The 115,343-nt window shown below is 67.5% G+C and carries 89 protein-coding genes (1 of these 89 running past the window's edge); 37 read left to right on the forward strand and 52 right to left on the reverse strand.

Annotated features, from left to right (window positions below; all coding sequences use genetic code 11):
• The first annotated feature begins 299 nt into the window (after positions 1 to 299).
• From FBZ89_RS02560 to FBZ89_RS30675, 10 genes are all read left to right on the forward strand, one after another.
• Complete coding sequence (locus FBZ89_RS02560; RefSeq protein ID WP_186457158.1) at positions 300 to 4,712, forward strand: CHASE domain-containing protein; 4,413 nt, start codon at positions 300 to 302, stop codon at positions 4,710 to 4,712.
• Positions 4,713 to 5,089: 377 nt separating this feature from the next.
• A complete protein-coding gene (gene cysD / locus FBZ89_RS02565) occupies positions 5,090 to 5,983 on the forward strand; it encodes a sulfate adenylyltransferase subunit CysD (protein WP_145748951.1) in 894 nt (297 codons plus the stop codon).
• Complete coding sequence (gene cysN, locus FBZ89_RS02570; RefSeq protein WP_145748496.1) at positions 5,983 to 7,920, forward strand: sulfate adenylyltransferase subunit CysN; 1,938 nt, start codon at positions 5,983 to 5,985, stop codon at positions 7,918 to 7,920. Before cysD ends, cysN begins: the two co-directional genes overlap by 1 nt.
• Positions 7,921 to 8,109: 189 nt before the next feature.
• Complete coding sequence (locus FBZ89_RS02575) at positions 8,110 to 9,180, forward strand: efflux RND transporter periplasmic adaptor subunit (RefSeq protein WP_145748497.1); 1,071 nt, start codon at positions 8,110 to 8,112, stop codon at positions 9,178 to 9,180.
• 58 nt (positions 9,181 to 9,238) lie between these two features.
• Positions 9,239 to 9,934, forward strand: coding sequence for an ABC transporter ATP-binding protein (locus FBZ89_RS02580; protein WP_004271350.1), 696 nt, complete (start codon positions 9,239 to 9,241; stop codon positions 9,932 to 9,934).
• Positions 9,931 to 11,094 (forward strand): ABC transporter permease, encoded by a 1,164-nt coding sequence (locus FBZ89_RS02585; protein WP_145748498.1) that lies wholly within the window; start codon positions 9,931 to 9,933, stop codon positions 11,092 to 11,094. The genes FBZ89_RS02580 and FBZ89_RS02585 overlap by 4 nt, the downstream gene beginning before the upstream one ends.
• 30 nt (positions 11,095 to 11,124) lie before the next feature.
• Positions 11,125 to 12,342, forward strand: coding sequence for an ABC transporter permease (locus FBZ89_RS02590; RefSeq protein ID WP_145748499.1), 1,218 nt, complete (start codon positions 11,125 to 11,127; stop codon positions 12,340 to 12,342).
• Positions 12,343 to 12,819: 477 nt separating this feature from the next.
• A complete protein-coding gene (gene flaF, locus FBZ89_RS02595) occupies positions 12,820 to 13,326 on the forward strand; it encodes a flagellar biosynthesis regulator FlaF (protein ID WP_145748500.1) in 507 nt (168 codons plus the stop codon).
• 160 nt (positions 13,327 to 13,486) lie between these two features.
• Positions 13,487 to 14,218: a hypothetical protein gene (locus FBZ89_RS02600; protein ID WP_145748501.1), complete on the forward strand. Its 732-nt coding sequence runs from the start codon at positions 13,487 to 13,489 to the stop codon at positions 14,216 to 14,218.
• Between the two features lie 416 nt (positions 14,219 to 14,634).
• Positions 14,635 to 14,805, forward strand: coding sequence for a hypothetical protein (locus FBZ89_RS30675; protein ID WP_186457159.1), 171 nt, complete (start codon positions 14,635 to 14,637; stop codon positions 14,803 to 14,805).
• Positions 14,806 to 14,859: 54 nt separating this feature from the next.
• Here the strand turns inward: FBZ89_RS30675 and FBZ89_RS02605 are convergent, their stop codons facing one another.
• The 14 genes from FBZ89_RS02605 to FBZ89_RS02670 form a co-directional block, all read right to left on the reverse strand.
• Entirely contained in the window at positions 14,860 to 15,654 is a 795-nt protein-coding gene (locus FBZ89_RS02605) for a putative metalloprotease CJM1_0395 family protein (protein ID WP_145748502.1), read from the reverse strand.
• A 187-nt stretch (positions 15,655 to 15,841) separates the two neighbouring features.
• A complete protein-coding gene (locus FBZ89_RS02610; RefSeq protein WP_145748503.1) occupies positions 15,842 to 18,574 on the reverse strand; it encodes a flagellar hook-basal body complex protein in 2,733 nt (910 codons plus the stop codon).
• A 439-nt stretch (positions 18,575 to 19,013) separates the two neighbouring features.
• Positions 19,014 to 19,295 carry a hypothetical protein gene (locus FBZ89_RS02615; protein ID WP_145748504.1) on the reverse strand — a complete coding sequence of 94 codons (282 nt, stop codon included), beginning with the start codon at positions 19,293 to 19,295 and terminating at the stop codon, positions 19,014 to 19,016.
• Positions 19,296 to 19,307: 12 nt separating this feature from the next.
• Positions 19,308 to 21,455 carry a hypothetical protein gene (locus tag FBZ89_RS02620; protein WP_145748505.1) on the reverse strand — a complete coding sequence of 716 codons (2,148 nt, stop codon included), beginning with the start codon at positions 21,453 to 21,455 and terminating at the stop codon, positions 19,308 to 19,310.
• Positions 21,452 to 22,861 (reverse strand): flagellar hook-associated protein FlgK, encoded by a 1,410-nt coding sequence (gene flgK, locus FBZ89_RS02625; protein WP_145748506.1) that lies wholly within the window; start codon positions 22,859 to 22,861, stop codon positions 21,452 to 21,454. Before flgK ends, FBZ89_RS02620 begins: the two co-directional genes overlap by 4 nt.
• A gap of 209 nt (positions 22,862 to 23,070) precedes the next feature.
• Positions 23,071 to 24,441, reverse strand: coding sequence for a peptidoglycan DD-metalloendopeptidase family protein (locus FBZ89_RS31840; RefSeq protein ID WP_281292002.1), 1,371 nt, complete (start codon positions 24,439 to 24,441; stop codon positions 23,071 to 23,073).
• A gap of 26 nt (positions 24,442 to 24,467) precedes the next feature.
• A complete protein-coding gene (locus FBZ89_RS02635; protein ID WP_145748507.1) occupies positions 24,468 to 25,217 on the reverse strand; it encodes a protein-L-isoaspartate(D-aspartate) O-methyltransferase in 750 nt (249 codons plus the stop codon).
• Complete coding sequence (surE, locus tag FBZ89_RS02640) at positions 25,214 to 25,996, reverse strand: 5'/3'-nucleotidase SurE (RefSeq protein WP_145748953.1); 783 nt, start codon at positions 25,994 to 25,996, stop codon at positions 25,214 to 25,216. Before surE ends, FBZ89_RS02635 begins: the two co-directional genes overlap by 4 nt.
• Before the next feature lie 10 nt (positions 25,997 to 26,006).
• Positions 26,007 to 27,278, reverse strand: a complete 1,272-nt coding sequence (serS, locus tag FBZ89_RS02645; RefSeq protein ID WP_145748508.1) for a serine--tRNA ligase — start codon at positions 27,276 to 27,278, stop codon at positions 26,007 to 26,009.
• 115 nt (positions 27,279 to 27,393) lie between these two features.
• Entirely contained in the window at positions 27,394 to 28,227 is an 834-nt protein-coding gene (gene tatC, locus FBZ89_RS02650; protein WP_145748509.1) for a twin-arginine translocase subunit TatC, read from the reverse strand.
• Between the two features lie 16 nt (positions 28,228 to 28,243).
• Complete coding sequence (tatB, locus tag FBZ89_RS31150; protein WP_211115086.1) at positions 28,244 to 28,795, reverse strand: Sec-independent protein translocase protein TatB; 552 nt, start codon at positions 28,793 to 28,795, stop codon at positions 28,244 to 28,246.
• A 131-nt stretch (positions 28,796 to 28,926) separates the two neighbouring features.
• The gene (locus tag FBZ89_RS02660; protein WP_088873272.1) at positions 28,927 to 29,154 is read right to left on the reverse strand and encodes a Sec-independent protein translocase subunit TatA; all 228 of its coding nucleotides are present in this window, start codon (positions 29,152 to 29,154) and stop codon (positions 28,927 to 28,929) included.
• A 253-nt stretch (positions 29,155 to 29,407) separates the two neighbouring features.
• A complete protein-coding gene (locus FBZ89_RS02665; protein WP_145748510.1) occupies positions 29,408 to 29,665 on the reverse strand; it encodes a hypothetical protein in 258 nt (85 codons plus the stop codon).
• 23 nt (positions 29,666 to 29,688) lie between these two features.
• On the reverse strand, positions 29,689 to 30,006 hold the full coding sequence (locus FBZ89_RS02670) for an ArsR/SmtB family transcription factor (RefSeq protein WP_211115087.1): 318 nt from the start codon (positions 30,004 to 30,006) through the stop codon (positions 29,689 to 29,691).
• A 181-nt stretch (positions 30,007 to 30,187) separates the two neighbouring features.
• Here FBZ89_RS02670 and trmFO point away from each other — a divergent pair, with 181 nt between their 5' ends.
• Positions 30,188 to 31,561, forward strand: a complete 1,374-nt coding sequence (gene trmFO / locus FBZ89_RS02675) for a methylenetetrahydrofolate--tRNA-(uracil(54)-C(5))-methyltransferase (FADH(2)-oxidizing) TrmFO (protein WP_145748511.1) — start codon at positions 30,188 to 30,190, stop codon at positions 31,559 to 31,561.
• A gap of 166 nt (positions 31,562 to 31,727) precedes the next feature.
• On the opposite strand, the gene FBZ89_RS02680 is transcribed toward trmFO, so the two are convergent.
• The gene (locus tag FBZ89_RS02680) at positions 31,728 to 32,585 is read right to left on the reverse strand and encodes a phytoene/squalene synthase family protein (RefSeq protein ID WP_145748512.1); all 858 of its coding nucleotides are present in this window, start codon (positions 32,583 to 32,585) and stop codon (positions 31,728 to 31,730) included.
• Positions 32,586 to 32,799: 214 nt separating this feature from the next.
• Here FBZ89_RS02680 and FBZ89_RS02685 point away from each other — a divergent pair, with 214 nt between their 5' ends.
• Positions 32,800 to 35,055 (forward strand): TonB-dependent receptor, encoded by a 2,256-nt coding sequence (locus tag FBZ89_RS02685; protein ID WP_246172002.1) that lies wholly within the window; start codon positions 32,800 to 32,802, stop codon positions 35,053 to 35,055.
• 79 nt (positions 35,056 to 35,134) lie between these two features.
• Here FBZ89_RS02685 and wrbA read toward each other — a convergent pair whose 3' ends face one another.
• Both wrbA and FBZ89_RS02695 read right to left on the reverse strand, forming a co-directional pair.
• Positions 35,135 to 35,740, reverse strand: coding sequence for an NAD(P)H:quinone oxidoreductase (wrbA, locus tag FBZ89_RS02690; protein ID WP_145748513.1), 606 nt, complete (start codon positions 35,738 to 35,740; stop codon positions 35,135 to 35,137).
• A 46-nt stretch (positions 35,741 to 35,786) separates the two neighbouring features.
• Complete coding sequence (locus FBZ89_RS02695; RefSeq protein WP_145748514.1) at positions 35,787 to 36,515, reverse strand: alpha/beta fold hydrolase; 729 nt, start codon at positions 36,513 to 36,515, stop codon at positions 35,787 to 35,789.
• Between the two features lie 186 nt (positions 36,516 to 36,701).
• Here FBZ89_RS02695 and FBZ89_RS02700 point away from each other — a divergent pair, with 186 nt between their 5' ends.
• Positions 36,702 to 37,541, forward strand: a complete 840-nt coding sequence (locus FBZ89_RS02700) for an IclR family transcriptional regulator domain-containing protein (protein WP_186291459.1) — start codon at positions 36,702 to 36,704, stop codon at positions 37,539 to 37,541.
• Between the two features lie 14 nt (positions 37,542 to 37,555).
• On the opposite strand, the gene FBZ89_RS02705 is transcribed toward FBZ89_RS02700, so the two are convergent.
• From FBZ89_RS02705 to FBZ89_RS02715, 3 genes are all read right to left on the reverse strand, one after another.
• A complete protein-coding gene (locus FBZ89_RS02705) occupies positions 37,556 to 38,722 on the reverse strand; it encodes a CaiB/BaiF CoA transferase family protein (protein WP_145748516.1) in 1,167 nt (388 codons plus the stop codon).
• Between the two features lie 36 nt (positions 38,723 to 38,758).
• Positions 38,759 to 39,571 (reverse strand): citryl-CoA lyase, encoded by an 813-nt coding sequence (locus tag FBZ89_RS02710; RefSeq protein WP_145748517.1) that lies wholly within the window; start codon positions 39,569 to 39,571, stop codon positions 38,759 to 38,761.
• Positions 39,572 to 39,634: 63 nt separating this feature from the next.
• Positions 39,635 to 40,198, reverse strand: coding sequence for a VOC family protein (locus tag FBZ89_RS02715; RefSeq protein ID WP_145748518.1), 564 nt, complete (start codon positions 40,196 to 40,198; stop codon positions 39,635 to 39,637).
• 214 nt (positions 40,199 to 40,412) lie between these two features.
• Between FBZ89_RS02715 and FBZ89_RS02720 the strand changes: the two genes are divergently transcribed.
• Entirely contained in the window at positions 40,413 to 41,381 is a 969-nt protein-coding gene (locus FBZ89_RS02720) for a squalene/phytoene synthase family protein (RefSeq protein ID WP_145748519.1), read from the forward strand.
• 250 nt (positions 41,382 to 41,631) lie between these two features.
• Positions 41,632 to 42,228, forward strand: a complete 597-nt coding sequence (locus FBZ89_RS02725; protein ID WP_088873261.1) for a superoxide dismutase — start codon at positions 41,632 to 41,634, stop codon at positions 42,226 to 42,228.
• Positions 42,229 to 42,342: 114 nt separating this feature from the next.
• On the opposite strand, the gene FBZ89_RS02730 is transcribed toward FBZ89_RS02725, so the two are convergent.
• Together FBZ89_RS02730 and yajC are read right to left on the reverse strand one after the other, a co-directional pair.
• Positions 42,343 to 42,732, reverse strand: a complete 390-nt coding sequence (locus FBZ89_RS02730) for an Mth938-like domain-containing protein (protein ID WP_186457160.1) — start codon at positions 42,730 to 42,732, stop codon at positions 42,343 to 42,345.
• 117 nt (positions 42,733 to 42,849) lie between these two features.
• Positions 42,850 to 43,200 (reverse strand): preprotein translocase subunit YajC, encoded by a 351-nt coding sequence (gene yajC, locus FBZ89_RS02735; RefSeq protein WP_040849264.1) that lies wholly within the window; start codon positions 43,198 to 43,200, stop codon positions 42,850 to 42,852.
• 250 nt (positions 43,201 to 43,450) lie between these two features.
• On the opposite strand from yajC, the gene FBZ89_RS02740 reads away from it, so the two are divergent.
• The gene (locus tag FBZ89_RS02740; RefSeq protein WP_246172003.1) at positions 43,451 to 44,350 is read left to right on the forward strand and encodes an ATP-binding protein; all 900 of its coding nucleotides are present in this window, start codon (positions 43,451 to 43,453) and stop codon (positions 44,348 to 44,350) included.
• A 305-nt stretch (positions 44,351 to 44,655) separates the two neighbouring features.
• On the forward strand, positions 44,656 to 45,135 hold the full coding sequence (locus FBZ89_RS02745; protein WP_145610065.1) for a Ros/MucR family transcriptional regulator: 480 nt from the start codon (positions 44,656 to 44,658) through the stop codon (positions 45,133 to 45,135).
• 102 nt (positions 45,136 to 45,237) lie between these two features.
• Here FBZ89_RS02745 and torT read toward each other — a convergent pair whose 3' ends face one another.
• Complete coding sequence (gene torT / locus FBZ89_RS02750) at positions 45,238 to 46,437, reverse strand: TMAO reductase system periplasmic protein TorT (RefSeq protein ID WP_186457161.1); 1,200 nt, start codon at positions 46,435 to 46,437, stop codon at positions 45,238 to 45,240.
• 199 nt (positions 46,438 to 46,636) lie between these two features.
• Here torT and FBZ89_RS02755 point away from each other — a divergent pair, with 199 nt between their 5' ends.
• Genes FBZ89_RS02755 through FBZ89_RS02775 form a run of 5 tightly spaced genes read left to right on the forward strand, consistent with a single transcriptional unit; the run spans position 46,637 to position 52,087 of the window.
• Positions 46,637 to 48,097: a DUF1800 domain-containing protein gene (locus FBZ89_RS02755; RefSeq protein ID WP_246172004.1), complete on the forward strand. Its 1,461-nt coding sequence runs from the start codon at positions 46,637 to 46,639 to the stop codon at positions 48,095 to 48,097.
• Between the two features lie 13 nt (positions 48,098 to 48,110).
• Positions 48,111 to 49,364 carry a DUF1501 domain-containing protein gene (locus FBZ89_RS02760; protein WP_145748524.1) on the forward strand — a complete coding sequence of 418 codons (1,254 nt, stop codon included), beginning with the start codon at positions 48,111 to 48,113 and terminating at the stop codon, positions 49,362 to 49,364.
• A gap of 59 nt (positions 49,365 to 49,423) precedes the next feature.
• On the forward strand, positions 49,424 to 50,056 hold the full coding sequence (locus FBZ89_RS02765) for a phosphohydrolase (RefSeq protein WP_145748525.1): 633 nt from the start codon (positions 49,424 to 49,426) through the stop codon (positions 50,054 to 50,056).
• On the forward strand, positions 50,053 to 51,780 hold the full coding sequence (locus tag FBZ89_RS02770; RefSeq protein ID WP_145748526.1) for a hypothetical protein: 1,728 nt from the start codon (positions 50,053 to 50,055) through the stop codon (positions 51,778 to 51,780). Before FBZ89_RS02765 ends, FBZ89_RS02770 begins: the two co-directional genes overlap by 4 nt.
• On the forward strand, positions 51,737 to 52,087 hold the full coding sequence (locus FBZ89_RS02775; protein ID WP_145748527.1) for a tetratricopeptide repeat protein: 351 nt from the start codon (positions 51,737 to 51,739) through the stop codon (positions 52,085 to 52,087). The genes FBZ89_RS02770 and FBZ89_RS02775 overlap by 44 nt, the downstream gene beginning before the upstream one ends.
• 39 nt (positions 52,088 to 52,126) lie before the next feature.
• Here FBZ89_RS02775 and FBZ89_RS02780 read toward each other — a convergent pair whose 3' ends face one another.
• From FBZ89_RS02780 to FBZ89_RS02845, 14 genes are all read right to left on the reverse strand, one after another.
• Positions 52,127 to 52,723 carry a cadmium resistance transporter gene (locus FBZ89_RS02780; RefSeq protein ID WP_145748528.1) on the reverse strand — a complete coding sequence of 199 codons (597 nt, stop codon included), beginning with the start codon at positions 52,721 to 52,723 and terminating at the stop codon, positions 52,127 to 52,129.
• A gap of 55 nt (positions 52,724 to 52,778) precedes the next feature.
• Positions 52,779 to 53,801, reverse strand: a complete 1,023-nt coding sequence (locus tag FBZ89_RS02785) for an aldose epimerase family protein (protein WP_145748529.1) — start codon at positions 53,799 to 53,801, stop codon at positions 52,779 to 52,781.
• On the reverse strand, positions 53,798 to 55,261 hold the full coding sequence (xylE, locus tag FBZ89_RS02790; protein ID WP_145748530.1) for a D-xylose transporter XylE: 1,464 nt from the start codon (positions 55,259 to 55,261) through the stop codon (positions 53,798 to 53,800). Before xylE ends, FBZ89_RS02785 begins: the two co-directional genes overlap by 4 nt.
• 144 nt (positions 55,262 to 55,405) lie before the next feature.
• Positions 55,406 to 57,184 (reverse strand): IlvD/Edd family dehydratase, encoded by a 1,779-nt coding sequence (locus FBZ89_RS02795; protein WP_145748531.1) that lies wholly within the window; start codon positions 57,182 to 57,184, stop codon positions 55,406 to 55,408.
• Positions 57,177 to 58,040, reverse strand: a complete 864-nt coding sequence (locus FBZ89_RS02800; protein WP_246172046.1) for an SMP-30/gluconolactonase/LRE family protein — start codon at positions 58,038 to 58,040, stop codon at positions 57,177 to 57,179. The genes FBZ89_RS02795 and FBZ89_RS02800 overlap by 8 nt, the downstream gene beginning before the upstream one ends.
• Before the next feature lie 15 nt (positions 58,041 to 58,055).
• Positions 58,056 to 58,817: a D-xylose 1-dehydrogenase gene (xylB, locus tag FBZ89_RS02805; protein ID WP_145748533.1), complete on the reverse strand. Its 762-nt coding sequence runs from the start codon at positions 58,815 to 58,817 to the stop codon at positions 58,056 to 58,058.
• Between the two features lie 69 nt (positions 58,818 to 58,886).
• Positions 58,887 to 60,080, reverse strand: coding sequence for a fumarylacetoacetate hydrolase family protein (locus FBZ89_RS02810; protein WP_145748534.1), 1,194 nt, complete (start codon positions 60,078 to 60,080; stop codon positions 58,887 to 58,889).
• A 151-nt stretch (positions 60,081 to 60,231) separates the two neighbouring features.
• The gene (locus FBZ89_RS02815; RefSeq protein ID WP_145748535.1) at positions 60,232 to 61,020 is read right to left on the reverse strand and encodes an anti-sigma factor family protein; all 789 of its coding nucleotides are present in this window, start codon (positions 61,018 to 61,020) and stop codon (positions 60,232 to 60,234) included.
• Positions 61,017 to 61,565, reverse strand: coding sequence for a sigma-70 family RNA polymerase sigma factor (locus FBZ89_RS02820; RefSeq protein WP_186457162.1), 549 nt, complete (start codon positions 61,563 to 61,565; stop codon positions 61,017 to 61,019). Before FBZ89_RS02820 ends, FBZ89_RS02815 begins: the two co-directional genes overlap by 4 nt.
• A 12-nt stretch (positions 61,566 to 61,577) precedes the next feature.
• Positions 61,578 to 61,943 carry a cupredoxin domain-containing protein gene (locus FBZ89_RS02825; RefSeq protein WP_145748536.1) on the reverse strand — a complete coding sequence of 122 codons (366 nt, stop codon included), beginning with the start codon at positions 61,941 to 61,943 and terminating at the stop codon, positions 61,578 to 61,580.
• Positions 61,944 to 62,097: 154 nt separating this feature from the next.
• Complete coding sequence (locus FBZ89_RS02830; protein WP_145748537.1) at positions 62,098 to 63,087, reverse strand: metallophosphoesterase family protein; 990 nt, start codon at positions 63,085 to 63,087, stop codon at positions 62,098 to 62,100.
• A gap of 77 nt (positions 63,088 to 63,164) precedes the next feature.
• Complete coding sequence (locus FBZ89_RS02835; RefSeq protein WP_145748538.1) at positions 63,165 to 64,217, reverse strand: LacI family DNA-binding transcriptional regulator; 1,053 nt, start codon at positions 64,215 to 64,217, stop codon at positions 63,165 to 63,167.
• Positions 64,218 to 64,528: 311 nt separating this feature from the next.
• On the reverse strand, positions 64,529 to 67,456 hold the full coding sequence (locus tag FBZ89_RS02840; RefSeq protein ID WP_246172005.1) for a TIM-barrel domain-containing protein: 2,928 nt from the start codon (positions 67,454 to 67,456) through the stop codon (positions 64,529 to 64,531).
• A 76-nt stretch (positions 67,457 to 67,532) separates the two neighbouring features.
• On the reverse strand, positions 67,533 to 69,185 hold the full coding sequence (locus tag FBZ89_RS02845) for a GH35 family beta-galactosidase (RefSeq protein WP_246172006.1): 1,653 nt from the start codon (positions 69,183 to 69,185) through the stop codon (positions 67,533 to 67,535).
• A 297-nt stretch (positions 69,186 to 69,482) separates the two neighbouring features.
• Between FBZ89_RS02845 and FBZ89_RS02850 the strand changes: the two genes are divergently transcribed.
• The 7 genes from FBZ89_RS02850 (at position 69,483) to FBZ89_RS02880 (ending at position 82,563) form a co-directional block, all read left to right on the forward strand.
• A complete protein-coding gene (locus tag FBZ89_RS02850) occupies positions 69,483 to 70,016 on the forward strand; it encodes an isochorismatase family protein (protein WP_145748539.1) in 534 nt (177 codons plus the stop codon).
• 943 nt (positions 70,017 to 70,959) lie between these two features.
• Positions 70,960 to 73,833, forward strand: coding sequence for a TonB-dependent receptor (locus FBZ89_RS02855; RefSeq protein WP_145748540.1), 2,874 nt, complete (start codon positions 70,960 to 70,962; stop codon positions 73,831 to 73,833).
• 123 nt (positions 73,834 to 73,956) lie between these two features.
• Positions 73,957 to 75,615 carry a tryptophan halogenase family protein gene (locus FBZ89_RS02860; RefSeq protein WP_145748541.1) on the forward strand — a complete coding sequence of 553 codons (1,659 nt, stop codon included), beginning with the start codon at positions 73,957 to 73,959 and terminating at the stop codon, positions 75,613 to 75,615.
• 497 nt (positions 75,616 to 76,112) lie between these two features.
• A complete protein-coding gene (locus FBZ89_RS02865) occupies positions 76,113 to 79,046 on the forward strand; it encodes a TonB-dependent receptor (RefSeq protein ID WP_145748542.1) in 2,934 nt (977 codons plus the stop codon).
• Between the two features lie 203 nt (positions 79,047 to 79,249).
• Positions 79,250 to 80,737 carry a tryptophan halogenase family protein gene (locus tag FBZ89_RS02870; protein WP_246172007.1) on the forward strand — a complete coding sequence of 496 codons (1,488 nt, stop codon included), beginning with the start codon at positions 79,250 to 79,252 and terminating at the stop codon, positions 80,735 to 80,737.
• 64 nt (positions 80,738 to 80,801) lie between these two features.
• Positions 80,802 to 82,034, forward strand: coding sequence for a DUF418 domain-containing protein (locus FBZ89_RS02875; protein ID WP_145748543.1), 1,233 nt, complete (start codon positions 80,802 to 80,804; stop codon positions 82,032 to 82,034).
• 7 nt (positions 82,035 to 82,041) lie between these two features.
• Entirely contained in the window at positions 82,042 to 82,563 is a 522-nt protein-coding gene (locus FBZ89_RS02880; protein ID WP_145748544.1) for an META domain-containing protein, read from the forward strand.
• Positions 82,564 to 82,643: 80 nt separating this feature from the next.
• Here FBZ89_RS02880 and FBZ89_RS02885 read toward each other — a convergent pair whose 3' ends face one another.
• Together FBZ89_RS02885 and FBZ89_RS02890 are read right to left on the reverse strand one after the other, a co-directional pair.
• Positions 82,644 to 83,408 carry an SGNH/GDSL hydrolase family protein gene (locus tag FBZ89_RS02885; protein WP_145748545.1) on the reverse strand — a complete coding sequence of 255 codons (765 nt, stop codon included), beginning with the start codon at positions 83,406 to 83,408 and terminating at the stop codon, positions 82,644 to 82,646.
• A 71-nt stretch (positions 83,409 to 83,479) separates the two neighbouring features.
• Positions 83,480 to 85,942 (reverse strand): glycoside hydrolase family 3 protein, encoded by a 2,463-nt coding sequence (locus FBZ89_RS02890; protein ID WP_246172008.1) that lies wholly within the window; start codon positions 85,940 to 85,942, stop codon positions 83,480 to 83,482.
• A gap of 483 nt (positions 85,943 to 86,425) precedes the next feature.
• Here FBZ89_RS02890 and FBZ89_RS02895 point away from each other — a divergent pair, with 483 nt between their 5' ends.
• Entirely contained in the window at positions 86,426 to 88,822 is a 2,397-nt protein-coding gene (locus FBZ89_RS02895) for a glycoside hydrolase family 95 protein (RefSeq protein ID WP_145748546.1), read from the forward strand.
• Between the two features lie 36 nt (positions 88,823 to 88,858).
• Here the strand turns inward: FBZ89_RS02895 and FBZ89_RS02900 are convergent, their stop codons facing one another.
• From FBZ89_RS02900 to FBZ89_RS02920, 5 genes are all read right to left on the reverse strand, one after another.
• Positions 88,859 to 90,526 carry a methyl-accepting chemotaxis protein gene (locus FBZ89_RS02900; RefSeq protein WP_145748547.1) on the reverse strand — a complete coding sequence of 556 codons (1,668 nt, stop codon included), beginning with the start codon at positions 90,524 to 90,526 and terminating at the stop codon, positions 88,859 to 88,861.
• 41 nt (positions 90,527 to 90,567) lie between these two features.
• Positions 90,568 to 91,359 (reverse strand): transporter, encoded by a 792-nt coding sequence (locus FBZ89_RS02905; RefSeq protein ID WP_186457163.1) that lies wholly within the window; start codon positions 91,357 to 91,359, stop codon positions 90,568 to 90,570.
• A gap of 130 nt (positions 91,360 to 91,489) precedes the next feature.
• A complete protein-coding gene (locus FBZ89_RS02910) occupies positions 91,490 to 92,971 on the reverse strand; it encodes an efflux transporter outer membrane subunit (RefSeq protein ID WP_145748549.1) in 1,482 nt (493 codons plus the stop codon).
• Positions 92,968 to 96,141: an efflux RND transporter permease subunit gene (locus tag FBZ89_RS02915; RefSeq protein WP_145748550.1), complete on the reverse strand. Its 3,174-nt coding sequence runs from the start codon at positions 96,139 to 96,141 to the stop codon at positions 92,968 to 92,970. Before FBZ89_RS02915 ends, FBZ89_RS02910 begins: the two co-directional genes overlap by 4 nt.
• Positions 96,142 to 96,145: 4 nt before the next feature.
• Positions 96,146 to 97,318 (reverse strand): efflux RND transporter periplasmic adaptor subunit, encoded by a 1,173-nt coding sequence (locus FBZ89_RS02920; protein WP_246172047.1) that lies wholly within the window; start codon positions 97,316 to 97,318, stop codon positions 96,146 to 96,148.
• A 701-nt stretch (positions 97,319 to 98,019) separates the two neighbouring features.
• Here FBZ89_RS02920 and FBZ89_RS02925 point away from each other — a divergent pair.
• The 4 genes from FBZ89_RS02925 (at position 98,020) to FBZ89_RS02940 (ending at position 99,577) form a co-directional block, all read left to right on the forward strand.
• Entirely contained in the window at positions 98,020 to 98,277 is a 258-nt protein-coding gene (locus FBZ89_RS02925; protein ID WP_145748552.1) for a hypothetical protein, read from the forward strand.
• Positions 98,274 to 98,459, forward strand: coding sequence for a hypothetical protein (locus FBZ89_RS02930; protein WP_040845379.1), 186 nt, complete (start codon positions 98,274 to 98,276; stop codon positions 98,457 to 98,459). Before FBZ89_RS02925 ends, FBZ89_RS02930 begins: the two co-directional genes overlap by 4 nt.
• A 147-nt stretch (positions 98,460 to 98,606) precedes the next feature.
• Complete coding sequence (locus tag FBZ89_RS02935) at positions 98,607 to 99,383, forward strand: ribonuclease T2 family protein (protein ID WP_186457164.1); 777 nt, start codon at positions 98,607 to 98,609, stop codon at positions 99,381 to 99,383.
• Positions 99,380 to 99,577 carry a hypothetical protein gene (locus FBZ89_RS02940; RefSeq protein WP_145748554.1) on the forward strand — a complete coding sequence of 66 codons (198 nt, stop codon included), beginning with the start codon at positions 99,380 to 99,382 and terminating at the stop codon, positions 99,575 to 99,577. Before FBZ89_RS02935 ends, FBZ89_RS02940 begins: the two co-directional genes overlap by 4 nt.
• Before the next feature lie 59 nt (positions 99,578 to 99,636).
• Here FBZ89_RS02940 and gatA read toward each other — a convergent pair whose 3' ends face one another.
• Together gatA and gatC are read right to left on the reverse strand one after the other, a co-directional pair.
• Complete coding sequence (gene gatA, locus FBZ89_RS02945; RefSeq protein ID WP_145748555.1) at positions 99,637 to 101,121, reverse strand: Asp-tRNA(Asn)/Glu-tRNA(Gln) amidotransferase subunit GatA; 1,485 nt, start codon at positions 101,119 to 101,121, stop codon at positions 99,637 to 99,639.
• Positions 101,121 to 101,408, reverse strand: coding sequence for an Asp-tRNA(Asn)/Glu-tRNA(Gln) amidotransferase subunit GatC (gene gatC / locus FBZ89_RS02950; RefSeq protein WP_145748556.1), 288 nt, complete (start codon positions 101,406 to 101,408; stop codon positions 101,121 to 101,123). The genes gatA and gatC overlap by 1 nt, the downstream gene beginning before the upstream one ends.
• Before the next feature lie 101 nt (positions 101,409 to 101,509).
• On the opposite strand from gatC, the gene ruvX reads away from it, so the two are divergent.
• Positions 101,510 to 102,082, forward strand: a complete 573-nt coding sequence (ruvX, locus tag FBZ89_RS02955) for a Holliday junction resolvase RuvX (RefSeq protein ID WP_145748557.1) — start codon at positions 101,510 to 101,512, stop codon at positions 102,080 to 102,082.
• A gap of 6 nt (positions 102,083 to 102,088) precedes the next feature.
• Positions 102,089 to 103,015: an AEC family transporter gene (locus tag FBZ89_RS02960; protein WP_145748558.1), complete on the forward strand. Its 927-nt coding sequence runs from the start codon at positions 102,089 to 102,091 to the stop codon at positions 103,013 to 103,015.
• A gap of 64 nt (positions 103,016 to 103,079) precedes the next feature.
• Here the strand turns inward: FBZ89_RS02960 and FBZ89_RS02965 are convergent, their stop codons facing one another.
• The 6 genes from FBZ89_RS02965 to FBZ89_RS02990 form a co-directional block, all read right to left on the reverse strand.
• Positions 103,080 to 104,402, reverse strand: a complete 1,323-nt coding sequence (locus FBZ89_RS02965; RefSeq protein WP_211115088.1) for a sugar MFS transporter — start codon at positions 104,400 to 104,402, stop codon at positions 103,080 to 103,082.
• Between the two features lie 135 nt (positions 104,403 to 104,537).
• The gene (locus tag FBZ89_RS02970) at positions 104,538 to 106,160 is read right to left on the reverse strand and encodes a carboxylesterase/lipase family protein (RefSeq protein ID WP_145748560.1); all 1,623 of its coding nucleotides are present in this window, start codon (positions 106,158 to 106,160) and stop codon (positions 104,538 to 104,540) included.
• Positions 106,161 to 106,183: 23 nt separating this feature from the next.
• Entirely contained in the window at positions 106,184 to 108,415 is a 2,232-nt protein-coding gene (locus FBZ89_RS02975) for a beta-glucosidase (RefSeq protein WP_246172009.1), read from the reverse strand.
• Between the two features lie 41 nt (positions 108,416 to 108,456).
• On the reverse strand, positions 108,457 to 109,872 hold the full coding sequence (locus FBZ89_RS02980) for a DUF1593 domain-containing protein (RefSeq protein ID WP_145748561.1): 1,416 nt from the start codon (positions 109,870 to 109,872) through the stop codon (positions 108,457 to 108,459).
• Positions 109,869 to 111,863 (reverse strand): glycoside hydrolase family 3 protein, encoded by a 1,995-nt coding sequence (locus FBZ89_RS02985; RefSeq protein ID WP_186457165.1) that lies wholly within the window; start codon positions 111,861 to 111,863, stop codon positions 109,869 to 109,871. The genes FBZ89_RS02980 and FBZ89_RS02985 overlap by 4 nt, the downstream gene beginning before the upstream one ends.
• A 109-nt stretch (positions 111,864 to 111,972) precedes the next feature.
• Positions 111,973 to 114,168 (reverse strand): TonB-dependent receptor, encoded by a 2,196-nt coding sequence (locus tag FBZ89_RS02990; protein WP_145748562.1) that lies wholly within the window; start codon positions 114,166 to 114,168, stop codon positions 111,973 to 111,975.
• A 644-nt stretch (positions 114,169 to 114,812) separates the two neighbouring features.
• Here FBZ89_RS02990 and FBZ89_RS02995 point away from each other — a divergent pair.
• On the forward strand, positions 114,813 to 115,343 hold the 5' portion of the coding sequence (locus FBZ89_RS02995) for a LacI family DNA-binding transcriptional regulator (RefSeq protein WP_145748563.1). It continues 504 nt past the right edge of the window; only the first 531 of its 1,035 coding nucleotides appear in the window; the start codon lies at positions 114,813 to 114,815; its stop codon lies beyond the right edge, outside the window.

Genomic DNA, 115,343 nt, shown 5'->3' on the forward strand with positions numbered 1-115,343 from the left:
CAACGGACGCGGCCCCTGGTGGAATGCCGGGGCCAGCCACATGAACGACGCCTACCGCAAATCCTTCTTCGACACCCTCGGCCTGCCATCCCTCATGACGACCCATCAACGCCTAAACCACGCTTCATGAACCGCCGTATACGGAACCGTACGTACGGTGGTGTGGGAGGGGGGAGGTGTGAACCTTCCCCCTACCCGATCCCCCCGATTGCACGGCTTCTATCACCCGGCCCATGCCGGTAGACTTGTCGGCCGTAAGGGGTGCGGGCGAAGGCGCGCACGTGAAGACAGGCGGCGTCATGCGTCCACTCCCGGGGCACGCCCTGGCGACTTCGTTCAAGGTCCTGCTCCTGGCGGCGGCATATCTGGGCACGGCACGTCTGGGCCTGGCCCTGGCCAGTCTGAGCGACAGCGCCAGCCCGGTGTGGCCCGCCTCCGGCCTGGCTGTGGCGGGCCTGCTGATCTTCGGCCGGGGCGCCTGGCCCTTCGTCCTCATCGGCGCCTTCGTCGCCAACCTGCTCACCCCCGGCGTGGGCCCCCTGACGGCGACCTTCATCGCGTTGGGCAACACGGGCGAGGCGGTGCTGGGCGCCCTGCTGTTCACGCGCATCGATGGCATCGACAAGGAAAGGCTGCAGGTTTCCCGCGCCGCCGCCCATGGCCTGGCCGCCATCCTGGCGCCTGTTTGCAGCGCCACCATCGGGGTCAGCGCCCTGCTGGTGGCGGGCAACCTGTCCTGGGACGTGAACCTGGGCGCCATCTGGATCACCTGGTGGACGGGCGATGCGCTGGGCATCCTGATCATCACCGCCCTGCTGGTGGCCCTGCGGGAGGCCAAGGCCGCCGACTGGCGCCCCGCCCACTTGTGGGCGACGCTGTTCAGCGGCCTGATGCCTGTGCTGGGGCTGACGGTGGCGGCCCTGACCCTACCCTTCCTGCCCGTGGCGCGGACGCTGTTGGGCTCGGCCGCGGCGCTGGGCATCTTCCTGCTATATCCCGCCATCCTGCTGGCCGCCCGCCGCTACGGCCCGGCGGCGGCCCACCTGGTGGTTCTGGCGGCGGCCACGGTCTATGTGCTGGGCACGATCGCCGGCATCGGCCCATTCATGGATGCCACCCTGAACGAAAGCCTGCTGAACATGCAGGCCATGCTGGCGACGTTTGCCCTGACGGCCATCGTCTTCTCCGACATTCCCCCGCAGTCGGCGCGCTTGGGATCCGCTGTCTTCCTGGTGGGCTGCCTGGTGGCCACCGGCGTCTTCCTGGACCGGACGGACATCGCCCGCTCCCGCGATGAGGCCCACCTGGGCAAGATCGTGGACAATGCCATGGCGCGCATCCACGAACGCCTGCTGGTCTATTCCAACGCCTTGGAGTCCGGCGCCGCCCTCTACGCCACCGGCCTGCCCGTGGGCCGCGAGCAGTGGCGGGCGTTCGCCAGCACCATCAACATCGATGGCCGCTATCCCGGCATCAACGGCATCGGCGTCGTCTATCCCGTGCCCACCGACGGGCTGGAGGCCTTCCTGGCGCGTGTCCGGGCCGACGGCGCGCCTGACTTCAAGCTGCGCGCCGCCTCCACCGAACCGGTGCTGGACGACTTCGCCGACGCGCTGGAATACGACGTCATCACCTATATTGAGCCGGCGGGCGCCAACGCGGCCGCCCTGGGGCTGAACGTGGCGACGGAAGCCAACCGCCGCGACGCGGCCTTACGCGCCCGTGACACCGGCCAGCCCGCCATGACCAAGCGCATCATCCTGGTGCAGGACGCGCAGCGGCGTGCGGGCTTCCTCTATTTCATTCCCGTCTATACGCCGGGCAAGCCGCTGGACACGGTGGCGCAGCGCCGCCGCGCCCTGCAGTGCTGGATCTATGCCCCCTTCATTTCCGAGGTGTTCTTCCGCGAGGCGCTGCGCGACAGGGTGGATGAGGTCAACGTCGCCGTGTACGACGGCGGCGAGATGCGGCCCGACGCCCTGCTGTACCGCAAGATCACGCCCGACACCCTGGGGGGCCGGCTGGCCGCGCGCGTGGGCCTCAAGGCCTCGGGCCTGGGCGCCCCGGACCAGGTGAGCCGCGTGGATGAGGCCGGTCACGCCTTGACCTTGGCGTGGTCGCGGGCGGCCAGTTTCGCCACCGCCGGCCAGGCGGGGGCAGCAATGGCCGCCGCCAGCCTGGCCTTCATTTCGCTCATGCTGGCGGCGTTGACCGCCAATTTGCACCTGGTTCGCGCCCGCGCCACGGCCATCGCCGAGGGCATGACGCGGGAACTGAGCGCCATCAACACCAAGCTGATGGCCGCCGGCAAACGCCTGACCCTGGCGACGCGGGCCGGCGGCATCGGCGTATGGGAATACGATCTGGCGACGCAGGAGCTGGTCTGGGACGAGCGCATGTTCCAGATGTACGGCGTCGACCCGGACACGTCCCGCCCCCTGACTTTCGCCACCTGGCAGTCCCGCTGCCATGCGGAGGATCTGGGCCGCATGCAGGCGGAAGTGCAGGCGGCCGTCCGCGGCGAGGTGCCCCTGGATACGGAGTTCCGCATCCGCCTGCCCGATGGCACCATCCGCCACATCAAGACCAACGGCTTGGTGGAGCGCGACGCCAAGGGCCAGGCCATCAAGATCGTGGGCGTGAACTGGGACGTTACGGCAACGCGCGAGAGCGCCCGCGCCCTGGCCGCGGAAAAGCGGCGGGCGGAGGAGGCCAACCGGGCCAAGAACGAGTTCCTGGCCAATATGAGCCATGAGGTGCGCACGCCCATGAACGGCGTGGTGGGCATGGTGCAACTGCTGCTGGACACCAGCGGCCTCACCACCGAGCAGCGCGGCTACGCCGAGACCATCCGCGACAGCGCCGATGCCCTGCTGGGGGTCATCAACGACATCCTGGACATCTCCAAGCTTGAGGCGGGCAAGGTCGACCTGGAGAACCTGTCCTTCGATCTGGGCGATCTGGTGGAGGGGGTGGCCGCCATCCTGGCGCCCCGTGCCCGCGACAAGGGTATCGAGCTGGGCGTGCTGGTGGTGGAGGAAGCGCGGCGGCACTGGCGCGGCGATCCCACCCGCCTGCGGCAGCTGCTGCTGAACCTGGCCGGCAACGCCGTCAAGTTCACCGACCGCGGCTGGGTCAGCATCGTCGTCACCTGCCTGGCCGGCACCGCGCCCGGCACGCGGCGCCTGCGCTTCGCTGTGCAGGACACCGGCATCGGCCTCAGCGACGAGCAGGCCCGGCGCTTGTTTCAGAAATTCACCCAGGCGGACGCCAGCGTCACCCGGCGCTTCGGCGGCACGGGCCTGGGCCTGGCCATCTGCAAGCAGCTGGTGGAGCTGATGGGGGGCGACATCGGGGCGGAAAGCACGCCGGGCCAAGGGTCCCTGTTCTGGTTCGAATTGCCGCTGGCCCCGGCGGAACCGGCCGCCGCGCCCCTGCCCTCGCTGGAAAGCGTGCGCGGCCGCCACGCTCTGGTGGTCGATGACCTGGCCATGAACCGCCTGATCCTCACCCACAACCTCAGCTTCGACCTGGGCCTGCGTGTGGATGAGGCGCCGGACGGTGAAACCGCGCTGGCGCGGCTGTGGTCGGCGGCGGGCGGCGGCGACCCCTATGACATCCTGCTGATCGACAACCGCATGCCGGGCCTCAACGGGCCCGAGGTGGTGGCCAGGGTGCGCGCCGATGCCCGATTCCAGGACCTGCGCGTCATCCTGGTCAGTTCCATCGAACCGGATCAGACAACGGTCGATGCCCGCTATGACGCCCTACTGGCCAAGCCAGTGCGCCGCCTGTCCCTGAACGAGGCGGTGGCGCGCGCCTTTGGCTGCCTGATGCCGCCCTGCGCGCCCCAGCCGGCGGCGGCGGAAACGGCGCCGGACGGCCAGGGCCGCCGCGTGCTGGTGGTGGAGGACAACCCCACCAACCAGGCGGTGGCGAGCCTGATGCTGCGCAAGGCGGGTTACATGGTCACCGTGGTGGAGGACGGTGCGCAGGCGGTGGCGGCCTGCGCCCGCGACCGCTACGACATCGTGCTCATGGACGTGCAGATGCCGGTGATGGATGGCATGGAGGCCACGCGCCGCATCCGGGCGGCAGAGGCGGCGGAAGGCCGGGCCCGTACCCCCATCCTGGCCATGACCGCCAATGCCATGGCGGGGATGAGCGCCGACTACGCCGCCGCCGGCATGGACGATTGCGTCTATAAGCCCTTCCGTCAACAGCAGATCCTGCAGGTGGTCGACGACTGGTCCCGCGCCGGAGAGGCGGCCGCCACAGGGATGAAGGCCCCCGCCCCCGAACCTGTCGCGGTGCCGGAACCGATGCCAGCGGCAGCGAACGCCATGACTGATCTGCCGCTGCTGGAGGAGGCGATTCTGGGCCGCCTGCAACCGGTGGCGGGCCCCGGCGCCTTTGACCGGCTGGTGCGTGATTTCATCGGCAACGGCGCGACCCGGGTGGACAGGGTGGCGAGTCTGGCGGCCGCAGATGACAGGACCGACCTGCATACCTTGGGACAGCAGGCCCATGACCTTATTTCCACGGCGGGGAATTGTGGATTAAGACGGCTGGAGGAGGCCGCACGCCAGCTTCAGTTCGCCTGCGATGCCGGCGACGCCGATCGCGCCCGGGCCCTAGGGGACCTGATCGGCACCATAGGGCCTCAATCTTGGCAGGCGCTGAGGCGACGCTTCCTGGAAACGGCGGACTGAACGGGACTGCCTTAACCTAGGTTTTCCCAGGAATTGCGCCCATCTTCGACCGTTAACAAAAAATACACCGTTGGCGTGTTATTTATTACGCATTCATCCAGGTATTTTTCGCCCTCACAGCAATTCCATAATCGCAATGCCCGCTGTGAAAGTTTCCTTTATACGTCTGTTGACAGGGTATTGAGGAAATAGCCGACCAGCAGCGTGTCCGTTGGCGTGCAACCCGCAGGCGGATTAGACTGTTAGCCGTATAAGACGGCGGCCTAGGCGTGACGGACAGAGTGATTGACGTGAAAGACGCGGCAGTGTTGGACAGCATCATACAGCCCCCCTCCCCCCTTCCCGTATCGCTTGCCGGCCCCCTTTCGGCCCCCCGGCTGACCCATCTCCAGCGGCTTGAGGCGGAAAGCATCCACATCCTGCGGGAAGTGGTGGCCGAAACGCAGAACCCGGTGATGCTTTATTCCATCGGCAAGGACAGCGCGGTGATGCTGCACCTGGCGATGAAGGCCTTCTACCCGGCCAAGCCGCCTTTCCCCCTGCTGCACGTGGACACCACCTGGAAGTTCCGCGAGATGATCGCCTTCCGCGACCAACGGGCGGCGGATCTGGGCCTGGACCTGCTGGTGCACACCAACCCGGAAGGCTTGGCGCGGGGCATCGGCCCCTTCACCCACGGCTCCGCCATCCATACCCAGGTGATGAAGACGGAAGCGCTGAAGCAGGCGTTGGACCGTTACGGCTTCGACGCCGCGTTCGGCGGCGCCCGCCGCGACGAGGAGAAGAGCCGCGCCAAGGAGCGCATCTTCAGCTTCCGCAACGAGCAACACCGCTGGGATCCCAAGAATCAGCGCCCCGAGCTCTGGCAGCTGTACAACGCGCGCAAGAACAAGGGCGAGAGCATCCGCGTTTTCCCCCTGTCCAACTGGACCGAGCTGGACATCTGGGAATACATCTATCTGGAAAACATCCCCATCGTGCCGCTGTACTTCGCCGCCGAACGGCCGGTGGTGGAGCGTGACGGCGCCCTGATCATGGTCGATGACGACCGCCTGCCCATGAAGCCCGGGGAGATGCCGCAGATGCGCCGCGTGCGCTTCCGCACCCTGGGCTGCTACCCGCTGACCGGCGCCATCGACAGCGACGCCGACAGCCTGCCCGCCATCATCCGCGAAATGCTGCTGGCCCGCACGTCGGAGCGCCAGGGCCGCGTGATCGACCGCGACGGCGGCGCCTCCATGGAACAGAAGAAGCAGGAAGGGTACTTCTGATGGCCCCCGATACCCCCCTGCCCGAGACGCTGGAGGCGGGCGTGTCCGAGATTGAGCGCTACCTCGCGGCCCAGCAGTCCAAGAGCCTGCTGCGCTTCATCACCTGCGGCAGCGTCGACGACGGCAAGAGCACCCTGATCGGCCGCCTGCTGTACGACAGCAAGATGCTGTTCGAGGACCAGTTGGCGACCCTGGAGGCCGACAGCCGCAAGGTGGGCACCCAGGGCGGCGACCTGGACTTCGCCCTGCTGGTCGATGGCCTGTCGGCGGAGCGGGAGCAGGGCATCACCATCGACGTCGCCTATCGCTTCTTCAACACCGACCGGCGCAAGTTCATCGTGGCCGACACGCCCGGCCATGAGCAGTACACGCGCAACATGGTCACCGGCGCATCCACCGCCGACCTCGCCATCATCCTGATCGACGCGCGCAAGGGTGTGCTGTCCCAGACGCGGCGCCACAGCTTCCTGGTCTCCCTGCTCGGCATCCGCAAGATCGTGCTGGCCGTCAACAAGATGGACCTGATGGGCTATGACCAGGCCGTCTTCGACCGCGTCGTCGCGGAATACCGCGCCTTCGCCCGCCAGCTGGACCTGACCGACATCCAGGCCATCCCGCTGTCGGCGCTGAAGGGCGACAACGTCACCACCCTGACCGACGCCATGCCCTGGTACCAGGGGCCCACGCTGATCGGCCATCTGGAGACGGTCGAGGTCGCGGACCTGCGCGCGAGCCAGCCTTTCCGCCTGCCGGTGCAATGGGTGAACCGCCCCAACCTGGACTTCCGCGGCTATGCCGGCACCATCGCCGCCGGCACGGTGCGCCCGGGCGACCGCATCCGCGTCCTGCCGTCGGGGCAGGAAAGCCGGGTGGCCCGCATCGTCACCCATGACGGCGACCTACCCTTGGCCGTGGCCGGCCAATCCGTCACCCTCACCCTGACGGACGAGATCGACATCAGCCGCGGCGACATCCTCTCCACCCTGGATGAGGCCGCCGAGGCAGCCGACCAGATGGAGGCGACGCTGGTATGGATGTCGGAGGCGCCGCTGCTGCCCGGTCGCCCCTATATCCTAAAGCTGGGCACCAAGTCGGTGCCGGCCACGGTGGCGACGCTGAAGCACAAGATCAACGTCAACACCCTGGAACAGCTGGCGACCAAGACGCTGAGCCTGAACGAAGTGGGGCTGGCGACCTTGAGCCTGGACCAGGCCATCGCTTTCGACGTCTATCGCAACAATCGCGACACGGGCGGTTTCATCCTGATCGACCGCCTGACCAATGAGACGGTGGCCGCCGGCCTCATCCGGTCCGCCATCGTGCGCACCGTGCCCTGGCAGGTGCTGGACGTGGACAAGCGCGCCCGCTCGCAGATGAAGGGCCAGCGTCCGCGCGTGCTGTGGTTCACGGGCCTGTCCGGCGCCGGCAAGTCCACCATCGCCAACCTGGTGGAAAAGAAGCTGCACGCCCATGGCCGCCACACCATGCTGCTGGACGGCGACAACGTCCGCCACGGCCTGAACCGCGACCTGAGCTTCACCGACGCCGATCGGGTGGAGAACATCCGCCGCGTCGCCGAGGTGTCCAAGCTGATGATCGATGCCGGACTGATCGTCCTGGTCTCCTTCATCTCCCCCTACCGCGCGGAACGGCGCATGGCCCGCGAGCTGCTGGGCCCGGGCGAGTTCCTGGAGGTGTTCGTGGACACGCCCCTGGCGGTGGCCGAGGGGCGGGATGTGAAGGGCCTGTACGCCAAGGCGCGCGCCGGCAAGATCCCGAACTTCACCGGCATCGACAGCCCCTATGAGCCGCCAGAGTCGCCCGATGTGCGCATCGACACCCAGGCCATGACCGCCGAGCAGGCGGCCAACCACATCTTCACGCTGCTGTCCCGCTTCGATGAGGATGCCGACCTGGTGGACGGCGCCGCCATCTGACGGCGACCGCCAGTTCCCGAATGAAGGGCCGGCCGGAGCGATCCGCCGGCCCTTCGCCATTTGTGGCCCCTTCGCCCTTCCAGAAGTGGCCCTCGCGTGCAGCTTGCCTTCCAGATCAACCATTTGTGGTGCGACAGCGCGCCTCGCGCGCTATGATGCTGTTGGGGATTGTGGCAGTCGGGGGCCAAGGTGCAGCGGGACAAAGCGGAGCTTTTGCGCTCCATCGCCATTGACCGGACGGCGCCGCCACCGGCGCGACAGGGCAGCGGCGGCGGTGGGCGCGGCCTTATCCTGGGCCTAGGCGCCGGCGTGGCCGTTGTGGCGGTCGCGGCGGGGATCGCCTGGTCTGCCGGCCTGCTCCATCACTTCGGCGGTGCCGATCCGGCACCGGCGGCCGTTTCCGCCAAGCCTGCGCCCAGCACCTCCGCTGGTCCGGCCCAGCCAACGCCCGCCGCCCCGGTTTCTGAGGTGCGCAGCGGCAACCTCATCGGCTCCGGCTATGTCGTGGCGCGGCGGGTGGCCACGGTCTCCGCCGATGTCACCGGGCGGGTGCGTGAGGTCCTGGTGCAGGAAGGCATGCTGGTGCAAAAGGGCCAGGTGCTGGCCACGCTGGACGACGTGCTGGCCCGCAGCGACCTGGATCTGGCCCGGGCCCGCCAGGCCTCGGCAGAGGCCGCCGTGGTGGCCAGCCAGGCGGATCTGGTGGACGCGGAAAAGACGCTGGAGCGCACGCGCGCCCTGACCGGCCGCCAGTTCTCCAGCGAGGCCGACCTGATCAAGGCGGACGCCCGCGCCGCCTCGCTGCGTGCCCAGTTGGTGAAGTCCAAGGCCGACGTGAACGCCGCCCGCGCCACCGTCGCCTATGACGCGGAGATGGTGGACCGCTACCAGGTCCGCGCCCCCTTCACCGGCGTGGTCACGGAAAAAAATGCCCAGCCGGGTGAAATCATCTCCCCCATGTCGTCCGGCGGCTTCACCCGCACAGGCGTGTGCACCCTGGTGGACATGGATAGCCTGGAATTCGAGGTGGAGGTGAACGAGGCCAACATCGCCCGCGTCCGCGCCGGCCAGAAGGTGGAGGCGACGCTGGACGCCTATCCCGACTGGAAGGTGCCGGCCTCGGTCCTGGCCATCATCCCCACCGCCAGCCGGGAGAAGGCCACCATCAAGGTGCGGGTGGCCATCGCGGTCAAGGATCCCCGCATCCTGCCCAACATGGCGGCCAAGGTGACCTTTCTGAATGAGGGCAAGGGCGGCTGATCCGCCCCCTCCCCACCCCATCCCATCGTCCCACGACCACAATCGGGAGCCTGAGGCCATGACGGGCCAGACGCTGATTCACCTGCAGGACGTTTCCAAGCGGTTCGTGAAGGGCAAGGACACCATCACCATCTTCGACCACCTGGGCCTCAGCATCCCCGCCGGCGACTTCGTGGCGGTGATGGGGCCCAGCGGCTCGGGCAAGACCACCCTGCTAAACCTGCTGGGCGGCATCGACCAGCCCACGGAGGGCAGCATCACCTTCGACGGCGGCCGGGTGGACACGCTGACGGAGGGGCAACTGGCCCGCTGGCGCGCCCATAATGTCGGCTTCATCTTCCAATTCTACAACCTGATGCCCACCCTGTCGGCGGCGCGGAACGTGGAACTGCCCCTGCTGCTCACCTCCTTCGGCCGGGCGGAGCGCAAGCGGCGGGTAGAGGCGGCGCTGAGCCTGGTGGGCCTGGCGGAGCGGGCGGACCATTATCCGCGGGAGATGTCGGGCGGCCAGCAGCAGCGCGTGGCCATCGCCCGCGCCCTGATCTCCGACCCCAAGCTGCTGCTGTGCGACGAGCCCACCGGCGACCTGGACCGCACCACGGCGGACGAGATCCTGGCCATGCTGCGGCTGCTGAACCAGGAAATGGGCAAGACCATCGTCATGGTGACCCATGATCCGGAGGCGGCCAAGTACGCCCGCCGCACCCTGCACCTGGACAAGGGCCGCTTCACCGAGCGGGAGCTGGTGGCATGAGCGACCTCTATCTGCTTTGGCGCAACCTGTTCCGCCGCAAGCTACGCACCTTCCTGATGATGCTGGCCATCTTCGTGGCCTTCGTCATCTACGGCGTGCTGGGCAGCATCCACTACGCCTTCGAGCATGGCGTGGACTCATCGGCCGACAACCGGCTGGTGGTGGTGAACAAGATCACCTTCATCCAGCCCCTGCCCTATGCCTATGTCGGCAAGATCGCGGCCATCAAGGGCGTGAAGAACGTCACCTTCGCCAACTGGTTCGGCGGCTATTACCAGGACGCGCGCAACCAGATCGGCACCTTCGCCGTCGACCCCGAAAGCTATCTGCGGATCTATCGCGATGACCTGCGCATCGATCCCGCCCAGCGCGAGGCCTTCATCCACGACCGCACCAGCATGGTGGTGGGCGAGGCCATCGCCACGAAGTACGGCTGGAAGGTGGGCGACCGTATCCCAATCAACTCCAACATCTTCACCAACAAGGCGGACGGCAGCCACACGTGGCAACTGACCGTGGCCGGCATCGCCTACGCGGCCCGGAAATCCTTCAACACCAGCTTCATCATCTTCCAGTATGAGAACTTCAACGAAAGCAAGACCTTCGGCAAGGATACCATCGGCTGGATCACGCTGGAGACGGACAGCGCCGCGGTGAATGAAACGGTGGCCGCCACCATCGACGAACTGTTCGCCAACTCCACCGCGGAAACCAACACCCAGTCGGAAAAGGCGTTCGGCAAGGCCTTCCTGGCCCAGCTGGGCAACATCGCCCTGATCATCACCCTGGTGGTGGGGGCGGCCTTCGCCACCATTCTGATGATCGTGGGCAACACCATGGTGATGGCGGTGCGCGAGCGCACCAAGGAGATCGCCGTGCTGAAGACCCTCGGCTTTCCCTCCTGGCGCATCTGGCGCCAAGTGCTGGGGGAATCGGTGCTGCTGTCCCTGCTGGGCGGCGTGCCCGGGCTTTTGGTGGCCGGCCTGCTGGTGACGGTGCTGTCCAAGGCCGCGTCGGGCGCCATTCCCGGGTTGGCCCTGACCCTGCCCGTCGCCGGCCTGGGCCTGACCTTCATGCTGCTTCTCGGGGTGATCACCGGCTTCTTGCCGGCCTGGAACGCACTGCGCCTGAACATCGTCACCGCCCTCGGGCGCCTGTGACCCGCCCGCCGCTCTGAAGGAACGACCGTCATGCGCGTGTTCAACGAGATCGCGGTGGTCACCACCATCTGCATTAAAAGCATCCCGCAACGCTTCTGGGCCTCCTTCTCCACGGTGGTCGCGGTCGGGCTGGTGGTGACCGTGCTGCTGGCCTTCCTGGCCATGGCGGCGGGCTTCCAGCAGACCCTGCGCGGCACGGGTGCCAAGGACATGGCCATCCTGATGCGGGCGGGGTCGCAGGCGGAACTGAACAGCGGCGTCACCCGCGACCAGGCGCGCCTGATCGAGGAGGCGCCGGGCGTCATGAAGGACGCGGACGGCAAACCTCTGGTGTCGCCCGAACTCTACGTCATCGTCGATGGCGTCAAGAAGACGGCCGTGCCGGCTGACGGCAACCTGAAGAAGGCCCCCCGCTCCAACCTCACCCTGCGCGGCCTGGGGCCCGCCGGCATCGCCGTGCGACCTGACCTGAAGATCGTGGAAGGCCGCGCGTTCAAGCCGGGCACCAATGAGCTGATGGTGGGCCGGGCCCTGCAGAAGGATTTCGCGGGCCTGAACGTGGGGAACACCGTCAAGCTGGGCAACAGCAATTGGCTGGTGGTCGGCGCCTTTGAATTGGGCGGCAGCGTCTTCGAATCCGAACTGTGGGCCGACACGCCCGAGGTGCAGGACCTGTTCCACCGCCAGAACGTCTTCCAGTCCATCCGTGCCCGCCTGACGGGCCCGGACGCCCTGAAGACCCTGTCGGACTACGCCGCCAACGACCCGCAGCTGAAGCTGGACGTGACGACGGAGGCCGACTATTACGCGCAGCAGGCCAGCCGCACCTCCGACCTGATCCAGAAACTGGGGTGGCCGCTGGCCATCGCCATGGCCTTCGGCGCCCTGGCCGGCGCCCTGAACACCATGTACAGCTCAGTGGCGGCCCGCGCGCAGGAGATCGCCACCCTGCGCTGCATCGGCTTCAGCGGCACCTCCTCCTTCATCGGGACCCTGCTGGAAAGCCTGGTGCTGGCGCTGATGGGCGGAATCGTCGGCACGCTGGTCACCTGGGTATTGTTCGACGGGCTGACAGGCTCCACCTTGTCGGGCGCCAGCTTTTCCCAGATCGTCTTCACCTTCCACCTGACACCGGCGGTCGCCCTGCAGGGCATCATCCTGGCCCTGGTGGTGGGCCTGGTGGGCGGCGTGTTCCCGGCCTGGCGCGCGGCGCGCATTCCCATCGTGGAGGCCTACGGCACACCTTGAGCCGCCGCCCGGTCCCCGGCGCGGGCTTCAAAATATCTTTACCTTTTTACCTTAAACACGTCTCTCGAGGACGGCAGCGACTGCCCCCAATTCCTGGCCCACCCCTTGCAACACTAGCAGGTGCGGGGCCCGGGAATGGGCGCAGGCCGGCATTTGTTGCCGGGTTGCCGGTCCCAAATGAGTATGGGATACTTGCAAGTCGGCATTATTGGCATACGCCTCGTGTATGGGACCCCACCTTGGGTAGCCATAAAGAGGTAGCCAGTGATGCGGAACCGCCCCGGTGGGCGGTCGGGAATGAGAAGGCCCGGAGGCGTTCCCCTAGAGGATGGGACCCCTCCGGTGAAGGTAGAGGGCGGCATCGGCACCGTCCCGTCCGTCGTCGACCTGCCTGCGGGAACATCCCCGGGCCGGCACGCCGGACGGTGTCGCGGACCCGCCGCCCGGAAACGAGTTAGCCAGGGATCACGTGATCTGATGAAGCCTTCGGCCGGATATACCAACCGTCCCGCGTCGGACAATCCCCGCGATATCGAAGCCTGGGGCCTGACGGAAGCTGCGCGCCGGCTGATGCTGGCGGCGCAGACGCCTGAGAATCCCGAACCCCTGCGCCAGGCGCTGTCACTGAACCAGCGCCTGTGGACCATCTTCCAATCCTCGATGGCGGAGCCGGACTGCCCCCTGCCCAAGGATTTGCGTGAGAAGATCCTGGTGTTGTCCCTGATCGTCGATCGCCAGACCTTCGAACGGCTGGGTGACCTGGATGTCACCAAGTTGCACTCGCTGATCGACATCAATCGCAACATCGCCGCCGGCCTGTCGCAGCGTCCGGTCGATGCGACCGCACCTGCCGCCGCACACGCCGGAACGGCCTCGCGCGCGCCCATGATGACACCGCCGGCGGCCGGCCCTGGGGCGCAGCGCCCCGGCATGGCCCCAGGCGTGGCAGCGGGTGGTGTGGGCAAGTTCAACATATCGATCTAAACGGGCGGCGGCGCCAAAACGGGCGCGGAAAATAAGACGCCGCGACGGTTATCACCGGAAATATCTTGCATTTTATGTTTTCAGTCCGCAGACTGTTGCAAGGTAATCAGGACCACTCTCTCCCGCGTGGATGCGGGAACCGGCAATGGGGATCGTTCCCGTGAGCAACGTCGCAACAACCGCAGCCTCGGCCGGCGCCAGTTCGAACGCCTCGGTGTTCGCGCAGCTGGCGCAAATCCAGTCGCAGTTGGCGGCCCAGAACGATGCCATCGCCGCCCAGGGCTCGGCCCAAACCTCCAATGCCATCGGCACACCGCAGGACTTCACCAAGTCCGTGTCGAAGTCGCAATACAACACCGTCGCCTCGGCCACCGACATCGGCACGGTGACCAAAGGCCAGACGCGCGTGAACGGCTTCGGCAGCCTTGCCGCCGGGGACCAGGCCGATTACCTCAGCTTCAAGCTGGCCCGCAAAGGCGCCATCAACCTCGGTCAATTGAATCTGGATCAGACCCGGGTTCAGGTCATGACCAAGAGCGGCGTCGTCATGGCGGATAGCGACAGCAAGTCCGGCAAGGCGTATGACGCCTACAACGCCATGGTCAACGGCCAGCAGTCGCTGGACTCCGGCACCTATGTGCTGAAGATATCGCGCGCCACCGGCGTCAAGCTGACCCAGAAGGTGAACTACGGTGTCCAGGTCGCCGCCGGCGACTATTCCAAGGACTACACCACGACGATCAACGCCGCGTCCTCCACCGCGGCGATCTCGTCCAGCGCCGCCGCGATCTCCGGCGCCCTGAGCGATCAGATCACCACCATGAAGAATTGGACCATCGGCCAGACGGGCACGCAGAAGCTGATGGGCAGCATGATGGACCTGTTTGCCTGAACGCCCGGCAATTTGGTTTTCGGCTGAAGCCGGTCATCGCGGGATGGCCGGCTTTTTGATTTGGGCTTGTGGCAACCGTCCGCCAACGACGTCTCAGGTGAGGATCTTGGCAAATGTGTGACGGCCGACACACCCTATAGGTTGAATACGGCAAATGATGTCTGGCACAATACGACTGTGAAACGGCGCCCAGGCGCCCTGCCGAGGAGGTGCATATGCGTGACATCGGTGCCCTTTTGATGGTTGCGGTTTTGGTGAGCGCCCCCCTCGCCGCCGCTCGCGCCTCGACCGGCGGCTCATCCCAAGGCGCCGCCGCGTACTGGGGCGCTGGCGGCGCCGCTTCCGCTGCGGGTGGGATCCCGAGTTTTGACGCCTCGCTACCTTATGGGCATCCGCATGCCGTTGAGCCCAAGGGCATGACCGCCGCGACCAAGGCGCGCCTGACCAACGTGGCTCAGCGGGTGGACGGCCTGATCGACCAGCACAAGTGCGCCGACGCCGCCGCGCTGGCCAAGAATGAGGGCGGTGCCGTCATGGCCGACATGGCGACCAAGATCTGCGCCCTGCGGTACAGCGACGCCAAGTAAGGCCGCTCTTTTCCGACGTTCGGCCAGCGACATCCGTCGCTGGCCGTCCTCGTTTCAGGCGATCAGCGCCAGGGGCTGGGCGGCGGCGGCCTGGGCGGCCTGTACGATGCTGGCGTCCAGCGCCCCCTGGCTTTTCCGGTAGGCGGCGGCCCCTTGCCGAATGGTCACGCCGCCGGTCCCCACCCGTCCTGCTCCCACACCGCCTGCCCCGCCGGAATCCGAAGCGCCACCGCTGCCAGTCGCATCGCCATTGGCCGTCCCGCTATTGGCCGTGCCCCCATCGGCTTGCGTTTTCTGCTTAGCCTCTTCCCCCTGGGCGGCGACGATGCCGGCCTGGGCCTGCGCGGCCACGGCGCGATCCTGACCGGAGGGATCAGCCGGCGCCAAGGCGGCGCGACGCACCGTTTCCAGCTTGGTGATGGTGGCCTGGGGGTCGCCTTGGATCGAGCCGATGTCGATGGCGACCTCACCCGCCGTGGCGTAGTGCTGCCCATCAGGACCGGTGCTGAAGGTGAAGGACTCCGACCCCGCATAGGGACCGCCCGCCGCCTTGTGCGCCGCCTCATGCGCCCGCACCGCCCGGTCCACGGTCTTGAGCTTGTCAACCTGCTGCTGCTGGGCATCGCTCAGCTTGGTGCCGTCGCTGGCCGTGCCGTTGCCGGCCGCCTTGGCGCCGCCGGACTGCTGGGCCTGAGTCTGGCTCCGAACACTGTAAGGGTTGGGCGCCTGCCCGGATGGGCTTGCGGCGGTGACAGCCGCCCCTTGCCCCACCGCGGCGACGGTGGGGGTTGGGCCCGTCAGGGCGCGCGCCCAGACGGGCGACGCGGAAATGCCACCAAGGACGGACATGCCGAAGCGGTCGCGTTAGTCTTAATAATGCAAATACTTCAGCACCAACCGCCCGCCGGCGCAAGACAAAGCCGCCCGCATCCCGGCTAGGATGCGGACGGCTCTGCCCTAAACGCTTGATGTCTCTGCCCTTCGGGCCCCGAACAGCGGCAATCCGCCACGCCCAGGCCGTCAGGTGGCTAAGGCCTTACCGCTTCAGGTTGATGGTGTCCTGCAGCAGATCGTCGGCGGTGGTGATGACCTTGGTGTTCGCGGTGTAGGACCGCTGCGCCACGATCAGCTGGGTGAATTCCGACGCGATGTCGACGTTGGAGCCTTCAAGGCTGCTGGAAGCGATGTCGCCGGCGCCGTTCACACCCGTGTCATTGAAGCGGGCCTTGCCGCTGTCCACGGTCTCGGTGAAGACGTTGCCGGTGGAGCGCGACAGGGCGTCCGGATTGTTGAACAGCACGATCGGAACCTTGGCGATGGTACGCTGGCGGCCGTTGTCGTAGTTGGCCAGCACAGTGCCGTCGGCGTTGATCTGCACATCCTTGAAGGTACCGGCCGGGCTGCCGTCCTGCACCTTGGAGGTAACGTTGATGTTGGTACCGTCGAACTGGGTCAGACCGGAAGACTGGCCGAAATTGCCCAGGTTCAGCACGATGTGCTGCAGGCCGTAGCCGAAGTCGAAGTCGAAGCCCACCTGGGCCGCGGCGGCGGCGCTCTGGTCGGCGCTGACGGTGGCGTTGCCGGTGCCGATGGACGAGGTGTCCATGTGGCTCAGCGTGCCGGCTTGCGCCGTGGTGCCATCGGACAAGGTGCCGCCGAAGGTCAGGTTGATGTGACCCGGCGTCTTACCGACGACCACGCCCGGCGTGGAGGCGCTGGAGCCGCCCGGGATGCTGGTGTAGAAGGCGGCGGCGTCGGTGTTGCCGGTCAGGGTGATGGTGCCGCCGGACGAGGTCGCCTGTACCGGGATACCGGAGATGGCGTTGATCTTGGCCGCGATCTTGCCGCTGATGTCGGCCAGGCTGGTCTCGGTACCGTCGGTCGTATAGCTGATGGCCTGCGAGAAGCTGGGCGGCAGGTTCTGGGTGGTGGACAGCGTGGCGTCGTTGGCCTTGGTCTGCAATGTCAGGACACCACCCGCCGCCGACTGCACCGTGAACGGTGAGTTGGTGTCGGCCGTGACCCTGGACGCCAGGTCGGTGATCACCGACTGCACGTCCGGATAGTTGGCGATGTTGGAGTTGGTCATCTGGATGTTGTAGGTGGAGGACCCCAGCGTGACGCTGTACAGCTGGCCCACCTGCGGCACCGTGGTGGCGCCATAGGGCGTTGCGAAGTCGTAGGTGTAGGTGGTGGGCGCACCGGCGTTCAGCTGTTCGACCGGCAGCACCGACTTGGCCTGCGGCGACTGGACGGTGAAGCTGTAGCTGGTGCCCACGTCACCGGGCTGCCCGGTGATGCTGATCTTCTCCACCTCTTTCGAACCGGTGTTGTTGCCGACGTAGGTCGACTGGGTCGCCGTGTTGGTCAGACCGGCCGAGTCTGTGGCCGTGGAGGATTGGGTGAAGGTGACGCCGTTGCCGCCCTTCACGGTCACCGTACCGTTGGACGGCGTGGCGGTGAGGCCCGTGGTGCCGGTGTCGACATTGATCAGCGACGCCAGTTTCTGCACCACGCCGTTGATGTTCGACAGGGAGCCGAGGTTCTGCGGCGTCACCGTGACCGAGTAGGTCGTGCCGTTGACGTCCATGCTGTAAACGTCGTCGATGTTGATGGTGTTGCCGACGAAGGTCGAGGTGTGGATTTCAGGCGTCGTCGCCGTCGCGCTCTGCACCAGGGTATCGGCCGAGGTGTGCGTGGTGATGGCGCCGGCCGTCACGCTCTGGTCCAGGGTGAAGGGCGTGCCGGCCGTCTTCGCCGACAAGCGCAGCGCGCCCGTTGACGTGACCGAGGCCAGCACACCGGAGGAGGTGTCGGCGCCGTTGATCTGGTCAGCCAGGGCCTGCGCGATGTCCTTCATGCCGCTGAACTGCGCGGCGTTGGCCGTGGTGATGTTCTGGCTGTACGTGGTGCCGTTGACCACCACCGAATAGCTGTCGCCGACGTTGAAGCCGTAGGCCTGCCCACCGCTAGGCAAGGTCGTCGCCGCCGTGGCGAAGGTCACGTCGTCGATCTGGGCGCGGTCGTTCTTGCCGGTCAGCAGGCTGCTTTCCGTGATGGCAGCGGGGAAACCGGTGCTCAGCAGCGACTGGATGGGCTGCGAGCCCTGGCTGCCGTCGGCGGTGACGCCCAGCTGCCAGGTGCCGTCGGTGTTGCCCTGGCGCCAGGACAGGTTCAGATTGTGGGCCGTGCCGGCGCTGTCGAAAACCTGGATCTGGGTGGGCGTGATGCCGCCCGATGGATTGGTCGGCAGGTTCGCCTTAAGGTCGATTTCCTTGGTCGGCACCGGGCTGTCGATGTCCGACGTCACCGCCACCGGCGTGGCTGAGGTGGCGAACAGGCCCGTGGTGCTGTCATAGGCGAAGCCGTTCAGCGCGAAACCGGAATTGTTGACCAGCGTGCGGCTGGAGTTCAGCGAGAAGCTGCCGTCACGGGTGTAGAAGCGCTCGGTCGATGCGGTAGTCTGGCCGTTCACCGTCGTCAGCTTGCTGACACTGAAGAAGCCGTTGCCCCGGATGGCGATGTTGGTCGGCGTGTCCGAGGTCGAGATGGTGCCCGACACGCTGTTGACGTAGTTGGGCGAGGCCTGGACGCCGCCCGCCTGGTACTGCGTGTTGCTGGCCGAGATGACCAGGGATTCGAACGATGTGTCGATGCGCTTGAAGCCCGTCGTCTGGGCGTTCGCGATGTTGTCGGAGATGTTGCTGAGCGCGGTGGACTGCGCCTGCAAACCGGAAATGCCGACGGACATCGAGCCGAAAATGCTCATGGTGCTGGCTCCCAGGAAGAGCGGTTGCGTATCTGGACATCAAGGAAAGCAAGATGGATGCCAGTTTGCGAAGATTGGCGTGGCACCTACCATTTTCCACGCGGGGGGCATCCGTCACTGGGTCGCGCTCAATAAACCACTGTTATTGCTTGCTATTCTTGAAAAGGGCCCCGGCCACCGCCATCACGTCGCCCGTCGGACCGCCTAGCAGGATGTGCCGCGGCAGCGGGGCACCAGGGCGTTTTTTCCTACCGGCTACCCTAACCCGGCCGTTTCTTCCCGGTAGGCTTCGCCTCGGATCCGGACCGGCGGACCGGAACCTAAAAACAAGGAAGGCCGGGCTGGTCTTCCCCCTTTTGGGGAGACCGGCCCGGCCTTTTCCTGGTCCGTTCCTGCGGGTCCCTTTTGGACCCTGACGCGTCGGAGAACGTCTGTCGGATCAGGCGCCCTGCTTCACCGAGAACTCGCCGGAGCGCACGCTCTCAGCCATGATTTCCAGGTATTCGGCGGTGGTGGTCTTACCGTACTTGGCCAGGATGCCGTAGATGGAGGCCATCACGGACATGGTGCCGATGGTGTCGTAGGGCACGCCCTCGCTGGCGGCGTTCACCCAATAGGCATTGAACTGGTCGAACAGGCGGGCGCGCTGGGCCTCGTCGTTCACCGGAGCGGCGGCGACGGTGGCGACGGCGAAGGCTTCTGCAGGCGTGTAGGCGTTCATGGCAAGGTCTCCTCAGCTCAGGAAGTTGACAAGGGAAAGGGAAGCGATTTTGCCGGCAACCGTGTAGGCGCCCTGCTGTTGGTTCAGGGCCGCTTGCAATTGTGCGGCCACAGTCGTGGGATCGACGTTCTGGATGTTGCCGATCTGGTTTTCGATATCGGCCAGGGCGTCCTTATGGTTGGTGGCCGCCGTGCCCAGGACGCTCTGCGCGTTCACCGTGCTGGCGTCCAGCTGGCGGATCTGCCCCTGGGCCTGCACGAGGGTGGAGCGCGCGGTGCTCATCATCGCCGTGTAGTTGCCGGGGTTGCTGACCGCGGACAGCATCTGCTTGATGCCGATGATCAGGTTCTGGATGGCGGGATCGTTGGAACTGACGCCATAGGTCGCGGTCGTGTTGTCGTCCACGTTCAGCGTGCTACTGGCGAAGGCCGCCGTGTTTTGCGCGCCGCTGGTGTACTGCGTATCGTAGACCGCCAGGCTGGGCGGGCTGGTGATGGTGGTGCTGAACGAATTGGAGTCCTGGAAAGGATCCAGCGTATTGGTGGTGAAGCTGTTCTGGTTGGTGTTGTTCTGCACCGTCGCCGTGGTGGCGAAGCGCTGCGTCCCGGTGCCGGTCAGCGTCAACTGCGCGCCCAGCGGCGGGTTTGCCGTGACCACCGCATCGGCCGAGCGCTGCGGATCGGTGTTGATCACGCCGGCCAGCTTGTTGGCCACGTAGTTCATGGGGCCGTTCGGGTCGGCCTTGGCCGCGGCGATGTCGCCCGCCGTCATGACGTAGCTGTACGTCGTCGGTCCGCTCACCTTGTCGTATGAGATGTTGTTGGCCGGATTGGCATCGTCGCTGGTGACGTTGACGGTATTGCGGTTGCCCATGGTGATGGTGAACACGTCGCCGACGTCCACGCTGGCGCCGCTCAGGTTCACCTGGTCGATCTGCTGCTGGCCCGTGACCGGCGGCACGGCGGTGGGATCGGCCGCGATGGCCGGCTGGGTCATGAACTGGGCGTAGACGGCGTCCTGCCCGTCGTTCGTGGCCGGCGTATAGGCCGCGGCCGGCGTGGCGGCGCCGCTCTCGGTGTTGTTGTAACCGGGCTGGGTGTAGACGTTGGACTGGGCGGTGAAGGTATAGCCCGCGTCCATGCCGGTCAGCGTCATCACGTTGCCCGACACCGAAGCGACCACCGGCGGGTTGGCTTTCTGGCCATTGGCGATGGCCGTCTGGTTGGGCCCGTTGATCTGCGACGCCAGGCCGTTGAGGATGTCGGACGGGCTGGTCTCGCTGCCCGTGGTGGTATAGGTATAGCGCTTGTCGCCCACATACATCTCGTACGTGTCGCCCGCCACGCCCAGCGTGCCCTTGAAGGTCATCTTGGTGACCTGCTTGGTCGCCGACAGGTCACCCACCGGCTGCGTGTCGTAGCGGCTGCCGGCGAAGATATAGCGGTCGCCGGCCTTGGTGTTCAGCAGGCTGGACAGCTGCGTCAAGGCGCCCTGCAACAGCGCCTTGGGCGCGGCTAGGTCCGGGTAGCCCACGCTGAACGTGGCGCTGCCCGTGCCCTTCAACTGGTTGATGTCCAGCGCGACGGTGGACCCATCACCCGGCCCGCCCGTCATTTCGAAGGTCTGCTGGCCATCATCGGGCGGGATGGTGCTGAGGTTCAGCGTCTTGGTCGATACGCCGCCCATGCCGTCGCTGACGGTCACGTCATAGCTGCCGGTCTTGCCGGAATTAGAGGGAACCGCGCTGACCGTATAGGTGGCGGCGGCGTTGAACACGGACTTGGTCGTGTCGACCGACAGGCCCAGGTTGCCGCTGTTGGACGATGTGACGGCCGAAATGGTGGGATTGCCGGCGCCAGCCGGGATGTTGGCCGAACTCAGCAGGTTGGCCACGACGGTCTGCATCGACGACAGCGCCTTCTCCGTCGCGTTCACCTGGGTCGTGGCCGCGGTGATGGCGTTGGAATAGCCGGTGCGCTGGGCGTACTGGGCCTTCAGGGCCAGCAGCTGGTTGGCCTGGGTGCCGTAGGCGGACAAGTCCTGCGACTTGATGCCGGTGTTGAACTGCTGCTGCAGCTCAGCCAGCGACGTGGAGGTCCCATTGATGCCGTTCAGCATCGACAGGTAGCTGCCGTAGGTGCTTACACGGGAGATGGTCATGTCACGGCCTGCGTCAGGGTGTCGAACATCTGCCCGATGACCGAGATCACGCGGGCGGTGGCCGAATAGTTGCGCTGGAGCACCTGCAGGTTCGCGACCTCCTCATCCATGTTGACGCCCGTCGAGCTGGCGTAGCGCGTCTGCAGGCTGGTCATGAAGGATGAGGTGGTGGTGGCCTGGGTGTTGACGTTGGACTGGATGGTGGACCAGTTGCTGGACACCTGGTCGGCCATGCCGCCGTAGCTGACGTTGGTGAGGGTCAGGCCGTCGGCCGTCATGGTGCGGCCGGTCGCGGTCATGGCGCTGACCATGGCGTTCACGGCCGACTGCTTGATGGTCTTGGTGCCGTTCAGCAGGTCCTTGTTCACCGCCAGGGTGCCGGCGTCGCTGCCCGAGAACAGGCCGCTGGCCAGTTCGCCGTCGTTGGTGGGGCTGGCCTTGTTATAGGCGTCGGTGATGCTGGTGGGCTGACCCGCCTGCGTCGTGCCGGTCAGGGCGCCGGCCACGGCGTCCAGCTGCGACTTCAGCTTGCGGAAGACTTCGGTGGTGGCGTCGCCGCTGGCCGGGGCCGGCGAGCTGTCGGCCACCATGTCCAGCAGGCCGCCCAGCTTGCCGCCGCTGATGGCGGCGGTGATGTCGGCGCCGCCGGCGCCTGAGATCACTTTGCCGTCATAGCTCAGCTGGGTGGCGGTGCCGTCCACCAGCGTGGAGCCCGTGGGCGTGAAGACGGCGATGGAGCCGTCGTCACGCAGCGTGGTGCGGATGTTGATCATCGAGGACAGGTCGCGCAGCGTGGCGTCGCGCTGGTCCTCGAAATCCGCGGTGGGCTGATTGCTGGACTTCAGCTGGGAGATGGTGGCGTTCAACTGGTCGATCTGGGTCAGATCGGTGTTGATCGACTTCACCGTCTGGGTGATGTCGCCCTTGGCCTGCGTCTCCATCTGGTCCACGCCCGCCGACAGGGTGTGGATGGTCTGAACCAGGGCCTGGGCCTTCTGCACCACCTGGTTCTGCGCCACGGCGTTCTCGGGCGAGGCCGACAGATCCTGCAGGGCGGAGGTGAAGTCCTGGAACGCCTGGGTCAGCTTGGGCGTGGCGCTGTCGCTGGAATTGTTGGAGTTGGTGGTGCCCAGCATGCCGCCGATCTGGCTCATGTACTGGGACAGCACCTGCTGCATCCCGTTCTCCGACGTCGTCCCCTGAAGCTGAGCCTGCAGGGCCACGTCCACCGATCGCGAATACTGCGAGATGGTGACGCCGCTCAACGGATCGGTCGTTTGCGAAACGGTGTGTTTCGTACGATCCGGGCTGTTGGCGTTGTTCATGTTGTCTGAAACGACCTGGATGCCGGCCTGAATGACATTCAGGCTGTTGGCGGCCGAATTCAGCGCGCTGAACAAACTCATGGGACCGGGCCTCGGTGGCGGGGAGTTCCGCGCAGGGGACCGACCCCCATGGTCGATCCGTCCCCCACCACGCAAACCCCGGGCCACTTGGTCCGGCAAGTTAGGGTATTGGAATTATTCGTATTTTTGCAAACTGCCGAAAAGGCAAGGGCGGCAAAATCTGCCGCCCCACCTTTATTCCCGAGTCCCGCTAGGCAGGGATGACCGGGCTAGCGGACACCCTTACCCGGATCCAAAACATCCATGGGATCCAAGACCTTATTGCCCTGCCGCACCTCGAAGTGCAGTTGCGGGCTGGTGACGTTGCCGGTGGCGCCCACGGTACCGATGCGCTGGCCGCGCGCCACCTTGGCGTTGGCGTCCACCATGATCTGGTCCAGCTGGGCGTAAGCCGTCACCATGCCGTCGGCGTGCTGGATCAGCACCAGGTTGCCGAAGCCGCGCAACTGGTTGCCGGCGTACTTCACCACGCCGGCGTCGGCGGCCACCACCGGTGTGCCCGTGGGGGCGGCGATGTTGATGCCGTCGTTGTACTGACCGCCGGGCTTGGCCCCGTGGGTGGAGATCACCTGCCCCGTCACCGGCCACAGGAAGCGCGCGCCGCCCTTCGGGGCGGGTGCTGGAGCGTCGGGTGCCGGCGCGGTGGGCACGGCGGACGGCGGCGGTACCGACGGGCCGGCGGCGACCACGGCCGGCGGGGTGGCGGAGCCGGGGGTACGCGTGGTTGGCGCTGAGGAAATGGCGGGTGCGCCGGAAGGCGGCCCGCTGGTGGGCTCGGACGAGGAACCGGGCGTCACGGGGGCCCAGCGCGCGGCGGGCGCGGCCGTGGCGCCCGGCGGGATGGCGGCGCCGGTGGTGCCCGTGGGCAACGAGGCCGCCGCCGGCGCCGAGGCCGACGGGGCCGCCAATTCCTGGCTCTCCACCGTGCGGCGGGGGGCCACCGTGACGGGGGGCGGGGCGGCGGACACCTGGGGCGCGGGGGCGACCGAAACGGGCGCGCGGCCGGCGCTGGTGACGCCCGGCCGGGGCGCGGTCGCCGGTGGGGGCGCCTCCGCCACCGTAGGCGCGCCACCCGGCGGCGTCCAGGCCGGGGCTGGACCCGCATGCGGCAGGTTCAGGGTCTGACCCACGCGCAGCAGGTAGGGCGGCGCCAGGCTGTTCAGGCGCGCCAGCTCGCTGCTGTCGATGTTGAAGGTCCGGGCAATGCCATACAGGGTGTCGCCCGGCTTGATAAGGTAGGTGTGCGGCGTGGGCACCACCAGGCGCTGCCCGGCCGTGACCGTGTAGGGCGGCTGCAGGCGATTCTCGTCGATCAGGTCGCGCAGCGGAATGTTGTACCGCTTGGCCACGTCATAGATCGTCTCCCCCTTGGACACGAAGATGACGTTGGCCGGCGTGGGCGGCGGCGTGACCACCGGCGCCGGCGGTTCCGACCGGCCGGCGCAGGCCGACAGGCCGAATGCCAGGGCACCCGCCAGGGCGCCGTGCATCAGCAGCCGGGACAGGCCGCTCGCGGTATCGAGGGGCATGGTCGGAAGGGCGGCGGCACCGGTCGTCCGGTGGAAAGTCTTCAAGGCCATCGCGCTTTGTCGTTCGAGGAAAGGCATCACGCCCGCTGATGGATTACGTCGGAAAAGTCGGGCGGAATTAGGGCCGGCGGGGGCACGTCCCCCTGCTCCATCCCCCCCTGGCCCGATGCGGCCCGCCCCCGTCCGGGTTCGGCCGCGACCTCGGGCAGCAGGGGCACGAACCGTACCGGCCACAGCTGCTCACGCTCAACCCCCGTCTCCGTTTTACGCAGGCGCACGACATGCAGGCTGCGGCGGTCGGCGCCCAAAGGTATGACCATGATGCCCCCCACCGCAAGCTGGTCCATCAGATCAGGCGGCGGATCCATGCCGCCCCCGGCCGTCACCAGGATGCGCTCGAAGGGCGCCGCCTGGGGCCAGCCGCGCATGCCGTCACCATGGCGCGCGGTGATGTTATGCAGGCGCAGGGCCTGGAATCGGCCCTCTGCCTCCGCCAGCAGGGGGCGGTGGCGCTCGATGGTGTAGACACGCCGGGCGATCTTGGCCAGTACCGCCGCCTGGTAGCCGGACCCGGTGCCGATCTCCAGCACCTTCAGACGGTCGGTCAGCTGCAGGGCCTGGGTCATCAGCCCCACCACCATGGGCTGGCTGATGGTCTGCCCATGGCCGATGGGCAGCGCCGTGTCCTCATAGGCCTGGTCGTGGAAGGTGGGGGGCACGAACACCTCCCGCGGGATCAGCTCCATGGCGCGCAAAACGTCCGTGCTGTTCACGCCATTGCGGCGCAACAGCATCAACAGACGGATCTTGCGCGCAGCACTGCTCACCCGAACACCCCCTCCAGCCGCTTCAAGGTCTCGTAGTGCGTCAAGTCCAGGTGGACGGGCGTGACGGAAATGCCGCCCAGCGCCTCCACCACGTGAACGTCGGTATCTTCCGGCACCTCGTTCAACCCCCGCGCGGCACCGATCCAGATGTACGGACGGCCCCGGGGGTCCATGCGCTCGAACAAATCGTCGCCGGCCTTGCGGTTGGCATGGCGCACGACGTGGATGCCGGCCACCTTGTCCGGATCCACCGCCGGGAAGTTCACGTTCAGCAGGACATGGCGCGGCCATTCGACGGCCAGGCCCTTGCGCACCACCTCCGGCCCCCAGCGCTCGGCCGTGGCCCAGTCGGGGTCGCGACCGTCGCGCAGGCGCAGGCTGAAGGCGAAGGCGCGCACGCCCAGCAGGGTCGCCTCCATGGCGGCGGCGACGGTGCCGGAGTAGGTCACGTCCTCACCCAGGTTCTGGCCATGGTTCACGCCGGATAGCACCACGTCCGGCCGCCGGTCGGCCATCACCTGGTTCACCGCCAGCAACACGCAGTCGGTCGGCGTGCCATCGACGGTGTAGCGCCGGTCCGCCACCCGCTTCATGCGCAGTGGGCGGTGGATGGTCAGCGAATGGCTGGCGGCGGATTGCTCCGCCTCCGGCGCCACCACCCAGACGTCATCGGTCAGCTGGCGCGCGATGCGCTCCAGCGCCGCCAAGCCGGGGGCATGGATGCCGTCGTCATTGCTGATCAGGATGCGCAGGGGGCGGTCTTCCCCCGGGGCCCGCATCGGCGTGCCGTCAGCCACGGACGATGCGCTCCAGCCCGTTCATATAGGGCACCAGCACCTCGGGCACACGGATAGAGCCGTCGGCCTCCTGATAATTCTCCATCACCGCCAGCAGGGCGCGTCCCACCGCCACGCCCGAGCCGTTCAGGGTGTGGACGAACTGGGTGTTCTTGTCGCCCTTGTTGCGCCAGCGGGCCTTCATGCGGCGGGCCTGGAAGTCCCCGCAGTTGGAGCAGCTGCTGATCTCGCGATACATGTTCTGGCCCGGCAGCCAGACCTCGATGTCGTAGGTCTTGGCGGCGCTGAAGCCCATGTCGCCCGTGCACAGCGTGACAGTACGGAAGGGCAGGCCCAGACGCTTCAGCACCGTCTCGGCGGCCTCGGTCATGCGCTCATGCTCGGCGGCCGACTGGTCCGGCGTGGTCACACTGACCATCTCGACCTTGTAGAACTGGTGCTGGCGAATCATGCCGCGGGTGTCGCGGCCGGCAGCCCCCGCCTCGGCACGGAAGCAGGGTGTGCGCGCCGTCATGCGCAGCGGCAACTCCTCGGCATCCAGGATGCTATCGGCCACCAGGTTGGTCAGCGGCACCTCGGCCGTGGGGATCAGCCAGTGGCCGGTGTTGGTCTGGAACAGATCCTCGGCGAACTTGGGCAACTGGCCCGTGCCGTACGCGGCCTCATCCCGCACCATCAGGGGCGGCGACACCTCGGTGTAGCCGAACTCCCGGGTGTGGGTGTCCAGCATGAAGTCGCCCAGCGCGCGCTCCAGCCGGGCCAGCGGGCCCTTCAGCACGGTGAAGCGGGCGCCCGACAGCTTGGCAGCCCCGCTGAAGTCCATGAACCCCAGGGCCTCACCCAGATCGAAATGTTCCTTGGCGTTCGCGATCACCGGCGGCGTGCCGACGCGGTGGCGCTCCACATTGTCATGCTCGTCCTTGCCCTGCGGCACGTCGGCGGCCGGCAGGTTGGGGATGGTCGACAGCAGGCGGTCCAGCTCTTCCGACAGCGCCTTCTCGGTGGCCTCGGCCTCCGCCATGCCTTCCTTCAGGCTGGCGACCTCATCCATCAGCGGCTGGGCGTCCTTGCCGTCCTTCTTGTAGGCGCCGATCAGCTTCGACGCCTCGTTCCTGCGGGCCTGCATATCCTGCAGCGCCGTCTGCGCGGCGCGGCGACGGGCGTCCAGGTCCAGCACGACGGCGGACTGGGGCGGCAACCCGCGGCGGGCCAGACCGCCGTCAAAGGCTTCGGGATTGTCGCGGAGAACGCGGAGGTCATGCATGGCAGGCTTCTTGGAAGACGGTTAGACGTTGGTCACCGACTTATAAGCGGGAAGCCCCACCGGGGTCCAGCCCGCCCCGCCATTTTGGCATCACCCCGGAGTCACAGGCCCGGCATCAGCCGGGCGTGCCCTCGCTGTTCGCGGCCTTCTCTTCCGCCTCCGCCTTCGCCAGCTCCCGCGCCCGGCCGCGTTCGATGCGCCGGGCGGCGAACACCGACACCTCGTACAGCACGATCATGGGGGCAGCTAGCGTGGTCTGGCTGATGGGGTCGGGCGGCGTCAGGATGGCGGCCAGCACGAAGATCAGCACGATGGCGTAGCGGCGCTTGGACGCCAGCTGATCGGCTGTCAGGATGCCGACGCGCACCAGCAGGCTGAGCAGCACCGGCATCTGGAAAGCGATGCCGAAGGCGAAGATCAGCGACATGGCGAAGGACAGGTACTGCTCCACCCGCGTCTCGGCCACGATGGGAACAACCCCTGCCCCGCCCTTCTGCTCAAAGCTCAGGAAGAAGCTGAGCGCCGTGGGCATCACGAAGAAATAAACCATGCAGGTGCCGAGCAAAAACAGCACCGGCGTCGCCAATAGGAAGGGCAGGAAGGCCTTGCGCTCATGCTTGTACAGACCGGGCGCCACGAACTTCCAGATCTGCTGGGCGATGATGGGAAAGGCGATCAGCGCCGCCGCCCACAAAGACACCTTCACATAGGTGAAGAAGGCCTCGGTGGGCGCGGTGAAGATCAGCTTATGCTCCGGGGCATGTTCACCCCAGGCCTTGACCATGGGGACCAGCAGCCAGCCGTAGATGCGGGCGGCGAACTGGTAGCAGACCAGGAAGGCGACCAGCAGGGCGGACAGGGAAATGATCAGACGGTTGCGCAGCTCGATCAAATGATCCAGCAGCGGCATGCGCGAGGCGTCGATTTCGTCTTGGGTGGGGTCGGCCATGGGGGCGCTGGCCCTCTCAGGATTTGGCGGGGGCCGGCGCGTCGGCGCCAGCGTGTTCGGCATGCGGTGCCGGGGTGGCGACTGGCATCGCGGCCGGGGCCACCGGCACGGGCTCGGCCGCCGCCTCGGGCGTCGATTCCGGCAGGATCAGGGGCATGGCGGGGGAGCCGATGGCCGGCAGCTCAGGCTCCGCCGGCTTGGCGTCGGCCGATCCCTCGACCGTTCCGTCCGGGGCGGACGTCGGCGCGGGCGTGACCTCGGTCGCCGTCAGCGACGCCGTTGGATTGATCTCCAAGGCCTGGCGTACGCTGTCGGTGGGGTCCACCATCTTGGTGACCTCGGCCGTCAAATCGAACTGCGCCACCTTCTGGGCCTGCTTGCGCAGGTCCTCCAGCTCGGCCTGGCGCACCATGTCATCCAGGTGTGACTGGAAATCACGGGCCAGCAGGCGCGCCTTGCGCATCCACTTGCCCGCGGTATACAGCGCCACCGGCAGGTCCTTGGGTCCAATGACGACCAGCGCCACCACACCGATAAGCGCGAGTTCGGACCATGCGATATCGAACATGGGCGGCGTGCCTTATTCCCGACGATTCCCCGACGTCGGCCCACAACGGCTGCGGGCGCGATTGCGCCCCGGCCGTTCCGGCGCGACGGATCCGTCCAGCGGGGCCGGCGTACGCCTGGCCCCCAACCGGTTCAGCCCTTGGAAACGGTGTCCTTGGGCGCGGAGGTCGTCGAGGCGTCCGTATGGCCGTCGATCGAGCGGGGTGCCGAGGCACCGCCTTCTTCCTGTTCGTTCAGGCCGGCCTTGAAGTTCTTAATGCCCTTGCCGAAGTCGCCCATCATACGGGGCAGACGGTTGCCGAACAGCAGCAGGGCGATGAAAAGAACAATCAGCCAATGCCAGATGCTAAAAGAGCCCATGGGTGGGTCCCGTGTCCTGAATAAAGGTGTAGGTCGATAACGACGCCCGTGAAGGCGCGGCACTATGGCATGGCGGCGCCGCCCGCCGCAATGCCCGCCACCCCACAGATGGGAACGACCGGCGCCCGATGTAAGCCCCTAACCCGGCGCTGGTCATCCCGCCGGTCATGCCGTCGCATCAGCGCCGCGCCCAGCGAACACCGATACCGTCATTTCCCCGTCCCCCGTTCCAGATACGCCCGGCGACCGGGCCTTATTCCACGTCGCGCAGGATGCGCTCCACCGCCGCCAGGCTCGCGGCCATCTTGGCCATGTCGCCCTTCAGCGCCGCCAAGGCGGCCTGGGTTTCGGCCTGCGCGGCGATCGCCCGCTCGGCCAGGGCGCGGTAGCCGGCCTCGGTCTCCAGCTTGGCGCGGGCCGTCACGGCGGCCGAAACGTACTTGAAGCCGAAGATCAGCACGAAGGTACCGAAGAACAGCAGCAGGGTGAGCAGATAGATGCTGGGCGACATTCTCTTATCCCTTCGGATTCACATCATGATTCGGACTTGGCGCTGAGCGTCGCCGCCGCCTGGACCAGCAGGTCCGGCGTGAGTTCCACCGCGAAATCCGCCACCGCGAAAAAGTTCAGCGCCTTGCCGTCCGGCGACAGCTCCATCTGGCTGGTGACCAGCCCCGCCTCCTCCAGCTTCTGCAGGTGCAGGTGCAGCAGAGGTCGGCTGATGCCGACCTGCCGCGCCAGTTGGCTGACATAGCTGCGACCCTCCGCCTTCAGCGTGGCCATGATCCGCAGCCGGTGTGGACTGGCCAACGCCGACAGCATCGTCAGCAGATCGTCTCCGGAAATGGACAAGCGCAAGCCTCGTCAAACATGTGTCAGTAAATTCTTACATGTGTCAGGACTTTGCAAGTCTCTTTTTTCGACCCGGCCACAGCCCGCGTTCCTTCACCCTGTCGCCGGGGCTTGACGGACGGCGCCGCCTGGCGTCTTTGGCCCCACGCGGTTTCAGTTTTGTTGAAAGCAAGGTTCGGCCATGAGCGACACCCCCATCTCCACGAGCGCCAACGGCCCTGTGCACGTCATCGGCGGCGGCATGGCCGGCAGCGAAGCCGCCTGGCAGCTGGTCCAGGCGGGCGTGCCCGTGGTGCTGCATGAGATGCGGCCGGTGCGGGGGACGGAGGCGCACCAGACCGAGCATTTCGCCGAGCTGGTCTGCTCCAACTCCTTCCGCTCCGACGATCATGAGTACAACGCGGTGGGCCTGCTGCATGAGGAGATGCGGCGCTGCGGCTCCCTCATCCTGGCGTGCGCGGATGAGCATAAGGTGCCGGCCGGCGGCGCGCTGGCCGTGGACCGCGACGCCTTCGCCCAGGCGGTCACCGCCACGCTGACCGCCCATCCGCTGGTGACCGTGGTGCGCGACGAGGTGGCGGGCCTGCCGCCCGAGGAGTGGGACAGCGTCGTCGTCGCCACCGGCCCCTTGACCTCACCCGCCCTGGCGCAGGCCGTGCTGGACCTGACGGGGGAGGCGCAGCTGTCCTTCTTCGACGCCATCGCCCCCATCGTCCATTTCGACAGCATCGACCTCAGCAAGGCCTGGTTCCAGTCGCGCTACGACAAGGTCGGCCCCGGCGGCACGGGCAAGGACTACATCAACTGCGCCATGGACAAGGCGCAGTATGAGGCCTTCATCCAGGCCCTGATCGAGGCGCCCAAGACCGAGTTCAAGGAATGGGAGAAGGACACGCCCTATTTCGAGGGCTGCCTGCCCATCGAGGTCATGGCGGAGCGGGGCCTGGACACCCTGCGCTACGGCCCCATGAAGCCGGTGGGTTTGACCAACCCGCATGACGAGCGCCGGCCCTATGCCGTCGTGCAACTGCGCCAGGACAACGCCCTGGGCACGCTGTACAATCTGGTCGGCTTCCAGACCAAGATGAAGTACGCCGACCAGACACGGGTGTTCCGCATGATCCCCGGCCTGGAGAATGCCGAGTTCGCGCGCCTGGGCGGCCTGCATCGCAACACCTTCCTGAACAGCCCCCGCCTGCTGGATCCGACCCTGAGGCTGAAGGCCGCCCCGCGCCTGCGCTTCGCCGGGCAGATCACCGGCTGCGAAGGCTATGTGGAAAGCGCCTCGGTGGGCCTGATGGCCGGCCGTTTCGCCGCCGCCGAACGCCTGGGCACCACCCTGCCCACACCGCCCGTCACCACCGCCCTGGGCGCCCTGCTGAGCCATATCACCGGCGGGGCGGAGGCCGAGACCTTCCAGCCCATGAACGTGAACTTCGGCCTGTTTCCCCCGCCCGAGGAGCGCGACGCCCGCGGCCGCGAGCTGCGCGGCAAGGAACGCAAGCTGGCCTATACCCGCCGAGCGCTGAACGACCTGGCGGCTTGGCTGGGTTGAGGAGCTGATACCGTCCACCCAAACAACGGCACGAGATGTACCCTCGTGCCGTTGTAGCCCGCGACTGCGGGCGCCGGAGATTTCTGGGGAGCCGAAGGCGGACTGGAAATCGAGGATAGCCAAGCCAGCGGATGCTGGCGCCCGGCGCTTGAGGGCGCCCTAAAAACTACCACCGGCCGCTGAACGCGGCCCAGGCCAGGCGGGCGGCGCGCAGGCCGTCGGGACGCAGCAGCGCCGGGGCCAGGGGGTCGTGGCCGGCCTTGGCCAGCCGGTCCAGCGACAGGCTGGCCAAACGGGCCGGCAGCAGGGCGGGCACGGCGGCGCGGGACAGCGCGCCGCGCAAACGCCGGGCGGCGGCCAGTTCCGCCCGCGCGGCGTCCGCGATCTCCCTGGCCACGACGGCCAGGCCGGGCTGGGACTTCAGCTCGAACAGCTGGGCCTCATCGGCACCGTGCCTTTGCATCAAATCCATCGGCATGCGCGAGCGGTGGGCGCGGGCCAGGAAGGGCACGGCCCGCAGGATGCCGGCCAGGGCCCAGCCACGCCCCACATGGGTGGCCACCGTGGCGGCGGCCCCTTCCGGCGCGACGCCCAGGACCTGCAAGGCCAGGCGCACCAGCGGGGCGGACGTCACCTCGGCATAGCTCACCAGGCAGGCGAGATCCGCCGGCGCCGCGTCGTCCATGTCGGCCTCGCGCGCATCCACCAGCAATTCCAACTGCGCGCGATCCAGGCCGTGGCGCTGCGCCGCCTGGGCCAGGGGCTGCACCACCTCATGCCGGCGGGGTTCGCCCTCATAGATACCGGCGATGCTATCGCGCCACCACTGCAGGCGGATCTGGCCCAGCATGGGCTCGGTCACCACCTCGCGCGTCTTCGCCACCTCATGGTTGAAGGCGTACAGCGCGGCCAAATCCTCCCGCCTGTCCGCCGGGGCGAACAGCAGGGTCAGGAAACGGTCCGGATCCTGGCGGCGGACGGTTTCCAGGCAATAGGACAGGGGGGGCTGGGCTGAGGGGGCCATGGCGCTGCGCATCCGGCGGAAAAGAGGCCGCCTTTATGGACCGCCCGCCCCGCCCCTGACCAGCGCCACCTTCACCACCCCGCCTCCCCTCCCAAAGGACGATAGCCGGGCCGCCGCTGTGCCGGGGCCGGCGCCTTGACGATCTTCGCCAGAATGCTAAGATACGTTTATAGAAAATATTTTCGTTATACGAAAAAGAACGGGGAGGACAACGATGCCGCCAGCGGCCGTGCACGGGGATCGCCTGACACCTGACCACCACCTGCGCCGCCGCAAGGCGCGCCTCGCCTTCACACGGATGACCTCGCAGCTGGCACTGACGGCCGCCCTGCTTTCCGGCGGCAGCGCCTTGGGTCAGACCAACGCCGCGAGCGACAACAGCGCCGTTGGCCAGCTGGAGGACATCCTGGTCATCGCCCGCAAGCGCGCGGAAAAGCTGACGGACGTGCCGGCGGCGGTGACGGCCTTCACCGAGGCGCAGATCGAGGCGTCGGGCATCACCGCGCCTCGCGACTTCATCGCCATGACACCCAACGTCACGCTGGTGGAAACCCAGAACGTGGGCACGGCGTTCGTGGTCGTGCGCGGCATCGGCCAGGCGCGCAACAGCGAGCCATCGACCGCCGTGGTGGTGGACGGGGTGCAGCAGGTGAACCCGTCCCAGTTCAACCAGGACCTGTTCGACATTTCAGGGATCGAGGTGCTGAAGGGTCCGCAGAGCGGCCTTTACGGCCGCAACGCCATCGGCGGCGCCATCCTGATCACCACCAAGGAACCCACCGACAACTATGAGTTCAAGGTCAAGGCGGGGGTGGAGAACGGCCCCGGCTATACCGAGCAGGCCACGGCCAGCGGCGCCATTGTCCCGGGCAAGCTGAAGTTCATCGGCTCCATCAGCCACACCAGCAACGACGGCACCATCAAGAACACCTACCTGGATACCGAGGCCAACCCGGTCAAGCAGACCTCAGGCCGGCTGAAGCTGCTGTTCACGCCCACCGAGGATCTGACCGTGGACACGCGCTTTTCCATGTCGGAACTGGATACGCGCGGCTTCTACTACAACATCGTCAGCGACGTGAACGACACCAGCCTGCCGGTGCGGGTCAACAACGCCGGCATCGACAACCGCCGTCTGCTGGACGCCTCGGTCAAGGTCGACTGGAACCTGGGCTTCGCCACCGCCACCTCGGTCACGGCCTACGACGTGGTGCGCGAGATCGTCACCGGCGACGCCTTCGACTTCCTGCCCATCAACGAATCCTTCTTCAAGGGACTGCTGGGCTTCGACATGAACCAGAGCCAGTTCCTGGACGTGAAGGCGGTCAGCGAGGACTTCCGCCTGACCTCGCCCAACGAGGGGTTCCTGCGCTGGATCGTCGGCGGCTATCTCATCCATACTGACCGCTACATATCCACCGGCAACATGGTGGACACCGGCAACGGCGTCTTTCCCGTCTACCGCAGCCCCAGCACCAACCCGCTGAACCCGCAGGCGACCTTCCTGGCCGACAGCCAGGACAACATGGCCTGGGCGCTGTACGGCGACCTGACGGCGGAACTGACCGATCAGCTGGAACTGGCGCTGTCGCTGCGCTACGACAGCGACAACCGGCGCAACACCACCCTGACCCCCACCGCCTTCCTGCCCAACATCCCGGGCTTCCCCCAGGGGGTCAGCGGCGAGGTGCGCGAGCGCACCTTCGACCGGGCCCAGCCCAAGATCGTGCTGCGCTACAAGCCGGACCCGACCACCACCCTGTATGCCGACTGGGGGCGCGGCTTCCGCAGCGGCGGCTTCAACCAGACGGGCGTGGGCGCCGTGGCCTCGGCCAACGGCATCCTGGGCGTATCCGACGTGTTCCAGGCGGAATGGGCGGACACCTATGAACTGGGCTTCAAGAAGACCCTGTTCGACCGCCGGCTGGAGGTGGAGGGCGCCGGCTTCTACACCCGCTCCCACAATCCCTATTTCTTCGTTTTCCTGGCCGCCAACTCCACCCAGAACCTAGGGAACCTCGGCCTGGTGGAATACAAGGGCGCCGACGCTGGCCTGACCGCCCACCTGACGGACAGCCTGCAGGCCAGCATCGGGGCGGGCTACACCGACAGCAACATCACGGAAGCCACCGACCGTACAGTCATCGGCAACCAGGCGCCCGGCGTTTCCAAGTACACCATCAACGCCGCCCTCCAGCACACCTGGGACTTCGGCAAAAGTTCGTCGCTGGTCTCCCGCCTGGAATACCAGCGCATCGGCGACACCTATTGGGATCCGCAGAACTCCACCGTGCGCAATCCCGTCGACGTGGTGGACGTGCGCACCACCTACACCCGTGACGACTGGTCCGTGGCCCTATGGGCCAAGAACGTCTTCGACAAGCGCTACAACGCTGAATATTCGGCCGGCGGCTTCGTCTTCAAGGCCCTGCCCCGCCGCTTCGGGGCGGAGGCGACCTTCTGGTTTTAAACCCCACCTCCATCCCGGCCGTCGCCACCGCCGGCCGGGATATTGGGGCCGCCCCGGACGCGTCCCGGGGCGGCCCCTTTTATCGGGCCGCCTGCTTGGCGGCCACGCCGGCCACGAAACGGCCCTGGGCACGGGCGATGGCCAGTTCGTTGGCGCTGGGCTGGCGCTCGCCCTTGGGGCCGGCGATGGTGCTGGCGCCGTAGGGTGTGCCGCCCGTGACCTCATCCATCACTGTCATGCCCGGCTCGGAATAGGGTACGCCACAGATCACCATGCCGTGATGCAGCAACGTGGTGTGGATGGAGGTCAGGGTGGTTTCCTGGCCGCCATGCTGGCTGGCGGTGGAGGTGAAGGCGGCGCCCACCTTGCCGACCAGCGCCCCCTGCGCCCACAACGGCCCCGTCTGATCCAGGAAATTGCGCATCTGCGCGGCCATGTTGCCGAAGCGGGTGGGCGCGCCAATGATCACGGCGTCGTATTGGCCCAGTTCCGCCGGATCGGCCAGGGGGGCCTTCTGGTCCAGCTTGGCATGCGCCTTGGCCGCCACGTCCGGCGGCATGAGCTCCGGCACGCGCTTGACCGTGACCTCCGCGCCGGCGACCTCGCGGGCCCCGTCGGCAATGGCATAGGCCAGCGTCTCCACATGGCCGTAGGTGCTGTAATAGAGGACCAGGACCTGGGTCATGGCGGTGTTCTCCATGGTGTTGAGGATGGGATCAAGATTGGGTCGGTCAGCGCGACAGCCAATCCGCCAATAGGGCGGTGGTGGCCTCGGGCGCCTCCAGCGTCACCATGTGGCCGCAGCGGGGGATGATGGCCAGGCGGCCCTGGGGAATGGCCTCGGCGATGGCGGCCTGCTGCGCGGGCGGGCTCCACGGGTCATCCTCCCCACCCAGGACCAGGGTGGGACAGGCCAAGGGGGGACACGTCAATGTGGAAAGCACATCACGTGCGTCCCGGCGATTCAGCGCCGCCCGGACCTGCCCCTCATGGATGGCGGGCGTGGCCCGGCACCACATCGCCTCCAACCGCCCCACCAACTCCGCATCTCCGCGGCGATCGGGATGCAGCACCGGCGGCAGCCAGCGGCGGGCCAGCGCCGTCATGCCCTGCTCCCAGGCGAAGCGGATCAGTTCCTCCCGCTGCGCCGCCTCGCTGGGCAGCACGGGATGCACGCCCGTGCTCAGCAGGGCCAGCCGCTCAACCCGTCCCGGCGCCTTGCGCATAATCTCCAGCGCCACCCGGCCGCCCATGGAATGACCGGCCAGCGCGAACCGGGGCGGGGCGTGGGCCAACACCCCGTCGGCCATGGCGTCGAAGCTGTCCTGGCCCCAGAAGTCCGCCACCTGGATCATCCGGCGGGAAGATAGGGCCGCGATCTGCGGTTCCCAGACGGTGCGGTCGCACAGCAAGCCGGGCAGCAGGACCAGGGTGGGCTGGGGGACAGGATCGGATGCCATGGATATCGCTCTCCCTGCGATCGGAAATTCGTTTATCGAATTCTTTTTCTAATATCGTATGGTAGCAGCGCCCATCAGGCGGCGCAATCGCCGGCGGCCCCTGCCGTCGCTTGACAAGGACAAGCGGCCAAGCCGACCCTCCCGCCGCCTGGTTGGCATGGTTTGAAGAAGCGAAGGATGTGCGGCATGGATGAGGACGCGGGCACGGAGGGCGAGGGCCGCCGCGAAGAGATGGCCGGGCTGGCCAAGGGCCTCAGCGTGCTGCTGGCCTTCAACCACGACCACCCCAGCCTGTCGCTCAGCGAGATCGCCACCATCACCGGCCTGGCGCCAGCCACCGCGCGCCGCTGCCTGCTGACCCTGCAGTCCCTGGGCTATGTCGGCTCGGTCAAGCGCCGCTTCTTCCTGCGGCCCAAGGTGCTTGACCTGGGGGCCGCCTATCTGGAGGCCCTGGATATCGAGCGCCTGGCCTCGGTGCCGCTGACGGAACTGGCCAACGCCACGTCGGACAGCGCGTCCATCAGCGTGCTGGACGGGGAGGACATCATCTATGTCGCCCGCGCCTCCGTCCGCACCCTGGTGCGGCTTGAGGCGCATGTCGGCAGCCGCTTCCCCGCCTTCGCCACCGCCATGGGCCGGGTGCTGCTGGCGGCCTTGCCCGACCCCATGCTGCGCGCCTTCCTGGACAAGGCGGCCATCGCGCCCATCACTGAGAAAACGGTGGTGGACCGTGACCAACTGTTCGATCTGATCACCCAGGTGCGCAAGGACGGCTACTGCGCGGTTGAGGATGAATTGGCCTACGGCGTCGTCTCCCTGGCCGTGCCGCTGAAGGACCAGGGGGGGCGCACCATCGCCACCCTGAATTCCGCCAGCCATTCCAAGCGCTACGCCAAGGACCAGCTGGTAGCCGAGCGCCTGGACCATCTGCGCGGCGTGGCCGACCAGATCTCGCGCGAATTGCGGCGCCTGCCCTCGGGTAACGGGCTGCTGCCCGTGGCCGACACGGTGGCCCTGGGCCGCTGATGCGGCGGCGCCGATCAGCCGGGCCAGGTGCCGGGGTTCTCGGCCAGGGCCACGCGGATGCCGGCGCTGTGCTGGCCTAGCAGCGGGGCCGCCACCACCGCATCGTCGCGGGCGCCACCATAGGCGAAGGGCGAGCGCACCAGGCGGTCCGCGCCCCCCTTGGCCCCCTCGATCCGCCGGGCCACGGGCACCAGCATCTTCAGGTGCTCCACCTGTGGATCTGCGGCGGTGTCGGCGATGGAATTCACGGGGGCGAAGGGCAGGTCGGTGTCGCTGAGCAGCGCCACCCACTCCGCCCGCGGCCGGGTCGCGAAGATGGCGTTCAGCGCCGCCACCAATTGTGGATAATGGTCGATGCGGGCCAGGCGGGTGGCGAAGCGCGGATCCTGGGTCAGGGCTTGTCCGCCGATGCCGGCCACCAGCGCGTCCCAGAACTTCTCCAGCGACGACATGTGCACGGCCACGTGCTTGCCGTCGCCGCAGGTCAGGATCATGGCCTGGGCCAGGCGGGGCCGATCCATGCCCGTCGGCACCTCGCCCAGGGCGAAATAGCCGGCGAAGGGCTCGATGGCGAAGTGCATCATCGCCTCCAGCATGGAGATTTCCAGCAGGCGGCCCGTACCCGTCCGCCCCCGTTCCACCAGGGCGCCCAGGATGCCCAGGGCGGCGTACAGGCCGGTGATGGCGTCGGCCAGGGCGGGCCCCAGCAGGCGGGGGTTGGCGGGGTCGATAGCGACACTGAGGAAGCCGCTCAGCGCCTGGGTCACGCTGTCATAGCTGGGCCGGCGGCTGTAGGGTCCGTCTGGGCCGAAGCCGCTGATGGAGCAATAGACCAGCTTGGGATTCACCGCCGACAGGTCATCCCAGCCGGCACCGATGCGGCCGGCGACACCGGGGCGGAAGTTCTGGATGTAGACATCGGCGCTGCTGACCAGCCCATGGAACAGCGTGCGGTCCTCCGCCTTCTTCAGATCCAGGCACAGGCTGCGCTTGGCATGGTTGTAGGCCTGGAAGTGGGCACTGTAGTGTCCGTCCTTGAAGGTGCGGTAGGGGTCGCCGCCCTCGGGCGATTCGATCTTGATGACGTCCGCCCCCAGATCCGCCAGCAGCATGGCGGCACAGGGGCCCGTGATGAACGTCCCCTGCTCCACCACCCGTATGCCTTTCAGCACCTCAACCATCAGCCTGCCACCTTTCGACTATCCGTCCTCATCCACTCAATTCTCATCGGCGACGAAGCCGTCCGGCGCCGGCCCGTCGTACCGGATGGCGCCGCTGGCCGCGTGCGACATGCGGAAGCCGATGGGGTGCCGCTGCTCCTCCAGCAAATGGGCCACCAGGCTGGCGGTGCGCGCCAGCAGGGGCACGCCCTTGACCGCCAGCAGCGGGAAGCCCGCGTCCAGCAGCACGGCCGGAATGGCGGCCGACACGTTCATCTTCAGGGGCTTGCCCACCAGGTCGGGCAGCAGGTGTTCCGCCCGGCGCGCCACCTCCATATGCGGGCCCGCCAGCGACGCCTTCTCCGCCAGGGCAAACAGGCGCAGGGCGCGGGGGTCGCCGTCCTTATGCAAGGGATGGCCATAGCCCGGGATGGCCCGCTTCTCCGCGCGATAGGCACGCACGGTGGCGGTGATGGCGGCGTCCAGGTCGCCGTCATTGCCGCCCGCCACGTCCAGCACCTGGCTCTGGAAGCGACCCGCCGCCTCGGCACTGCCCAGGATGACGGAGCCGCAGCCCAGCAGGCCGGCGGCGACAGCGCCTTGCAGGGCTTCCGGCGCGGCCGCCAGGGTCATGCGCGCCGCCTGCACGCTGGGCACCAGGCCATGCTCGGCGATGGCGACCAGGGTGGCGTCCAGCACCCGCCGCTGCTCCGGGCTGGGCAGCGCGCCGCAAACCAGCAGCCACACATGGTCCGTGAAGCTGATCGTGCCCATCAGATCCTGAACCAGGTCATGGCCACGGACGATGATGGTCTCGGCATTGGAGCCGGAAATGGCCGTGGTCGGCGTCGTGTCAGGTCCGATCTTCATCAATGACTTTCCTTTGAAGGGCGGCGACAGCCGTCCCCCTGGCGGCGGTTGGGGCGCCGCCGGTTATTGCGGGCGGTACAGGTTGTTGGAACGGTGGTCGCCGCCCAGCCAGCGGGTGAGGTCGGCATGCGCATTGCGCTTGCGCTCCTCATCCGTGTCCTCGATGCCAGGCGCGTCCACCGTCAGTTCCACGATCAGGCCATTGGGGTCGCACACGTACAGCGACTGGCAATAGCCGTGGTCCAGGAAATAGCAGTCGTCCGACGGCTCGGGCACGCCGGCGGCGCGGAAGCGCCCGTGAACGGCGGTTTGCGTGGCGGCATCCACCTTGAGCGCGATGTGATGGAAGGGCGAGGGCGGCATGGCCGGGCCGAACAGGGCCTGGTCCTCGGGGCTGGCGAACTGGAAGAAGGCCAGGGCGCCGCCATCGCTGAGCGCGAAGAAGCAGTGGCAATAGACCCGGTCGGCGCCGAACAGATGGTCGGTCTCGCAATATGTGGCCACCAGCGGCATGCCCACCAGATCCTCATAAAAGCGGCGCGTCGCCTCCATATCCGCCGTGACATAGGCGTTGTGGTGCAGCCGCAGCGGCAACCCGGCCCCCGCCGTTCCAGCCTGGACAGTCATGCCCGCCCCCCTCTTTTATTTTCGTATATCGAATATATCTTCGATGTTCGTATATTAGGCAAGCGGACCGGGTCCGTCAAGGCGGCCCCGCGCCCCATGCACCTTCCACCCACTTCGGCCTCTGCCAAACGCAAGCTTCATCCGGCGGCCAAGCTCTGGCACTCTGTGCCCTATTCATCCCGCGTCCTTCCGCTGCCCGGACAGAAGACCGCCCATGGCCGACTTCCGTATCAAGACCGCCCATATCGGACGCACGCGCGCGGCCCCCCGCCGCCCGCCCGTCCAGGGCGGCTACGCCTCGGCCCTGCGCCGGGTGCCCAAGGCCATGCGGCGCCACGCGGCGGCCTTCGCCTCGTTCCTGAAGCTGGCGCACGACATCACCGGCGACGCCAACCTGGAGCCTGAGGCCAAGATCGCCCAGTTGGACGCGCTGGAACGGGCGCTGGTCAGCGGCGGCGGCGTGCCCTCATGGCTCAGCCCGGCCTTGGAACTGAAGGCCAGCCTGGCCGTTACCGGCGGGTCCTCCCTCCACGCCCGGCAACTGCTGCAGGCCTTCCGCCGCGATGCGGAGGGGCACAGGGCGCGAACCTGGGGCGATGTGTTGATGGCCTGCCGGCTGGCGGCCAACCCGGTGGGGCACCATATCCTGGAGCTCTACGGCGAAAGCGCCGACGCGCTGGCCGCCACGGACGCGCTGTGCACGGCCATCCGCCTGCTGCGGGTGGTGCAGGAATGCCGGGACGATTGGGTGAGGCTGGGCCGCTGCTATTTCCCCCTGGATTGGTTCGACGCCGTGGGTGCCAGCCCGGAACATCTGGTGGAGCACCGGGCGACCCCGGCGGTGCGCATCGTGCTGGATCGCATGCTGGACCGCATCGACCGCCAGCTGGACCACGCCCGCGCCCTGCCGGGCGCGTTGCGCGATCCCGGCCTGCGCATGGAAACGGCCGTTCTGCTGCATGCCGCCCGGCTGATGGCGGGACGCCTGCGACGCCGCGACCCCCTGGCCCAGGGCATCAGCCTGGGCCCGCTCGCCCGCGGCTGGGTGATGGTGCGGGCTCGGCTGGCCCTGGCCCGCAGCATGGCGGGCATGGCGCCTGCCCCACCCTCCGGCCCGCCCATCGACCCGGGCGCGGAGGGTGATCAGGACATCCCCGGCCCGGAACGGCATCCGCAACAATAAGGTTAATCTTTCCGCCCCCAAACCGGTTCTATTCGCTTCCCGGGATGGGAATGTTCGTGTTACCCCCTTGCTCCGGGTGCGTAAACCAGGGCGCGGGCGGCTGCCCTGATGTGATCGCGCCCACATGCCCGGGCGTCCCCGCCAGGGCATGATTTCGCCCGAAGAATAACGGTCCCGGTGGACCGGCGGCCTCCGCATGACGGCCGCGTCGGCCCACTCCCGAATAACCCCGTAGAAGACGAGGAAAACCATGGCTTTCGAACTTGCCCCTCTGCCCTACGCCAAGGACGCCCTGCAGCCCTACATGTCGTCCGAGACGCTGGATTTCCACCACGGTAAGCACCACAACGCCTACGTGACCAAGCTGAACGAGCTGATCGCCGGTACCGCGTTCGAGGGCCAGAGCCTGGAGGACATCGTCAAGGCGACCGCCGGCAAGGCCGAGTCCCAGGCCATCTTCAACAACGCCGGCCAGCACTGGAACCACACCTTCTTCTGGAACAGCCTGACGCCGAAGGCCTCGGCCATCCCGGGTGAGCTGGAGAAGCGCATCATCTCCGACTTCGGCAGCGTCGAGGCCTTCAAGAAGGCCTTCGTGGACGCCGGCATCGGCCAGTTCGGCAGCGGCTGGGCCTGGCTGGTGGAAGACACCAAGGAAGGCAAGCTGAAGATCACGAAGTCGGCCAACGCCGACACGCCGCTGGCCCATGGCCTGAAGCCGCTGATCACCGCCGACGTATGGGAACACGCCTACTACATCGACTACCGCAACCGTCGCCCCGACTTCCTGAAGGCCTTCGTCGACACGCTGGCCAACTGGGAATTCGCCGCCCAGAACCTCGGCTGATGCCCCTAGGCTGAACAGTCCGGGGCTGAACAGTCCGGGGCTGAAGCCCAAATACGAACCCCGGCCTTCTTGCGAGGGCCGGGGTTTTTGTTCGCCTGAATTTCGGCGGTGGGCTTAAGCGGGCAGCAAAGCCGCGGCGACGCGGCGGCCTTCCGCCAGCAGCACATTATAGGTGCGGCAGGCGGCACCCGTGTCCATAGCGTCGATGCCGCCCAGGCCGCGTTCCTTGACGGCACGGCGCAGGGTGGACGTGAACAGCTGCATGGTGGGGCCGGTGCCCAGCAGTACGATCTCCAGCGACGGCTGTTCGGCGATCAGGGCCGCGAAATCATCCGGGCGCAGGCCGGCGAACCCCTCGACGGTCCAGGGGACGGCCCAGGGGATGGTGCGGTCGGGAAAAACGATGATGGGCGTCTCATAGACCACGTTGCTGACGCGAAAGCGGCCGGGGCCGTAGGCGTCGATGACCTGGCGGTCGGCCGGGATCAGGGGGGTGATGTCCATGGGCTTCCAGCCCTCCCACAATGAAAAAGGCCTGACACTCGTCCCTTGGGGGATGCGGGTGCCGGGCCTTTTACCTGGCGTGCGGCGGCGGTGATTTCAAATCCGCCCCGCCCTGGCTCACTTGGAGTCGGTCTCGGTCTTGGCCGGTTCGGTCTTGGCCAGCACGGTAGTGATGGTGCTGCGCAGGACACGGAACTTCACGCCTTCGCCGGCGTCGATGGTGACCTCGTCGTTGTCGCCGACCTTCACCACGGTGCCGATGATGCCACCGCCGGTGACAACCTTGTCGCCGCGGCGCAGCGACTCCAGCATATTCTTGTGTTCCTTCATCTTCTTCTGCTGCGGGCGCATCAGGAAGAAGTACATGACCAGGAACACCGCCACGAAGGGCAGGATCTGCATCAGCGAGCCGGCATCGACGGGGCCGGCGCCGCCGGTGGTCTGGGCCTGGGCGGTGGACACGAACATGGGACGGTTGCTCCAGCGTGCGGGAATAACAAAAGCCAACGGGGCGGGCATGCCCACGTTTGGGCGCGACTATACCGACCGCCGGCCATGTTGCAACCCAATCTCAGCCCCCCCATCGGTGCGGGTTGTCGCCCGGCGGCCATCCCCGTACCGTTCCCCGGTTGAATAGGCAGGCCGCCGCCCAACCCCGCTGCTGGCGGGGAGGAAAGGGATGGGCGTGATAAGAAATGGACAGAAGGAAACAAGCCCCGTGACCACCCCCTTGAGCGCCCCTGGGACGGCCGAGTCCGCCTTGCTACCGCTGCTGACCCGCATCGCCGACGCGCTGGACCGTCTGGCGCCGCCCCCGCCGGCCCCCATCGACTTCCACGCCGCCGACGCCTTCGTCTGGCATGCGGAAGGGGATCTCCTGTCGCCTGTGCCCGAGGTTTCCAAGGTGGACATCGGCCTGCTACAGGGGGTGCAGCGCCAGCGCGACACCCTGTTGGAAAACACCCGCCGCTTCGCCCAGGGCCTGCCCGCCAACAACGCCCTGCTGTGGGGCGCGCGCGGCATGGGCAAAAGCTCGCTGGTGAAGTCGGTGCACGCGGCGGTGAACGAGGCCGCTGGCGCCGCTTCTGGCCACGGCCCCCTGGCGCTGGTGGAAATCCACCGCGAGGACATTCCCTCCCTGCCCCGCCTGCTGGCCGCCGTGCGCGACAGCGGCCGCCGCTTTGTCCTGTTCTGCGACGACCTGTCCTTCACCAACGACGACGCCCATTACAAATCGTTGAAGGCGGTGCTGGAAGGCGGGGTGGAGGGTCGTCCGGCCAACGTGGTGTTCTACGCCACCTCCAACCGCCGCCACCTGATGCCCCGGGATATGATCGACAATGAGCGGTCGACAGCCATCAACCCGTCCGAAGCGGTAGAGGAGAAGGTCAGCCTGTCGGATCGCTTCGGCCTGTGGCTGGGCTTCCACAATTGCGACCAGGACACCTATTTCGCCATGGTCGACGGCTATGCCGCGGCATTGGGCCTGACACTACCGGCCGAGGAATTGCACGCCCGCGCCGTGGAATGGGCGGTGACACGCGGCAACCGGTCCGGCCGTGTCGCCTGGCAGTTCATCCAAGATATCGCCGGGCAGGACCTGAAGCCTGGCGCCTGAGCCGTTGAACCGCCGTTAACGACCCATTCAACTTCTCCCAGCGAAGCGTTTCAAACGGATTGGGAGTCGCCATAAAGGCGACTTCCCCTCCCGGGCATGTAACGCGTTACAGCTTCCGATTCTCTCGGGTTTTCGCCTTAATGGGGCGGGTAACTGGACCACCCATTACTCTATCCCCCCAAGTTTTCCCCCATTTCTGCAATTCCAAGGGGGAAACCACTTCTTTTCAATACAAACAAGATAAATTCGGTTATAGTCCGTCCAACAAAACCTGCAACAAGTGACAAACAACGCCAGGGCTGGACATGACACAACCGATATCCGATTCCAATGACGACCTGCAGATCATCGCCCTGACCGGAAAGATCGTCACGAGCTATGTTGCCGGTAATACGCTGGCCCCGGCCGCCCTGCCCGATCTGATCAAGCAGGTGCACGACACCCTGCGTCGACTGGTCACGCCCGAGGAAGTGGTCGCCACCCCGGCGGAACCCTTGACTCCGGCCGTTCCGATCCGCAAGTCGGTCACCCCCGACTACATCGTGTGCCTGGAAGATGGCCGCAAGCTGAAGATGCTGAAGCGCCACCTGCGCACCGCCTACGGCCTCTCGCCGGAGGAATACCGCGTGAAGTGGGGCCTGCCGTCCGATTACCCCATGGTCGCCCCCAACTATGCCGAGCAGCGGTCGGGCCTGGCCAAGGCCATCGGGCTGGGCCAACGTTCCCGTACCGAGGGCAAGCCCAGCGGCAAGCGCCGCCGCAGCAGCAGCGCCGCCGCCGAGTAAGGCACTGCGCTTGGTGTCTCAGTAATGGAGAAGGCGGGCGCCAGGGCCCGCCTTTTTCATTTGGGCGCCTTCACACCCCAACCTTAACCGTGAAGCGCCTTTTCATGACCCCCAGCCGGGCGGCGGGCCGCCCACGCCGGCCGGCGATGGGCCGCCAGGCAACATGCTTGGCCCCAGGGGTGGCCCCAAGGGCGCCCCCAGCGGAGGCAAGGCCCGCAGTTGAAACCGCTCCCCCTCCGGCACGGCGATGCGGGACAGGTCATAGCCGGCCAGGCGCGCCTGGTCCAGCCGGTCCACCGTCATGACGTTCCATACGCCGTGGGGCCGGCCCTCCAGCGCGCGCACGGCCAAATCCACCGCGATGCGCGCCTGCACGATGGGAGAGTCGGACACCGCCAGCTCGATGGTGCCGTCGCGGACCAGATCGGTGATGCCATCGGTGGCATAGGTCGCCACCAGGTGGGTGCCGCCGTCGTGACGGGAGCGCAGGTAGTTCGCCGCCGCCTGGATGGCCACGGCGTTGCCGAAGACCACGTCGACATCCGGCACCCGGTCGAACAGGGCGCGCACCAAATCCATCTGCGTCGTCATCCCGGTGGCACCATAGCCGCCGTGGATGACCTCCACGCCCGGGCGGCGCAGGACGGCCAGGGCTGACGCCTCCATGGCGTCCGCCCACTCAGCCCCCTTGGGCCCCGGCAGCCATCCCACCTTCAGCGGCCGGCCGGCCGCCCTCTCCCACTCCACGCGGTGTTCCAGGATATAGTCGGCGCCGAAACGGGCGTTCTCGCGGAAATTCCCCAGGATGTGCGCGGTGACGTAGGGGGACGCCATGCCGTTGATAAGGTCGATCAACGGCCGGCCGCCATCGGCGATGGCGGCGACCTGCGCGTCCAGCCCATCGCTGGTGATGGCGGCCACAATGTAGGCGTCGGGCATCAACGCGCGGCAGGCGTCCAGCTGCGCCTTCTGCACATCCAGCTTGTCATAGCCGCCGGCTTGGTAGACGCCGATGACCACGCCCAGCCGTTCAGCTTCGCGCACCAACCCCCAGGACACACCCCACCAGAACTTGTCCTGCGCGCCCGGCAGCAGGGCACAAATCCGCCAGGGATGCACCGCCCGCGCCAGGGGAACATAGGGGCCCACCCGCCCATCGCGCGACACCGACACCGGTGACCAGTTGTCCCGCGACAGGTTGGCGGGCGACAGATGGGCCGACGGGGGCGCCGCCTGGCCGGCCTCCGTCCCCGGCGGCACCCCCGCCCGCGCCATTCCCAGTCCGAAAACCACGCCCGCCATGGCGAAAAGGCCCCCCAGCCCCCACCGCCGATGCCGGCCCCGCCCCGAAGCCATGCCCGCCCCCGCCTTGCCTGCACCCAATGCTGACACCCCCGGCGCGGCGATGAAAGGCTGACGACGCCGGCGGGCCCACCATTCTTCGCTTATCGCGGGCACTGCAGGGTCTGGTCGGCACCGGTCGTACCAGGGGCAAGACGAGATGTTTCCCCTGCCGCCGGACGGGCCCCTGAAGCCACCGGCGCGGAAACACCGGGACGCCGATCCGGGAATCGGCCTGTTCGAGGACATCCGCATGACCCTGCAAGCGGCCATCGCCACCAATCGATTCGGCCTGGGCGCACGCCCCGGCGACATCGCGGCGGCCCAATCCGATCCCCGTGGCTGGCTGGATGCGCAGCTGGCGCAGGACCCCGGCTTGCCGCCAGACCTGCATGGGGTGGAGGACAGCGCCACCCGCCTGGCGGCGACTTATGCCGCCCGCAAGGAAAAGGACGAGGAGGCGCGTAAACCCCTGCGGGAGGCGCTGCGCGCCGCCTATCGCGACGACGCCGCGCGGCGGACCCGGGCGGCCATCGCCACCGACGCGCCCCTGCGCGAACGGCTGGTGCATTTCTGGTCCAACCACTTCACCGTTTCCACCAGCCGGCCCATCGTTGCCGCCGCCGTGGTTCCCTACGAGAACGAGGCCATCCGCCCGCACGTAACCGGCCGGTTTGCCGACATGCTGCTGGCCGTGACCCGCCACCCGGTCATGCTGGCCTATCTGGACAATGCCGTGTCCGCCGGGCCGGACAGCATGGTGGGCATCCGGCGGCAGCGCGGCCTGAATGAGAACCTGGGCCGCGAATTGCTGGAGCTGCATACCCTGGGCGTTGACGGGGGCTATAGCCAGGCCGACGTGCGCGAGCTGGCCCGCATCCTGACGGGCTGGAGCGTCGCGGCGGAGCGGGATCGTGATACCGGCACCTTCCTGTTCCGCCCCAACCTGCACGAGCCGGGCGACAAGATCCTGCTGGGCCAGCGCTACAGCGAGGATGGCATGGGCGAAGGCCTGCTGGCCCTGCAGCGGCTGGCCCGCCACCCCGCCACGGCCCGTCATGTCGCCACCAAGCTGGCCCGGCACTTCATCGCCGACGATCCGCCGCCGGCCGTGGTGGCGGCGCTGGAGAAAAGCTACCGCGACAGCGACGGCCATCTGGGTGAAGTCACCCGCACCCTGCTGCGCCAGGATGCCGCCTGGGTACCCGAGGCCCGTAAGGTGAAGACGCCGACGGAGCTGGTGGTTTCCACCGGCCGCGCCTTGGGGGGGGACATTCACCCGGTGGCGGACGACGGCGACACCGACATGAAGGCGGCGCGTGCCGAGCCCGCCCTGCGCTCCCTGGCCTTGCTGGGGCAGATGCCCTTCGCCGCCCCCTCGCCCGCCGGCTGGCCGGACCAGGCCGCCGACTGGGTGGGACCGGAAGCCATGGTACAGCGGGTCGACTGGGCCCTGACCGTGGGGGAAAAGCTGGGCGACCGCATCGACCCCCGCCAGATCGCGGACCAGGTACTGGGCCCGTTCGCGGGTGACGCCACCCGCCAGGCCGTGGCCCGCGCGCCCAGCGCCGCCGAGGGCCTGGCCCTGCTGATCTCCGCCCCCGAATTCCAGCGGCGCTGAAGGAGTGCCCGTCATGACCGCCTTTCTTCCCCTGAACCGCCGCCACCTGCTGGCCGGCCTGGGCGGTGCCGCGGCGCTGTCGCTGCTGCCGCAGGTGAGCTTCGCCCGTACGGTGGGCGAGCAGCGCTTCATCCTGATCGTACTGCGCGGCGGCATGGACGGCCTGGCCGCCGTCGCCCCCTATGCCGACCGCGACTATGCGGCCGTGCGCGGCCGCTTGGCCCTGCCGGATCCCAACGCCCAAGGCGGCGTGCTGGATTTGGATGGCTTCTTCGGCCTGAACCCGGCGCTGGCCGACATCCATCCCTGGTACAAGGAAGGCCAGTTGCTGGTGGCCCACGCCGTCGCCACCCCCTACCGCGACCGCAGCCATTTCGACGCCCAGGATCTGCTGGAGAACGGAACGGTGACACCGCACGGTGTCGCCAGCGGCTGGCTGAACCGGGCCCTTGCGCAGCTGGGGGGCGACACCGGCGGGCGGCGCCTGGGCCTGGCCGTTGGCCAAGGCGTGCCCCTGGTCCTGCGCGGGGCCGCCCCCATCGCCTCGTGGTCGCCATCGCCGCTGAAGGAGGCGGACGAGGATTTCCTGGATCGCGTGGCGGCGCTGTACGCCAACGATCCCCTGCTGGCGAACGCCCTGAAGGCCGGCCTGGACTCGGCCAGCATGGCGGACCATGCCCTGAACACCGACGCCGATGGCGCCATGGACGGCGCCATGATGGACGGCGCCGCCAAGCCCAAGACCGCGCGCCTGGATCCGGCGCAGCTGGGTACCGCCACCGGCCGCCTGCTGGCCGACGCGAACGGTCCGCGCGTTGCCGTCATGGACTTGCAGGGCTGGGACACCCATGCCCAGCAGGGCACGACAGCCGGCCGGCTGGCCGGGGCGCTGGGCAATCTTTCCAAGGTGTTGGTGGCCTTGCGCACCAGCCTGGGCCCCGCCTGGCGGCAGACGGCGGTGGCGGTGGTGACGGAGTTCGGGCGGACCGCCCGGCCCAACGGCACCGGCGGCACCGACCACGGCACGGCCACGGCCGCCTTCCTGGCGGGCGGCGCGGTGCAGGGTGGGCGCGTGCTGGCGAACTGGCCCGGCCTGGCCGACGGTCGCCTGTACCAGGGCCGCGACCTGGCACCCACGCAGGATCTGCGCGCCGTGATGAAAGGCATCCTGCGGGACCATCTCGGCTTGGACACCGGCGCCCTGGACAAGGCCGTCTTCCCCGGCGGTGGCACCCCCGCCGCCGCGCACGACCTGATCCGGACCTAGCCCTGACCCCATCCGACGCGCTATCTGTTACAGGATGGCGTTGGAGGGAGGCGGCAGGCATGAGCGGTGAGGCACGGGCCTGGGTCAGGTTGCCATCACGGCGCCATCTGAACCTGCTGGCGCCCACGCCCCTGGACTGGGATGACGAGGACCTGGCGATGGGCCTGGCCCGCACCTACCGCTGGGGCGGACACTCCCGCTGGCCCCTGCCCCTGTCGGTGGCCCAGCATTCCCTGACCGTGCTGGCCCTGTCGCGGGCCCAGACCGAAAAGCCGCTGAGCCCGGCGGCGGAGTTGCGGGAACTGCTGCACGACGCGGATGAGGGCCTGCTGGGTTTCGACGCCATTTCGCCGCTGAAACCCTTCCTGGGACCGGAATACAAGGCGCTGGCCGCCCGGCTGGAGGGGGCAATCACCCTGCGGTACCAGATCCCAGCCTGGAACCTGACCACCAAGAAAAACCACAAGCGGGCCGATCGCGTCGCCGCCGCCAGCGAAGCGCTGCACGTGGTCGGCTGGTCGCGGGATGAAATCCGACGCACCCTGAAAATCCCCTATCAGCCCCTGGACGACGATCCGCTGCATCAGGAATACGCCGGCGTCCCCTGGGAGCCCTGGCCGGCCGACGTGGCGGCGGAGCGCTTCCTGGTCGCGTTGCGCGTCCTGCTGCGCAAGCGGGACGGCCGGGCATGAATACGTCCCTGCTGGGCCGGGCACAGGCGGCCTTGGCCGCCGGCCGCATGGCGGATGCGGCCACCCTGTATCGGGAAGTGGTGGCGCACTGGCCGCGCGATGGCGCCGGCTGGCTGGCCTTGAGCGTGGCCGCAGCCGCTTTGGGCCAGGCGGACGACGCGCTGGCCGCCGCCGAGCGGGCGGCGTCCCTGTTGCCGGCATACGCCCCCGCCTGGGCCAACGTGGCGGAGCAGCGGCGCCAGGCGGGCCGCATGGAGGAGGCCGGTGCCGCCTATGCCCATCTGGCCGCCCTGCCCGGCCTGCCGGCCGACCTCGCCGCCGATGCGGAGAACGGACTGGCCCTGGTGGCCCGCCACAATGGCCAGCCCCTGGTGGCGGAGGCCCACTGGCGCCGCGCCGTCGCCCTGGATCCCACCTTCGCCGGCGCCTACGCCAACCTGGGCAAGATGCTGTTCGACAGCCAAGCCATGCATGCGGCACGCGCGGCCCTGCGCCAGGCGGTCACCCTGGATCCCGCCAACGGCGGCGCCCGCATGAACCTGGCGCTGGCGCACAAGGCGCTGGAGCAGCAGGCCGTGGCGGTCGATGAATTGCGCCACCTGCTGGCGCAGCCCGGGACAAGCGAACAGCTGGCCCACGACGCCCGCTATAACCTGGCCCGCCTGCTGCTGCTGCGGGGGCCGGGGGCGGAGGCCTGGGCCCTGCATGAAGGCCGGTGGAAGGTCAGCCACTTTCCTTCCGTCCGCCGCTCCTTCCCCGTACCGGTGTGGCAAGGCGACAGCCTGTTGGGCCGCCGGCTGCTGCTGTGGGGGGAGCAAGGCCTGGGCGACGAAATCCTGTTCGCCAGCCAAGTGCCCGACCTGGCCGCCGGCCTGAGCGACGCCGTGCGCGCCGCCGGCACCGACATCCTGCTGGAATGCGATGAGCGGCTGGTGTCCCTGTTCGCCCGGTCGTTCGCCCCCATAACGGTGGTGGGCCGCCCGGCGGCAGTGGCCCGTAGCGGGTCGCAGGATACCTCGGCCGACCCGCGCACCGCCACCGCCACGACACAACTGCCCACCGGCAGCCTGGCGCGCTTTTGCCGTCCCACCTTGGCCAGCTTCCAGGCCGCCCGTCCCTTCCTGAAGCCAGATCCCGAGCGTGCCGCCCTGTGGGCGCGGCAAGTGGCGGCCCTGGGGCCGGGACTGAAGGTGGGGCTGTGCTGGACCAGCGGCCTGCTGACGGCGGAGCGCGCCATCAGCTACACCACTCTGGCCGACTGGCTTCCCCTGGCCCAGGTGCCCGGCATCCACCTGGTCAGCCTGCAGTACAATCGCGACATCGCCGCCGTTGAGATACCCCAGGCGCGGACCCGGGGCCTGGACATCGCCGACTGGCCGGACCTGGACCAGCGCGATGACCTGGAGGGCGCCGCCGCCCTTATCTCCACCCTCGACCTGGTGCTGACCGCCCCCACCTCGGTGGGGGAGATCGCCGCCGGCCTGGGCGTGCCCACCTGGCGCATCTCCACACCCAGCCAGGATTGGAGTGGGTTGGGCACCATGGTCCGCCCCTGGTACCCCGCCATGCGCATCTTCCCCGCGCCTAGGGACGAAGAGACCCTGGCGGACGTCATTCAGCGCATGGTCCACGCACTGATGACCCTGGCGTCACCATCGGCCGCGCCCCCCCCCCCCAACCTTGGCCGACGCGCTGGCCCTGCACCAAGCCGGCCGGGTGAATGAGGCGGAGGCCGCCTATCGCCGCCTGCTGGCGGACGGGCCGGCGGACACCCAGGCACGGGACGACACCCTGCACCTGCTGGGCCTGCTGCTGCACCAAACCGGCCGGCCGGCGGAAGCCGAACCGCTGCTGCGCCAGGTGCTGGCGGCGGAGCCTGGTTTTTTCGAGGCGTGGAACAGCCTGGGGGCGGTGCTGCTGGCCCTGGGGCGGCGCGCGGAGGCGGCGGATGCCTGGCGCACCGCCCTGCGCCTCAATCCCGGCCATGACAAGGCGGCCGCCAATTTGGACCGCCTGGGCCCTTCCCCGTAAGTCGGGCGCCGCACCGCCTGGTGCGGGCAAGCCGGCGTCTCAGCCCAGCCAGGACCGGACCAGCGTGAGCGTTCCCGCGTCGGCGATCACCCAGCCGCCGATGCCGATCAACACCCAGGGCAGCAGCCGGCCGCCCCAGCGCCGCACCGGTGGCCCCGCCGCCGGGTGCGTGGCAAGCCAGTGGGCCAAGGCCACCCAGGCACCCGTCAGAATGGCGAACACGGTCACGGTCACGACGATCTGGCTGGCGTCCTGGGCGGCGAAAAGCGGCACGTAGACACCGATATTGTCCCCACCCCCAGCCACCGTGACAGCGGCGACGGCCCACGCACCGCCCTGGGCGGAAGGCGCATCGCCTTCCCCCTCACCACCGCCCAGCCATAACAGGCATGCGCCCAGCAGGATCGGCGCCACCCCCAGGAAGCCCAGCCAAACGGGGTTCACCACCAGGGCGGCCAGGGCCCCCGTCAATCCGGCGGCCACCAGGACGGCGATACCCAGGAATTGTCCCGCCGCGATGTCGCGGGCGCGCCATCGTCCCCCGGCGAACAGCGCCACCAGGATGAAAAGGTCATCTATGTTGGTGGCGGCGAAAACAGCCACGGCCGCGGCGGCGCAAAGAAAAAGGGTGTCCATCGCGGGCGATGACGCCTTGATGGGCACCCTTTGTCAATCCATGCCGTCAGGCGGCTCACCAGCTGAGGCTGAACCGCATCATCCGGCTGTAGCGGTCACCCGCCTTCAGCATGGTGTCCGGAAAGGACGGCTGGTTGGGCGCGTCGGGGAAGGCCTGGGGCTCCAGGCAAACACCCGTGCCCAAGTCCGGGTATTGGGACGCCAGGCCCTGCCCGCCGTAGAATTGCACCGATGGCTGATCGGTATGCAGGCGCAGGCTGACGCCGCTGTCGGGCGATGACAGCGTGGCGGCCCAGTCCGCCGCCTCGTCCCAGGTGTCTTCCCGGTCCAGGACGAAGCAATGGTCGTAACCACCCGCCTGAAAGATTTGGGGATGGTTGTGGCGCGGCGTCGCCAGGCGCGGCCGGCGGAAGTCGAAGGCCGTGCCGGCCACCGGCTCCAACGCGCCGGTGGGAATCAAGCCGGGGCCCACGGGCAGGAAATGCTGGGACCGCAGGCGCAACATCTGCCGGTCCGCCGCCACCTGGGGATCGCCCGCCAGGTTGAAATAGGGATGCCAGGTCAGGCTGACCGGTGTGTCCGCGTCACCGATGGCGGTGAAGCGCAGGGTCAGGTCACCGCCGCTGATGGTGATTTCCGCCGTCACCTCCAGGGTGCCGGGGAAGCCGTTCTCGCCATCCGGGGAGGTCAGGCCCAACACCAGCCGGGAGTCCGCCCCACCCTGGAAGTCCTGCAGGCGCCAGACCTTGCGGCCATAGGCGCCGGGGCCGCCGTGCAGCTGGTTGACGCCCTCATTGGGCACCAGCTCCACCGTCCGGCCTTGATAGGTGTAGCGGGCGTTGGCGATGCGGTTGCCGTAGCGGCCCACAAGACAACCCAGGTAGGCCGGGTCGTTCTCATAGGCCGCCACGTCCGGCAGGCCCAGGACCAGGTTGCGCCGGCCCTTGGGGCCGGGCACCGACAGCTGCCGCAGGATGCCGCCGAAGGTCAGCACCTCCGCCTGAAGGCCGTCCGCCGGCCCGAGCGTCACCGCCCGGACCGGCGCACCGTCCTTTGTCGTCCCGAAGGATCGGATCATGACCGCGCGGCCCTCACCTGCTGGGCGGCGCTGTGCAGGGGCTTGTGGGTCCACAGCTCCTGGATGGCTTCCAGGCTGCGGCCCTTGGTTTCCGGTACGAAGCGCCAGACGAACAAGGCGGACAACAGGCTGAACACGCCGTAGGCCCAATAGGCGAAACCGTGATGGAAATGGGCGTTCAGCACCGAATTGCCGTCCATTACGTTAAAGGACCAAGTGACCACCAGGTTGGCGATCCACTGCGCCGCGACCGCGATGCCCAGGGCCTTGCCCTTGATGGCGTTCGGGAACATCTCCGCCAGCAGGATCCAAACCACCGGGCCCCAGGAGAAGGCGAAGCCCGCGATGTATACCAGCATGGCGACCAGCGCCACCAATCCCAACTGGTTGGTGGCGAACAGCGTGCCCAGCGCCAGCATGGAAACAGTCATCACCAGGCCGCCGGCGATGAGCAGGGGCTTACGGCCCAGGCGATCGACCGACACGGTCGCGACCAGGGTGAAAGCCACGTTGGCGATGCCGACGATGACCGTCTGCCACAGCGAGGCATTGGTATCCATGCCCATGTTCTTGAACATCTGCGGAGCATAGTACAGCACGGCGTTGATGCCCACGAACTGCTGGAAAACCGACAGCAGGATGCCGACGAACACCACCAGGCCACCGAAGGCGAACAGGCGTTCGTTGGTCACGACCAGGCTTTCCTCGATCTCGACCAGCGTGACCTTGGGATCGGTGGCGCCGCCCAGGCGCTTCAGCACGTCCAACGCCTCATTGTCGCGGCGCTGCATGACCAGGTAGCGGGGGGTGTCCGGGGCAAACAGCAACAGGACGGCGAACAGGATGGAGGGCAGCCCTTCAGAGGCGAACATCCAGCGCCAGCCGGTGCCATGCAGCCAGGTTTCGTCCCCGAGGCCCGCGATGGCCCAGTTCACGAAATAGACGCCCACCATGCCGCCGACGATGGCGATCTGGTTGAAGGAGATGAGACGACCACGGGATTCGGCCGGCGCGATCTCCGCAATGTAGAGGGGGGAAACCAACGAGGCGATGCCCACGCCGATACCACCGATGATGCGGTAGATGTTGAAGGGCGTCAGCGCATCCGGGCCCATCTGGCCGATGGTGCCGAGGCCGAATTCGGGCCAAGCCGACCCCAGGGAGCAGATAAGGAACATCAGGGCGGCGACGATCAGCGTCGGCTTGCGGCCGAAACGATCGGCCATCTTGCCGGCGACCAGGCCGCCCAGCACGCAACCGGCCAGGGCGCTGGAGATGGTCAGCCCCTTCAGGCTGTCATGCGCCGTTTCCGCCAGGTTCAACGGCTGGATGAAATTGATGTCGATGCTGTCCATCGCGCCAGAGATGACGGCGGTGTCATACCCGAACAGCAAGCCACCCAGGGTGGCGATCAGTGTCAGGCCCGTCGTCAGCGACAGTGCGCCTTGCTTGTTGCCCATTCATTCCTCCCCGACGGGCCACGTCGCCCGCCATTTGTCCTAAAGCGAGGCGCCCCCACTCCACCTGGAACGGGGACGCCTCTGCACCTCAGATCGCCGCCGGCGCCCCGGACAAGACGTCGCCAGGCACCGGTATCCGTCAGATCAATGGTTGTGCCGCGGCGGATGGGCCACGACACCCCGATACTTCAACGCCGGTTCCATGCAACCGCCGCTATCCAGCTGGCCCACGGTCTGGCGGTACATCTCCTGCCACGGCGTGTAGCTGGGCGGGGTGGCCGGAATGCCGTCGGCCCTGCGCTTCTGGATCTCGGCATCGTCCACCAGCATGTCGCAGGTGCCCTGGTTCAGGTCGATGCGGATGGTGTCGCCGGTGCGCAGCCATGCCAGCCCTCCGCCCACGGCACTCTCCGGCGAGGCGTTCAGGATGGACGGGCTGTCCGAGGTGCCGGATTGCCGTCCATCGCCGATGGTGGGCAGGCTGGTGATGCCGGCCTTCAGCAGCGCGTCGGGCGGCTGCATGTTCACCACCTCGGCCGAGCCGGGGAAACCCAGCGGGCCGGCGCCGCGCACCACCAGGATGCAGCGCTCGTCGATGTTCAGCGCCGGGTCGTTGATACGCGCGTGGTAATCGTCCGGCCCGTCGAAGACGATGGCCCGGCCCTCATACACGCCCTCGCGGCCCGGCTCGCTCAGGTAACGCTGGCGGAACTCTTCCGAGATCACGCTGGTCTTCATGATGGCGAAGTCGAACAGGTTGCCCTTCAGCACCAGGAAGCCGGCACGCTCCTTCAGGGGCGCGCTGTAGGGCGTGATCATCTCCCGGTCCGGGCTCTCACGGCCCGCCAGGTTCTCGCCGATGGGGCGGCCGGTGACCGACATCGCCTTGTCGAACAGCTTGCCCGCCTGCTGCAGTTCCCACATCACGGCGGGCACGCCGCCGGCGCGGTGGAAGCGTTCGCCCAGGTATTTGCCGGCCGGCTGCATGTTGACCAGCAGCGGCACGTCATAGCCGTGGATGCGCCAGTCGTCGGCCGTCAGTTCCACGCCGGCGTGGCGCGCCATGGCGTTGATGTGCGGCTGCGCGTTGCTGGAGCCACCGAGCGCACCCACCAGCTTGATGGCGTTCAGGAAGCTTTCGCGCGACAGGATCTTGGACGGGCGCAGATCCTCATAGGCCATGTCGACGATGCGGCGGCCCGTCTCGTACGCCATCTGCCCGCGCTCACGGTAGGGTGCCGGAATGGCGGAGCAGCCGGTGAGCGACAGGCCCAGGCCCTCGGCCACGGCGTTCATGGTGCTGGCCGTGCCCATGGTATTGCAATGACCGGCCGACGGCGCCGAGGAGGCGGCCGCGTCCAGGAATTCCGCTTCATCGATCAGGCCGGCCGCCAGCTTGCGGCGGCTGCGCCAGATGACGGTGCCGGACCCCACCAGGTCGCCCTCATGCCACCCATCCAGCATGGGGCCGCCGGACAGGACGATGGCCGGAATGTCGACCGTGCTCGCGGCCATGATGCCGGCGGGCGTGGTCTTGTCACAGCCGGTGGTCAGCACCACGGCGTCGATGGGATAGCCGTACAGGATCTCCACCAGGCCCATGTAAGCGAGATTCCGGTCCATGGCCGCCGTCGGACGACGGCAGTTTTCAAAGATGGGGTGAACCGGGAATTCCATGGGAATGCCACCGGCGTCGCGGATACCGTCGCGGACGCGCTTGGCCAAATCCAGGTGAATACGATTGCAGGGGGAGATGTCGCTGCCGGTCTGGGCGATGCCGATGATGGGCTTGCCGGAGCGCAACTCCTGCGGCGTGATGCCGTAGTTCATGAAGCGCTCCAGATAGAGCGCAGTCATGTCGATCCGGTCCGGCGCATCAAACCAATCGCGGGAACGGAACCTAACGTTCGGACGGTCAACCATACGCGATCTCCGCCGGGGGCAGGCCCGGCACCGTGGCCCTGAAATGGAACAAGCCACCGGCCAGCGGCTGGGCGGCGCGGTCGTCGTCGCTCAGGCCCTTGGCGGCGGTGGTGGCGTAGAGATCCAAGCGGTCATCGCCGCCGAAGGCAAGCTTGGTGATGTTGGCGCAGGGGAAGCGCACCACCTGCACCAACTCCCCCGCCGGGGAGTAGCGCCGGGCGGCCCAGCCACCGAACAGGCCCACCCACAGGCAACCCTCCGCATCCACCACCGTTCCGTCCGGCCAGCCGGCCCCGTCCTCGATGGTGATCAGCAGGCGGGCGTTGTCCAGCGTACCGTCGGCCGACAGGTCGTAGGCGGTGATGGTCTTGCCCAGGGTGTCGGTGTGGTAGAAGGTGCCGCCGTCCGGACTGGTGCAGGGTCCGTTGGTGATGACGATACCGTCCACGTGGCGCTTCAGCGTCCCGGTCCAGGAATAAAGGGCGCCGGTCGGCCCCTCTTCCGCGTCATCCATGGAGCCGAACCACAGCCGGCCCTGGGCGTCGACGAAGCCGTCGTTCAGGCGGTTGCCCGCCCGGTCCCATTCCAAAGGCACCAGGGGCTCGAACACACCCGTTTCGCCATCGAAACGGGCCAGCTTGCCCGGCAGGCCCACGATTAAGCCACCCCCGGCGCGCGGCAGGGCGAAGCCCGGCTGGTCCGGCGCGTCGAAGCTGCGGGTGTCCCCATCCGCGGGGCGGAAGCGGTGGATGTGCCGCTTCTTGATGTCCACGAACCACAGGGCCCGGTCGCGGGGGGACCATACCGGTCCCTCCCCCAAGGTGGCGCCCAAGGCCCAGATGCAGCGCGGCTCCATCGTCACCGCAACCCCTTAGCGCCAGCCGGCGTCGACGAAGTATTCGTGGCTCGTGCACATGCGGCCATCGTCAGAGGCCAGGAACAGCACCATGGCGGCGACGTGCGGCGGGTCCACGCGTTCCTTGATGCACTGCTGCGACAGGATGCGGGCCTCTTCCTCCGGGTTGTGCCACAGGCGCATCTGACGCTCCGTGCGCACGCCACCCGGCACCACGCAGGTGACGCGGATGTTGTGCTCACCCAGGTCACGGGCCAGCGAGCGGGTCATGCCCTCGATGCCGGCCTTGGCGGTCTGGTACATCAGCAGCTCCGGCAGGGCCACATGCCAGGAGATGGAACCGAAGTTGATGATGGCGCCGCTGCGCTGCTGCTTCATGCCACCCACCACCGCCTGGCTGGCGAAGAACATGTGCCGCAGGTTCACCGCCATACGATTGTCCCAGTATTCCGGCGTGATCTGCTCGATCGTGTGCCGGTCGTCGTTGGCGGCGTTGTTCACCAGCACATCGACCGGGCCGGCGTTCTGGATTTCCGCCAGCGTCGCCTTCAGTTGATCCAGGTTGGTCAGATCACACTTATAGAACTTGGGCGCATGCGCGGCACCCTCGGCCAGCGATTGCTCCAAGGCGCGGCTGTCGGTTTCCGCGATGTCCAGGAAGGAGACCTGGGCGCCCTGACGGACGAACGCCTCGGTGATGGCGGCGCCGATGCCGGAGCCGCCACCGGTAACAACGACCCGCTTGCCCCGCAGGCTGGGATAGATGGCGTGCGTCATGATGTATTCAGGCCCAAAAGGAAAGGGTTTGCCCAAAAGAACGGATTTGGGTGGGTGACGCCAGGGGCATCACCCGTTCAGCAGGCCGCGGCGGGCCAGGTTGCGCATCAGCTCGGTCAGGCCGAAGGTCCACGGCGCCGCCTCATGGCAGGGCACCACCTTGTTGACCAGGGTCCCCAGGCGCGGGCTGGAGACGCTGACGATGTCGCCGGTCTTGTGGGTGAAGCCACGGCCCGGCGCGTCGCGATCCTCGACCGGCGCGAACAGCGTCCCCAGGAACAGCGCGAAGCCGTCGGGATACTGGTGGTTCTTGTTCAGGGTCTGCCCGACCAAGTCCAGGGGATCGCGGCTGATCTCGGACATGGTGCTCTTGCCGTCCAGGACAAAGCCGTCCTCGCCAGTCACGTTCAGGTGCACCACGGCCTCGCGGACATGGTCCATGGTGAAGGTGCCGTCAAACAGGCGGACGAAGGGACCGATGGCGCAGGACGCGTTGTTGTCCTTGGCCTTGGACAACAGCAGGGCGCTGCGGCCTTCAAAGTCACGCAGGTTCACGTCGTTGCCCAGCGTGGCGCCGCGCGCACGGCCCTGACCGTCGCACAGGATCACCACCTCGGGCTCCGGGTTGTTCCAGTGGCTGTCGGCGCGCACGCCGATCTCCACGCCCCAGCCCATGGCGGACAGGGTCGGGCCCTTGGTAAACACCTCGGCGTCGGGGCCGATGGCCACTTCCAGGTACTGCGACCACAGGCCGTCGGCGATCAGCGCCTCTTTCAGGCGGGCGGCATTCTCGGAACCCGGCTTCACCAGGCGCAGGTCGGTGCCGACGCGGGACGACAGGGCCTGCCGGATTTCCAGGGCCTTGCCAGCATCGCCGCGCGCCCGTTCCTCGATCACGCGCTCCAGGGCGGAGACGGCGAAGGTAACGCCGGCGGCCTTGATGCACTGCAGGTCAATGGGGGTCAGCAGCTTGGCGCCCCCCTGGGAGACGGTTTGGCCGCCCTTCCAGGTGGGGTTCAGGTCCCAGTCGGCCACGCGGCCGATGGACTTGCCCTCGGGGATCTGGCCGGGCTCCAGGCGGTTCATCAAGTCGGAGACGGTCGGGGCGACGCCCGACAGGTCGAAAATCTCACCGTTGCGGATCAGGATGGGCGTCGGCCCCTCGCCCGCGTCGATACGGCCCAACAGAACGGCGTCCGCGCTGTCCTCGGGAAAAATGCTGTCGTGCGTAGTCTGCACCGGCGTGTCGACCGGGTACCCCATCTCTTGAACTCCTCCCAAGGTGCGTTATCGCCAGGCGGCCCTTGTTAACGCTAACATTAGAGGCCAGGGAGAAGCGCTGTCAAGGCGACGTTACCATACCAGTCTGGATTTCGACGCGGCACGCACGAAGGTTTCGCGCTAAGGTTTGGCCTCAGGGCTTGCCGGGATTCTGGGTCGCGACGGCCCCGGCCAGGGCTGCGGCAAAGGCGTGCATCTCCTCCACGCCCACATCGCTCACCGCCCAGTAGGCCATGCCGCCGTCCCGCCACCGCATCAGGGTGTAGCCGTCACGGGCCTCGAAGGCGGGCTGGCGGGGACCGTCACCAGGCCAGACATAGAGGTTCAGGATATGGGCGCCGTGGCGATAGACCAGGGCCGCCACCGGCCGGCCGGCCAGATAGTCCAGCCGCCCGCCCTGCAAGGGGAAGCCGGCCGCCGCCAGTTCCGGCACGGGCGGGGAATAGTCCAGCTTGCCGGCGAACCAGGGCTTCACCGTGTGATGGTCGCTGGTCGGCACGTCCAGCAGGTGCTGCGCCTGGAGGGAGCGGACATGCCCGGCCACCAATTCCCGCTCCAGCGCCGCGTCGCCCCCGAACGGGGCCACCATCAGCAGCAGGCTGGCAGCGATGGCGACACCCATCCCCGCCCCGCCCCAGCGGCGCAACTGCCGGGACCAGGGCCGGCCTTGAGACTTGCCGACAGGATGCAGCGGATCGACGGCGCCGATGTCCGCCAGGATGCGGGAGCGCAGGGCCGCCGGGGCCTTGGGCCGCAGGGCGGGGTCCGCCAGCAGCGCGCGCAGGGCCCGCAGTTCCGCCAACGCCTCGGCGCAGGCCGGGCAACTGGCGATGTGCGCCTCCAGCGCGCGGGCGTGGGCGGCGTCCAGTTCATTGTCCAGCAGGCCGTGCAGCAGCTCCGCCTTGTCCGGGCATGCCGTCATCTCGTCTCTCCAGCCTCTCGGCGCCGCCAGGCGGCGGCCAGCAGGTCGCGCGCGCGGGCCAGGCGCGACATGACGGTGCCCACCGGGGCGCCCGTCACGGCGGCGATGTCGCGATAGGACATCTCTTCCATCTCCCGCAGCAGCAGGGTTTCACGAAAGGCGGGCGGCAATCCCTCGATCAGGGCGCGGAGGTCCGCCGCATCCTCCTGCGCCGCCAGCCAGGCCTCCGGCGTCGGCGCCGCGTCGTCGGCGATCTCCGCCCCTTGCCCGGGCAGCGACTCCAGCGCCTGCTCGGCCCGGTCACGGCGGGCGGCGGCCCAGCTGCGGACATTGTTGCGTACAATGGTCAACAGCCAGGCCCGGGCGTCGCCGCCGCGAAAGCCGTCGAAGGCACGGTGGGCGCGCAGGAAGGCGTCCTGGACGATGTCCTCGGCCGCCACCGGGTCGCGCGTCATGTACCGCGCCAGGCCATAGGCGGCGTCGAGGTGGATCAGCACCTGGTCCTGGAAGCGGCGGGTCTTCTCCGCCGTCTCGTCACCCCTCAAGGCGCCCGCCTCCTAATGCCCCGCCGGCCCCGATGTCCCACTCCCCTGGGATCCACCCGCGTCAACGATGATGCGGCCGGTCATGTGCGGGTGCAGGGAACAAAAGTAATCGATCGTCCCCGGCCCCGCCACGGTGCGGCTGTACTTCTCCTCCGTGTCCAGCACCTTGGACCGGAAGGATTTGTCGTTGGCGGCCACGGCATGGGGAATGTCGTCGGCGTTGACCCAAACGATGGTGGTGCCCGGCGCCACGTGCACCTCCGCCGGGCTGAAGGTGAAGTTGTCGATGCGGATCTCGACGGTTTCAGCCTGGGCCAGCCCCGTCAAGGCGCAGAACAGCACGGCCGCGACGCGCGCGGCGGAAATGAAACGGCTCATTATTTCCTCTCAGTGTTTCTTCAAGCGCCGGGTTCCCTCAATCGCCGGGCGCCGGCATCCGCCGGCCTGGCTTCCTCACTGCGCCCTGCGGTGCTCGTTCCGGCGGCCCCGCTTGGGGCCTACAGCGACCCGAGTCAAAGTCTCGGGTCGCTGATTAACCGAGGGTGGCGTCGACGACGGCCAGGGGGCCGGCCTTCTGGCGGTAGGTGACGGTGGTGACGCCCAGGGCGCCACGCAGCTTGTCCGCCGGCAGCTTCATGGGCCCCGGCGACGGGGCGCTGCCCGGCGATGGCTGGGGGAAGGCCGTGGAACGCGCGGTGTGGAAGGCCACGCTGCCCTCCACCTTCTGCAGGATCTGGTGGATATGGCCGTTCAGCACGGTGACGCTGCCGAAGCGGGCCAACAGGCCCAGCGCCCGGGCGCCGTCGTCGGTGCCCCAGCCCCATTCCGGGTAGACCGTCCATAGGGGGATGTGGGCGAAGACCACCACGGGCGTGCTGGCCGACAGGGCGCGCAGATCCCCGGCCAGCCAGGCCAGCTGATCCTCCCCCAGGTTGCCCAGGCCGCCACCCTTCAGGTTCACGACATTGACTAGGGCCACGAAGTGCACGCCGCCGTGGTCGAAACTGTACCAGCCGGCACCGAGCGCCCTGCCATTGGGCCCCGTGCCGTACCGCGCCAGGTAGGCGGCGCCCATGCCGTCGTCCAGCACGTCATGCTCGCCGGGCACAAAGAAGACGGGCACGCCCAGGTCCTTCAGCGCCTGGTCGGCGGCGTCGAACTGTTCGTCCCGCGACAGGTGGCTGATGTCGCCGGTATGGATGACGAAGGCGGGTTTGGTGGGCAGGCTGCGGACACCGGCCACCGCCTCGCGCAAGGTCGCCAATGCGTCGGGGTTGGCCGGCTTGTCGAACCCGACATGGCTGTCGCTGATCTGGACGAAGGTCAGGCCGGCCTGGGCCGGCGCTGTGGTCTTTGTGGCGGCCGGCGCCGCTTGGGCACCGCCGCCAATCAGGCCGGCCGTCAGCGGCACGCCCCCCGCCACGCTCCATACCAGGCCGGTGCCGGCCCAGGCCATGCACTTCAGGGCGCCCCGGCGCCCCGCGTCGATCTCATCCGCAGGCAATGAAGGTTGGTGGGCCATGCTGCCGCTCCCCTGGAAAAGGTGGTTCCAGGAGGCAAGACCGGCCGGTGCCCCGGCTTATTCCCGACCGACGGAAATTATTTTCCGGAGGGGGCCGCCGTCGACTCGCGTTCCACCAGCGTGTGGCGCAGCAGCTGCTGCGCCGGGGCGCCGGTGCCGCCGCCGCGGCGGCGCTTGACCTCGTCCAGCAGCATGCTGACGGCGGCGCGGCCCATGGCGGCGATGGGCTGGCGCACGGTGGTCAGAGCCGGCCAGATGGTGCCCGCGATCAGCGTGTCGTCGAAGCCGGCGATGGACAGGTCGATCGGCACGTTCAGGCCCAGGCGGTGGGCCGTGGCCAGCACGGCGGCGGCCATGTCGTCGTTGGCGGCGAAGATGGCGGTGGGCCGGTCCTTCAGGGCCAGCAACTTGTCCGCCGCCGCCAAGCCGGAACGGTAGTTGAAGTAGCCCTGCTCAACGGGTGCCGCCTTGGGATCCAGCCCCGCCTCGCCGAGGGCGTCCAGGAAACCGTGCAGACGCTGGTCGCTGACGGTCTGGTTGGGGTGGCCCTTGATGAAGCCGATGGTACGGTGGCCCAGTGACAGCAGATGCTGGGTCATGCGGTGGGCCGCCTTGTAATTGTCGATGCGCACGGTGGCGACATCAGGGCCCGGCTGGCCGGCGGCCACGGCCACGGCGGCCACGCCTGACTTGGCGATTTCCGCCAGGATGCTTTTGGCCTCGCACAGCGGCGGCGGCAGGACCACGCCATCGACGCCGCTCTGCAGCAGCTTCTGCAGGGCCGCCTTTTCCGTGGCGGCGGTGGCGCCGCACTTCTCCACCACCAGCTGGTGGCCGGTCTTGCTGCTTTCGTCGAGCGCGCCCAGCAGGAATTCGCTCAGGAAGGCGACGCTGGGGTTGCTGTACAGCAGGCCGATACGGAAGGTTTCAGACCCGGCCAGGCGGCGGGCCGCCGGGTTGGGCGTGTACTTCAGTTCCTGGATGGCGGCCATCACGGCGGCGGAGGTGGCCGGCGTGACGTTGTTCTCATTGTTGATGACGCGGGACACCGTCATCGGGGAAACACCGGCGCGTGCCGCCACCTCACGAATGGTGACCCCCTGCGAACTCCGCCCACGCCGCTTTTCCATACGCTTCCTGCTCCGCTTATCGGATCCGCGCATCCACTGCCGGTTTGCATGGGTGATAGCAGTACCATTGGGATTTGCGCAATCGCCTGCTCACAATTTTGTGTAAAAACTGGCAGGGATGCAGGCCTGCGGGGGTGTTTGATGCCGCTTTACATGGGTAGGCGGCGTTAAAGTGGCGCCAATACAGGGCTATGGGAATCGCAACTTGGCCTCGGGGCCTGCCGGCGAGTCGGCAAGGGGCCCCGCCGCCTTGCCAAATCTGCAAAGCGGCGGGGTCGTTCCCGCTTAAGGACTTGACCGTGCTCGCGTTTTTACACCTTGGCCCGCGTTACCGTGACGGCCTGCCCGGTGTAGCGAACCGTCTGGTCAGGCTTGGCGGTGAAGTCGGCCGGGGCCGCCCCGCCATCCCTGCCATTGGAAGTGGGCCCGACGAAGCGGACATTGATCACACGATCCTGCACCATGCCGGGGAAGCTGCCGGCGCGGGCGCCGATGGTCAGCGTGCCCGACGCCTGGTCGAAGGACAGCGGGATGCGGCTGAAGGCGCCGTGCTCATAGCCGTAGGTCGTGCCCTCGTCCTCATAGAGGTCGAAGTGGCCGTCGGCGCCGGTGTAGACGACGACGGTCAGTGGCGCGTCCGGCATCTGTCCCGTGTACTGGGTCACCGGCGCCGTGGGCACGATGGACCCGGCACGGACGAACAGGGGCATGCGCCTCAGGGGCGCGTCGGCGGCGATGCGCTGGCCGCCGTCATAGAGCTTGCCGGTCTGGAAATCATACCATTGCGCGCCTGAAGGCAGATACACGGCCCGGCTGCGCGCCTTGTAGTCCGTCACCGGCGCCACCAGGAAGGCATGGCCGAACAGGTACTGGTCATTGATGTCCCATACCTGGCGATCGGCCGGGAAGTCCATCACCAGGCCGCGCATGATGGTGCCGTCGCGGTGATAGGTGTCGGCCGCCAGGGTGTAGATGTAGGGCATCAGGCGGTAGCGCAGCTCGTCATACCAGACCAGGCTGTCGTAGACCTCCGACCCCTTGGGCGCGAGATTATAGATTTCGCGGTACGGGAACTCCCCATGCGAGCGGAACAGGGGGGAAAAGGCGCCGAACTGGAACCAGCGCAGGTTCAGCTCCCGCCACTCCGCCACGTCGGATGCCTTGGGATTCTTGGTCGAATAACGCTTTTCCAGCGCGAAGCCGCCGATGTCCGTCGTCCAGTTGGGCACGCCGGACAGGGAGAAGTTGACGCCGGCCGAGATCTGGTTGCGCAGATCGGTCCAGCGCGAGGCGACGTCGCCGCTCCAGCTGGCCGCGGCGTTGCGCTGCTGTCCGGCGAAGCCCGAGCGGGTCAGGATGAAGGCGCGCTTGTCGGGGTTAGCGGCGCGATTGCCCTCATACACCGCCTTGGTGTGCATCAGCGGGTAGGAATTGAAGAACGCCGCCGACGGGCCCATCGCCGTGGGGCCCATGCGCAGCATGCGCTCCGGAATGTCGAGGTTGGAGTGGGTATCGGGTTCCGATGCGTCCAGCCACCAGGCGTCGATGCCCAGCTTGTTCAGGTTCTCATTGATCTGGCGCCAATAGATCTGCCGCGCCTCCGCCGAATAGGGGTCGTAGAAGGCGTTCTCATAGCCTTCCTTGCCCACCCAGTCGTGCTCATGCACCTCGACATTGCGGCGGTAGATGTGGCCCTTGGCGTCCAGCTCCTTGTAGTTATCCGTGGTGGGGTAGAATTTGGGCCACACGGAAATCATGAAGTGGGCGTTCTGGGCGTGCAGGGTATCGACCAAGCCTTGCGGGTCGGGGAAGCGGGTGGGGTCGAACTTGTGGCTGCCCCAGTCGTCCTCACGCCAGTAGAACCAATCCTCGACGATGTTATCCAGCGGCAGCTTGCGTTTGCGGAACTCCGCCACCGTGCCGGTCAGCTCGTCCGCCGTCTTGTAGCGCTGGCGGCTCTGCCACAGGCCGTAGGCCCAGCGCGGCATCATCACCGCCTTGCCCGTCAGCTGGCGGTATCCCGCGATGACGTCGTCCATGTCCTTGCCCGCCACGACGTAATAGTCGATGGCGCGCGCGACGTCCGAGGTCAGCGACAGCTCGTGCCGCTCCCCATCCGGCAACGGGTTCTGATGCATCAGGGAGATGAAGCCCCCTTCCGGCACCCATTCCACCCTCAGCGTCTGGGCCTGGCCCGCCACCATGGGCAGATCGAAATTGTGGTACCAGGGGTTCCAGTCCTGGCGCCAGCGGTCCATCACCACCTTGCCGTCCAGCGTCACCTTGAAATAGCCGCTGGCATAGACCTGGAAGCGGTGAACGCCATCCACCGGGGACTCGATCTTGCCTTCCCACACCACGGACTTGTCCTTGGTGGCGCGTTGCTTGGCATTCACCCGGCTGCCACCGACCTCTTCCGGCCAGGCGGCCAGATCCTTGATGTACTGGTAATTGATGTCGCTTTCGACGCGGGTCAGCTTCAGCTTGCCGTCCTGATAATAGCGGGCGGTCAGGCCGCCCTCCTTCCCGTCGGCGTCATAGAGCTTCAGCTCCTTGGACATCAGCGGATATTCGCGGGCGTCGCCGAAGCGGGTGATGCCGTTATTGTCCCACAGCACGCCGTAATTGCGCGTCGACACCACGAAGGGGATGCCGATGTCCATATTGTGCTGGGCGAGTTCGATGTCCTCGCCGTTGTAGTTCATCTGGGCGTTCTGGTGCTGGCCCAGGCCGTAGAAGCCCTCATCCGTGCCGCGGTTGAACTGCTGGCGCACCTGGAAGAAGCCGGCCTCGCCCGTGGGCAGGGTGGCGGGCGCGAAGCCGCCGCCGTCCACCGCCGTCAGCAGGGGCTGCCCCTTGGCGTCGAAGACGTTGACGGCGCCGCTGGCGACACTGACCTCGGCCCGCAACTGCGGCGTGGTCAGGACGATCTGGCCGCCGTGATCCGCCACCTGAAAGCCGCCGGTGGCGGGCTTGGCCACGGCCATCAGGCTGGCGGGCAGATCCAGGCTGTCACCCGGCACGGCGGTGACGTGGACGATGCGGTCGTTGATGACTTGCAGCCGCACCTTCTTGACGGCGGCACCGGTGACCGTGACCACCACGCCGTCGGCGGTTTGCTGGAAGGACGGCGATGCCATGGCGGCGACGTCGGACGGGGACTTGGCGGCCTCGCAGGAGGCGAGCAGCAGCACGGGCACCAAGGCGGCGGACGCCAAGGCCCAGGAACGAACGTTCATGGCGATTCTCCGCGGGAGAAGGATCGGAAAGGCGGGATCCGGCCCGGCCCCGGAGGCCAGGCCGGATCAACCGGGATCAGTAGGTGGCGAACCGCACCTTCAGGATTTGGGGGATGGAGGTGAAGTTCAGGCCGTAGTCGGTCTGGTCACCGTTCCACAGGCGCTCGAACACCCACTTGCCGTTCTCAAAGTGCCCCTCCTCCACGCTGGCCATCATGAAGCCGTTCTTGCCGGCCTTGGTGGTCTGGGCGAAGTCGACGCGGGCGTGATAGCCGGCCACCAGGTACTCGTTGGGCGCCAACTCGGCGATGACGACGCCGCCGCAGGGCTTGTCGTTGCCGGTGGGCTTGGCCTCGCCGAACTGCGGCAGGCCATAGCCGACGGTGACCTTGTACGGCCCAAGGTCCAGCGTGTTGCTATGCTCGTCCGTCGGCTCCGAGGCACCCCAGACCTTGCCCTTGAGACTGAGGGCCGCCAGTTCGCGGTTCAGGGAGCCCAGCAGCTTGAAGTTCATGGCGAAGGGTTCTAGCGCCTCCGCGTCGATCTTGGCCGCCCCCAGCGGGTAATTCACATAGCGGGTGTAGTCGATGCCGAAGGGCGCGAAGCCGATGCCCTGGTGGCCCAGGGTGGCGAAGACATAGCGGGCGTAGACGCTGTCGTTGCCCGTCTCGGCCACGAACAGGGCGTTGTCCGGCCGCTTATACTGCTCCAGCGTCTTGGTATAGAAATCGTAGCCGCGCTCGTAGATGTCCGGCCCGATCAGGTCGATGTTGGGGGCCGCCGCCTTCCAGATGTCCAGCACGTTCCAGGTGGGGCCGCCGCTGGAATAGGTGTAGGGGTCCTGGTCCTTGAACGGGTCGCGCAGGGCCGCGTTCACGTACATGGGGATGGGGTATTCGGCCTTGCCAGCCGCCGCCACCTGATCGACGAAGCGGGCGACGTAATAGGCGTGGAAGAACTCATCCGCGTCCTTGCCGAACACGTCCTTCCAGGTACCGGGCTGCTTCTTCAGCGCCTTCACCAGATCGTCGGGCACCTTGCCATCGAACACCTTCTGCGCCATGGGGCTGAAGTCGCGGGTGGCGCGATAGGTGCCGGTCTCATTCTCCACCTGCACCATCAGCACCGTGTGCTGCTGGCCGTCCACCTGCTTCAGATGGCGCATGAAGGCGACGAAGGCCTTCCTGTCGGCGTCCAGCGTGGCGGGGGCCAGCGGCGAGAGGGAACCGCGCATGATCCCCTTGGATTCCACGACGCGGGGGAAGCGGTCGTTGTCCAGCTTCACCCAATCCGGGGCGTAGGACGGGCTATTGTTCTTCCATGTGCCGAACCACAGCAGCACCAGGTGCTTCTTGTGCTCGCGCGCCTGGGCCAGCAGGGTGTCGAGGAAGCTGAAGTCGAATTTGCCTTCCGTGGCCTCGATCTGCTGCCAGGCGATGGGCATGAGCAGGGTGTTGGCCTGCACCTGGTCCACCGCCGGCCACACCTGCGGCAGCGCCGAGGGCCAGTTGCTGGAATTGTTGGCCTGGGCGCCCAGCACCAGGTAGGGCGCCCCATCGACCATCAGGGCATAGCGGCCGTCCTCGCGCACCAGGCGCGGCATCTCGGTGCTGTGCCCATCCGCGGCTTGCGCCCCCGAGGGGTGCGCCATGGGGGCCAGGCCGGCCAGCATGGTGGCCGCCATCAGCAGGGAACGCCCAGCCTTCGTCATGTTCGAAACGCGCATCATCGGCAGGCCCTCCCAAGCCCGTATCTCTATTATTCAGGGCGCCGGTCACCCAGCCCCATCCCATCCAACACTGGCCGCATTTATATGATCATAGCGGCCCGGGCGCGATCATACGCGTTAGCGGTATCAAATCAATCCGCATGTCTGATACCGCTACCAAGGCCGCATGTCGGCCTCCGCCCTTACTTTTGGCCTAGCCGTTCGCGCCCACCCCAGGCGATCCGCCGCTGTTGCCGATGCGGTCGGCCCCTCGCATAGTGGGTTTCATGCCCCTTGCCCCAGCCGAAAAGCCTAGCCGTGCCCCGTCTTGATCCCCATCGCAGCACGCTTGCCGTGATCGACCTGCAGGCCCGGCTGATGCCGGCCATCCAGGGCGGCGGCGGCGTGGTAGCCAACACCCGGTGCCTGCTGGCCGCCGCCGGGCTGACGGGCATTCCCGCCCTGTTCACCGAGCAGAACCCGCGCGGTCTGGGCGCCACCGTGCCGGAATTGGCGCCCGCCGCGTCATCGGTGATCGCCAAGATGACCTTCGACGCCACGCCGGCGCCCGGCTTCCTGGACCGCCTGCCCCCGGACCATGCCGTGGTGCTGACGGGGTGCGAAACCCATGTCTGCGTGCTGCAGACGGCGCTGGGGTTGCTGGAGCGGGGGCGCCGCGTCTGCGTGGTGGAGGACGCCGTGGGCTCGCGCACCGCGGAGAACAAGGCCGCCGGCCTGCGCCGCCTGGCGGCCGAGGGGGCGGAGATCATCACCACGGAAATGGCCGTGTTCGAATGGCTGGAAAGCGCGGAACATCCGCGCTTCCGCGAGGTCATCGCCCTCATCAAATAGAAGGGCATTTTCTTGCGCGGGGCCGCCCCCGCAGCCTGGGCAGGACAAACGGTCGCAGCGACCGGAACCGCGAGTATGTGAGGCGCCGTCCGGCGGCCCACCAGGCCACCGGACGGCTTCCTTGACTCTCACCTGGCACCGTCAAGGACCTGGCCACCGTCTAGTTTCCTACGTCCAGGCCAAACAAAATGGCCGGAATAACGCGGGCTTCGCCGCTCCCGGCTTCAGCGGAGCTGCGTCTTCCAGTCGGTGATAATTGTCATATTTAGCAGATTCGTGTGGCCGCAAGGTATTTTGTGAAAAAGGCGCATATTTGATTTTATCGTCCAACAATGAGTCTTTCTATTATTTCGAATCTACGTTCTATTTCGGTTATATCATCTGAAGTTTGGAAGTGACCTAACAGGGGCTCACAATTTTTCAGCAATGAAGGCTGCCATTTTGACGTGTGGATCCTGAAGCCGTCGCCGGCAGTTTCCCTTAGCGATCTCCGATGGGGCCATAGGCGGCGGCAAAGGGCTTGACCGCGCCCAATTCGCGAGAACGTGCCCGGTCCTTCCCTCATAAAACCAGGCAAGTCAATTGCTTGGCATGGGTTGGTGGGTTGAGCAATCAGGCAGGCGCACATCCCGCCCGCCCTCTCCCGAAAGGGGCGGGAAAGGGACGAAAACCCCTCTAAAAGGGGCGCCTGTGCCCTTATCGCAACACATACCTATAGTTGAACATATTGATTTTGCTGATAAATCCGTAAAATCGCCACGCCTGCGGAGGGACCGTTACCAATTTTCATGGGAGCGCTAACATTCTCTCGTTGCAGGCCCGCATGAATCTCCATATGCATTTATATGACTACGGCGTGACGCATGAAAACGGCACTCCGGGCCAAAACGCGCGCGGGCCTTATTGACCCGCGAGAATAAGATATCCAGGGAAGGGAAACGCCATGAGTTGGCCCCAGAATTCCTATCGTTCCTTTGTGCTGGCCGGCGCGTCCGTGCTGGTTCTCGGCGCCCTGACCGCCGCCTCCGTCGCGCGGGCCCAGGCCGCAGCGGCTGATGACGACCTGCAAGAGATCGTCGTCACCGGTCAGCGCTTCGCCCTGTCCGATGCCAATAAGCGCAAGGCCAACGCCGACCAGATCCTGGACAGCATCTCCGCCGACGACGCCGGCAAGCTGCCGGACAACAGCGTGACCGAAGTGCTGCAGCGCGTTCCCGGCGTGTCCATCACCCACTTCGCCGCCGTGGGCGACCCCGACCACTATTCGGTGGAAGGCTCCGGCGTGACCGTGCGCGGCCTGTCCCAGGTCAGCAGCACCCTGAATGGCCGTGAGGCCTTCAGCGCCAACGGCGGTCGCGCGCTGCTGTTCGAGGACGTGCCGCCGGAACTGCTGGCCGGCATCGACGTGCTCAAGAGCGGCACGCCCGACGTCATCGAGGGCGGCATCGGCGGCTCGGTCAACCTGCGCACCAAGATGCCGTTCGACTACGACAAGCAGACCATCAGCGGGTCCGTCGGCGCGAACTACGGCGACTTCATCCAGCAGACCAAGCCCGAAGCCTCGGTCCTGTATGCCAACCGCTGGCAGACCAGCATCGGCGAGGTCGGCGCCATGTTCGACGTCGCCTACAGCGACATCAGCACCCGCCACGACACCATCCAGGTCGAGCCCTATTTCCCGCAAACCTTCAACGGCAAGAACGTCTATGTTCCCGGCGGCTTCGACTGGCGCTCGGGCCAGTTCGACCGCAAGCGCCTGGGCGCCTATGAAGCCCTGCAGTGGTCGCCCAACCCCGACCTGACCTTCTACCAGACGGGCTTCCGCTCGGATTACTGGAGCAAGTCGACCGAGGCCGGCGTCTACAACGCGGGCGGCAACGCCGTCACGGTGAGCCCGGGCAGCACCAGCACCTTCGGCCCCTCGGGCGGCCTGCTGACCTCCAACAACCTCAGTTCCACCGCCGGCGATCCCCTGCAGATCGGCTCCGAAACCGGCGGCAGCGTGGCCTCCGCCAATCCTGGCCTGACGAACCAGCACAACGTCACCACCGACCTGTCCCAGGGCATGAAGTGGACGCCGACGCAGAACTGGACCATCAACACCGATTTCCAGTACGCCATTTCCCAGTCGCAGACGCAGCGCATCGACCTGTTCTCCCAGGTCTCCGTGCCCAGCTACGCCATCGACCTGACCGGCGACCTGCCGTCCATCAAGGTCAGCAACCCGGCCCAGGTCGCGGATCCGTCGCGCACCATCTGGGGCGCGACCATGGACCACCTGGAAAACCACATCGGCCGCGAGCTGTCGTGGTCGGGTGATGCCGAGTACAAGGTGTCCGACACCAGCTTCCTGCGCGCCATCAAGGTCGGCGCCCGCTTCGCCGACCGGACCGAGAAGGACAATGTCTCGGGCTACAACTGGGTGGGCCTGACGGCATCGTTCAACGACCCGTCCACCTTCAAGTACCTGAGCAACGCCGCCCCCGGCGACGTGACCGTCAGCGGCTTCAGCAACTTCTTCCGCGGCGCCACGGGCCTGCCCAGCGCCGCCGCCTTCCCGTCGTGGGCCCTGGCCGAAGGCTATCCGGCGAACCTGAACGCCATCCACCAGGCCTATGGCGAGCCGGGAGACAACACCCAGCCGGTGACCTACACCGCCTCCACCCTGTCGCACACCAAGACCCGCACCGAATCCGCCTATATCATGACCCGGTTCGGTGACGACGACCTGTTCGGCTGGAAGATGAACGGCAACTTAGGCGTCCGTGTCGTCAACAACGAGAACACGAGCGAAGGCTTCATCCAGCAGCCGACCGGCACCGTGTTCTACAACGGCGCCTCGGGCATCCTGCCGGGCGGTTTCACCGCCAACAGCGGCGGTCACAACAGCCTGATCGCCCTGCCCTCGTTCAACATCCAGTTCATGCCGACCGACGAGGTGCATCTGCGCTTCGCCGCGTACCAGAACATGACCAACCCCAGCTTCAGCAACCTGAACGCCTCGGGTTCGCTCGGCCTGACCACCGACAACAATCACCTCATCACCGGTGCCACCGCAACCTCGGGTAACCCGAACCTGAAGCCGCAGCTGGCCAACAACCTGGACGTTTCGGCCGAGTGGTACATGCCTGACGGCGGCCAGTTCCACGTCGCCGGCTTCTACAAGCAGATCAAGGACTACATCTCCTACGGCGTGACCTCGGTCGATGTCCCCTTCGCCCTGCCCGGCGGCGTGACGCAGAGCATGACGGCGGCGGTCAGCGGCTACTTCAACGCCCAGCCCGCTTATGTGAAGGGTGCTGAAATCGGCCTGCAGAAGTTCTTCAACTTCCTGCCGGCGCCGTTCGATGGCCTGGGCATCGACACCAACTTCACCTACATCTACAGCAAGAGCCCCGGCGACCTGTCGTATGACATGCTGGGCAACCGCATCAACGGCCTGCCGGTGGATCTGCTCTCGCGCTACAACTACAACATCACCGGCATGTACGAGAAAGGCCCGATCTCGGCCCGCCTCGCCTACACCTGGCGCAGCAAGTACCTGCTGACCCCGACGGCCAACGGCACCAACGGCACCTACACCAATGCCGCCGGCCAGACGGTCACCTACAACCTGCCCGTCTTCGCGGATGACTACGGCACGCTGGACGCCTCGGTCGCCTACAGCTTCGACGATCACATCACCCTGACCATCGAAGCGCAGAACCTGACCAACAGCGAGACCAAGACGCTGATGGGCTTCGGCAACCAGCAATACGGCCGCAGCTGGTTCGTTGCGGACCGTCGCTACTCCGCCGTGCTGCGCTTCAACTATTGATCCTCCGCTCGCGGATGATCTTCCATCGGTAACCGAACCCCCGGCCTGTCATGGGCCGGGGGTTTTCCCTTTGTTAAGGTCCGGGCTCCATACGGGCTGACACCACCACGGGAAGGAATGGCCATGGCCGACACCGAGGCCCCCACCGATGGCGCCCACGCCAAAGGCGCGCCGGTCAAGAACGTCCTCATCGTCGGGGGCGGCACCGCCGGCTGGCTGGCCGCGGCCTACCTTGCCCGCACGCTGTCCATCGGCCAGCCGGGCGGCGCGCGCATCACCCTGGTGGAATCGTCCGACATCGGCATCCTGGGCGTGGGCGAAGGCACCTTCCCCAACATCCAACGCACCTTGCGCCGCATCGGCATCGATGAATCGGTGTTCATGCGCGAGAGCGAGGCGACCTTCAAGCAAGGCATCCGCTTCGATCACTGGCAGCATGCCCCGGGGTCCGGGGAGCGTGACCACTACTTTCATCCCTTCCAGTCCGCCATCGGCCCGCAGGATCTGGACCTGATACCCTATTGGCTGCTGGGTGCCACCGGCGACGGCATGCCGCTGGATACAGCGCTGACGATGCAGAAGCGGGTGGCCGACGCGGCCCTGGCGCCCAAGCGCTCCGGCGATGCCGACTATGCGGCCCCCCTGAACTACGCCTATCATTTCGACGCGGTGAAGTTCGCCCGCCTGCTGCGCGTCGTCGCCACGGATCTGGGCGTCCGCCACGTGGTCGACACGGTGGACGCCGTGCCCCTGGACGAAACGGGCGCCGTCGCCGGCGTGGTCACGCGCGAGAACGGCACCCTGACGGCCGACCTCTACATCGATTGCACCGGCTTCCGCGCCCAGTTGATCGGCCAGGCGCTGAAGTCCCCCTACCAGTCCTGCCGCAAGTGGCTGTTCTGCGACCGCGCCGTGGCGCTGCAGGTGCCCTATGGCCAGCCGGACGCCCCGATCCCCTCCTACACCATCTCCACCGCGCACGAGGCCGGCTGGACCTGGGACATTGGGCTGGAGACGCGGCGCGGCATCGGCCACGTCTATTCCTCCGATCATACCGACGACGCGCGGGCCGAGCAGGTATTGCGCGACTACATCGGCCCGGCGGCCGCCGACAAGACGGCCCGCACCTTCCGCTTCGAGGCCGGTTACCGCCCGGAACCGTGGGTGCGCAACTGTGTCGCCATCGGTCTGTCCAGCGGCTTCTTCGAGCCGCTGGAATCGACCGGTATCGTCCTGATCGAAGTGGCGTCCGTGCTGCTGACCAGCCTGTTCCCCTGGGCGGGCGACATGACCACGGCGGCGCGGCAGTTCAATCGCATCATGCGTCAGCGCTATGAGCGGGCGCTGGACTTCCTGAAGCTGCACTATTGCCTGACGCGGCGGACCGATACCGCCTTCTGGCGCGACAACGCCGACGCGGCCACCGTGCCCGACACGCTGCACGATTTGCTGGACCGCTGGCGCCATCGCCCACCGGAGGGCTTGGACTTCGACCTCAACCTCGACACCTTCAGCGAGGCCAGCTGGCAGTTCGTGCTGTATGGCATGGGTTACCACACCGATCTCAGCGCCCAGGCGGGCGCCTTCCGCCACATGGATGAGGCGCGTCAGCAGTTCGCCGCCATCCGCGCCGGCACGGAGCAGGCCCTGGCCGCCCTGCCCCGGCACCGCGACCTGATCACGCAGATTTACCGCCATGGCCTGCGCCCGCGCACGCCCTTCGGGGGCGCCCCCTCAGGCCGGGCCAACCTGTCCTCCGGCATGGCCGGCCTGTCCCGCTAAGCGCCCCCACGCGAACCCGCCTTCGCCCAATGTCTGATAAAACCGCCGGAGGTCCCTTCCGGCGGTTTTTGACTCTGGTCTGAAAAATACGACCTGAGTCTCTGGCCTACAGTGGTAGCGACCGCGGAGCGGCGGCGGTGGGGCATGGGGTCCGAAACCGCGCTGTCTTTGTCATCGATAGCGGCATCCCCGCAACACCGCGCCACCGTGGCGAGTGGACTACCGGAGGTGGTTGCTATGTACAGGATTCAAAAACACTTTTTTAATATTCGCTACGCTATGGAGTGTTTGGATATTGTCCAAGTCTGCGACTTCCTAAACATTGTGTAAAGGACCGCTACCATTTTTGATGGGAGCGCTAACATTCTTTGGTTGCATACCCGTCAGAAGTCCCATATGGATTTATATGACCACAGGCCGACGCCATAGAGCGGCGCCTTGGCAAAAAGAGCCGCGGTTCTGCCGTGGAATAATATAAATCAGGGAAGGGAAACGCGATGCGACGCTCCAATCGCTCCTATCGTAATTTCATGTTGGCGGGCGCTTCGGCGCTGACCATTGGCGCGATCGGCGCCACGTCTTTCGCATATGCACAAACCGCCTCCCCGGCGGCGGGCGATGATTTGCAGGAAATCGTCGTCACCGGCCTTCGCAAGAGCATCGAAAGCTCGCAGGCCATCAAGCAGAACTCGGAACAGATGGTGGATTCCATCACCGCGACGGACATCGGCGCCCTGCCCGACCGTAGCGTGACCGAGGCGCTGCAGCGCATCTCCGGCATCACCATCCAGCGCACGCCCGACCCGCGCGACGCCGACCGCATCTCGGTCGAAGGCGATGGTGTCCAGGTCCGCGGCCTGAGCTGGGTGCGCGGTGAATTCAACGGCCGCGACAGCTTCTCGGCCAAGTCCGGCCGCACGCTGAGCTTCGCCGACATCCCGTCGGAACTGATGGCCGGCGTCGATGTCTACAAGAACCCGTCGGCCGATTTGGTCGAAGGCGGGATCGGCGGCACCATCAACCTGCGCACGCGCCTGCCCTTCGACAGCGAAGAGCGCATCCTCGCCTACTCCGCCGATTACAGCTATGGCGACCTGGTGGGCAAGGGCAAGCCGTCCGGTTCCGCCCTCTACAGCGATCGCTGGAACACCGGCATCGGCGAAGTGGGTGTGCTGATCGATGTGGCGGACGGCAAGTTCGCCAGCCGCACCGACACCGTGTCGGTCGATCCCTTCCAGGCGCGGACCGACCTGGTGCCCGGCCAGACCGTCTATGTCCCCACCGGCTTCGGTTATCGCAGCCTGGAGTTCACGCGGGAGCGCAAGGGCATCGTCGGCGCCCTGCAGTGGCGGCCCAGCGGCGACCTGGAATTCACGGCCCAGTACATCCGGTCGGAAGCCACGGAAGAATCGCTGGAGAACGCCATCGGCCTGGATTCCGGCACCGGCAACGGCCCGGCCGCCGGCACCAGCTTCAAGTACGACGCCCAAGGCAACTACATCTCCGGCACCATCGCCGACACCGTGGGCGGCACCACCAACAATCCCGACGTCATCGACAGCCGCTACGACATCAAGGAATCGGTCACGTCCGACTATTCCTTGCACATGAAGTGGACGCCGACCAAGAACTGGAACATCAGCGGCGACGCCCAGTACATCGACGCCACCAGCAAGCAGCTGGACTTCACAGTTTTCGAGGCGCTGACCAATCCCCTGCCGGCGGCGACGCTGACGCTGAACGGCAGCGGTTTGCCCACCATCAACATTCCGGCCAACAACAGCTTCATCTCCAATCCCGCGAACTATTACTACAACGCGGCGATGGACTATCATAATAACAACGAGGCGCATGAGTGGGCCGAGCGCCTGGACGCCGAGTACAGCTTCGACGACGCCGATTGGCTGAAGTCCTTCCGCTTCGGCATCCGTCACACCGACCGCAAGTCCATCACGCGCGAAACCAACTATAACTGGGGCGGCGTGGTGCAGAGCTGGGGCGCCAACGGCATCCAGACGCTGAACCAGACCACCCCCGGCGCGTCGTCGGCCAGCGTGTGGCCGCTGCAGAACTTCTATCGCGGCGGCGTGACCGTCCCGACGCAGTTCGTCATCCCCAGCGCCTCACTGAGCAAGGGCTTCTATAATGGGGTCGCGGCCCAACTGAAGGCGCTGTCGGCGGCTGACTCGTTCGGCAACTGGGTTCCGTTCAACGGCGACTACAGCAGCTACAACGGCGGCGGCGCCGGCGTGAACACCCAGACGGAAGATACCACGGCCGGTTATGCCCTGGTGCGTTTCGAACATGACGTACCGTTCTTCGGCGGCAACAAGCCGTTTGACGGCAATGTCGGCTTCCGCGTCGTCAACACCGATGCCCAGGGCACCGGCAACGCCAACTTCGTGACCGTGACCAACCTCAACGGCGCGCCCTCGTCGGACCTGGCCTTCGCCAATGGCGGCCGCACGGTTATCAGCGGCGGTCGCAACTACACCGACCTGCTGCCCAGCGTGAACCTGCGCCTGAAGCTGCGGGACGACCTGCAGTGGCGCTTCGCCTTCGCCCAGTCCATCGTTCGTCCGGACTTCTCGCAGTTGCAGCCGTCCTTGAACATCGGCGCGACCGCCGGCCTGCTGGACAGCAGCGGCCACTGCCAGAGCCTGGGAACGGGCGCCACGGGCAACTGCGTCTATCAGTGGACGGGCTATGCCGGTAACCCGAACCTGAAGCCGATGCGGTCCAACCAGTTCGACACCTCGATCGAGTGGTACTTCGCCCCCACGGGCAGCATCACCGCCGCGGTGTTCAACAAGGACGTGTTCGACTTCATCACCACGTCGCCCCAGAACGTGGCGTTCACCAACAACGGCGTGACCCGGAACGTCCTGGTGGTTCAGCCCTACAATGCCGGCCAAGGCAGCGTTAAGGGCTTCGAGTTCGGCTACACCCAGTTCTATGATTTCCTGCCGGGCATCCTGAGCGGCCTGGGCTTCCAGGGCAACGTCACCTTCGTGCAGAGCGAGGGCGGCCGCAACGCGGCGGCCAACCCTTACGACGCCACCCAGGTGACCAACGCCGCGCCGACCAACACCAGCCTGCCGCTGGAAGGCATGTCTAAGTGGAGCTACAACCTGGCGGGTATCTATCAGAAGGGCCCGTTTGAGTTCCGGCTGGCCTACAACTGGCGCCAGCGCTACCTGCTGACCACCTCGGCGGCCAACATCAACATCCCGGCCTGGTCCGACGACTACGGTCAGCTGGATGCGTCCTTTTTCTATACCGTCAACAGCTATCTGAAGGTGGGCGTGGAAGCGGCCAACCTGACCGATGCGCAAACCCGCATCCTGGTCGGGTATCCGGGCCACCTGACCTACCACAACTGGGTCGATGCCGACCGGCGCTACGCCTTCGTCATCCGCGGCTCCCTGTAACGCTTTCTCCCGGGGAGTCTCGTTGTCTGGCCCTGTCTCTCCCCGGTCGCGCTGGTCGCGGCCGGAGAGGCGGGGCCTCCTTTTTTCAGGCCGACCCCTGCCGTAAGCTGGGGCGGCAACGACAAGATCATGTGGGGAGTGCGCGGGGCATGGCCGAGGCGATGCGGAACGGGGATGGGTGCTGCGGGCGCAGGATCGTGATCGTGGGCGGCGGTACCGCCGGCTGGATGGCGGCGGCCGTCCTGGCTCGGGTGCTGAAGGGCAAATACGGCACCATCGACCTGGTGGAATCGGCCGAGATTGGGACCGTCGGCGTGGGGGAGGCCACCATCCCCCCCATCCAGTTCCTGAACCATCTGCTGGGCATCGACGAGATCGACTTCGTCCGCAAGACCCAGGCGACGTTCAAGCTGGGCATCGAGTTCGTGGATTGGACGCGGCTGAACCACCGCTATTTCCATCCCTTCGGGCCGCATGGCCACGCCATCGACGCCGTGTCCTTCCATCATTACTGGTTGCGCCAGCGGGCCAAGGGCGACACCAGCGACATTGGCGATTATTCCCCCTCCACCGTCGCGGCGCGGATGGGCAAGTTCCAGCCACCGGCGCCGGACACGCGGTCCGGCGGCCCCGTCATCGCCTACGCCTATCACTTTGACGCGGGCCTGTACGCCCGGTACCTGCGTGGCATCGCCGAGCGCAACGGCGTGAAGCGCACCGAGGGCAAGATCGTCCAGGTGACGCAGCGCGGCCCCGACGGCTTCATCGACAGCCTGGTGCTGGACAACGGCACCCGCGTGGCGGGGGACCTGTTCATCGACTGCTCCGGCTTCCGTGGCCTGCTGATCGGGGAGACGCTGAAGGCACCCTACGAGGACTGGTCCCATTGGCTGCCCTGCGACCGCGCGGTGGCCGTGCCCTGCGAGGGCGTGGCGGCGATCACGCCCTACACCCGTTCCACCGCGCGGGCGGCCGGCTGGCAGTGGCGCATCCCGCTGCAGCACCGCATCGGCAACGGCCATGTCTACAGCAGCCGCTTCATCAGCGATGACGAGGCGACCGCCACCTTGCTGGCCAACCTGGACGGCAAACCCCTGGCCGACCCGCGCCCGCTGCGCTTCACCACCGGGCGGCGCAAAAATTCCTGGACCAAGAACTGCATCTCCCTGGGCCTGGCCTCCGGCTTCATGGAGCCCTTGGAGTCCACCAGCATCCATCTGGTGCAGAGCGGCCTGTTCCGCATGGTCTCGCTGCTGCCCCGCGACGGGTTCGAGCAGGCGACGGTGGATGAGTACAACCGCCTGACCAACATCGAATACGAGCAGATCCGCGATTTCCTGATCCTGCATTACCATGCGGTGGAACGGGACGATTCCCCCTTGTGGAATTACTGCCGCACCATGGAGATCCCCGACAGCCTGCGGCACAAGATCGACCTGTTCCGCGCCCGGGGCCGCATCGCCCGCTTTGATGAACAGCTGTTCGCGGAGCCCAGCTGGGTGGCGGTGTTCCTGGGCCAGGGCATCCAGCCGCACTCCTACGATCCGGTGGCCGACGTCATGCCGGAGGCGGAAGTGGCGGCCCGGCTGGCCCGCATCCGCGAGGCCATCCGGCGCATGGCCGACGCCCTGCCCGCCCACGCCGAGTTCATCAACCGGCATTGCCGCGCCGACCGGCCGGTGGCAGCATGACAACGCTGGCATCCCCGGGGAGATGTCCAGCCGGGGGTAAGAAGAACAACGGGATGGCTTGATAATGAGTGCATCGGGATCGGGTGTCGGCGGATCGGGCGACCGCATCACCGTCATCGACGCCTTGCGGGGAACGGCCCTGGTGGGGTTGTTCCTGCTGCACACCATCGAGCATTTCGATTTCCTGAGCGACGCGGCCATACCCCCCGCCTGGCTGAAGCCGTTCGACACGGCGGCCCACGACACGGCCTTCTTCCTGTTTGCCGGCAAGGCCTACGGCATCTTCGCCCTGATGTTCGGCATCAGTTTCTCCCTGATCCTGGGCAGCTGGTCGCGGCGGACGGGCAGCGCGCCTGCGCGCTTCCTCTGGCGGCTGGCCGTGCTGTTCGCCATCGGCTACCTGCACGGCCTGATCTATTGCGGCGACATCCTGACCATCCTGGCGGTCATGGGCGCGCCGCTGGTGCTGCTGCACCGCCTGGGCGACCGGGCCCTGCTGGCCGTGGCGGCCGTGCTGCTGATCCAGCCCCCCAGCCTGTGGCAGGTGGCGGGCCTGCTGGGCGGCACCGCCCCCACACCGGCCGTCCCGTTCCACTGGACGGTGTATGAGGGGCTGATGCCCATCTACGCCAACGGCGGCTTCTGGGACGTGGTGAAGGCCAACCTGTGGCAGGGCGTGCTGGCCCGCACCTTCTGGACCATCGAAACCGGCCGCTATATGCAGATGATGGGCCTGTTCCTGGTGGGCCTGGTGGTGGGGCGCAACCACATCCTGGAGCGGGCCGCCCAGCACCGCCGCCTGCTGCAGGGCGTCCTGGCCAGCGGCGCGCTGGCCTTCGCCGTGCTCTATCCCCTGAAGCGCCTGGCGGAGGGCGCCGGCCTGCCGGCCATGACGGCCTATGAGGTGACGAACCTGGCCAGCGCCCATTGCGGGCTAGCGCAGATGGCCATCTGGGCCAGCGGCTTCGTCCTGCTGTATCCCCGCATCCAAGCCCTGGCGCCGGTGCGGGCGCTCGCCTCCTTCGGGCGCATGAGCCTGACCTGCTACATCACCCAGGCCCTGGTTTTCGTGCCGCTGTTCTACGGCTTTGGCCTGGGGCTTTACCGCTATATGGGCCCGTTCTACAGCGTTGCCAGCGGCGTCGCCTTCGTCATCCTGCAATGCGCCGTCGCCCACTGGTGGCTGCGCCACTACCGTTACGGCCCCCTGGAATGGGTCTGGCGCGCCGCCACCTTCCGCACCCTGTCCCTGCCCCTGCGCCACGCCCCGAAGGCGGCGTTGGCGGATGCAGCGTAGAAGCTGAATGCGCCGCGCCCGAACCTTGGCCTCGTTTGCCCTGCTTATTGGTCTGATCGGCGGAAGCATTGCCCGAGCGGACGATGTACCACCTCCACCCGCCCCTGGTAAGCCGCCGGTGGTAGTCCGCGCGCCTGTCGATGCGCCAGCGTTGGCAGGAGGGCAATGGCGGATTCTCGCCTACTTCGACGGCGGCGTCATGGCGGTCCCCAAACTACGGGAGTACACATCGCCACCAAATGCTGGTCAGACCATCGATCTTGCTTGGCCGACGGTGCATTTCAATTCCGATGGCGCTTTGAATATCTACGCTGGTTGCGGCACGTCGGGCGGCCATTATCAGATCGCTGACAATAAAGTCTCTTTGCAGGCTCTAGTCGTTATCATGGGGGACTGTGACGCAAGCAAGACCCATCAGGTCTTCGCCATCGTGAACGCGATGAAGGCGACCGAGACATTGGTCTGGCGGGGTGAAAGCGCGCTGCTGCTTGATCATGACAGCAATCTCCAGCTGATTCTGTCGCGCTGAAAGGCTGCGCCCAGCTTGTAATAAAACGCCCGGGACCGGCCAGTCCCGGGCGTTCATCTTTCCGGCAACGTTCGGCAGGTTTACTTGGCCTTGGCCAGCGCTTCCTTCACCACCTTGTCGGCCAAGGGCGCCATGGCCACGTAGCCCGCCTCGGTCGGGTGCACGCCGTCGGAGGCCAGACCCGGCTTGAAGTCGCCCTTGCCGTCGCCCACCACGTCCTTGTAGTCGACGAACAGGGCGCCCACCTGGGCCGCGTAGTCCTTCAGCCAGGCATTGTGCGCGGCGATCTTGGGCGCCGGGTCCAGGCCGTGGTGCCACTTGAAGTCCAGCGCCGGCGGGATGCCGGCCAGGATCACGGTGATGCCGTGCTTCTGGGCCAGTTCCACCATGCTCATGATGTTGTTCTTCAGCTGTTGCGGCGACACCGGGCCCCAGTTCTGGGCCAGGTCGTTCGTGCCGGCCATGATGTGCACGACCTTGGGGTGCAGGTCGATGACGTCCTGGCGGAAGCGCAGCAGCATCTGCGCCGTGGTCTGGCCGCTGATGCCCCGGCCCACGCGGCCGGGCGTGAAGAAGCCGGGCGTCTTGTCCACCCACAGCTGGGTGATGCTGTCGCCCATGAACACCACCTGGACCGAGCCTGGCTTCAGCTTCTCATTATCCGCAGCATAACGGTTGAGATAGGCGAAGTCGTTGTGCAGGCGATCTTCCTCTTCCTGGTGCCACTTGGCCACCTGCTCGGCACTGGGCGGCTTGTTGTCCTCGGCCAGCGCAGGGGGGGCCAGCGCCGGGGCGGCCATCAGGCCGGCCAGCATCAGGGCGGCGATGGCGGTACGTGTCTTCATTCTCAAGGTTCCTCCCATGCGGACCCGCAGCCGGGATCCAAATTAATAAAACATCTTAATTTAATTGCCCGTCAATGGCCCGGACAAATGGAGCCCGCCGGATCGGCGGACAGCCGCACGGTGGCCAGCGACAGGCGCAGGGTGCCGCCGGTGCTGAGCGCGAAGGGGGTGGTGACCCGGGACAGATCGGCCCCCGCCTGTTTGAAGCAGGACAGCTTGACCTTCAGGGTCTGCCACTGGCCCACGGGGGCGGCCTTTAGAACGGCGGTCAGGTCCAGGACACCTGGCGTGCCGGGTCCGGTGCCGGAGGCCAGCCAGACGGTGCCGGCCGGTGCCTCATCCACCCGATAGTCCACCTGCAAGGACAGCGCGCCGTTGGCCTGGCGCGTCAGGTCCAGGGCATTGCCGCCGGTCACGGCGATGGCGGCCTCCCCCTTGCCGGTCCAGCTCAGCTGCCGGCCGGCGCCCTGTATCCCACCGGCGTCCACCGGCTTCAGCGCCAGGACGCCCGCCACCTCGGTCGCCGTGCCGTCGCCCAGCACGGGCACGCTGGTGGCCCCCTGGCGCAGCACGAAGCTCCACGGCGCGGGGTTGCGGCCCTTCACGAAATAGGTGTCGATATTGGCCGCCGCCGCGTCCACGCCCGACACTTCCGGCAACTGTGGCACGGTGGCGGGCTTGGCATCGGCATAGCGCAGGCCATAGCCGTAGGCGAACAGCGGATCGTAGGGCTGGCGCAGCCGGTTCAGCGTCGCCTGCGCCGCCGTCTTGGGCCAGGAGTAGGAGAGCTTGCCGGTGAAATCGTAACGCGGCCGGCCCTGCATGTCGCCCACCAGCACGTCGGCCACGCCGCCGCCCTCCGATCCCGGGAACCAGGCGGCCACGAAGGCGTCGGACGCGTTGATCTCCGGGTTCACCCACAGCGGGCGGCCGGACAGGAAGACGGAAACGACCGGGATGCCCTGGGCCTTCAGCTTCTTCAGCAGCGCCAGATCCTGCTTGTCGCCCGCCTGGAACTCCAGGCTGGGGATGTCGCCCTGGAACTCGGCATAGGGCGTCTCGCCGAACACCACCACGGCCACGTCCGGCCTGGTGGTGTAGCTGCCGTCAGCGCTGAGGTCCACGGTGCCGCCGCCGGCGGCCACCGCCTGACGGATGCCTTCATAGAGGGAGGTGGCGCCGGGGAAGTCGCTGTTCTTGTTGCCGGTGCCCTGCCACGAGAGGGTCCAGCCGCCGGTCTGGCGGCCGATCTCGTCCGCCGCCTCCCCCACCACCAGGACGTGGGACTTGGCCTTCAGCGGCAGCACCTGGCCGTTGTTCTTCAGCAGCACCAAGGACTTGCGCACCGCCTCGCGCGCCAGGGCGCGGTGCTCGGCATTGCCGATGACGCCCTCCTTCAGTTCGAACGGGCGGGCGGGATCGAACAGGCCAAGCTTGGCCTTGACCCGCAGGATGCGGCGCACGGCGTCATCGATGCGCGCCATGGGAATCTCGCCCGCCTTCACCTGGGCGACGGTGTTGGTGAACAGCGCCTTCCAGTCGTTGGGGGCCATGAACATGTCCAGGCCGGCCAGGACGGCGGCGGGGCAGGAATCCGCGGTGCAGCCCGGCACCTGGCCATGGCCGTTCCAGTCACCGACGACGAAGCCGTCGAAGCCCATGCGCCCCTTCAGCACATCGGTCAGCAGCGACTTGTTGCCGTGCATCTTGGCACCCTGCCAGCTGGAGAAGCTGGCCATCACCGTCATGATGCCGGCATCCACCGCCGCCGGATACCCCGCCGCGTGGATGCGGATCAGATCCTGTTCGCTGACATCGGCGTCGCCCTGGTCCACCCCGTTGGTGGTGCCGCCGTCGCCCAGAAAATGCTTGGCCGAGGCCGCGACATGCCCGTGCTGCAACGCCTGGCCGGCACCCGCCTGGCCCTGCAGGCCCAGCACCATCTCACCCGCGTACTGGCGGACGATCTCGGCATCCTCGGAATAGCCTTCGTAGGTGCGGCCCCAGCGGTGGTCCTGCGGTACCGCCAGGGTGGGACCGAAGGCCCAGTCGATGCCGGCCGCCGCCGTCTCCTGCGCCGTGGCGACACCGATGCGGCGGATCAGGGCGGGGTCGTGGGCAGCGCCCAGGGCGGAGTTGTGGGGGAACAGCGTGGCGCCGACCACGTTGTTGTTGCCGTGCACGGCGTCGATGCCGAACATGATGGGGATGGCCACGTGCCCGGGCCGTTCCACCAGCGAGGCCGCGCGGAAGGCGCGCGCCGTCTCCACCCACCTGTCGGGGCCCGCGCGGTCGTCGCCGCCCGCCGGCGCGCTGTCGCCCCCCGCCAGGATGGAGCCCAGGGGGTAATTGGCCAGGTCCGCCGGGGTCACGGTGGAGATGTCGGCCTGGATCATCTGGCCGACCTTGTCCTCCACACTCATCTTGGCCATCAGGCCGGTCACGAAGGCTTCGGTCTTGGCGTCCACCAGGCCCTTGCTCTTGGCGGCCGGCCACAGCTCAGGGTGGGCGACGCCGCGGGCGCTGTCAGTCACGGTGATGGCTGCCTTCTGCGGGGGATTTGAGGTTTGCCGGGCCGAAACCTGGAGCGGTGCCAGGGCCGCAAGCAGTAAGGCCGGCGTCACGGACGCCAGAAGGGCCATGCGGTGCTTCATGGATGTTCCTTGTTCTTCTCGGGGTCTTCTTGGGTGCCGCTAGCCGATGCCGCCACCCGACCCGGGCCTCCCTGGTGCCGGACAGGTGGATTCGCGGGGGCCCGTCCCACCTCTATTCCCGTCGGGATGGGCGGATTTCCAGGGGCGCGAATTAATAGGATGATAACGCTATCATCCAGCCCCCGCAAGCGAGCCACGCCTTGCCCCATGATACCGGTCACATTAGGATCACCGGCAACGGCGGCGCTGACCGCCGGTGACGGAGGAAACGGGCGCCCCAGCGCGGCCGGCGGCCGGACGGGCCCGCCGCATACTGATCCCCTGTCCTGATTGCCGATCCACTACGGGGAAGGTCGCCTGCCCATGTCCACGATATCGCGCCGGGAAATCCTGATGGCCAGCGCCGCCGCCCTGCTGTCGGCCGGCGCCGCGCGGCCCACCCTGGCGCAGGAGGTGCCGCCCGCCGCCCCGGTAGCGCCCCTGCCCACCCCGGATCCGGCCCAGACACTCTGGTACAACCAGCCGGCGGCGCAGTGGGTGGAGGCCCTGCCCGTGGGCAACGGCCGGCTGGGGGCCATGGTGTTCGGCGGCATTTCCATGGAACGTCTGCAGTTGAACGAGGACACGTTCTACGCCGGCGGCCCTTACGACGACGTGAATCCGGAGGCCAAGGCCAACCTGCCGCAGGTGCGCGCGCTGATCTTCCAGGGCAAATACAAAGAGGCGGAGGTGCTGGCCGGCGCCAAGCTGATGGCCAAGCCCCTGAAGCAGATGCCCTATCAGCCGCTGGGCGACGCCGTGCTGCTGTTCCAGAGCCTGGACACGGTGCACGACTATCACCGCCGGCTGGATCTGGACACCGCCGTGACCACCACGCGCCTGGTCAGCGGCGGCGGCGCCTGGTCGTCCACCCATACGCGTGAGGTGTTCGCCAGCGCACCGGACCAGGTGATTGTGACCCGGCTCTCAGCCAACGAGCCAGGGCTGGTCAGCGCCAACCTGTCGCTGCTGACGCCCCAGAACGCCACCTTGGTGGCGGATGGCCCGGACGGCCTGCTGCTGACCGGCATCGGCCCCAGCCGCTTCGGCATCGAGGGGCGGCTGAAATTCGCCGTGCGCCTGAAGGTCATCGCCAGCGGCGGCACCGTGCGGGCCGGCAGCGACGGCATCGTCATCGACCATGCCGATGAGGCCGTGGTGCTGATCACCGCCGCCACGGGCTACAGGCGCTACGACGACATCAGCGCCGACCCGGCGGCCCTGACGGCCGCCACGCTGGCCCAGGCCGCCAAGCCCTATGCCCAGCTGCTGGCCGACCATGTGGCGGAGCATCAGCGCCTGTACCGCCGCGTGGCCCTGGACCTGGGGACGACGCCCGCCGCCGGCCTGCCCACGGATGAGCGCGTGCGCGCCGCCGCCCCGCAGGACGACCCGGCCCTGGCCGCCCTCTATTTCAACTATGGCCGCTATCTGCTGATCAGCAGTTCCCGCCCCGGCAGCCAGCCCGCCAACCTGCAGGGCCTGTGGAATGAGCAGGTGGATCCGCCTTGGGAGTCCAAGTGGACCATCAACATCAACACCGAGATGAACTACTGGCCGGCGGAGCTGGTGGACCTGGGTGAATGCGTGCAGCCCCTGGTGGGCATGCTGAAGGACCTGTCGGAAACCGGCGCGCGGGCGGCGCGGGATATGTACGGTGCCGGCGGCTGGATGGCCCACCACAATACCGACGTCTGGCGGGTGGTGGGGCCGCCGGATGGCCCCAAATGGGGCCTCTGGCCCATGGGCGGCGCATGGCTCTGCCGCCACCTGTGGGACCATTACGACTATGGCCGGGACACGGATTTCCTGGCCGACATCTACCCCATCCTGAAGGGCGCCTCGCAGTTCTTCCTGGATACGCTCATGGTCCTGCCGGGCAGCGACTGGCTGGTCACCAACCCGTCGCTGTCGCCGGAAAACGAGCACCCCCTGGGCACCTCGCTGTGCGCCGGGCCGGCCATGGACCGGCAGATCCTGCGCGACCTGTTCGCCATCACCGTCAAGGCCGGCGAAATCCTGGGCAAGGATGCCGACTTCCGCGCCCGGGTGACGGCCGCGCGCGGCCGCCTGCCCCCCGACCGCATCGGCCACGCCGGCCAGTTGCAGGAATGGCTGGAGGACTGGGACATGCAGGCGCCGGAGATTCACCATCGCCACGTCTCCCACCTCTACGCTGTCTACCCCAGCGACCAGATCAACCGGCGCGTCACGCCGGACCTGATCCAGGCCGCGCGCCGGACGCTGGAGATCCGGGGGGACGACGCCACCGGCTGGGGCCTGGGCTGGCGCCTGAACCTGTGGGCGCGCCTGGGCGACGGCGACCATGCGCACGCCATCCTGAAGCTGCTGCTGGGACCCGACCGCACCTACCCCAACCTGTTCGACGCCCACCCGCCCTTCCAGATCGACGGCAATTTCGGCGGCACGGCGGGCATGGTGGAAATGCTGGTGCAAAGCATCAGCGACAACATTGAGCTGTTGCCCGCCCTGCCCAGCACCTGGGGTCACGGCAGCCTGCGCGGCGTGCGGATGCGCGGCCAGGGCCGGCTGGACCTGGCCTGGAAGGACGGCACGCTGGCGCAGGCCGCCTTGCGCAACATCGGCAAGCAGCCGCGACGCTGGCAGGTGCGATTGGGCGAGGACGTGGTGGCGGTGGCGGTGCCGGCCGGTGGTGAAAAGCGCGTGGCGCTGAAAAACGGCAGGCTGGCCCTCGCCTGAGGAGCAGCCCGCCGCCCATCATGAATGCCCCTGCGGCTACGCCGCGCGCAGCTGGGCCAGGAAGGCATCGACCTGCGCACGCAGCACCTGGGCCTCGCCGGTCAGCTCGGTGGAAGAGGCCTCGACCTCCGCCGACTTGCGGGCGGTCTTGCCGGCGCGTTCGTTGACGCCGTAGATGTTCTCGGTGATCTCCTCCGTCGCCCGCGCCGTCTCGCCCACATTGCTGACGATGGCCTGGGTCGCGGCGCCCTGCTCCTGCACCGCCGCGGCGATGATGGAGGCGATCTCGTCGATGCGGCGGATGGTGGCGCCGATATCGCTGATGGCCGTCACCGCCTGGCCGCTGGCGCCCTGGATGGCGCCGACATGGGCGGCGATCTCATCCGTGGCCCGGGATGTCTGGGTCGCCAGCGCCTTCACCTCGGACGCCACGACGGCGAAACCTTTGCCGGCCTCACCCGCCCGTGCCGCCTCGATGGTGGCGTTCAGCGCCAGCAGGTTGGTCTGCCCGGCGATGTCGCTGATCAGTTGGACCACGGCGCCGATGCGGTTGGCCACCTCGGCCAGGCCATCGACCGTGCCGCGCGTCGCGTCCACCTGGACCACCGCCTCACGGGCCACGACGGCGGAATTCTCCACCTGGCGGCTGATCTCCCCGATGGAGGAGGACAACTCCTCGCTGGCCGTCGCCACGGTGCGGACGTTGCCGGCGGACTGGCTGGCGGCGGCCGAAACGGTGGTGGTCTGGCGCAGGCTCTCTTCCGCGGCGGTGCCCAACTCGCGGGCCGTCGTCTGGATGTCGGCGGCGGCCGTCGCCACCTTGTCCACCACGGCGCGCACCGTCGCCTCGAAATGGTCGGCGGCGCGGGCCATGGCGGCCTTGCGCTGGGCCTCGGCCTCCGCCTTCAAAGTCGCCTGTTCGGCCGCGAGCGCGTCACCCTTGATCAGGCTTTCCTTGAACACCTCGACCGCGCGGGCCATGGCGCCGATCTCATCCCCGCGCGCCACGCCGGGCACATCCACCTGCCGGGCGCCGCCGGCCATGGTCTCCATGACGCCGCGCAGCAGATCCACGGGCCGGGTGATGGACCGCCCCGTGACCCAGGACAGCACCAGGCTCAACACGATGGCGATGCCGGCGAAGGCGAAGCCCAGGACGCGGCCCTTGGTGGATGCGGCGTCGAAGGCCCTCTCCGCATCCTCGGACTGCTGCAGGTTCAGCGCCGCCATCTTCTCCAGGTTCTGGGTCATCTGGTCGCGCGCCTCGTCCACCTTGCCGTCCAGCTCACGGATGGCGGGGGTTAAGGCATCGGTTTTCTCCAGCGCCGGCAGCATTTGCTGCTCGAAGATGGCCATATAGTCGCGCAAACCCGCCTCGGCGCCGTCCAGGGCGGCCTTTTCCTCCGGCAGGTCGGCTTCGGCGCGCAGGTCCTTGAACATGGCCAGAATGCCCTGCTTCTTCTCGGCCCAGTCCTTGCGGGTCTCATCCAGGTTGTGGTTGATCTCCGCGTCCGCGACGATGGCGTAGAGGTCGTTGCCGGCCGATACGGCGCGCACCGACTTGGAAGCCACGCCGGACGTGTCCGTCAGCGTCGCCTTGCTCTCGGCCAACCAGCTGAGGGTCAGCGTGAAGACCCCCGCGATCAGCAGGATCATCAGCACGGTCATGGCCGAAGACAGGGTCAGTTTGTGCGCCAGTTTCATCGCGGGCCTCCGGGTTCGGTCACGAAATCCAAGTCAAAAAATCAGAAGCGGATGGTGAAGCCGATGAAGGGGTTCACATCATCGGCCGCCTTGCTCAGGCCGATGTTCACGCCACCATCCACGGAGAAGTTCGGCGTCACTTGATAGGTCACGCCTAAGTCCAAGGTGGCGACGGTGGCGGCATCGGGGCCGGTCTGCCGCTCGCCATACAGCTCTATATAGCCGTCCAGCACCTCGCCCAACGGGTGGCTGAGGCTGACGGAAAAGGTCAGGTCGGGATCGTAGCCGTCGCCGATGGCGTTGCGGTTCACGGCCAGCGTGGTCTGCGTGCCCAGTTCCCATTCCCCACCCAGCTTGATGGCGAAGGGCACGCCGATGCCGCCCTCGAAGGCGCCATTGCCGTAGGCGGTGGCGGCCGTGGGCAGCTTCACGAAGGGGATCAGGCCCAGGGCGGTCGTGCCCTCGCGATCATTGCCCCACAGGTTGATCTTGGCGCGCACGGTCATGTCCGACCAGCCGTGCAACCGGGTGTGGCTGCCGTTCCGCTCCGACAGGCCCATGACGGTGTAGGCGGGGGTGATGATGTCGACTTCCGTGTCGTCCCAGATGCCGATGCGGATATTGGGCGCCATGAAGACGGACTCGTGCTTGCGCGTGCCGTCGTCGTTATAGAAGTCGCGGTTATGGCTGATGATGTCCGTCTCGACCTGGACATGGCCAGGATCGATCGTGTAGGGGCCGTCGGTCTTGTCCGGTCGGTCGGGCGCGAATTCGCGCAAGCCCCCCTCTTCAGCGAAGGCGGGCGCGATACCGGCCGTGGCCAACAGCGCCACCGCCCATAATCCGGTTCTTAAGGAAAAATTCCGCAAAGCCAGCCCCGCCGTCGCCTGTGACAAATCGTCCCTGCGACACACGGTGCCAGGAATGGGTTTCCGGATGGTTAACCAAATGAACCGTCGAAGGTTACCGGGTGATGAGGCCCCCATCGGGCGGGGCGGCGTGGCCGGGCTCGCCCCCCTCCTCCGCTGGCGGCACGTTCCACCAGCCGCCGCCCAAGGCCTGGAACAGGGCGGCCGTGTCCATCAGACGGGCCGCCTGGGCCTGCATCAGAGTCAGGCGCGCCTGCGCCGCCGCCTGCTGCGCCGCCAGCACGGCCGAGGGCGCGGCCGCCCCCAGGGCCAGCTGCCGCCGGGCGAGGTCCATGGCATGGGCGGCGGCGGCGTCCGCCCGCTGCGCCGCCGCCAGGGCATCGCCGTCGCTTTTCAGCGCCGACAGGGTATCGGCCACGTTCTGGAAGGCCAGGACCACAGCGGACCGGTACTGCGCCGCCGCCTGGTCCAGGGCCGCCCGCGCCGCCTTTTCCTTATGCGCCAGGCTGAACCCTTCGAACACCGGCTGGGTCAGGCTGGCGCCGAAATTCCAGAAGCCGTTGCCGGCGGTGAACAGACTGTTCAACGCCGAGGCGCTGGACCCTGCCGCCCCGCTGAGCGTCAGGTTGGGCAGGCGGTTGGCCACGGCCACGCCGACATTGGCGCTGGCGACATGCAGGTTGGCGGCGGCCAGGCGGATGTCGGGCCGCTGTTCCACCAGCCGGACCGGCAGGCTGTAGGGCAGCTCCGCGGGCAGGGCCAGATCGCCCAGCTGGAAGGTTTCCGGCGTCGGGTCGGCCGGCATGCGGCCCAGCAGGGCATTCAGCTGATGGCGCTGCTGTTCCAGCTGCTTTTCCAGGGGCGGCAGCGTCTGTTCGGCTTGCGCCAGCGCCGTCTCCCCCGCCGCCACGTCGGCGGCCGAGACCTGGCCCAGGTCCCGCTGGCGGCGCAGGATGGCCAGGGCCTTGCCGGCGTCGGCGATGATGGACCGGGTGGCGCCGACCTGCCCGCGCAGACTGGCCTCCGTCACCGCCGCCACCACCACGTTGGACGTCAGGGTCAGGTACGTCGCCTCGACCTGGAAGCGCTGGCCCTCGGTGGTGGCGTCCAGCGCCTCCTGCCCGCGCCGGGTGCCGCCCCACAGGTCCGGGCTGTAGGATACGGACAGCTGCGGGGTGAACAGGTTCAGCTGCGGCGCGTTGTTGGCCGCCGTGGGCGCCACGGTGCCGGTGGGGTCCTTCTGCCGCGTGGCCTGGAAGCTGGCGTCGATGCTGGGCAGGAAGGACCCGGCGTTGGCGTAGGCGTTTTCGCGCGCCACGCGCAGGGCCGCCTGCGCCGCCGCGACGTCGGCGTTGTGGGCCATGGCCTCACGCACCAGCCCGTCCAGGGCCGGCGATTTGAACAGCACCCACCAGTCGGCCGGAATGTCGCGGCCGGCCAACAGGCTCTGGTCCGGCAGCTTGGGCGGCGGGGCCAGCGCCGTCTGCGGCGGGGCGGCTGGTGTCCGGTAGTCCGGACCGACGGCGCAGGCCGCCAGCAGCAGGGCGGGGAGGATGGGCAGGACGTGGCGCATCATTCAGCCTCCCCCACCTGGACCGGGCCATCCCGCATGGGCAGCGCGGTGCGGCTGGAGAACAGGCTGATCAGCACCGGCAGCACCACCAGAATCAGGATGGGCGCCAGCAGGATGCCGCCCACCACCACCATGGCCAGCGGCCGCTGGACCTGGGATCCGATGCCGTGCGACAGGGCCGCCGGCAGCAGGCCGACGCAGGCGGCGATGCAGGTCATCATGACGGGACGCAGGCGCGTCTCCGCCGCCTTCACCAGCGCCGCCGCCCGTTCCATGCCGGCGTGGACCAGCTGGTTGAAGTAAGAGATGACGATGATGCCCTCCATCACCGAGATGCCGAACAGGCCGATGAAGCCGATGGCGGCGGAGATGGAGAAGGGCGTGCCGGTGGCGGCCAGGATGAAGATGCCGCCGACCAGCGCCATGGGCATGACGCTGGCCGCCAGCAGGGTGTCGGTCATGGAGGCGAAGTTGAGGTACAGGAGCACGCAGATCAGCGCCAGGCTGACCGGGACGGCCACCGCCAGGCGGCGCACCGCGTCCTGCAGGTTGCCGAACTCACCCACCCATTCCAGGCGATAGCCGCCGGGCAGTTGCACCTGCTCCGCCACCTTCTGCTGCGCCTCCAGCACGGCGCTGCCCAGGTCGCGGCCGCGCACGCTGAACTTGATGGGGATGTAGCGTCCCTGTCCCTCGCGATAGATGAAGGACGCGCCGGAGACCATGCGGATATCGGCCACGTCGGCTAGGGGGATGGGTGCGGTCCCGGTGCCCAGCGCGGTCGTCCCCACGGTGATGTGGCGGATGGCGTCCAGGCTGCCGCGATCCTCAAGCGACAGGCGCACCATGATGGGGAAATTGCGGTCGCTGCCATCCTCATACAGGTTGCCAGCCGCCTGCCCGCCGATGGCGGCCTGGACCACGGCGTTGACGTCGCCGGTGGACAGGCCGTAGCGGGCGGCCTTGGCCCGGTCCACCGTGATCTTGATGGTGGGCTGGCCCAGCGACTTGAAGACGCCCAGGTCGGTGACGCCCGGCACGGTGGACATCACCTGTTTGATACGGTTGGCGGTCTTTTCCAGCGTTTCCAGGTCGTTGCCGAACAGCTTGACCGAGTTCTCACCCTTAACGCCGCTGGCCGCCTCCTCCACATTATCCTCGATATATTGGGAGAAGTTGAACTCGATGCCGGGGAAGCGCTCGCTCAGTTTGGCTTCGATATCGCGGGTCAGGCGTTCCTTGTCCCAGCCTTCGGGCCAGCTGTCGAAGGGCTTCAGCGGCACGAAGAACTCGGCATTGAAGAAGCCGGTGGCGTCGGTGCCGTCATCGGGACGCCCATGCTGGGAGATGACGGTCTCCACCTCCGGATAATCCTTGATGATGCGGCGGATGCCGTCCACCGCCTCGGTCCCCGCCTCCAGCGAGATGGACAGCGGCAGGTTGGCGCGGATCCAGAGGTTGCCCTCCTCCAGGTGCGGCAGGAATTCCATGCCCATGAAGCGGGTGCAGACGATGGCCAGCACCATCAGCGCGCCGGCCACGGCCAGCACCAGGCGCCGGTTGGCCAGGGCCAGGCGCAGCAGGGGCGGATAGAGGCGGTGCAGCACACGCACCACCACCGTGTCATGCTCCCGCACCTGCTCGGGCAACAGGATGGCGCTCAAGGCCGGGGAGATGGTGAAGGTGGCGATCAGGCCGCCGGCGATGGCGTAGGCATAGGTCTTGGCCATGGGGCCGAAGATGTGCCCCTCCACCCCCGACAGGGTGAACAAGGGCACGAAGCCAGCGATGATGATGGCGGCGGAGAAGAAGATGGCGCGATTGACCTCGACGGCGGAGTTGGCGATGACGCCGAACCGGCCCTTCAGGATCACGTCCTGCCGCACGCTGTGCAGGATGGAGGCTTTGGCGAACCGCTCCTTGGGCGGCTGCGCCAGGTGGCGGAAGATGTTCTCCACCATGATCACGGTGGCGTCCACGATCAGGCCGAAGTCGATGGCGCCGACGGACAGCAGGTTGGCCGATTCCCCGCGCAGGGTCATGATCAGGATGGCGAAGAACAGGGCGAAGGGCACCGTGGCCGCCACGATGACGGCGCTGCGCAGGTCGCCCAGGAACAGCCACTGCACGAAGAAGATCAGGACGATGCCCGTGACCATGTTGTGCAGCACGGTATGGGTGGTCAGGTCGATCAGGTCCGACCGGTCGTAGATGGTCTTGAGGTACACGCCCGGCGGCAGGATGCCGGAATTGTTGATCTTCTCCATCTCCGCCTTGGCGGCCAGGATGGTGGGCTTGCTCTCCGCCCCCCGGCGCATCAGCACGATGCCCTGGACGATGTCGTCCTGGCCGTCCCGCCCGGCGATGCCCAGGCGCGGCTGGTTGCCCACGGTGACGGTGGCGACGTCGCCCACCAGGACGGGCGCGCCGTTGTTGGCCGCCAGCAGGGTGCCGCGGATGTCGTCCAGCGAATGGATCTGGCCCACGCCGCGCACCACCATGGCCTGGTCGCCGATGTTCACCGTCTGGCCGCCGACGTTGATGTTGGCGTTGTTCAGGGCTTGCAGCACGCCGGGAATGGTCAGGCCGTAGGCGGTCAGCTTGCGCTGGTCCACCGTCACCTCATAGGCCTTGGTCTTGCCGCCCCAGCCGGACACGTCGATGACCCCCGGCACGGCCTTGAAGCGACGCTGCAGCACCCAATCCTGCAGGGTCTTGAGGTCGGTGACGGAATAGCCCGGCGGCCCCACCACCTGATAGCGCAGGATTTCGCCGATGGGGCTTTCTGGCGAAATGGCCGGCTGCACACCCGACGGCAGGTTGGACAGCTGCGACAGCTGGTTCGTCACCCGCTGCACCGCCTCGTCATAGGTGAAGTCGTAGGTAAACTGGATCTTGATGTCCGACAGCCCGAACAGCGAGACGGAGCGGATGGCCGTGACATGGGGGATGCCGGCCATCTGCACCTCGATGGGCACGGTGATGTAACGTTCGATCTCCTCGGCCGACTGACCGCTGTTCTGGGTCACGATCTCCACCATGGGCGGGACCGGATCGGGATAGGCCTCGATGTTCAGGCGCAGGAAGGCGCCCACACCCACCACCAGCAGGACGGCCAGCGCCGCCAGCATCAGCACGCGCTGGCGCAGCGCGAAAATGACGACCTTGTTCATGATCTCAGTCGCCCTGCGCCGCGCGATCGATGAATAGCGCGCCCTTGGTCACCACGCTGTCCCCCGCCTTCAGGCCGTCCAGCACCTCCACCAGGCCGTCCTGCTGCCGTCCCAGGGTGACGGGGCGCAACGCCAAGGCGTGGCGGGCGGCGTCGGCCACCCAGACGCGCGACACGTCGCCCTCATGGATCACCGCCCGTTCCGGCACGGCCAGGGCCGGGGCGGCGGGGGCGGAGGCCAGGCGCACGGTGGCCATCATCTCCGGCTTCAGGGCGCCGTCGGCGTTGTCCAGGGTGACGCGTACCGCCAGGCGCCGGGTGGCTGGGTCGATGGCGGGCGCGACCGCCGTCACCCGGCCCCGGAACACCCGGGCCGGATAGGCGGGCACGCGCGCCTCCACCTCCTGCCCCACGGCAACCGCCGGGGCGTCGGCCTCGCGCACATTGGCCAGCAGCCAGACGGTGGAAAGGTCGGCCAGGGTGAAGGCCACGGCGCCGCCGTTGGCCGCGCCATTGACGTACTGGCCCGGGGATACCTGGCGCTGCAGCACCGTGCCGGCCACGGGTGCGCGCACCGGCGTCGGCGCCAGGGCGGCACCCTCATGCGCCAGGGCCGCAATCTCCTGCGGGGTGCGGCCCAGCACGCGCAGCCGGTCGCGCACGGCGGCCAGGGTCGCCTGCGCCGTGCGGGCGGCCGTTTCCGCCGTCACCAGGTCCACCTGGGCTTGCTGCCAATCCTTCAGGGCGCCGCCGTCGGCCTGGTAGAGGTCGCGCTGGCGCTGTTCCGTCACGCGGGCCTGACGCAGTTGGGCATCCGCCGCGGCGGCGGCCGAAGCGGCGGTCGCCAGGTCGCCGCGCCCCTGCGCCATGTCGGTTGCGTCCACGGTCATGAGCACCGAGTCCTTGGCCACAGGGTCGCCCACGCGGGCGGTCACCGTGCCCACCTGACCGGAAACGGGGGAATAGACCGGCGTCGTCGCCTCATCATTGGCCGTCACCCGGCCATCGGTGTCGATGTGGGTCTGGAAGGGGTGCGGGGCCACGGTTTCCATGCCCAGCGTCGCCCACTGGCCCGGCGTCACCTGGAAGGTGCCGGGGGTGGCCTCGGGCTGGGGCGGCGGCGAGGCCGGCCGCGCATCGCTTTCCCTGATCACGATCATCCCCACGACCGCGGCCACCAGCAAGGCGGCCCCCAGCCACTGCAGCCCGCGACCGGGACTGGGAAGAAAGCGGAAAGAAGGCACCCTAGACACTCCACGCCACAGTCGCGGGCAAACGGGGGAAGGCCTAAACAGCCGCGTCGCGATGACGCACCCACACGGTGCACCGCAAAAACCAAGGAAACGCGGGATCGCACCTTTGCAGGACCAGGGCAATGGGCCATTTCAGCGCAGGCGTCGCCGGATTTACTGGAGACGATTCCAAATTTTATGGTTTGCGTACCATCGCGGTGTCGATTTGATTACACCGCACCGCGTGCACCGGCGCCGGAACGGTCGTTTTCCTTGGAATGTGCCGGGCGGCCGGCCCATCGACGGGCTTTCCCGGACGGCCGGCGGAGGGTTGGGCAGGTGCCCACCGACCGGCTGGGCCATTTGACGCAGGTCATAGGCCGAACGGCCGAAGACACGGTCTCGCCTCTCCACCCGCCGCCTTTGGTCATGCCGTACGGCAGGCCGGATATTCCCATCCTCGACCCGCCAGGCGGGTGGATAGGCATTCCGGCACGGCCCTTAGCGCTTTGGCCCGCCTGCCAGTTGCCACGGCAACGGGCCCCGCTATTTCCCGATTTGTTACCAGGGGAAGGCCCGGTGGGCCCTTCCGAATGGATCGTGAGATGCGCCGCTGGGGGCCGTCTAAGAAGGTCTGGAGGTCGCCCGTGCTGAACGCCCTGCGCAACCTTTTGTCGGTCACCGTCGTTCTTCTGCTGCTGGTTCCCCTGACGGATTTGACCATGCAGGTGCTGCCCCCCGTCATCGGCGCGCTGCCGCCGCTGCTGGTGGGCCTGGTCTTCCTGGCCTTCATGGGCCAGGTGCTGGTGGCCACCGTCCGCCATGCCCGCCTGCCGGGCATCCACTTGCCCAAGCCTGGGACCGGCTCCCATCCCGGTTCCCTGACGAGAGAGATCGCCCCATGAACGCCCCCCTCCGCAACATCCTTTACGCCATCCTCAGTCTGCTGCTGATCATCATGCTGGTGGATTTGGCCGTGACCCTGCTGCCGCCCATCCTGGCAGAGGTGTTGCGCATCATCGTCGGCATCGGTGTCTTCCTGTTCCTGCTGCAGTTCCTGGCAGGCCTGTTCCGCAGAACGCCCTGACACCTTAAGATCCCGACAACGCCGAATAGGCTTGGCCGCCATCGCCAGGCCTATTCCTTTTGTTCCCCTTTTGGACCTATTTCCCCTTGACGGCGGCCGCGCGTTCCCACACTCCATAAGGGCAAACCGGATGGGGAGATGCACGCGATGCGCAAGGGTCTTCGGAACACCGCAACGGCCTTGGTTATGGCCACCTGCCTGGCCGGGGGCACCGCCCTGGCCGCCGATGCCGCCGGGGGCGCGTCGGTTCCCGGCGACAAGCAGACGCCCGGCCATCACACTTACATGTTCGTGCTGAGCTGGGAGCCGGAGTTCTGCTACCTGCACGGCGATGGCCATCCGGAGTGTGCCGCCGGCGACCGCGCCACCAGCTTCGGCGCCACCCACCTGACCCTGCACGGCCTGTGGCCGCAGTGGAGCAGCGCCTGCTCCCTCTCCGCCAAGGACAACGACCCCACCTGGAAGGACCGCGTGCTGCCGCCCCTGTCGCCATCGGTCCAGGGCACCCTGGCGGAGGTCATGCCCGGCATCGCCTCCGGCCTCACCTTGCATGAATGGCAGAAGCACGGCTATTGCAGCGGCCTGTCCGCCGACCAGTACTATGCCCAGGCCGGCGCCATGGTGAAGACGCTGGCCAGCAGCAAAGCCGGCACCCTGCTGGCCGAGGCCACGGGCAAGGGCGTGACGCGCAAGGCCCTGTGCGACGCCCTGGCCGCGGACTTCGGCGAGGCGGCGCGCCAGTCCGCCGTGCTGGGCACGGGCAAGGCCGCCTTCCTGACCCAAATCACCTTCACCCTGAAGGCCGCCGACGACGGCACCACCGCCCTGGACGCCGCCCACCTGACCGACAGCCCCGCCGACCAACCCGGCCGCTGCGACAAGGGCAACCCGGATGAGGCGCTGAAGGTGGCGGGGTTCAAGTGATCCGGCCGACGCTGGCCGAGATCGGCTGGTCGATGGTCTCGGGCCTGATCATGGCCGCCCTGTGCGCCGGTGCCGACGCCTTTGAGAATGTCCACGACGGCGCCCTCGTCCGGCACGCGGTCGAGATCTTCATAGTCGCGTCCGCCGTTGACCTGGGCATGGCGCTGCGGCGTCGGTCCAAGCGCCGGTCCTAAGAAAAAAGGCGGCGCCCGCGAGGACGCCGCCTTTCTTCATTCCGGAACCGGAACAGCCTTTACGACACCAGCGGCGGCAGGGGCTGCGGGCCGGCGGCCTGTTCGATGACGTGGCCGACCTTCAACACGGTGGCCTCATCGAACGGACGGCCCAGCACCTGCAGGCCCAGGGGCAGGCCCTCGCCGCTCAGGCCCGCCGGCACCGACAGGCCGGGCAGGCCCGCCAGGTTGGCGGGCACGGTGAAGACGTCGTTCAGGTACATGGCGATGGGGTCGTCCATCTTCTCGCCGATACCGAAGGCGGCCGACGGGGCGGTGGGCGTCAGGATGACGTCGCACTGCTCGTACGCCTTGGTGAAGTCCTCGGCGATGCGGGCCCGCACCTTCTGCGCCTTCAGGTAATAGGCGTCGTAGTAGCCGGCCGACAACACGTAAGTGCCGATCATGATGCGGCGCTTCACCTCGGCGCCGAAGCCCTCGGCGCGGGTGTTCTCATACATCTCCTTCAGGTCCTTGCCCTCGACGCGCAGGCCGAAGCGCACGCCGTCATAACGGGCCAAGTTGGAGGAGGCCTCGGCCGGGGCCACGATGTAGTAGGCCGGCAGGGCGTACTTGGTGTGCGGCAGGCTGATCTCCACCGGCGTGGCGCCGGCGGCCTTCAGCCATTCGATGCCCTGCTGCCACAGCCGCTCGATTTCCGCCGGCATGCCGTCGACACGGTATTCCTTGGGAATGCCCACGCGCAGGCCGCGGATGTCGCCGGTCAGCGCGGCGGCATAGTCCGGCACCGGCACATCGATGGAGGTGCTGTCCTTGGGATCGTAGCCGGCCATGGAGCGCAGCATGAGGGCCGCGTCCTTCACCGTGCGGGTCATGGGGCCAGCCTGGTCCAGGGACGAGGCGAAGGCGACAATACCCCAGCGCGAGCAACGGCCGTAGGTCGGCTTGATACCGACGATGCCGACGAAGCTGGCAGGCTGGCGGATGGAGCCGCCGGTGTCGGTACCGGTGGCGCCCAGCGCCAGGCGCGCGGCCACGGCGGCGGCCGATCCGCCCGAGGAGCCGCCGGGCACCAGCTTGCGCGTGAAATTGCCGGCCGCGTCCTTGGGCGACCACGGGCTGATCACCGGGCCGTAATGGCTGGTGATGTTGGCCGAGCCCATGGCGAATTCGTCCAGGTTCAGCTTGCCCAGCATGACGGCGCCGTCGCGGAACAGCTGGGTGGTGACCGTGCTCTCATACGGCGGGACGAAGCCGTCCAGGATGTGGCTGGCGGCCGTGGTCTGCACACCCTCGGTGCAGAACAGGTCCTTGATGCCCAGGGGCAGGCCATCCAGAGCCCGCTGCCCGCCCTTGGCGTAGCGGGCGTCGGCATCCGCCGCCTGCTTCAGCGCCGCGTCCGGCGTCTCGATGATGTAGGCGTTCAGCTCCTTGGTCGCCGCCATGGCGTCCAGGTGCGCCTGGGTCAGCTCGACGGCGGTGAACTCCTTGGCGGCCAAGCCGGCCAAGGCGTCGGCCATGGTCAGGTGGGTCAGCTTCGTCATCACTCGACAACCTTGGGCACGGAAAAGAAATTCTCGGTGGCATCGGTGGCGTTGGCGACCACCTTTTCCGGATAACCGCCATCGGTCACGGCGTCGGGGCGGCGGCGCAGGTTGGCCGCGACCACGCTGGTCATCGGTTCGATGCCTTGGGTGTCCACCTCGCCCAGCATTTCCACCCACGTCATGATGGTGCTGAGTTCGCCGGCCAGTTGCTCCAGATCGGAGTCCGGGACCTTGATGCGGGCGAGATGCGCGATCTTCGCCACGGTGGCCTTGTCGAGGGACATGGTGCTAAGTCTCTCCTTCGGAATAAGGAGCCACGGGGGCGATGACAGGCGGCGTGTCGTATGCCGCCGGCCCCCGGGCGGCGCGGAAGGTAACACCCGGTATGGCGATCCGCAACATCAGGGACCTCAAGGCCCAGCTGCCCCCCGGCGGGCGGCTGATGGGCCTGGATCTGGGCTCGAAAACCATCGGCATGGCGATCTCCGATCCCGGCCTGACCGTGGCCTCGCCGGTCGGCACCATCATGCGGCGCAAGTTCACGACCGACGTGCAGGACCTGGCCAAGGAGCTGCGCGGCCGCAACGTCGCCGGCTTCGTCATCGGCCTGCCCCGCAACATGGACGGCAGCGACGGCCCGGCCGCCCAATCGGCCCGCAGCTTCGCCCAGAACCTGATCGAACAGCCCCAGCTGCTGGGCGGCCCAGTGCCCGAGATCGCCTTCTGGGACGAGCGCCTGTCCACCTCGGCCGTCAGCCGCATGATGATCGAGTGGGACATGACCCGCAAACGCCGGGACGAGGTGGTCGACCGCATGGCCGCGGCCTACATCCTTCAGGGCGCCCTGGACTTCATGGCGGCCGAGGCCGCGCGCGCCGCCCTGGCCGCCCGTGACGAAGCGGGGGGTGATGCGGCCGGGGGTGACCCGGCAGTGGAAGATGACGATCTGGACGACTGACCAGGCATGCTGCAGGTCCTGACGGCGCTGGCGCCCACCTTCCTGCTGATCGCGATCGGCTTCGGGTTGCGGCATTTCAAGCTGATCGACGCCGCCTTCTGGGGTGCGGCCGAACGGCTGATCTATTACCTGCTGTTCCCCGCCCTGCTGATCGACGGCACCGCCAAGACCGACCTGTCGGGCATGGACATCTGGGCCATGGGCGGCGCGCTGGTGGGCGGCATCCTGCTGCTGAGCGCCGGCCTGCAACTGAGCTGCCGCCGCCTGTCGGGCAGCGATCCGGCCTACACCTCGGTCTTCCAGGGGGCGGTGCGGGTCAACACCTACGTCGCCATGGCCCTGGGCGCCGCGCTGCTGGGCCCGCACGGCACGGCCCTGATGGCCATCGGCGTGCTGTTCTGCATGCCCACGGTGAACATCCTCAGCATCCTGGTGATGCAGCGCCACGGCGACATGCCGGCCGGCATGAAGCGCCATCCCATGCGCACCCTGTGGCAGATCCTGAGCAACCCGCTGGTCTGTTCCGTCATCGTGGGCGCCGCCCTGAACCTGGCCGGCGTCCGGCAGATTCCGGTGGTATCGCCCGTCATGGCCGTGCTGGGCCAGGCCAGCCTGCCGCTGGGCCTGCTGGCCGTGGGCGCCGGCCTGGGCTTTTCCGCCATCCGCGGCGCCAAGGTGGCGGTGGCCATCAGCAGCATGGCCCGGCTGGCCGTCCTGCCCGTCATCACGGCGCTGCTGGCCAAGGTGCTGGGTGTCCAGGGCAACGCCTTCGTTGCCGTGGTGCTGTACAACGCCCTGCCCACCTCGGTCAGCGCCTATGTCCTGGCCCGGCAGATGGGCGGCGACGCCCCGTTGATGGCCGGCATCATCACCTTCCAAACCCTGGCGGCGGCCGTCACCCTGCCGGTGCTTCTGGCCCTGTTGACCGCCTGAAACGACTTCGGCGGCGCAGGGGTGCCCTACGCCGCCGATCGTCACGTCAAAAAGCCCACACGCGTCAGTGCATGGACACCGCGCGGGGGGCGCCGCCGGTCTTGGCGGCGGGCTTGCCCGACAGCAGGTGCAGGCCGGTCAGCAGGCCGTAGCCGGCGATCATCAAGTAGCAGGCCACCGGCACGATGAAGGCCAGCACCAAGCTGGTCAGATCGGCGACCTTGCCCGTGATCATGGGCACCACGGCCCCGCCGAAGATGGCCAGGCACAGCATGCCGGCACCCTGGGGCGTCTCTTCCTCCAGCCCATCGATGGCGATGGTGAAGATGGTGGGGAACATGATGGAGTTGCACAGGCCCACCGACAGGATGGTGGCCATGGCAACCGTGCCGCTGCTGGCCATGGACAGGCTGACCAGCAGCGCGGCGGCCAGCGAACAGGCCATGAGCACGATGCCGGGGCGGGCGAAGCGCAGGACGACGGAGCCGATGAAGCGGCCGATCATGGCGCCGCCCCAGTACAGGCTGACCAGCACGGCAGCCTTGGATTCCGGTGTGTTCAGCACATCATGCAGGTGAATCAGGCCGGCGACCCAGGTGCCGAAGTCCGATGCCACGTCCCGCGTGCGGTCCAGGGTCAGGTAGTTCACCATGGCGCTGCCGATGGACACCTCCGCCCCGACATAGACGAAGATGGAAACCACGCCCAGAGCCAGCTGGCTGTGGCGCAGCACTTTCAGGCTGAGGCCGCTGCCTGACTGCTGGTCGGTGGAGGCCCCCTCACGGCCCCGCAGGAACCAGAACAGGATGGACAGGACCACCAGCAGGGCCGCGATCATGAGGAAGGGCACATGCACGCCGCGCGCGCTGGCATCCCCATCCGCCGCTTTGGATAGGATGAAGACCGAGCCCAGGATGGGCCCCAGCGTCGTGCCAAGGGAGTTGAAGGCCTGCGCCAGGTTCAGACGGCTGGAGGCCGTCTCAGGCCGCCCCAACAGGGACATGAGCGGATTGGCCGCCACCTGCAGCACGGTGATGCCGCCGGCCATGACGAACAGCGCCAGCAGGAAGGCAACGAACAGCCCCATGCTGGAGGCCGGCACGAACAGCAGGCAGCCCAGGGTCATGATGACCAAGCCGGCGACGATGCCGCGCAAATAGCCCAGGCGTGCCAGCAGCGCGCCCGCCGGAACCGACACGACGAAGTAGGCCAGGAAGAAGGCGAACTGCACCAGCATCGCCTCGGTGTAGTTCAGCGAGAACTGTTCCTTCAGCTTGGGGATCACGGCGTCCACGATGGACGTGGCGAAGCCCCAGGCGAAGAACAGCATGACGACGATCGGGGCCAGCGACGTCATGGATTTGTTGTGGGCGGATGCGGTCGACATCGATCGTTCGTCCAGTCGGTATGATAAGTCCGGGCCCGAGGGGTTTGACATCCGTCGGGCCCGGGTTCAATGGCTATTACGACACATTCGTATTTTATTGCGTCGCGAAATGAAATTTTCCGCAACGCAACATGATTAGTTCGATGCCGCCTTGGACCGCTGCTCCGCCACCTTCTGGGCCAGGTCCAGCCGGTCCTTCATCGGGTCGACCTCCAGCACCGGCCCCTTGGTGCCGAAGTCCATCAGGCGTTCATCCCGGCCCGCCTTGAAGGGCGTCCAGGCCGGCAGGCCCTGGGGCTCGGGCTTGCCCGTCTTGGCGAAGGCCACCCAGTAGGCGTGCGCCGCCTTGGCCGCCGCCGCGTCCGCCGCCGTCAGCGCGTCGCCATAGCGGGCCTTCACCGTATCGAAGACGAAGGGGATTTCGGTGGCATGCGGCGTGCCCCACCATTCCTTGCGCATGCTTTCCGCCACATAGGAATAGCGGAACAGGTAGACGGGCGATTTGTGGGCCGACAGCAGGCGGGCGGTTTCGCGCGCCGGCTCGATGAACATGAAGGCACCCGCCACGCGGTGGCCGATCAACTTCACATCGCGTGACCCGTCCGGATCGAACAGGGCCAGCGCCTTGTCCTTGTCGGCGCCGAAGGGCGCCAGCACATCGTCCAACGAACCGCCAAAGAAGAAGCCGTCGGCCCCGGTGGCGCCCACCATCACCGGCACGTCGGCGCCCGCGCCCGCCGCATAGGCCGTGACCGGTGCCGAATAGCGCACCACGGCGCCATCCACCATGGGTCCGGAATATGTCGGCACGTTCATGGTGGCCATGTTCAGACCATCCACCACCGCCTCCGCCGGCAGGGCGCGCAGGGCCGCCAGGCCGGTGGCGCCCGTGTCGGTGATGCCGTGCTGGGCGGCATAGGCCAGGCCCGATTTTTCCGCCGACGGCGCGTCACCGTCCGCATGCAGGGGCGGCGTGGGCAGAATGCGCTCACGGCCGGCGCCCGACTGGACGATGCCCCGGTTGAACAGGCCCTTGGCCATGGGGGAGGTCAGCAGGGTGTGGACGGAGATGCCGCCCGCGGATTCCCCGAAGATGGTGACATTGTCGGGGTCGCCGCCGAAGGCGGTGATGTTGCGCTTCACCCACTGCAAGGCCGCCAGTTGGTCGAGATAGCCGTAGTTGCCCACGGGGCCCTGCCCCGCCTCCGCCACCAGGGCGGGATGGGCGAAGAAGCCGAAGCGGCCGACGCGGTAGTTGAAACTGACCAGCACCACGCCGTCACGGGCGAAGTTCGACCCATCATAGACGGCGGGGGAACTGCCGCCGTTCACGAAGCCGCCCCCGTAGATCCACACCATCACCGGCCGCTTGGCGCCCGGCTTGACGGTGTCGGCGGGTGCCCAGACGTTCAGGTACAGGCAATCCTCCGCCGGGGCCACCCCCAGGGGCGCCGCATCGCCCGGCAGCGGCTTCTGCATGCAGTCGGCGCCATACTCGGCGCCGGAGCGCACGCCGGCCCAGGCGGCGGCCGGCCGCGGCGGGCGCCAGCGCAAGGCCCCCACCGGCGGGGCGGCGAAAGGGATGCCCTTGAACGCCGCCACATCGCCACTGACCACGCCGGAGACCCGGCCCTGTTCCACCTGCACCACCGGCCCCGGGGCTGGCCCCGGGGTTGGCGCCGCGGTCTCCGCCGCGAAGGCCGGCGCCGCGGCGGCCAGCAGCAGCGCCAGAGCCGCCCGCTTCATCATCTTGGACATCGCGATCCCTTTCCTTGGAAGGCTTACGGTTGACGGGTGGAGGCCTTGACGGCCGCCCCGCCCTTCAGCGCCAGATCGGTGGCCGATGAGCCAACCGCCACCTGGTAATCGCCGGACTTGACCTGCCAGGCGTGCGCAGCCTCATCGAAGTTGCCCAGCAGGCGGGTGTCAGCGGTGACGGTCACGCGCTTCTTCTCCCCCGGGGCCAGGGCCACCTTGGACCAGCCGATCAGGCGCTGGGTCTTGGTGCCGGCGGCATTGGTCAGATAGACCTGGGGCACATCCTGGCCGGCGCGCTTGCCGGTGTTGGTGACCTCGAAGCTGACGGTCAGGGTATCGCCGCCCGTCACCTTCACGTCGCCATAGCTGAAGTGGCTGTAGCCGAGGCCGTAGCCGAAGGGGAACAGGGGCTTTGCACCCGTCTTGGCGTAACGGCGATAGCCGATGTCGGCGCCCTCGGTATAGGTGATCTCAGCCGGGCTGAACTCCGGCTTGTCGGCGCCGGGGATGTCCTTGTGCAGCAACTGGCTGTCGTCCGCCGGGAAGGTGATGGGCAGGCGGCCGGAGGGATTGGCATCGCCGAACAAGATATCGGCGATGGCCTCGCCCCCCCGGCTACCGGGGTACCAGGCCTCCACCACGCCGGCCACCTTGTCCAGCCAGGGCATGTGCACCGGCCCGCCCGTCTCCAGCACCACGATGGTGTTGGGGTTGGCGGCGGCCACGGCGGCGATCAGGGCGTCCTGGCCGTTGGGTAGGCTGAGGTCCGGCGCGTCGGCGCCCTCGCTCATCCACTGGGTGGCGAAGACGATGGCCACGTCCGTGGTCTTGGCGACGGCCGCCGCCTCCGCCGGGTAGGAACCGTCGTTGAAGCGCACCGCCTTCTCCCCCGCCTTGGCGCGGATGGCCTTCAGGGGCGAGGAGGCGTGATAGACCACGGTGCGGAAGGGGCCCATCATGCCGTCGCCGCCCAAGGGGATGCTGGCGCCCGGGCCCCCGTCCGACACCACCTGCGAGGAACCGCCGCCCGACAGCACGCCGGCGTTGGCGAAGCCGCCGATGACGGTGACGGTCTTGCCTTTTGTGGCCAAGGGCAGCACATCGCCCTTGTTCTTCAGCAGGACGATGCCCTCGGTTCCCGCAGCCTTGGTCACCAGGGCGTGGGCGTCGAAGTCGATGGGTGCCTTGGCCGCCGGGTTGTCGAACAGCCCGGCCGCGAACATGGAGCGCAGGATGCGCCGGGTCATGTCGGACAGGCGTTCCGCCGGCACCGTCTTGTCCTGGATGGCGGCCTTCAGCGGCTCATTGAACCAGACCTTGCCGCCGGGGCTCAACATGACGTCGATCTGCTCCCCGGACTCCTGGTCCAGGCCGTTCACGGCCGCCTCGACGCCATGGACCGCACCCCAGTCGGACATGACCCAGCCGGGATAGGCCCAGTCGGTCTTCAGCACCTTGTTCAGCAGGAAGGGGTTGTCGCAGGCATAGGCGCCGTTGACCTTGTTGTAGGCGCACATGACGGAACCGGGCTTGCCCTTCTCGATGGCAATCTGGAAGGCCAGCAGGTCGCTTTCGCGCGCCGCCGCCTCCGCGATCTTGACATCCAGGGTCATGCGCTGGGTTTCCTGGTCGTTCACCGCGAAGTGCTTGATGGTGGAAACGACGTTCTGGTCCTGGATGCCCCGGATGGATTCCCCGCCCAGGGTGCCGGCCAGCAAGGGATCCTCGCCCAGATATTCGAAGTTGCGGCCGTTGCGCGGATCGCGCGCCAGGTTGACGCCACCGGCCAGCAGGACGTTCAGGCCCTTGGCGTACGCCTCCTTCCCGATCATGGCGCCGCCCTTGTAAGCGGTTTCGGGGTTCCAGGTGGAGGCGAGCGACAGGCCGGACGGCAGGCCCGTGGACGGGTCGCCCGGCCGCACGTTCATGGGGTTGGCCACGCCCAGGCTGGCGTCGCTCTCCTGCAGGGCCGGGATGCCCAGGCGCGGCACGCCGGGGATATAACCGGCGGACCCGATGGCGCCTTCCGGCAGCTTGGCGCCCAGGAAGGGCATGGCCATGGGCCCGTGGACCAGGCCGATGCGCTCATCCAGCGTCAATTCCTTATTCAACAGGTCGGCGCGCTGGTCCGGCGACAGCTTGGTGTCCATCCACGGCCGCGCCGCCTCGGCGGCCAAGGCGGTGCTCACCAACGGAGCGGTGAGCGAGAGCGACAGGGCCGTGCCCAGCAGCAGGCGGCGCATGCAATCGGTCATGGGGTGCGTTTCCATCCGGTTGTTTTGGTCAGGCTTCAGGGTCATGACTGCGGCATCGCGATGATGACGCGGCGATAGCGGGTCAGCGGCAGCGGGCCGCCGCCCGTCACCTCAAGGATCAGGTGCAACTGTTGCGGACCCGGCAGCAGGGGCCGGGTGGTGGGGGCGGTGATGGTGGCCCTGGCGGTATCGGCACCGGCGATGCCCAGTTCCGGCACCACCACCAGGGCGTCCTGCCAGATGCTGGGTTCCCGGTACTGCCACCAGCGGAAGGTCAGCGGGCCGCCATCCGGGTTGGTGGAGGCGCCGGCGTCCAAGGTGACGCTTTCCCCCGGGCGCAGGGTCAGATGCAGCGGTTCGCTGCCGCCCTGCCCATTAACCACCACCTGGGGCGGATGGCTGGCCTGGGTGCGGTCCGCCGTCAGGGTCCAGCCGATACGGGCGGCGAAGTCGTTCTGGTAGGCCTCGCGCCAGCACCAGATGGTGGCCTGGGCGTTGCGATGGGGGCGCCCGTCACCACCCACGGCCGTGTCCACCACATCGGTATGCAGACCCATGCCCTCATTCGCCAGGCCATAGCGCCCGCCCCAGCCGCCATAATCGGGATGGTCGGGCGCGTTCAGGCCGTTATCGACCAGGTAGAGGAAGGACGGCGTGTCCCCTTCCATGATGAATTTCCATTGGGGATACAGGCCGCCCAGGGGCCCTTTGCGGATATGGGCATCGATCCAGCCATGAGAGACGGAGGCGCTGTCCGGCCCGGGGAACTGATAGAAATCCTCCCCCGACATGCCGGTCCAGGTGGCGGTGGAATAGTGGCTGAAGGCGTGGACGCTGCCGATCCAGAACAGCTGGGGGTACCGGGCGCGGATCCAGGGGCCGCTGTCGTCCTGGTCGGAAATGGCATAGACCCGCAGGCGGGCGACGAAGGCGGCCACCTGGTCCGGCGTGCGGGTGGCCGCCACCTGGTGCAGCGCCTGCGCCAGGACGTTGGCGCCACCCCAGATGGTGACCCACAGCGGCCGGGGATCGGGGTCGTCCACGGCGGCGACCAGGGCGGCGGAGGCGGTGCTGTCCCGCCCCTCCCCCACGCCGGCCAGGCCGTAGAGCGCCGGCCCCGCCGTGACCCGGTCCAACAGCGCCTGGGCGTCGGGGTAGGCCGGATCATGCGCCCGCAGATTGGGCAGTACCTGGCCGTAGGCCTGGATGCGTTCCCGCAGCCGTTCGGGATGCACCTGGTCCCGGAGCCAGGTGGAGGTGGTGGCCGCCATGCCGGCCACGTCCATCTGGTCGGTATAGAGCAGGAAGCGGACGAAGGATTCCTCGTCATCCGGCTCGTTGGCGATGTCGGTCAGGACGAAGACCCGCGGCTTGGCGGGGGCCGCCTGGACGGCGGGGGCCGAGGCCAACAGGGCCAGCAGCAGAAGCGGCGCCAACACCCACCACCGGTTCATCATCGCCCGCTGCCCCCGCTGCCGATGGGGTACAGCGGGTCCTTGCTGTCATGCGGCACGTCCGACGCCTGGGCCACCACCGACGCCATGCTGCGCGGCAGCTCGAACGGCAGGTGGCCCTGCGCCGCCGCCTTGCCGGCGACCACGTCAAGGAAGGCGCGGTCGCTGACGCCGAAATCAACGTACAGGCGGGCGGCCTTGTCGCGGATGTCGGTCAGGATGGCCGGGCGGTCGAGATAGACGCTGACCACCGCCGGCACCTTGGCGGCGGCCACGGCCTTCAAAGCCTCATAGTCCGCGTTGCCGTCATGAAAGCCCAAATCGCCCTCATGCTGCAGGCTGCCGAAGGTGTAGTTGGGGTGCAGGGTCTGGAAGGGGGCGGACAGGCGCAAAATGGCGACCTCCGCCTGTTTGGGATCATCCACCACCACCAGGCCGGCGGCCTTGGCGGCATCGGCCGACACGCCGCGCAGGTAGACCTTGCGGCCCTTGAGGACCACCGGGCCCTTGCCGGCTTCCAGCAACACCATGGAGCGGGATTGCGCCGCCAGGCCCTCGGCCAGGAACTGCGGCGTGCCCACCACCTTGGCGGCCGCGTCGGCATCCACGTAGGGGTTCTCAAACAGGCCCTGCTGGAACTTCAGGGCCAGGATGCGGCGCACCGATTGGTCCAGCCGCGCCTCGGTCACCAGGCCCTGCGTCACCGCCGCCAGCAGGGGGGCGGGATCGTCCACCCCGCCGAACTGGTCCAGCCCCGCCTCCAGCCCCTTGGCGAAGCGCGCCGGGGTGGAGAGGTCCTCCACGCCCCAGGCGGTGGAGAAATCCTTGAAGGTGGGCCGTTCCCCCGCGGGGAAGCCGTTGCGGCATACCGTGTTGCAGTCATTGGCGATGGCCCAGTCGGACAGGATGATGCCCTGGAAGCCATAGGTGCCGCGCAGCAGGTCGGTCAGAAGCCAATGATTGAAGCCCGCCCCCACCTGCTCCACCGGCTTTCCGTCCACCACCATCTCTTTCAGGATGGAATATGTGGGCATGACGCCGGCCACGTGGGCAGCGAAGGCGCCCTTGAAGGGCAGGACGTGCTGGTCGAAGTGAGCCGGCCGCACCAGAGAATAGCGGCCATAGCTGTTATGGCTGTCGAAGCCCTCCGCCGCCGCGCCATAGCCCACCCAGTGCTTGACCACCGCCGAGACGCCGCTGACGCCGGGGCCATCGTCCCCGCCCTGGAAGCCCTCGATATAGGCCTGCACCAGGCGGCGATCCAGGTCCGGATCCTCGCCAAAGGTGCCGTTGATGCGGGACCAGCGCGGCTCCGTCGCCACGTCCGCCTGGGGTGACAGGGTCTGGTGGATGCCCACCGCCCGGTATTCCTGGCGGGCAATGTCGGCGAAACGGCGCACCAGGGCGGGGTCGCCAATGGCCCCCAGGCCCAGCGTCTCCGGCCATTGCGAGAAGCCGGCGGACAGCTGGCTGGCGCCGGCCGTCACCTGGAAATGGTTGCGCGGGTCGGTGCTGAGCGTCAGGGGGATGCCCAGGCGTGCGCCTTCCGCCACCGCCTGCAGGCGGTTGTCCTGTTCCGCCAACTGCTGGGGCGGCGTCGCCTGGCGGGTGATCAGGGTGGTGATGCCCAGATCGCGGATCATGTGGGTGGCCAACGGGAAATCGTAGGGCCCACGCATGGTGGCGAACGTGAAGCCGCCTTCCGGCGGCACGGTGCCGTGCAGCAGGGTGCCCGCCTTCTCCGCGACCGTCATGCGGCCCAGCAGGTCGGCCACGCGGGCGTCGACCGGCAGACGCCAGTCCTCGTAAGGGTCCAGCGTGCCGTTGCCATTCAGGTCGCGGAAAGACAGCCCGTCCACCGACAGCAGCGGCTTCACCCGGCCGCCCAGCACCGGCTGCGGCGGTCCGCCAGCTGTTCCACCCCCAAGAGCGGGGGCGGCCAGCAGCACACTCAGGGTCACCAAGGCGGTCAGACGGCGGCGCGGCGAAGGCATGGGCTTTTCATCCCGTGAGGCGAAATGGAAAAAGAGGCGTGCCGCCGGGGAAGGAGGTTCCTGCGGCACGCCCAGGGGAAGTGAGGCGACAGGCCTCGGAGGAAGCGGGTTAGAAGTTGGCGGACACCCTCACGCCGTAGGTGCGGGGCGGGGCGTAGGAGCCGCTGCCGGCCAGGCGGTTGCCCGACCCGTTGGTGTCGGGGTTGGCCACGACCAGCACGGCGTTGTTCTCCAGGTTGCGGACATAGGCCATGACCCGCCAGCGCCGGTCGGCGTCGTCATAGGCCAGCGACAGGTTGGTCTTGGTGTAGGCCTTCTGTTCGGTGACGGCGAAGTTGCGGTAGTCCAGGTTCTGGTCACCGACATAGACGCTGTCGACACGCGCCGTGATCATGGCGCCCGATGCCAGGTCCCACATGTGCTGGTAGCCCAGGTTGATGGTCCATTCGGGCGACTTAGCCAGCGTGTTGCCGGTGTAGACGGCGGCGCTGTTGGGGTGGAAGACGTCGCCGGTGGCCAGGATGAAGTCGGTATAGCGGGCGTGGATGTAGGAGACGCTGCCGTCCACCCGGTCGCTCTGGGTCAGCAGGGCCGCCCCCTCCACCTCGACACCGTAGACCTCGGCCGTGCCGGCGTTGACCGTGACGGTGGACGCCTGGCCCGCCACCTGGCCGATCGCGCTGACCTGAAAGTCCTGATAGTCGTAGTAGAAGCCGGTCAGGTTCAGCTGCAGCTTCTTGTCCATGAACTGGTTCTTCACGCCGACCTCATAGGCGGTCAGCTTTTCCGGCTGGTAGGGGTTGTTGTTGGGCGGCTGGCCGTCGCCATAGCCACCGGCCTTGTAGCCGGTGCCGATAGAGGCGTAGAGCAGGCTGTCCGGCGCCAAATCGTACTCCGCGCCCACCTTCCAGTTGGTGGAATGCCAGGTCAGATCCGCGTCGTTGAGATAGAGCGGGGAGCCGCCGACATAGGTGTTGCCGACGATGTGGCCGAAGGCCTCGGTGGCGCCGGTGCGCGCCTTGTTGTCCTCGGTATAGCGCAGGCCGCCCGTCACCCGCAGGCTGTCGGTGAGGCTGTAGGTCGCCTGGGCGAAGGCGGCCTTGGACTCCTCCTTCACCATCGGCTGGACGAAAGCCAGCGAAGTGATGCCGGCGATGGGGTCCAGCGCGAACAGGACATCGTTGTTTTCCTTGAAGTAATAAAGGCCGGTCACCCATTTCAGCGGCCCGTCGCTGTTGGCCAGGCGCAGTTCGTGCGACATCTGGTCCTCATCGGACCGGAAAATGCTGGAGGCGCAGAGGGCGCCGGAGGGGGCGGCGCAGGTGGAGCTCTGCGTGGAACCGCCATGGGTGCGGTCGGTGTCCGTGCGGTAGGCGCCGACATAGGTCAGGGTGGCGAAGCCCAAATCCCAATCGGTGGTCAGCGATACACCCTTGTTGGTGTGGTTCAGGCTGCCGTCCGCCGACACCGGATAGGTGTAAGGCGAGCCGAACTTGGCGTATTGGCCGATAGGGGCGGAGGCGTAGCCCACGCCGCCTTCATGGAAGATGTCCACCGACAGCAGGGCCTTGAAAGTCTCGCTCGGCGTCAACTGGACCTGCAGGCGGCCGGCTTGCGTATCCTCGTCATTGAAATTGCTGGAGCGGCTGTTGTTGGTATAGCCGTCGTGCCGGCTGGTCTGGAAAGCGGCGCGCACGGCCAGCGTATCGGTCAGCGGCACGTTCAGCATGCCGGAGGTCTGCAGGTTGTTGTAGTTGCCGTAATCCAGCGACGCGTTCCCCTCGAACTTGTCGGTGGGCCGCTTGGTGATGACGTTGATGCTGCCCGCCGTGGCGTTGCGGCCATATAGCGTGCCTTGGGGACCGCGCAGCACCTCGATACGGTCGATGTCGTAGAGCGCGCCGATGGCGGCGCGTGACCGGGCCATGTAGACGCCATCGACGTTGAAGGCCACGGCGGGGTCGCCCACCTCGGTGTCGTTGGTGCTGCCGATGCCGCGGATGGCGATCTGGACGGACCCGCTGCCGTTGTTGCCCACAGCCAGGCCGGGAACCATGTTGTTCAGGTCGGTGGAGCTGGAAACGCCGCGCTGCTGCAGGGTGTCGCCGGAAAAGGCGGTGATGGCGATGGGCGTCTTCTGCGTCGTTTCCTGCCGGCGCTCGGCGGTGACGACGATGTCCTCCAGCTGCTGGGACGCGGCCTGCGCGCCCTGAGGGGCGTTTTGCGGGGCGGCGGTCTGGGCCAGGCCGGGGCTGACGATCAGGCTGGCCAGCGCGGTGGCGGCCAGCAGGGTGTGAGTACGCATCTCTCCCATTTCTCCCATTTGCTTCTTTATTCTTGTCGTCGTGAAGACAGCCCCCCGGCTTCTGTGCCGAGCCTCTTTCGGGGCCTGCCTCGAGGATGAGCGGAGCCTGCGCCGGCCCCTGTCATCCAAGGGCCAGGTCGCACCCAAGCGGGTGCCTAAGCCGGCAGGCTTTCATCGCGTTGTCGGCGGCGCGGGGTGGCGGTTCAAGGCAAGGCCTCGCCGTTCACCGCCGCCCGGTGGGGACGCGATGGCTCATATCCGATGATATTTTTAAAGGGGCGTCCGGCTTACCGGATGGCCCGGTCCTGGAACGCGCAAGCGTCACGCATGATCGTCTCTCCCGTTTGTTGGGCCCCGCCTTGTTGTTGTCCTCCGACCCTGGGGCTGAATGACAGCGCTGTCCCTGGTGCCGAAAAAATAAGGAGGCCTCGTTGGCCCCATTTTGTTATCATCCAGAACAACCCCGCGCAAGAGGGTTTCTCAAAAACCGGCGTCAAGGACACGCCGTTCCCAGATCGGCCACCGCCGCCGGTTTCACGTACTATCTTTGCCGCCCGCCGATGCTATGATCCCGCCGCTTTCAGGGGGCGGGGCAAAACCTCCGGAACGGCGTGGGGCAGCGGTCTGGTTGGAGTGTCGGGGCGTTGAGCAAGGCCACCATTTACGATGTCGCCCGCGTGGCCAACGTCTCCATCAAGACGGTGTCCCGCGTCCTGAACGGGGAACCCAAGGCCAGCGCGGAGACGCGCGCCCGGGTGATGGAGGCGGCGCGCAGCCTGAACTACACGCCCAGCCTGTCGGCCCGCGCCCTGTCGGGGTCGCGCAGCTTCCTGATCGCGCTGGTCTCCTCCGGCGGGGTGTCGGACAACGGCATGCTGTACGTCACCGAACTGCAGATAGGCGCCATCCAGGCCTGCCGGGCTGGCGGGTACCACCTGCTGACCGAATACATCGACCTGGGTGCGTCCGACTTCACCGCCCTGACGGAAACCCTGGTGTCCACCTTGCGCGTCGATGGCGTCATCCTGATCCCGCCCCTGTGCGACGATCCCCAGCTGCTGTCCCTGCTGGCGCGGCGCGGTGTCACCTGCGTGCGCATCTCCCCCACCCTGGACGACAGCGCCGAGCAGAAATGGGGCTGGGGTATCGACATCGACAATTACCAGGCGGCGTTC

The sequence above is a fragment of the Nitrospirillum amazonense genome (genome assembly GCF_007828045.1).
Lineage (GTDB): Bacteria > Pseudomonadota > Alphaproteobacteria > Azospirillales > Azospirillaceae > Nitrospirillum > Nitrospirillum amazonense_C.

What these genes read in the sequence shown, in the direction of transcription:
- FBZ89_RS02715 (WP_145748518.1), bottom strand. Translation starts at nt 40,198, where the DNA reads ATGACTGTCCAGGCTGGAACGGCGGGGGCCGGGTTGCCGCTGCGGCTG.
- FBZ89_RS02970 (WP_145748560.1), bottom strand. Translation starts at nt 106,160, where the DNA reads ATGTCCAAGATGATGAAGCGGGCGGCTCTGGCGCTGCTGCTGGCCGCC.
- FBZ89_RS02855 (WP_145748540.1), top strand. Translation starts at nt 70,960, where the DNA reads ATGAGTTGGCCCCAGAATTCCTATCGTTCCTTTGTGCTGGCCGGCGCG.
- FBZ89_RS02840 (WP_246172005.1), bottom strand. Translation starts at nt 67,456, where the DNA reads ATGAACGTTCGTTCCTGGGCCTTGGCGTCCGCCGCCTTGGTGCCCGTG.
- FBZ89_RS02685 (WP_246172002.1), top strand. Translation starts at nt 32,800, where the DNA reads ATGCCGCCAGCGGCCGTGCACGGGGATCGCCTGACACCTGACCACCAC.
- FBZ89_RS02935 (WP_186457164.1), top strand. Translation starts at nt 98,607, where the DNA reads ATGCGCAAGGGTCTTCGGAACACCGCAACGGCCTTGGTTATGGCCACC.
- FBZ89_RS02725 (WP_088873261.1), top strand. Translation starts at nt 41,632, where the DNA reads ATGGCTTTCGAACTTGCCCCTCTGCCCTACGCCAAGGACGCCCTGCAG.
- xylE (WP_145748530.1), bottom strand. Translation starts at nt 55,261, where the DNA reads ATGGGCAACAAGCAAGGCGCACTGTCGCTGACGACGGGCCTGACACTG.
- wrbA (WP_145748513.1), bottom strand. Translation starts at nt 35,740, where the DNA reads ATGACCCAGGTCCTGGTCCTCTATTACAGCACCTACGGCCATGTGGAG.
- FBZ89_RS02860 (WP_145748541.1), top strand. Translation starts at nt 73,957, where the DNA reads ATGGCCGACACCGAGGCCCCCACCGATGGCGCCCACGCCAAAGGCGCG.
- xylB (WP_145748533.1), bottom strand. Translation starts at nt 58,817, where the DNA reads ATGACGCACGCCATCTATCCCAGCCTGCGGGGCAAGCGGGTCGTTGTT.
- FBZ89_RS02770 (WP_145748526.1), top strand. Translation starts at nt 50,053, where the DNA reads ATGAATACGTCCCTGCTGGGCCGGGCACAGGCGGCCTTGGCCGCCGGC.
- FBZ89_RS02615 (WP_145748504.1), bottom strand. Translation starts at nt 19,295, where the DNA reads ATGAACGCCTACACGCCTGCAGAAGCCTTCGCCGTCGCCACCGTCGCC.
- surE (WP_145748953.1), bottom strand. Translation starts at nt 25,996, where the DNA reads ATGCGGGCCCCGGGGGAAGACCGCCCCCTGCGCATCCTGATCAGCAAT.
- FBZ89_RS02560 (WP_186457158.1), top strand. Translation starts at nt 300, where the DNA reads ATGCGTCCACTCCCGGGGCACGCCCTGGCGACTTCGTTCAAGGTCCTG.
- FBZ89_RS02665 (WP_145748510.1), bottom strand. Translation starts at nt 29,665, where the DNA reads ATGTCGCCCAGCATCTATCTGCTCACCCTGCTGCTGTTCTTCGGTACC.
- FBZ89_RS02825 (WP_145748536.1), bottom strand. Translation starts at nt 61,943, where the DNA reads ATGAGCCGTTTCATTTCCGCCGCGCGCGTCGCGGCCGTGCTGTTCTGC.
- trmFO (WP_145748511.1), top strand. Translation starts at nt 30,188, where the DNA reads ATGAGCGACACCCCCATCTCCACGAGCGCCAACGGCCCTGTGCACGTC.
- ruvX (WP_145748557.1), top strand. Translation starts at nt 101,510, where the DNA reads ATGGCGATCCGCAACATCAGGGACCTCAAGGCCCAGCTGCCCCCCGGC.
- FBZ89_RS02800 (WP_246172046.1), bottom strand. Translation starts at nt 58,040, where the DNA reads ATGGAGCCGCGCTGCATCTGGGCCTTGGGCGCCACCTTGGGGGAGGGA.
- FBZ89_RS02965 (WP_211115088.1), bottom strand. Translation starts at nt 104,402, where the DNA reads ATGTCGACCGCATCCGCCCACAACAAATCCATGACGTCGCTGGCCCCG.
- FBZ89_RS02835 (WP_145748538.1), bottom strand. Translation starts at nt 64,217, where the DNA reads ATGGAAAAGCGGCGTGGGCGGAGTTCGCAGGGGGTCACCATTCGTGAG.
- FBZ89_RS02720 (WP_145748519.1), top strand. Translation starts at nt 40,413, where the DNA reads ATGGCCGACTTCCGTATCAAGACCGCCCATATCGGACGCACGCGCGCG.
- FBZ89_RS31840 (WP_281292002.1), bottom strand. Translation starts at nt 24,441, where the DNA reads ATGGCCTTGAAGACTTTCCACCGGACGACCGGTGCCGCCGCCCTTCCG.
- FBZ89_RS02620 (WP_145748505.1), bottom strand. Translation starts at nt 21,455, where the DNA reads ATGACCATCTCCCGTGTAAGCACCTACGGCAGCTACCTGTCGATGCTG.
- FBZ89_RS02815 (WP_145748535.1), bottom strand. Translation starts at nt 61,020, where the DNA reads ATGACGGCATGCCCGGACAAGGCGGAGCTGCTGCACGGCCTGCTGGAC.
- FBZ89_RS02785 (WP_145748529.1), bottom strand. Translation starts at nt 53,801, where the DNA reads ATGATCCGATCCTTCGGGACGACAAAGGACGGTGCGCCGGTCCGGGCG.
- FBZ89_RS02780 (WP_145748528.1), bottom strand. Translation starts at nt 52,723, where the DNA reads ATGGACACCCTTTTTCTTTGCGCCGCCGCGGCCGTGGCTGTTTTCGCC.
- FBZ89_RS02730 (WP_186457160.1), bottom strand. Translation starts at nt 42,732, where the DNA reads ATGGACATCACCCCCCTGATCCCGGCCGACCGCCAGGTCATCGACGCC.
- flgK (WP_145748506.1), bottom strand. Translation starts at nt 22,861, where the DNA reads ATGAGTTTGTTCAGCGCGCTGAATTCGGCCGCCAACAGCCTGAATGTC.
- gatC (WP_145748556.1), bottom strand. Translation starts at nt 101,408, where the DNA reads ATGTCCCTCGACAAGGCCACCGTGGCGAAGATCGCGCATCTCGCCCGC.
- FBZ89_RS02705 (WP_145748516.1), bottom strand. Translation starts at nt 38,722, where the DNA reads ATGGTTGAGGTGCTGAAAGGCATACGGGTGGTGGAGCAGGGGACGTTC.
- FBZ89_RS02875 (WP_145748543.1), top strand. Translation starts at nt 80,802, where the DNA reads ATGAGTGCATCGGGATCGGGTGTCGGCGGATCGGGCGACCGCATCACC.
- serS (WP_145748508.1), bottom strand. Translation starts at nt 27,278, where the DNA reads ATGCATGACCTCCGCGTTCTCCGCGACAATCCCGAAGCCTTTGACGGC.
- yajC (WP_040849264.1), bottom strand. Translation starts at nt 43,200, where the DNA reads ATGTTCGTGTCCACCGCCCAGGCCCAGACCACCGGCGGCGCCGGCCCC.
- cysN (WP_145748496.1), top strand. Translation starts at nt 5,983, where the DNA reads ATGGCCCCCGATACCCCCCTGCCCGAGACGCTGGAGGCGGGCGTGTCC.
- FBZ89_RS02980 (WP_145748561.1), bottom strand. Translation starts at nt 109,872, where the DNA reads ATGATGAACCGGTGGTGGGTGTTGGCGCCGCTTCTGCTGCTGGCCCTG.
- FBZ89_RS02590 (WP_145748499.1), top strand. Translation starts at nt 11,125, where the DNA reads ATGCGCGTGTTCAACGAGATCGCGGTGGTCACCACCATCTGCATTAAA.
- FBZ89_RS02845 (WP_246172006.1), bottom strand. Translation starts at nt 69,185, where the DNA reads ATGATGCGCGTTTCGAACATGACGAAGGCTGGGCGTTCCCTGCTGATG.
- FBZ89_RS02760 (WP_145748524.1), top strand. Translation starts at nt 48,111, where the DNA reads ATGACCGCCTTTCTTCCCCTGAACCGCCGCCACCTGCTGGCCGGCCTG.
- FBZ89_RS02810 (WP_145748534.1), bottom strand. Translation starts at nt 60,080, where the DNA reads ATGGGGTACCCGGTCGACACGCCGGTGCAGACTACGCACGACAGCATT.
- FBZ89_RS02745 (WP_145610065.1), top strand. Translation starts at nt 44,656, where the DNA reads ATGACACAACCGATATCCGATTCCAATGACGACCTGCAGATCATCGCC.
- flaF (WP_145748500.1), top strand. Translation starts at nt 12,820, where the DNA reads ATGAAGCCTTCGGCCGGATATACCAACCGTCCCGCGTCGGACAATCCC.
- FBZ89_RS02895 (WP_145748546.1), top strand. Translation starts at nt 86,426, where the DNA reads ATGTCCACGATATCGCGCCGGGAAATCCTGATGGCCAGCGCCGCCGCC.
- torT (WP_186457161.1), bottom strand. Translation starts at nt 46,437, where the DNA reads ATGGCGGGCGTGGTTTTCGGACTGGGAATGGCGCGGGCGGGGGTGCCG.
- FBZ89_RS02700 (WP_186291459.1), top strand. Translation starts at nt 36,702, where the DNA reads ATGGATGAGGACGCGGGCACGGAGGGCGAGGGCCGCCGCGAAGAGATG.
- FBZ89_RS02990 (WP_145748562.1), bottom strand. Translation starts at nt 114,168, where the DNA reads ATGCGTACTCACACCCTGCTGGCCGCCACCGCGCTGGCCAGCCTGATC.
- tatC (WP_145748509.1), bottom strand. Translation starts at nt 28,227, where the DNA reads ATGGCCGACCCCACCCAAGACGAAATCGACGCCTCGCGCATGCCGCTG.
- FBZ89_RS02795 (WP_145748531.1), bottom strand. Translation starts at nt 57,184, where the DNA reads ATGGTTGACCGTCCGAACGTTAGGTTCCGTTCCCGCGATTGGTTTGAT.
- FBZ89_RS02930 (WP_040845379.1), top strand. Translation starts at nt 98,274, where the DNA reads ATGAACGCCCCCCTCCGCAACATCCTTTACGCCATCCTCAGTCTGCTG.
- FBZ89_RS02830 (WP_145748537.1), bottom strand. Translation starts at nt 63,087, where the DNA reads ATGGCCCACCAACCTTCATTGCCTGCGGATGAGATCGACGCGGGGCGC.
- FBZ89_RS02610 (WP_145748503.1), bottom strand. Translation starts at nt 18,574, where the DNA reads ATGAGCATTTTCGGCTCGATGTCCGTCGGCATTTCCGGTTTGCAGGCG.
- gatA (WP_145748555.1), bottom strand. Translation starts at nt 101,121, where the DNA reads ATGACGAAGCTGACCCACCTGACCATGGCCGACGCCTTGGCCGGCTTG.
- FBZ89_RS02900 (WP_145748547.1), bottom strand. Translation starts at nt 90,526, where the DNA reads ATGAAACTGGCGCACAAACTGACCCTGTCTTCGGCCATGACCGTGCTG.
- FBZ89_RS30675 (WP_186457159.1), top strand. Translation starts at nt 14,635, where the DNA reads ATGACCGCCGCGACCAAGGCGCGCCTGACCAACGTGGCTCAGCGGGTG.
- FBZ89_RS02915 (WP_145748550.1), bottom strand. Translation starts at nt 96,141, where the DNA reads ATGAACAAGGTCGTCATTTTCGCGCTGCGCCAGCGCGTGCTGATGCTG.
- FBZ89_RS02910 (WP_145748549.1), bottom strand. Translation starts at nt 92,971, where the DNA reads ATGATGCGCCACGTCCTGCCCATCCTCCCCGCCCTGCTGCTGGCGGCC.
- FBZ89_RS02885 (WP_145748545.1), bottom strand. Translation starts at nt 83,408, where the DNA reads ATGAAGACACGTACCGCCATCGCCGCCCTGATGCTGGCCGGCCTGATG.
- FBZ89_RS02975 (WP_246172009.1), bottom strand. Translation starts at nt 108,415, where the DNA reads ATGACCGATTGCATGCGCCGCCTGCTGCTGGGCACGGCCCTGTCGCTC.
- FBZ89_RS02660 (WP_088873272.1), bottom strand. Translation starts at nt 29,154, where the DNA reads ATGGGCTCTTTTAGCATCTGGCATTGGCTGATTGTTCTTTTCATCGCC.
- FBZ89_RS02580 (WP_004271350.1), top strand. Translation starts at nt 9,239, where the DNA reads ATGACGGGCCAGACGCTGATTCACCTGCAGGACGTTTCCAAGCGGTTC.
- FBZ89_RS02880 (WP_145748544.1), top strand. Translation starts at nt 82,042, where the DNA reads ATGCGCCGCGCCCGAACCTTGGCCTCGTTTGCCCTGCTTATTGGTCTG.
- FBZ89_RS02960 (WP_145748558.1), top strand. Translation starts at nt 102,089, where the DNA reads ATGCTGCAGGTCCTGACGGCGCTGGCGCCCACCTTCCTGCTGATCGCG.
- FBZ89_RS02585 (WP_145748498.1), top strand. Translation starts at nt 9,931, where the DNA reads ATGAGCGACCTCTATCTGCTTTGGCGCAACCTGTTCCGCCGCAAGCTA.
- FBZ89_RS02695 (WP_145748514.1), bottom strand. Translation starts at nt 36,515, where the DNA reads ATGGCATCCGATCCTGTCCCCCAGCCCACCCTGGTCCTGCTGCCCGGC.
- tatB (WP_211115086.1), bottom strand. Translation starts at nt 28,795, where the DNA reads ATGTTCGATATCGCATGGTCCGAACTCGCGCTTATCGGTGTGGTGGCG.
- FBZ89_RS02680 (WP_145748512.1), bottom strand. Translation starts at nt 32,585, where the DNA reads ATGGCCCCCTCAGCCCAGCCCCCCCTGTCCTATTGCCTGGAAACCGTC.
- FBZ89_RS02755 (WP_246172004.1), top strand. Translation starts at nt 46,637, where the DNA reads ATGTTTCCCCTGCCGCCGGACGGGCCCCTGAAGCCACCGGCGCGGAAA.
- FBZ89_RS02865 (WP_145748542.1), top strand. Translation starts at nt 76,113, where the DNA reads ATGCGACGCTCCAATCGCTCCTATCGTAATTTCATGTTGGCGGGCGCT.
- FBZ89_RS02605 (WP_145748502.1), bottom strand. Translation starts at nt 15,654, where the DNA reads ATGTCCGTCCTTGGTGGCATTTCCGCGTCGCCCGTCTGGGCGCGCGCC.
- FBZ89_RS02765 (WP_145748525.1), top strand. Translation starts at nt 49,424, where the DNA reads ATGAGCGGTGAGGCACGGGCCTGGGTCAGGTTGCCATCACGGCGCCAT.
- FBZ89_RS02710 (WP_145748517.1), bottom strand. Translation starts at nt 39,571, where the DNA reads ATGAAGATCGGACCTGACACGACGCCGACCACGGCCATTTCCGGCTCC.
- FBZ89_RS02985 (WP_186457165.1), bottom strand. Translation starts at nt 111,863, where the DNA reads ATGCCTTCGCCGCGCCGCCGTCTGACCGCCTTGGTGACCCTGAGTGTG.